Consider the following 115,343-nt stretch of genomic DNA (forward strand, 5'->3'; position numbering starts at 1 on the left):
ACCCGCTGAGCGTCGTTGCAGCCACCGAGCAACACAAGGAGGAGGTAGACCCGCTGCGGCCCCTTGTCGAGGAGGTTTTCGCCTATGACGACGACAGCGAGGTAAGGCGGTCCGATTTCAACCGGGAGTTGAAGGAATGGCGAGAGGCCAACGGCGATAAGTCGGCCAAGTTCTCACCGAGCAATGTCAAGAACCACCTAAAGACGAACGGGGTTACCGAGGTCCAGCGCAAGGGCAAGGGTTGGATGTACCGGGGTATCTACCTGCTGTCTGAGCCGCCCGCGCACCTAGCCGATTCGTTCGGGCCGGGCATTCTCGACCAGAGGCAGCGCTGACAGCGAGAAAGGGTCGCTTTAGCGGAAGGGGTCATAGATTTCTGTGTCCCTGTAAGTTCTTCCCATATACGTATAGGGAGAACCTACAGGTCACAACAAATCTATGGCCCTCCTGCTAAAGAGCCCCTTTCTCGCTGCGCCCCCCGTCGACCATCACGATCGAGTAACGAGCCCTCGCCGGGGTGTGAAACTCCGTGCCTTTTCCCTCTCTGCCCTTAACAAACCCACCCTCTTGAGAGTGAGGGTGTTACCTCTCGTCTCCGGGAACTTCGGTGTTCTCCTCTCGGCCGGCGCGTGGCCGGTCGGCTCTCCTCGGCCGGTCCGCCCGTCGGCATAGGCGACCCCTCACACTGCGGCTGCTCCCGCAATCCCTGAAATCTTCGGCGAGTTGTAGTCACGCGCGCATAGTCGGCGCACTCCTCCCCGATGGGCCCCCTTGCCCGCTGTGATCTGAGCAGAGATCCGGCGAGTAAGGGGGCCTTTTTGTGTACCCGAGAGGAAACCCAATGTTTGAACTTGCTCCCGGCAACGTCCGCATCGCACTGAATGCGGCCGACGCCGCTAAGGCCCGTGTCGCTGAGCTAGAGGGGAAGGTGAACCGGGCTAAGCACCCCGATGAAATTCTCACCGATAGCGTTCTAGCCCTCGGCTCTGGCCCGCTGCATTGTGATCTCGCGCCCGCTATTGCGGCGGAACGATGGGACGGAGTCCGAAAGGCGTACGAGGATTGCGAGGAACTTTCCGAGCGCTGGCACACCCTAGAAGGTGAGGCGGAGTCGGTACGCGTTAACGCTGTCCGCAAGGGTGCTGAGGCAATCCGTGCGGGCAAGAAGGCTCCGAGCGTGGCCGCTGCAATTCTGGACGCCGAGACGCAGCTAGAGAGCTGCTCTCTCGTGCTCACGGATGCTGTGGCCGATCTGCGTAAGGCTCGGTCGGCTTATGACGCGCTCTGGCGTGACCAGAAGTTCCTAGCCCCTTACCGCGATTCCGTGATTGCGGCTTTCAAGGAGCAGCGGGCAAAGGCTGCCGAGGCGTACAGCATCATCGCCGGTGCTGTAAGCGAGACGCGACGCCGATATGGCACGTTGCACGACCTTACGGTTAACCACCTAGACGCTATCCCGGAGGAGCCTTACAGCTACCTCCCAATTCGTAGTACCGGATGGGCGCAGGCTGATCTAGAAAATGCTCTTGGGGTTCTCGGCCGACAGGTCAGCGCGACCGATCCGCTACTGTCCGGCGACTTCCTGACGCTGCCACTAGAAGAGATCGCGGATGCAGCCGAGGAGGTAGCCGACAACATCAAGGGGACGGCTGATCGGCAGAATTACATGGTGCCCCGTGACGGCATCATCAGTACCCGACTGATTTGAGCAGTGGCGGGGGCGGCCCGGATATACACCGGCCCCGCTGCCATGGGAGGGACCGGCGCTTATGACTTGGAAGTCCAGTAACCGGCGCGCGGAACTACCCCCCAATTGGGCGGCGCTGCGCCAGCGGGTTATTCGACGGGATAGGGGTTTTTGTAGGGGGGTCCTGTCTGAGGGTGCCCCCTGCACCTACCCGGGTACGCAGGTGGACCATATCCGCCCCGGTGCGGACCACAGCATGGAGAACTTGCAGCTACTGTGCACTTGGTGCCACAAGCGGAAGACGCAAGCCGAGTCTCGGGCCGCACGGGCCAACGCCAAGCCTTTGCCGAAAACACATATCAGGCGTGACCAGCGGGAAGCGGCACCCTCGCCCTGGTGATCACATGCTTCGCGCTGTGTCAAGGTAAAAGCCGATGTAACTCTACGTAATGCCGGCGCGGGAAGCCGCCTTGGATTTGAAGGTGAGGGGGTGGGGGGTGACCCCTTTATGGCCCTCTTCCGGACCGCAAGCGTATAGCAGGTCACAAGTTGTACGAGTTACCAAGTCGTCCAACCGTGGAAGGCAAGGCCGACCTCTCCCCCGCTCTCACAGCGCGTGATATCGACACCGGCCCCGTGCCTGTCGCGTAGATAGCGAACCCCGCCCCTCAGCGGCAGAAAGGGGCGGGGTTCAAGGGGGCTTTTCTGGTGCGCGCGGCCTACAGCTCCACGCGCTTCGCCAGCGTCACCAGTCCGGCAAACGCCTTGCTCGACACCATGAGGACCGGGCCGTCGGTGCACTTGCTATCCCGTATGGGAACGGCGCCGGTAGCGGATGCGTGCGCGGGCGCCCACTCGACGCACTGGCCCCCGTTGGGGTCGCTGTATGTGGACTTGACCCACGTGGTCAGGGAGGAAGTGTTGGTCATCGCGTGTACTCCTCAAAGGCTGTGCGGATGCGGCGAAGCGTCTTGTCCTGTCCTAGGGCTTCCGCCCGAAGTCGATCGTAAGTCTCCATGGCGCCGGACGTGATCTTGGGTGCATCTTGCGGCCGTCCACCTTGCGGACCTTCAGCGTGGAGCACCGTAGGCGCGCGCTCGAAGGTCAACAGTGTGAACGGGCGGCTTGTGACCGGTGTAGCCGAAAACGGGAGAAGTTGCAGAGAGACATTCGGCCGCTCAGCGTCTTCCATCAAGCTCTGGAGCTGCCGTGCCATCACGCCCTTACCGCCTACCTCTACCCGTAGGCACGCCTCATGGACCACCACCCACAGGGCAGGCGCGGGGGGATCGATGCGGTCAAGAGTTTCTCGCCGTGCCATCCTTGCGCCGACCTTGGCGTCTACCTGGCTGGCAGTCAGACGAGGGACGCTCATGCGGTACAGCGCACGGGCGTACTCCGGTGTCTGCAACAGGCCCATTAGGTACAGCGTGGAGTAGTCGAAGATCCGCTGTGCCTTGCGTTCGTGTTGGAGATACGGCACGAACCATGACGGGTGGTCGCCCTCAAGGGCGTGTACGTACTGCCGGTAGAGCAACGTCCCAGTGCCGAAGACGCGGTCACACCCCACAGCGAACTTCTCGCTCGGCTCCATCTTGCCGCGCTCCACCTTGGACACATACGCCGCTGAGTATCCAACGGCTGTGCCAAGCCCTGTGGTTGTCATCTTGCGCGCCTTCCGCATCTCCCTTACGTCCGCACCGAAAGTCTCAAAGGGAGTCAAAAATTCTGCGGCGCCGTCTTCGTTCATGTTCTGACCTCCTGCGTTGGCGTCGGCGTGGCATCGAACGATGTTCGAGACTGTGAGAGACGCCGTTCAAAGTCCGTTCAGCTAGCTCTAGTTGTGCTCATCTGGTCACCCGCCGAAACCGGGGAAGGAGGTAGCCGGATGACCAGGGGTCTCCACATCAGCGGCACAGAGCGCTGCGCCCTACTCCCCAGCGCCGACGTGGCGCCAACACGCACCCCTGCACTGGGACACGTTGAGCAGGCCCCCGTGGACCCCTTCGCGGGCACAGCGTACGAAGACAGCCCCGAAGGCTGGTGGACGCCCTTCGGGGGCGCCCTGGACGTTGCGTCAGGTGTGGTCTATCTCCCGCGTGGCTCCATGCACGTGCCGTGCCCCTGGACGGATTGCAAGAACGGGTGTCTAGACACGGAGGGCATGGCATGACGGCAACGACTCGCAGACGACGAAACCGACGGCGACGCAAGGTTGTTCAGTGGGCCAACCGCTTCGGGTGGCTCGTGTTCGTCACCACCGTCACCGCGTTGTGCGCGCTGATCATCACCTTCGCCGCTACCGGCCAACTCTGAAAGGGAACCCCTGCATGGACTTCTCGCCTGTCGGCCCTTCCTACTGGGTGGATGACGAACGCGTCGCAGCCGAGGAGGTAGCCACAGATTTCGTCAATGCCCTCCGTCGGGTTGAGGTTGATTTTGATGGGATCAGCATTGACCGCCCGTGCGACCGCTGCCACCTGGACGATTACCGGATCGCGCTCGGGTTGATCACGTTGGATGAAGCGCGGCGGATGACGGCCACGGTGAACGCCGTACTGGACCGCCTTAACCTCTGATCTTCTACCCCGCCGGACGTAGCCGAATTCGGATTCCCGGTGAGGGTGGGGGCAAGCCCCCGCCTTGTGGGCGGGTAGATAGCGCACAACGGCGCGGGGAACGAATCTCCGCATTGCGATGTACGGAGGTAAGGAAAATGGCGACGCCCAACCTGTATTCCCTCCCCACCGAGGGGGCCGCCTTCACGACCTACTGCGGTGGCAATCTCGGCGGCGAGAACGAGACGTGCGCGAAGGTTGCCGCTATCCCCGGTGCCGACGCATTCGTTGTCCGTGACACCAAAGAGGCCTCCGGCGGTGTGGAGCTGCGGTTCACCGGCTCCGAGATGGACACGCTGGCCGTTCAGTGGGTCCGCGAACGGGGACTGACGGCCTAGTCTGAGGCCCCCTCGCATCAACGCGGGCCGTCTTCAACGGACTTGAGGGCGGCCCGCCCTGGCCGAACGGAAAGTCACACCATGGGATGGCACACCAACACGCCCGGACACTGGCACGGGTACGTGTGGACGGGAAGCGGCAGAGAGCACGCAGACGAATCCTTGCGCCGCCCCGGTTTGGCGCTCAACCAACCTCACACCCAAGCCTTTATCGCGTCCAAGCTTCCGCCCCTCATGACTGGCCACTGGCTGTTGAAGCGCAGCCAGACTTCAGCTAGTCGGACGTGGACGGACGTAGCCGAAGCCGTTTCGTGGTTGATGGCGCAGTACGACAAGAACCCGCCGATGAAACGCGAAGACGGGTTGAAAGCGTACGTCGATCGAGAGCGCTGGAAGGCAGGAGCGTGCGACCGCCTGCCCGGCGGAACGGATATCCACTGGTGTTACTGGACTCAGAGTGGTTCCAAGACGTCATTCGCCGCCGTGTGCTGTCCGAATCATTTCCACCCCGAAATCCCGTGCCCGCTCCCACCCTCATGAATCCGCCCGACTGAAGGAGATCCCGTCATGTCGTTACGGTTCCTACTCCCCGAAAACGGCGTGCACGACCTGATCGAGTCCTGGCCGGACGACCCCCGCGTATACGAACGGGAGCCCTCGCCCATAGACCGGAGCATCACACCCGAATTCTTCGAGACATGGGCGTTCAGCGGATGCGTACCCGCTGACGAAATCGCTGTCATGAACCACGGAGCCAACCCGCCCCGCCCCAGCATCAACCCGGCCGGATACAAGACCAACGGCCGAACAGACGGCAAGAAACTCAGGCGGTACTACGAACAGGGTTTCACCATCCGGCTGGGGAACCTGCAAAGGGTCGTGCCGTTCCTGCACGCAGTGACACACCAAATTCAGCAGGAAACGGGATTCTCCAACTACGTGCACGCGTTCCTGACCCCTCCGGGCGGTCAGGGGCTCCGGCATCACTGGGATCAGCAAATGGCCATCATCGTGCAGATCGCGGGCACGAAGACATGGGAACTCTGGAAACCGAAATTCCCGGACCCGGTACGGACATACGCGGAGTCCACACGCGTATGGGATGAACGCTGGCGGGCGGAATGGGAAGCCAGCGGGCCGGACCACACCGTCGATCTGGCCCCGGGGCAGTCCCTCTTGCTCCCGCGCGGATGGGTACACAACCCGCATGCGCGCACCGCCAGCAAAAGCAGCATCCACCTTACATTCGCTATCCGGGAGCGAACCCCGCTCTGGCTGGCCGAACAGCTCACCGCCGGTTTGATCGAACAGGCGGAATTCCGCGCCCTGGTCATGCCCTCGGAAATCCACGGAGCAGGGTTGGCCGCGCGGCTCGAAGACACCCGGGCACGGCTGATCCAGTACCTAGAGACGCTGAACCCGCACGAGCACGTCACGGCCGTCCGTGCGGCCGCGCGCACCGAGCTGGAGTACACCACCTAGACCCCAGGAGGCCCCGCCCCTCGGATTCCCCCATGGTCGACGGGCGGGGCGCTCTCATGCCCACACACGGGCCATACCGGCCCTCTCTGCCCCGTACGCTGGCAGGTATGGCGGAAGAGACCCGGCTAGCTCTCGTACGGCGAGCACGACGCATCAACCGTGCCCTTGCCGAGACCTACCCGTACGCGCACTGCGAACTCGACTTCGTGAACGCGTGGCAACTGTTGGTAGCAACGGTGCTCAGCGCGCAGACGACGGACCTACGGGTAAACCAGGTGACGCCCGGACTGTTCGACAAGTACCTCCGTCCCGCTGATCTCGCCGGGGCTGAGACTGCGGACGTAGAGGCTCTGATCCGTCCTACGGGGTTCTTCCGGGCCAAGACCCGAAGCATCACCGGCCTAGCCGCTGTCATCGTGGCCGACTACGACGGCATGGTGCCGCGCACCCTCGCTGACATGGTGAAACTCCCTGGTGTCGGCCGTAAGACAGCGTTCGTTGTGATGGGCAACGCGTGCGCGTGTGACGAGTGCCGGGCGGGTGCTGGCGACCATGGTGCTAATGTGCAGACCCCCTTCGGGCGGCCTGGCATCACCGTCGACACGCACTTCGGGCGGCTGGTGCGGCGCTGGAAGTGGACCGCGGAGACCGACCCGGACAAGGTCGAGACGGCGGTCGGCGAGCTCTTCCCGCAGAGCGACTGGACGATGCTGTCGCACCGGGTGATCTTCCACGGCCGCCGGATCTGCCACGCCCGCAAACCCGCCTGCGGCGCCTGCCCGATCGCCCCGCTGTGCCCTGCGTACGGGGAGGGCGAGACCGACCCGGACAAGGCCCGCAAGCTGCTGAAGTACGAGAAGGGCGGCTACCCGGGCCAGCGGCTGAACCCGCCGAAGGAGTATCTGGAGGCGGGCGGTCTGCCCGCGCCCCCGCTCGGTGCGGCCACCGCCTCCGGGACGGCCGGATGACGGCACCGGCACCCGTGCGCCGGGCGGTGCGTACGGGTCCGGTGAGGGCGGAACCATCCGCGGGGGCGTGGGCGTTGAGGTCGTATGGACGGGGGTGCCCATGACGCACACAGGCAACGGCGACTTCGGCGGCGAGCGGGATCTCGCGCGCGGCGGCGCCGACCGTGACACGTCCCGGAACGGCCGTGCGGGCCCGGGGCCAGGTCGTCCGGGGCCGGGTCACAGAGCGCGCCCGGTGGGCCGTTCCGCGCCCGCCCCGGGAGCCGTGGAGATGGCCTACGGGCCCTTCCAGGGCGCTGTGGAGGTCCACAGCGGCGGTCTTCCGCCCTGGCTCGCCCCCGTCGCCCGGGCCGCCGAGACCGTCGAGCCCACCCAGCTCAGCAGATTCCTGCCGCCCGAGGACGGCGCGGGCCGTCAGTCCGCGGTGCTGGTCCTGTTCGGTGAGGGGCGCCGGGGCCCCGAGCTGCTGCTGATGGAGCGCGCGGGCTCCCTGCGGTCGCACGCGGGCCAGCCCTCGTTCCCCGGCGGCGCCCTCGACCCCGCCGACGGCGATCCGCACGGCGAGGGCCCGGTGCGGGCCGCGCTGCGCGAGGCGTGGGAGGAGACCGGTCTCGATCCGCACGGGGTACAGATCTTCGGCGTGCTCCCCAAGCTGTACATCCCCGTGAGCGGCTTCGTCGTCGCCCCTGTCCTCGGCTGGTGGCGTGAGCCCAGCCCCGTCGGGGTCATGGACCCCGCCGAGACGGCCCGGGTGTTCACCGTCCCCGTGGCCGACCTCACGGACCCCGAGAAGCGGGCCACCGCCGTCCACCCCGCAGGGCACAGCGGTCCGGCCTTCCTCGTGGAGTCCGCTCTCGTCTGGGGCTTCACCGCCGGTGTCATCGACCGGCTGCTCCACTACGCGGGCTGGGAGCGCCCGTGGGACCGCTCCAGACAGGTCCCGCTCGACTGGCGCGCGTGATCCTGGGTGCGCCCGCGCGGACCCGGGGCGCCCGCGCGCGGACCCGTGCGTGACAAGGTGGGCGACCGTGCGGTGCGCGACAGGGGCCCCGGCGGGCCCGGCCACGGCACGGAAATGGCGGACGGCGAGGCAATGCGAGGCGTGAAACGGTGAATGTGCTGGACATCCTGCTGCTGGTGGCCGCCGTGTGGTTCGCGATCGTCGGCTACCGCCAGGGATTCGTCGTCGGCATCCTGTCGGTCATCGGTTTCCTCGGGGGCGGGCTCGTCGCCGTCTATCTGCTGCCGGTGGTCTGGGACGCGTTCACGGACGACGCGGAGGTCGGGACCACCGCGTCCATCGTCGCCGTCGTCATCGTCATCGTCTGCGCGTCGGTCGGCCAGGCGTTCACCACCCACCTGGGCAACCGGCTGCGCCGCCACATCACCTGGTCGCCCGCGCGCGTCCTGGACGCCACCGGGGGCGCCCTGGTCAACGTCCTGGCGATGCTGCTGGTCGCCTGGCTGATCGGCTCGGCCCTCGCCGGTACGACGCTGCCCACGGTCGGCAAGGAGGTCCGCGGCTCCCGGGTGCTGCTCGGGATCTCCGAGACGCTGCCCGACCAGGCCGACACCTGGTTCGACGACTTCTCCTCGATCCTCGCGCAGAACGGTTTCCCGCAGGTCTTCAACCGTTTCTCCAACGAGCCCATCACCGAGGTCAGCCCGCCCGACGAGGCCCTCGCCAGCAGCGCCGTCGCCACCAACGCCAAGCGCTCCATCGTGAAGGTCCTCGGCACGGCGAGCAGTTGCGACAAGATCCTCGAAGGCACGGGCTTCGTGTTCGCCGACCGCCGGGTGATGACCAACGCGCATGTCGTCGGAGGGGTCGACGAGCCCACGGTGCAGATAGGGGGTCTGGGCAGGCTCTACGACGCGAAGGTCGTGCTCTACGACTGGCGGCGGGACATCGCGGTGCTGGACGTGCCCGACCTCAAGGCGCCCCCGCTCCAGTTCGTCACCGACAAGGACGCGGTCAGCGGGGACGGCGCGATCGTCGCCGGGTTCCCCGAGAACGGCCGGTACGACGTGCGCCCCGCGCGCGTACGGGGGCGCATCACCGCGAACGGCCCCGACATCTACCACCGGGGCACCGTCCGCCGCGACGTCTACTCGCTGTACGCGACCGTCCGTCAGGGCAACTCGGGGGGACCGCTGCTGACGCCCGACGGGCGGGTGTACGGGGTGATCTTCGCGAAGTCGCTGGACGACCCCGATACGGGGTACGCGTTGACGGCCGACGAGGTGCGGGAGGACATCCGGCTCGGCCGGATGTCCCAGCAGGAGGTCGACAGCGACAGCTGCGCGTTGTAGCTTCCAGCTCGGTTTCGGGGTTCCCCGCGCTGGGCGTACTTGTCCCGGTGCGGGTCGCCCGTGGGGTGCGCAGTTCCCCGCGCCCCTGGACGCTGCCCCATCACAGTCGCTCTTCGGGTGCGGGTCCGCCCTCGTCTTTCGCGCAGTTCCCCGCGCCCCTTCGGGGGCGCCTCAGCCTCCGGGGCTCGTCCGTCAGCTGCGGAACCCCCACCCCGAAGAACCGACAGGGGCGCCCCAAAGGGGCGCGGGGAACTGCGCAAACCCGCGAGCGACGGCACAGGAAACACGTACGCCCAGCCGGGCGAACCCAGGGGCGCGAGGAACTGCGCACCCACGAACGACCCGCGCAGGGAACAGGTGCGCCCAGCCGGACAGACCTCGGGAGCGCAAGCGAAGGCGACCTGCGAGGAACTGCGCACCCACGAACGACCCGTACAGGGACAACCGCGCTCAGCCGGGAAGACCCAGGGGCGCGGGCAACCACGGGGGAACCGTCGAGCCGCCCGCACGGGAACCGCGCAAGAACCGTCGGGCTCCCCGCACGGGGCTCAGCTTCTGGTGTGGCGCAAGCGGGCCGAGACCCACCGCGCACGGCGCCGCAGAATGCGGGGGATACCGATCGCCTCCGCGGTGGCGCCACCCCCGCTCACGTCCTGTGCCCCGCTCCGCCGCATCGCACCCCGCCCGGGGGCCGAGCGGCGGTCGCGTGCAGTGTCACTGTGGTCGTGCGTCCAGCCCATACCCCGACGTGTGCCCGGGGTCCAAGGTCGGTAATCGTGCCGAGCGCCCCCAATCGGCCTATGCGGGAGGCAATTGGCCAGACGTCACACGGCTGCTCCCGGAGGCGGGGGTCAGCGGTCCGGCTCGGGGTCCTTCAGCCAGTTCACCAGCTCGGTGGAGAACGCCACGGGGTCCTCCTCATGGGGGAAGTGCCCGAGCCCGTCGAACAGCCGCCACCGGTAGGGCGCTTCGACGTACTCGCCGGAGCCCGCGGCGCTCCGCGTCCGCATCACCGGATCGAGGGAGCCGTGCAGATGCAGGGTGGGCACCCGCACCGGCCGCTTCATCCGCCGGTTGAACTGGATACCGTCGGGCCGCGCCAGCGACCGCACCATCCACCGGTACGGCTCGACCGCGCAGTGCGCCGTCGACGGGATGCACATGGCCCGCTGATACGTCTCCACCACCGGGTCGGAGGGGAACTCGCCGATCCCGGGCCCCGCCCAGTCCCGGATCAGACGCCCCACCAGGGCGCCCTCGTCCGCGACGAGCTGACGTTCCGGCAGCCAGGGCCGCTGGAATCCCCAGATATGGCCCCCGGCCGCGGTCTGCCGCGGGTCCGACAGCATCGCGGAGCGCCAGCGGCGCGGATGCGGCATCGAGGACACGGCGAGCCGCCGCACCAGCTTGGGCCGCATCACCGCCGCCGTCCACGCCAGATAGCCGCCGAGGTCGTGGCCCACCAGGGCCGCGTCCGGCTCGCCCAGCGACCGCACAACCCCGGTGATGTCGAGCGCGAGGTTCGCGGGGTCGTAGCCGCGTGGGGTGCGGTCGCTGCCGCCCACCCCGCGCAGATCCATCGCGACGGCCCGGAACCCGGCGTCGGCGAGCGCCACCAGCTGATGGCGCCAGGTCCACCAGAACTCGGGGAAGCCGTGCAGCAGCAGGACGAGCGGCCCGTCACCCAGCTCCGCGATATGGAAACGCGCGCCGTTGGCGGCGACGTCGCGGTGGGTCCATGGGCCCTCGATCCGTACGACCGAGGGAGGCTGCGCCGGAGGTGTGGCGGGGTCCGTCATGAGGTCGAGCGTGCCACAAGCTCGGGTGTTTCCAGGAACTCGTCGTCCTTGGGTGCCGGGCGCGGGTGAGGCTTGGCGTGCTGGAGCACGGCGGCCGTCTGCTTGGCCGACGCGGCGACCTTCTGCGGGCCCTTGCCCTTCTTGGCCTTCTTCGCGAAGGACACACCGATGAGCCCGAGCACGGCGGCGACGATGATGTTCGCGGCGAACGACAGCAGGAAGCACACGGAGATGTGCCAGCCGCTCCACGCCTGGATGCCGTACGCCAGGGCGAAACTGAGCATCGGCAGGGAGAAGAGCAGCACGGTCCCGGCGGCGATGAACGCGCCGCCGCTGAAGGCGCCGCGCTTGACGTCCTGCCGGAGCTGGGCCTTGGCCAGGGCGATCTCGTCGTGCACCAGTGCCGACATCTCGCTGGTGGCGCCGGCCACCAGGGTGCCGAGGCTGCGTTCGGCGCCGACGGGGGCGTCGGGTGCGCTCATCGCGTTCTTCCTCTCCTTGAGCTGCTCGGAGCCTCAGGGCTGCGAGCGCTGCTGCGGCTGATCCTCACATCCGCGGCGTCCGGGGAGCCGGACACCACGCGCGTCATCGCCGCCGCGAATCCGGTGCCCCGGCGATGAGGCCGTCCGGGGCCACGGACCGGGCGGTGCGGTCCCGGCCCGGGGGCCGGGGTCCCGGGGGCGGCCGGGGTTCCGCGGTGATGACGCTTTGATGTCAGATCATGCCGGACTGTCGGGGCTTCTGCCCGACCTGGGGGTAGGTCATGTCACCTGCTTCTGAGCTGCGGCCAAGGTGTCGTCATTGGTCGTTGTCGACCGTTGCTGGTCGTGCTCGGACGGCCCACAGGCGGCCCGGACCCGCGCCGGTCCTGGTGGCGACTTCGCAGGTAGAGGGGCCCCCTCTACCTGTCCCCGGATCACACCCGTGCAAGCGCCCCCTCTACCTGCCCTCTACCCGACCTCTCGAAGTAGAGGGGCCCCTCTACCCCGGTAGAGGGGGTGGTAGTGGGGTCTGACCTGCGAGGTAGGGGGGGTAGAGGGGGTCCGGGTGTTGTCGTCCCAGGGGCGTGGTGGGGGTTGTTTGGGGGAGGTAGGCGGGCAGGGAGGTGCCAGGGAGGCAGGGAGTTCTCCCTGTCCGCCTCCCTCTCGTGCCTCCCCACGCTGACCTGCGTCTACCGCCGGTTAGGGAGGCCAGGGAGGCAGGGAGGCGGGTCCGTGAAGGGGCCCGAAGCGGCGTTCAGGGGGCACTTTCGGGGGTGGTGGCCTGCCTCCCTCCGTGGGGGAGGTGTCCGTGGGAGGTCGTGGTGGCGGTTGCCGGAACCGGGGTCCGGAACCGTCGGAACCAGTACCGGAACCGACGTTGACCCCGTGCTTCCGTGGGTTGGGGGCGGGTGGACTTCGGGGCGGAACCGGGGGGCGGAACCGGCGGAACCGAGCGTGGTTCCGGTGGTTCCGGACCCCGGTTCCGCTGGTTCCGGTGCTGCGGTTCCGGGCCCTGGCTTGTCGCTTGTCGCTTGTCGCCCGACAGGCGACAAGCGGGGGGAGGGCCTGGTGCGTGGGGTGGTCTGACCTGGTGGGTGACAAGCGACAAGACAAGCGACAAGCGACAAGCCGCTTTTACCCGGGGCCGGTGGGGCGGTGGGCCTCCCGCCGGCCGAGTGCCGTGCGGCCATCGAGCGGGGCCGGTAAAAGCCGTGTCCCGGGTCATCATCGGCCGCGGCCGCGGCCGCGGCTGCGGCTTCGCCTGTCGCCGGTCCGGACGGGCTGGCCCTGTCACCTGTCATCCGCCTGTCACCTGTCACGCTCGGGGTGTCGTGGGCCTGTTCTGGCGCTGGAACATGCCTCTGACCTGGGGGTGACAGGTGACAGACAGGTGACAGGTGACAGGTGGATGACAGGCGGGGTGACAGGTCGTCGCGCCCCCGCTCCGGACCCGGATTGCCGCCTGCCCGGTGCGGTCGTGGTGGCTGATCTAGTGGGGCGTACTGGGTAGTGGGTAGTGGGGTCCCCACTGGGGGATGCCTGTTCAGGGGCCCTGTACGCCCCCCTAGGGCCGCTACTGGGTACTGGGGCGCTCCCCGTTCCCCAGTAGCTCCACGCGTTCTACTGGTTACTGGTTAGTGGAAACCTTTCCACTAACCAGTAGAACGGGGCTCAGGGGCTGCACGGAGCCTGTGAACAGGCCGTTTTCCAGTAGCCAGTAGCCAGTAGCCAGTAGCGGGGGCGGACAGGCAAGAGGAGCACCCGGTGCCCCGCCCGGGGGTGCTCCTCTTGTCTGTTCTGTTCGGGGCCTGACACCTGTCTGACGTCTGACACCGTCACGTCCCCGTGACACCGGAACCTCTAGGCGGGAGCGGGTGTCAGGGTGTCTGACACCCCGCCCTGACAGTCGTGTGACGCCTGGCCTGGCCGTGCCTGACACAGACGTGTGGGGACGCCTTCGGCGACGCCCTTCGGCTCGCCCACGTTGGCTCGCCCACAGGCTGTGGAGCGGCCTGCGGACTGTCCGGGGTGATGGTGATGCTCTTCAAGAGGGGGCGACGGCATGAGCACGCGTCGGCGCCCCCTCTCTGAAGAGCGTCTTCAACCACGTGCCAGGGATGTGGGGATCGGCCTTCGGCCGTGCGTTCCTTGGCAGCGAGCTGCGCTCGCGCGCGGTCCGGCCGGAGGGCCCTCCCCTGCTCGGCGCTCTGCCGGGAGCAGCACCCCGAGGACGGCATTCCAGGGGGCGGGGCCGCTCGGGGCACCGCCCACCTCCCCCCTTGGAAGGCCAGACCGTGGCCCCCGTTTCCTAAGAGGTGGTGGAGCGGTTCCGCTTCGCTGACTTCTTTCTCTTACTAGAGAGTTAGAGGGAGACAGTGTCCGCAGCGTCCGCAAGAAGATCGATATGCCGTCTGACCTGCGGTGATGATGCGGACGCTAAGAGAATTGCCTAGCGTCCGCCAGTGTCCGCAGCGTCCGGGCACTCTCAGTTACGTGCCGGTGTTTCCGCAGGTCAGGACGGCTCTTAGGGAGCGGCGGTGCGGACGCTGCGGACGCTGTCTCTCGTCCCGGGGGCATCGGAACCGGGGGTGCCGCATTTCGCTTTCGGTGTTCCAGCCGCCTGTGGGGAGCTCTGCGACAGGCGAAGAGGCCACCCCCGCCGGACCAGGCGAGGTGGCCTCTTCGCCTGTCTGCGAGGGAAAGAGCCACGTGGGAGGGGGGATGCCGGGTCGGAGGTCGAACGCACGCCTGAAGGGGCGCATGGCCGGGGCCGCACAAGCAAGAGGAGCACCCCGGGCGGCGTGGGGTGCTCCTCTTGCTTGTCGCCACCCCAAGGCCCTCCCTCGCGCTTGTGAGGACACCGGCCACTGCATCCCCCCTCCCACGTGGCTCTGTGGCCCTTGCCCCCTGAGTCCGCGAGGGCATCGAGGAGCGCGGTCCGACGCTCCGGATGGTGACGTTTCGTGTGGGGAGGCGATTGGGGAGGCGGGGAGTTCTCCCCTACCGCCTCCCCAACGGCGCCGCCCCAGCCTGACCAGTGCAGACCCCTATTTGGGGAGGCAGTGAGGCAGCCCGCGACGCCCTCAAAACCCCCAGCAGAGCCACTGCCCGCCCTTCTCCCTGGCTCCCCTCCCCAGAACGCACAGTGACCGTTATGACGAGCGCCACGGTCTGGCCTTCCAAGGGGGGAGGTGGGCGGTGCCCCGAGCGGCCCCGCCCCCTGGAATGCCGTCCTCGGGGTGCTGCTCCCCGCAGAGCGCCGAGCAGGGGAGGGCCCTCCGGCCGGACCGCGCGCGAGCGCAGCTCGCTGTCAAGGAACGCACGGCCGAAGGCCGATCCCCACACTGGTATGCAAATCAGAAGTAGTTGACGCAATCTCTAGCGCAATGCAAGCACGTCTTTCACCTTCTGCAGGGCCTTAGCGCATTCAATCATTGAGAGGTAATTGGTTTCAGCGTATTCGAATTCCTTTGCCAGCTTGACGACTTCCCTGCTGTCGGGTCCGAGGATCAGTTGAGCTGATGTTAGAACGGCGGAAATGCGAGGTGCAATTCCTTCGTGATATGCAGCCCTCATGGCAGATGTGTGATTTGTGTGCAGCTCTGCCCTCTGCCAAAACGACAACTGTGGGTGTCGGGTGTTGGAAGGGTCGAAGGCCTGCCAGTGTGCGCAGAATCCAAGGATTTCTATCCGGGCTGTCTCGACCTCGACGAGTAGCATTCCAACGTGATCGCTAGTTATTTTGGAGTCACGGGCAGCCATTATCTCTGCGTTCTTTTTCCAGGCGTGTAGTCCATCTACTGTGAAGGCGTCTGGTGAGGCGTCGATTATCTTTGAGCAGCTGAGGCAAAGCCAAATTGCGTTTTCCGGAGATTTCCGCTGTTCGGGAGTCATTGACGCGTCGAAGCGGGGACCTCCCTGACTTGCTGCTCTGATGTGGGCTGCGATTCCCAAATTGAGGAATTTGTCAATATGTACAGGGTCTGGCCTGTTGGTGAGGAGTCGGCATGTTGGATTGCTGCAACGATTCCCCGCTCGGTTTGCCACGGCTTTTTTGCTGGCAGCGGAAAAATCATCCCTATTGCCCACTGAATCCCCACTCCATCTAGAAATAAAGAAAACTGGCGTGGTGGGTCAAATGGGACCCGCCACGCCAGCATCAATCACAACTTGGCTTCGACAGGCTCCGGCAGCTGATTCACCCAGGCGCCGAGTACTTCGGTGGCCTGACCTCGAAGAGCCTCGCTCTGTACGGAGGTGATGAGGGTCCGGCGCTCAGACGCTTCCGCCAATTCGCGGTAGAACTGCACGTCCTCGAAGCCGCTGATTGCCACGTCCGTACTCGTCGCTCCGTAGACGAGTCGGGGCAGACGGGCCCAGTAGCAAGCCACGAGGCACATCGGGCAAGGCTCGCTGCTCGCGTACATGACGCCGTCTTCCATGAGGTGTCGCCCGAGCTTGGAACCGGCCTCCCTCAGTGCCATCACCTCAGCGTGCGCGGTGGGGTCCCGCAGCTCAACCACACTGCTGGTTCCCTCTCCGGCTACCTGCCCTTGAACTACGACGACAGCCCCGAAAGGAGTGCCGCCTTTATCGAGTGAGCGCTGCGAGAGTTCAATGGCGCGCTTCAGATGCCGCTCGTCGGCGCTGTTGAGCTGGGGTGCCATGCGTGGAGCTCCCTCCGGTTATTCATGACTTGTGGTGCGTCCACGGCTTCAAGGAGGCCACGAAGCGCAGTTCCGTTCGGTCGGCCGGATACTCCGCATCCGAGACCTCAACCACCCGGTCGGACTCGTCCAGCGAGATCCGACGGCAGATGAGCAATGGGACTCCATCGGGTAGGCCCCATGTCTGAGCCTCCACAGTGGTAGGCATGCGTCCGGTGACTTCGTCTACCACCGTCATGATCTCGATGCCCACGGTGGACAACTGGTGCATGGTGCCCCCCGGCCAGGGTTCCTTGCTCGGGTCAAGGAGGTCCGGGTTCCCCTCCAACAGCTCGACCGGGATGTACGACGTGCTGTGGGACAGAAGATTCCCAGTGCGCCGATCTGTGGATTCGTAGAGCCTCCTGAGCGCCGCTGAGCCCTCGGGGGCTCCCAGCGCTTGGGCAAGCTCAGCTTCGATCGTGATGATGTCGTACTCGGTTCTGAAGTCCTGGTCCTGGATGGACATCCCAAGGTTCGTCTCGGCTTCCCCAACGGCCGCACGTTCCACTTCGGGCTGCGCCGCTAGGTCTTTCTCCGCCTGGTGTCGCTCGGAGGAGCGAACGACTCGCGCCGGGGGGATTCGCACCCTTGGGGCCTTGCCGCGGCCGGCGGTGATGAGCCCTTGAGCCTTGAGGAGCGCGACGGCTCCCCGAGCGCTGTTCATCGAGGTGGACCACTGCTGACACAGCTCAGCGAGGGTCGGTAGGGAGTCGCCTGGCCGCAGGTCTCCCCGCTCGATCCGCATGCGGATGGCGTCTGCGATCTGCAACTGAATGGGTCGAGGTACTTCCGTCGGGCGAGGCTCCATGTCCCCATGATGCAACTTCGCGGGTTTGTGGGCAAACACTTGCGCCCGACCTTCCGGGTGGCTAATGTCCTGCCTAGTTCGCGGGTTTGCCCACAAACCTGCGAGTCCGAACTGGGAGCGGCTCCTACCGCCAAGCAGACAGCCGCTCCCGTGACCCTCGAAGGGGTGTGTCCATCATGCCTGGAACTGTTGTGGAGCGGCGTGCTGAAGCGGTGACGGTTGAGGTCAGCGTGACTGTTGATCTCGGGAGTCTGACGAGCGCGGAGCGGACGGTGGCGCTGTACGTCTCGGGCATGCCGAACCAGCGGCGGCGCTGCACTCCTGAGCAGTTGGCCGCGTGGCTTGTGCAGGGTGTCGAGCGGCTGGGGATGAACGAGATGCGGCGGTGGGCCCGCTTCTACTCGGGCCACCGGGCGCTGGAGGTCGCCCGTGTGATGCCCTCGGCGGTGCAGGCCCGGCACGAGCAGCGGTTCCCTAACGGTCGACGTCTGGAGTGGGCGTCCCAGATGAGCGCCAACTCGTTGTGGCGCTTCGAGATGAGCGCCGAAACGCTGGTCCGCAACCGTCGGGACATCGAGGTCGACGGGGAGTGCCCGTGCGGGGGTACGGCCACGATCGACTTCCCCGACTGCGACCCCGACTTTTCGTTCGGCCTGGTGTGCCCCGTTCACGGGGCGGCCACGATCGCCGCACACCAGGGGCGGATCTACTGATGGCCCGATCGGCAACCCGACCCGGTGTCCCGGAGGGGGAACGGTCTATGGCTGACCTGCGCATTCGCCCCCTCCGACCGGGCGCCCGGACGGCTCCCCACGTGCGCGGAATCGAGGCGGCATGAACACCACCCCCAAGCCCCTGAACGCCGTGAACGGCACCGTGAACACCGGCCCGATCGCCGTGAACGATCGACCCGCCCCCGTGAACGATCGACCTGCCCCCGTGAACGGATCGACCCCGACCGCGAACACCCGAAGCGAGCCCGTGAACGCCGTGGACGGGCCCCTGAACATCGAGAGCGGGCCCGTGAACAGTCGGTCGGCCGGTGCCGGTCGGGGGTCGGGTCCGGTCGAGGAGTCGGGCAAGAAGCCGCCCGCCGCCGCGCGGATCGTGGCCATGGCACGCGGGGAGTACCGGTTTGTCATGTCGCCGGACGGGCGTCCGTACGCGGTGGCGGTGGACGGGCCGAACATCGCCCTGCCGCTGCGGAACAAGGGCGGACTGCGTCAGCGGCTGGCCCGGAGGTTCGCGGACGCCTACCCCGGCGAGGTGGCCTCACAATCCGCCCTGGCCGATGCGATGACGGTGCTGGAGGGCATCGCGGAGGACAGCGACCCCGTACCCGTTCACCTGCGGGTGGGGAGCGTGCCCGGGGGTGGGATCGCGGTGGACCTGGGCACCGTCGACGGCCGTGCGGTCGTCGTCACCGCCACCGGATGGAACGTGGTCGACCGGGCCCCGGTGCTGTTCCGCCGCTCCGGGGCGATGGCCCCGATGCCGGAACCGGTGCTCGACGGCGACGGCCTGGCCAGGCTCCATGCCCTGTTGAACATGGACGGGTCGGCGTTCCGCCAGCTTGTCGCCTGGCTGGTCGCCGCGTGGATTCCCGACATCCCCCACCCGGCCCTGGTGTGCAAGGGCGAGCAGGGCACCGGCAAGTCCAAGGCGGCCCAGATGTTCATCAACCTCATCGACCCGTCACCGGCCGCCAAGCGCAGCCAGCCACGGGACGAGAAAGCGTGGTCACGGCAGGCGTTCAGCTCATGGGCGCTGTGCCTGGACAACGTGAGCGTCATCCCGCCGTGGCTGTCGGACACCCTGTGCAAGGCGGTGACCGGTGACGGGGTCGTAGACCGGGCCCTGTACACCGACGACGACGTGGTGGTCCTCACCTTCAAACGGGTACTGGCCCTCACCACGATCGACGCGGGAGCTCTGGCCGGGGACCTGGCCGAACGCGTCCTCATGCTCGACCTGCAACTCATCGACTCCTCCGAGCGGCGCTCGGAGGAGGAACTGGACGCCACGTTCGAGGCCGACCGCCCGGCGGTCCTCGGGGCCCTGTTCGATGTGCTCGCCTGTGTGCTGGCGGTCCTGCCCTCGGTGCGGCTGGACTCGATGCCCCGCATGGCGGACTTCGCCCGCGTCCTCGCCGCGGTCGACCAGACCCAGGGCTGGCACACCCTGGACGATTACCTCGCCACCTCCGCGAACGTCGCCACCGACGCGATGGAGGGCGACCCGTTCGCCATGGCCATCGCCCGCCTGGTCGACCAGGCAGGCACCTGGCAGGGCACAGCGGCCCAGTTGCTCGACATCCTGCCCGCGCCGCTCATCCGGCCCCCGAACTGGCCCAAGGACGCCACCCGCGCCAGCGGACGCGTCAAGCGGCTGGCCCCGCTCCTGCGGTCCATCGGGATCACCGTGGACGACACGCAGCGTAGCCGCGACCGCCACCGTCACCGGCTCATCACCCTCGCCCGCACCCCCGACGACGACCCCTCGGCGTCCACAGCGTCCGCACCCGAACAGGGCCCGCTCTGGCCCGGCGTCGCCCCCCTCGGACAGGGCAGCACCCCGCCTGACCAGCCCTGACACGGCCCGGCAACCCGGTGTCCGGGCCGCACGCCAGCGGCCCGGACACCCCGGAACCTGTGGACGCTGAAGCCGTCCCGCACCCACAGCGTCCACACCAGCGTCCACCCCTAACGCCCTGCCTGACCTGCGTAAACGCGGCCGTGCGGACGCTGGAGCGCTGCGGACGCTGCGATGCACCAACTCTCTAGGACGGCACCCCGGACCGACCCCCCGCACCGCACCACGGACACGAGGAGTCACCACCACCATGACCACACCAAAGCGCCGGCCGGACCCCCGCGACACCCTGCGCGCCGGACTCCCCGACCGCTACCTGACCCCCGACGACCTCGTCACCATGTTCAGCCTCCCGAGCGTCGAAACGGTCTACGCCTGGCGCCGCAAGGGCATCGGCCCGCCCGGCTTCCGCGTCGGCAAGTACATCCGCTTCAACCCCGCCGCCGTAGCGGCGTGGGAGGCAGCACAGACCACCGACCCCGCTGCCCGGCTCGTGGCCTGACGCACTGACCAGCGTGACCCGGGTGCGTCACGGCGTCACACCCCGACCGTGACGCCGTGACGCACCCCGCCACACCCTCGCCCGCACTGCCGCCCACCAGGGCGCTGACCAGCGTGACCCGGTGCGTCACACCCCCACCCGCACACCCAGCCGCACGCAGCCCGCACGGCATCCGCACACCCCGCACGGACACCCGCACGGACACCCGCACGGCGTGTCCGCCCCAACCCGAAGGGACACAGCCCACATGGCTGGCCACATCCAGGACCGCTGGTACAAGACCACCACCGGCCCCGACCACAAGCCCGTCAAGGAACGCAGTGACCGCTACGGCACCGGCCTCCGCTACCGCGCCCGCTACATCGGCCCCGACGGCACCGAGAAGTCCAAGAGCTTCCGCGACGGACAGAAGCGACTTGCTGAGAAGTGGCTGAGCAAGACCGAGACGGACATGGCCACGGGCCAGTACGTCGACCCCCGTTCGGCGCGGACCACGTTCCAGGAGCACGCCGTGAAGTGGGTTGCCGCACAGACCTCCGACATCGCGACGCGGCAGGCTGTCGAGATGCGGCTCAGGCTGCACGCCTACCCGCACATCGGTAGTCGTCCGCTCGGTTCCTTCAGGCCGGAGCACATCCGGGCGTGGGTGCGTGTCCTGGAGGACACTGTCCCTGCGGCTTCCTACCGCCGTGCCATCTTCGGCAACGTCTCGGCTGTGCTCACGGCCGCTGTGGACGATGGCCTCTTGCTCAAGAACCCCTGCCGCGCCGAGTCCGTGAAGGCACCCAAGCCCTCCCCGACCCGTGTGAAGCCGTGGCCCGCCGAGTGGGTGTTCGGGGTGCGCGAGGCGTTGCCCGGCCGGTACCGGGCCGGTGTCGACCTGGGCGGAGGCTGTGGGCTGAGGCAGGGCGAGGTCTTCGGGCTTCCCGTCGATGAGGTCGACTTCCTGGGGGGCTGGCTGCACGTCGCCTACCAAATCAAGCTGGTCCGGGGGAAGCCCGTGTTCGCTCCGCCCAAGGGCGGGAAGGAGCGTGACGTTCCTTTCCCCAGTGAGGTGGGCGCCGCCCTGGCCGCGCACATGACCGTGTACCCGCCGGTGGCGATCACGCTTCCGTGGTGCGAGCCGGACGGGGCGCCGGTGACCAAGAAGCTGTTCTTCACCAACAGCGACGGGCACGCCGTACGGCGGAACGCGTTCAACCTCCGGGCGTGGAAACCCGCTCTGGCCGCTGTGGGGGTCATTCCGGTGCCGGAGCGGGGGGAGAGGCACGCGAAGGCCCCCGAGCACGGCATGCACGCGCTGAGGCACTTCTACGCGTCGGTCCTGCTCGATGCCGGGGAGAACATCAAGGCGTTGAGCCAGTACCTCGGGCACAGCGACCCCGGATTCACCCTCCGGACCTATACGCACCTCATGCCGAGCAGCGAGGGGCGCACCCGCAAGGCGGTGAATCAGGTCTACGGGGAGCACGGTTCCCGTGATCACGGCCCAGGGACGGCCCAGGCGGCATGAACAGGCCCCCTACCGGCAAGAAACACGCTGGTAGGGGGCCTGTTCGGCCCGTATTGGGCTCAGATCATGCCGGACTGTCGCTCCCGTCGCCTGCCCCGGCCGTCACTTTCGCAAGCCTGCGGTGTTCCTCGGCCTTGCGGTCGTGGATCGCGGCCATCCGGAGGTGGTACTCCGGGTTGTCCTGCTCGTAGACGTCGGGGATGCCGTCCAGGTCGTCGTCGCGATTCTCGTCGTCCCAGAGGGTGCGGTACCGGTTGTTGCGGACCTTCAGCAGGATGCCCGCGAGGACGGCCGCGATGAGGGAGCCCACCAGTACGGATGCCTTGACCTCGGCGGTCAGCGCGGGGTCGTCGGCGAAGGCGAGTTCCCCGATCAGCAGGGAGACGGTGAAGCCGATGCCGGCGAGGGTCGCCACCGCGAACACGTCCGGCCAGGCCAGGTCGTCGCTGAGCGAGGCGCGGGTGAACCGGGCGGTCAGCCAGGTGCCGCCGAAGATGCCGACCGCCTTGCCGAGCACCAGCCCGAGGACGACACCCAGCGTCTCGGGCCGGGTGAACACCTCGGCGAGCGCCCCGCCGGACACCGGCACCCCCGCGCTGAACAGCGCGAACAGCGGTACGGCGAGTCCCGCCGAGATGGGCCGTACGAGGTGCTCGATGTGCTCACCGGGGGAGTGCTTCTCGTCCTCGCGCCGGGAGCAGCGCAGCATCAGGCCCATGGCGACACCGGCGATCGTCGCGTGGACGCCGCTGTTGTACATCAGGCCCCAGACGACGAGCGCCAGCGGGACGTACACGTACCAGCCGCGGACCTCCTTGCGCAGCAGGAGCCAGAAGAGGACCAGGCCGACGACCGCGCCGCCGAGGGCCGCGAAGTTCAGTTCGCTGGTGAAGAAGACCGCGATGATCAGGATGGCGAAGAGGTCGTCGACGACGGCGAGGGTCAGCAGGAACGCGCGCAGCGCGGACGGCAGCGAGGTGCCGATGACGGCGAGCACGGCGAGTGCGAAGGCGATGTCGGTGGCGGTGGGGACGGCCCAGCCGCTGAGCGAGCCGCCGCCGGCGAGATTGGTGACGACGTAGACCAGGGCCGGGACGGCCATGCCGCACAGCGCGGCGACCACGGGCAGTACGGCGGCCTTGGGGTCGCGCAGATCGCCTGCCACGAGTTCGCGTTTCAGCTCGATCCCGGCGACGAAGAAGAAGATCGCGAGGAGCCCGTCGGCGGCCCAGTGCCGGATCGAGAGGTCGAGGCCGAGGGCGGCGGGGCCGATATGGAAGTCGCTGACGCTCTGGTAGCTGTCCCGCAGCGGGGTGTTCGCCCAGACCAGCGCGGTGATGGCGGCGATGAGAAGCAGGACACCGCCGACCGTCTCGGTCCGCAGCGCCTCCGCGACGAAGTTCCGCTCGGGGAGCGACAGTCGTCCGAAGAGCTTGCGGGGGGTGTGCGGCGCGGTCACGGTGCGGACCTCCAGGGCGTGTCGGCTGACGGAGCCGGCGGGGTCGCCGACTCACATTGCCGACCAGACTTCCCGGCGCACCTGTGATACTCGCTGCGTCCTGGGGGTCGAGACGGGCCCTTCGGCCTATGCGCGGGATCACTTGAGCCCGCGCGTCGATCTTGACGTGACCTTGACGCGTCGCACAGCTTACCGGTTGGTCGGACGGGCGTACTGGATGATCTTCACCATAAGCCGGACAGGGGCGTCCGGCGCGCGAGCGATGACGCGCTCGCGGGCCGGACGCCCCTGTCGGGTGACGCGGGTGGCCCCGTGGGGCCGGGGGTCTCAGTCCTCGCCGGGTGCGGCGGGGAGCTTGGTCTGGATGAGGTCCATCACCGACGAGTCGGTGAGCGTGGTGACATCGCCCAGCGCGCGGTTCTCCGCGACATCGCGCAGCAGCCGCCGCATGATCTTGCCGGAACGGGTCTTCGGCAGCTCCGCCACGGGGAGCAGGCGCTTCGGCTTGGCGATCGGTCCGAGGGTGCGGCCCACATGGTTGCGCAGATCGGCGACGAGGTTCTCGTCGTCGGCGTTCGCGCTGCCCCGCAGGATCACGAAGGCCACGATGGCCTGGCCCGTCGTCTCGTCCGCCGCGCCCACGACCGCCGCCTCCGCGACCGCCGGGTGCGAGACGAGCGCCGACTCGACCTCGGTGGTGGAGATGTTGTGCCCGGACACGAGCATCACGTCGTCCACCCGGCCGAGCAGCCAGATGTCGCCGTCCTCGTCCTTCTTGGCGCCGTCGCCCGCGAAGTACTTGCCCTCGAAGCGGGACCAGTAGGTGTCGAGGTAGCGCTGGTCGTCGCCCCAGATGGTGCGCAGCATCGACGGCCACGGCTCGGTGAGGACCAGATAGCCACCGCCGCCGTCGGGGACCTCACGGGCCTCGTCGTCCACGACGGTCGCGGCGATACCGGGCAGCGCGCGCTGCGCGGAGCCCGGCTTGCTCTCGGTGACGCCGGGCAGCGGCGAGATCATCATCGCGCCGGTCTCGGTCTGCCACCAGGTGTCCACGATCGGACAGCGGTCGCCGCCGATGTGCTTGCGGTACCAGATCCAGGCTTCGGGGTTGATCGGCTCGCCGACCGACCCGAGCACCCGCAGGCTGCTCAGATCGAACTTGGCCGGGATCTCGTCGCCCCACTTCATGAAGGTGCGGATCGCGGTGGGCGCGGTGTAGAGGATCGTCACCCCGTACTTCTGGACGATCTCCCAGAACCGGCCCTGGTGCGGGGTGTCCGGGGTGCCTTCGTACATGACCTGGGTGGCGCCGTTGGCGAGCGGGCCGTAGGTGATGTACGAGTGGCCGGTGACCCAGCCGATGTCGGCGGTGCACCAGTAGACGTCGGTCTCCGGCTTGAGGTCGAAGACGGCGTGGTGGGTGTAGGCCGCCTGGGTGAGGTAGCCGCCGGAGGTGTGCAGGATGCCCTTGGGCTTCCCGGTGGTGCCCGAGGTGTAGAGGATGAAGAGCGGGTGCTCGGCGTCGAACGCCTCGGGGGTGTGCTCGGTGGACTGGCGCTCGGTGATCTCGTGCCACCACACGTCGCGGCCCTCGGTCCATGCGACGTCCTCGCCGGTGCGGCGGACGACCAGGACCTTCTCGACGCCCTCGACGCGGCTCACCGCGTCGTCCACGGCGGGCTTCAGCGCGGACGGCTTGCCGCGGCGGTAGCCGCCGTCGGCGGTGATCACCAGCTTGGCGTCGGCGTCCTGGATACGGGCCGCGATGGCGTCGGCGGAGAAGCCGCCGAAGACCACGGAGTGCGCGGCGCCGATCCGGGCGCACGCGAGCATCGCGACGACCGCCTCGGGGATCATCGGAAGGTAGACCGCGACCCGGTCGCCCTTGCCGACGCCGAGTTCGGTGAGGGCGTGCGCGGCCTTGGAGACCTCGTCCTTGAGCTGGGCGTAGGTCACCGCCCGGCTGTCGCCCGGCTCGCCCTCGAAGTGGATGGCGACACGGTCGCCGTGGCCGGCCTCCACATGCCGGTCCACGCAGTTGTACGCGACGTTCAGCTTGCCGTCGGCGAACCACTTCGCGAACGGCGGGTTCGACCAGTCGAGGGTCTCGGTGGGTTCGGTGGCCCAGGTCAGGCGGCGGGCCTGCTCGGCCCAGAAGCCGAGCCTGTCAGCCTTGGCCTGCGTGTACGCCTCCGCGCTGACGTTGGCGTGCGCGGCCAGCTCTGCGGGAGGCGCGAACCTGCGCTCTTCCTTGAGCAGGTTGGCCAGGCTTTCGTTGCTCACGACATCTCCCTTTCCCAGGGGGTCCGCGTCCGCTGTGTTCCGCGCCACAGCTCACCAGAAGCAAGGGCCTGGTGACAAGGGCTGGCCGGAAATTGGTTTAGACCTGTGTGAGAAACGTCTCGGGAGCTCGCGGGTCGGTCAAGGCCCTTTCCAGGGCCGGTTTCTACGCTGGCCGAGGGTTTCCTGGACTCCTGGGCGGGTGCGTGGCCCGGTCACGTACCGGATGCGCCCGGACCTGGGGGAGGGGCCCGCGTACCGGATGCCGCCCGGACCTGGGGAGCGGCCCCCTGGGTCGGACGCACCCGACGCACCCGACGCACCCGACGCACCCGATGTGCCCGACGCACCCGCTGTGCCCCCGCCCGGGGAGGGAGCCCACCCACCGGATGCGGTCGGCCCGGAGAGAGGGCCGCCTGCCGGGGACTCGCGGGGGACAGGCGGCCTTCTCCGTGGGGGGTGGGATGGACCGGGGCCTTGCGGAAGGCTCTAGGGCGAGGTGTCCTCCAGGGCGTTCACCTGGGTGAAGGCTCCGGCGGGCTCGTCCAGGAGATACGCCTGGGCCTCGCCCACATGGAAGTACATGCCGTGCAGCGTGAGGGAGCCGTCGGCCAGCCGACGCGCCACGGACTCGTGCGCGCGCAGATGGGCGAGCTGCTGGACCACATTGGTGAGGCAGAGCTGTTCGACGGAGTCGGCGGGCGCCCGGCCGGTGAGCCGCGCGGGTGACTCCTGGGTGGACGCCATCCGCTCCAGGCTGGGCGTCCCATGACGCAGCCACCGCCGCAACGGGCTCTGCGCGGCCGACGCCTCGGCGCTGAGCAGGGCCTGCATGGCACCGCAGCCGGAGTGCCCGCAGACGGTGACGGACCGCACCTTCAGTACGTCGACCGCGTACTCGATGGCCGCCCCGACGGAGTCGTCGCCGCTCTCCGCGCCGGGGACGGGCACCAGATTGCCGACGTTGCGCACCACGAACAGGTCCCCGGGGCCGCTGGCCGTGATCATCGAGGTGACGAGGCGGGAGTCGGCGCAGGTGAGGAAGAGCTGGGAGGGCTGCTGCCCCTCCCGGGCGAGCCGCGCCAGCTCCCCACGGACGAGCGGGGCCGTGTGCCGCTGGAACGCGCCGATGCCACGGGCGAGTTGATGGCCGCCGGGGTGATGTCCGCCGGGGTGGTGGGTCTCGCGTGCGGCGGGTGCGTGCTGGGCCCGGGGGGCGCCGCTCTGGTGGTCGCGCCAGGGGTTCCAGGGGCGGCAGCAGGAGTGGGACGAGGCGCCGGGCTCGGTGCTGGGGGTTTCGGGGTCCCCGGGCGCGGCGGATTCCGCGAGTACTTCGGCCGGATCACGTACGGCGTTCCCGGCCCCGGGGGGTGAACAGGGGGGCGGGGCGGGGGCAACGCCGGTCGCATGGGGAGCCGGTGGGGACGGCGGGCTGTGCGGGGGGGACGGCGGGCTGTGCGGGGGGTGGGCCCGTGCCGTGCGGGTGGTCTGGTCGTCGGTGCGGGCGGGGACGCAGGCTGTCATGTTTCCCGTCTCCTCCGGGGCAGCGCGGTCGCGGAACAGGGTCCCCCGGGCTCAAGGCGGGGGCGGGTCGCGGCCGTGGGGTCACGGCGTGCAGCGGCGGGATATCTCAACTCTCGGTAAACGAATCGTAATCCAGAGTAAAGAAGAAGGCCGAACATTTGCATCAAACGGTGCAACCAATCACTCGGGTGAGTGAATGCATCATTTGATCGGCTTGTCATACAAACATCACGGAGGTCCCGTGCGAGGTTGGCCGCGCCCTGATTCGTCTTATAGGAAGAAGGTGGGCGGATGGCCGCCACCCAGAGGATCGCCGCGGGCCTCGCCGTGACCGCGGCCTGCGCCATGGCCGTGTCCGGCTGCTCGTCCGACGGCGGGCCGAGCAAGCGAGGCGGCACGGAGAAGAAACCGTCCCCGGCCGCCGCGCCCAAGAACGCGGTCCGGCTGATCGGCGACGGTTCCACCGCCTTCACCGGCACACAGCCCAAGCAGCCACGCGCCGAACGGCTCGCGCCGGGGCAGCGTCCACCGCAGTTCGTCGTGTTCTCCTGGGACGGCGCGGGCGAGGACAGTCAGCGGCTCTTCTCGCACTTCAGGAAGGTGGCGAAGGCCAACAACGCCACCATGACCTATTTCCTCAGCGGGGTGTACATGCTCCCCGAGGACAAGCGGTCCCAGTACGACCCGCCGCAGCACAACGCGGGCAGCTCCGACATCGGCTTCAACGACGTCGCCGGTGTGAAGGAGACCGCCGAACAGCTGCGGGGCGCCTGGCTGGAGGGCAATGAGGTGGGCACCCACTTCAACGGGCACTTCTGCGGCAGCGCCGGTGGCGTCGGCCAGTGGTCCGTGGAGGAGTGGAAGAGCGAGATCACACAGGCCAAGTCGTTCGTGAAGTCCTGGAAGGGCAACACGGGGCTGAAGGACGCCGAGCCGCTGCCCTTCGACTACGACAAGGAACTCATCGGCGCCCGCACCCCCTGTCTCGAAGGCCAGAAGAACTTCATGCAGGCCGCCCGTGAGATGGGCTTCCGCTACGACACCAGCGGGGTCAACGACCAGGTCTGGCCGAAGAAGAAGGACCGGCTGTGGGATCTGTCCATGCAGCTCGTCCCCGTCCCCGGACGCTCCTTCGAGACGCTGACCATGGACTACAACTTCATGGTCAACCAGTCCGGCACGGTCTCCCAGGGCGACCCGGACATGCACGAGTACTGGGGCGACCAGATGCGTGACGGTCTGCTCCAGGGCTTCGACCGCGCCTACAACGGCAACCGCGCGCCGCTGATCATCGGCAACCACTTCGAGTCCTGGAACGGCGGCACCTATATGCGTGCCATCGAGGAGACCATCGAGAGTGTGTGCAACAAGAAGGACGTGCGCTGTGTGTCCTTCCGCCAGCTCGCCGACTGGCTCGACGCCCAGGACCCTGCGGTCCTCGACAAGCTCCGCGCGCTGAAGGTCGGCCAGGAGCCCAAGGGCGGCTGGCCGGCCTATCTCTCCGCCCGCCCCGCACCGGCTCCCAAGGGCGTACCGGGAGCCCCGGCCGCCGGACAGCGCTGACCCCCGGACACCGGCCCTGACGTCCCCCGCACCGCGTGCCCGGGTGCGGGGGACGTCCATGTCCTGCCGGGACCCGGCGGCGCGGGCCCGCGGTCAGGCGGGCTGGGCCGCCACCGGCTGCTCGCGCAGCACGAACGCGGGGTCCACCTGGGAGGCGAGGTCGCCCCCGGTGCGCTCGTTGCCCCAGGAGCGGGCGTTCTTGAGGTGGAACTGCACCATCTGCCGGGTGTAGCGGTCCCAGTCCCGGTGCTCGTACATGGCGTCGGCCGCCGCCTGAAGGGTGCGCAGGGTGGCGCGGTTGCCGTCCTCCAGCCGGGCGAACGCGAGCGGGCGGCCCTTCTCCATGGCCCGCACCCAGTCCGAGTGCCCCACGGTGGCGATGAGGTCGTCGCCGACCTCCTCGCGCAGGAAGTCCAGATCGTCCTGGCCCTGGACCTTGTTGCCCACGACGCGCAGGGCGATGCCGAAGTCCCGCGCGTACTCCTTGTACTGGCGGTAGACGGACACACCCTTACGGGTCGGTTCGGCCACCAGGAACGTCATGTCGAAGCGGGTGAACATGCCGGACGCGAAGGAGTCGGACCCCGCCGTCATGTCGACCACCATGTACTCGTCGCGGCCGTCGACCAGGTGGTTCAGGCACAGCTCCACGGCGCCCGTCTTGGAGTGGTAGCAGGACACCCCCAGGTCCGCCTCGGTGAACGGCCCCGTGACCATCAAACGCGCGGTGGCGCCGTCGAGTTCCACGGGACGCGCGCACGCGTCGTACACCGGGTTGTTCTCACGGATGCGCAGCAGCCGCGATCCCTCCCCGGGCGGGGTGGTCTTGATCATCGTGTCGACGGAGGCGATACGCGGGTTGGAGCCCCGCAGGTACTCCTTGATGAACGCGAGACGTTCGCCCAGGGCGGGCAGCCGCGCCGAGGTCTCGTCGTCGAGGCCGAGGGCGGCCCCCAGGTGCTGGTTGATGTCGGCGTCCACCGCGACGACCGGCGCGCCGGTGGCCGCGAGGTGCCGCACGAAGAGGGACGACAGGGTGGTCTTGCCGCTGCCGCCCTTCCCAACGAAAGCAATTTTCATGTTCAGTAAGCCTAGTGGCCCTCCGTGCCCCCCGGGACCGCCGACGTGGAGAAGACCACTCCTTCGTGGGGCGTCGCCCCGGCGCGTGTGGGTGAGCCGGCGGGTGCGTAGGGTCGTACCCATGAGTAGTACGTCAGGTGCGTCCGCCGATCCGCTCGTCGCGCTGGGCACGCTGCCCGGGGTGCCCGACTCGGTGGCCGCGGTACGCAAGGCGGTGGACCGGGTCTACGGGCACCGCGTCATGCGCAGGCGCAGCAACGAGGTCACCTCGGAGGCCGCGTTGCGCGGTGCGCGCGGCTCGGCGGCCCTGTCCGGGGCGGACTGGGCGCTGGAGGAGGTCCGCAGACGCAGCGACTTCGGCGCGGACGACGAGGCCCTCACGGTCGGCGCGGCCTTGCGGCTGACGGCCGAGGCGGGGCAACTCCTCTCCGTCTGGCGGCAGTCGCCGCTGCGGGTGCTGGCCCGGCTGCATCTGGTGGCCGCCGCCGACCGCGGGGAGCGCGTGGGGCGTCCCCGTCAGCAGGGCGAGCCGGTGGACGAGCCCCTGATCGAGCTGCCGCTGCCCGGTGCCCACGAGGTCGCCGCGCGGCTGGAGGGGCTGTCCGCGCTGGTCGTCGCGGGGGGCTCGGCACCGGCCCTGGTGACCGCCGCGGTGGTGCACGGTGAACTGCTCGCGCTGCGGCCCTTCGGCTCGTACAACGGGATCGTGGCGCGGGCGGCCGAGCGGATCGTCCTGATCGGCAGCGGGCTGGACCCCAAGTCGGTCTGTCCGGCGGAGGTCGGCCACGCGGAGCAGGGGCGCGCGGCCTACGCGGCGGCCCTGGCGGGCTATGCGACCGGTACGCCGGACGGGGTGGCCCGGTGGATCGCGCACTGCGGCCGTTCGGTCGAGCTGGGAGCGCGGGAGTCGACCGCAGTGTGCGAGGCGATGCAGCGGGGCGCCGCCTGACGCCGACGCGGTCCGGGGGCTCCGGCTCGACCGTGAGGCTGTTGGCCCGTGCGTCCGGTGGTCAGTGTGCGCGCTGGGCGCGAGGCCGCGGCGGTGGACTGGCCCGGGGCGCCTGGACATGGTTGCGGCGGTACGGATTCCGTACCGCCGCTGGCATGTTCACCTGGATACCAAGCGTCCTCGATGTATTGCCCATCAGGCCGGGGGCTCTGCCCGTTCCTGGTGCGGCTGGCCCGTATTCGACGGGTCGACGTCGCGTGGGTGCCTGGTGTTCATGCGCGGTCCGTGGGGCCTGGTTGAGTCAAAGGTGATCCTCTCGGATGTCCTTGGTCTCGCGGGCCGTTGATTCCTTTGTACTCCTGTCCGGAAAGAAGCGGAACCCCACGCCGCACTTCTTTACTTTTAGGTTCAAACAAGGGTCAAGCGGACACGTGGTGAGGGGGGCCCGGGAGTGCGTCCAGAGGCGGGCCCGGCGGCGGTCCGTCCTGATCCCGCTCCGGTCCCGCCCTGGTCAGCTCGGTACGGGACGCCGTTTGCTGGCGTACCAGACCAGTCCGGCCGTGGCCGCCGCCGCTCCGACCGCCGCCGCGGCGACCAGCGCCGGGCGGGGCGGGACCTTCAGTGCGGGGAGGCGCTGCTTGAGCCGTACGGGCCGGTGGAAGTCGAGAATCGGCCAGTCCCGGGCCAGGGCCTCGCGGCGCAGCGCGCGGTCCGGGTTGACGGCGTGCGGATGGCCGACGGACCGGAGCATCGGCAGATCCGTCATGGAGTCGCTGTACGCGTAGCAGCGCGCGAGGTCGTAACCCTCCGTCCGCGCCAGGTCCTTGATCGCCTCCGCCTTGGTGGGGCCGTACGCGTAGTACTCGACCTCGCCGGTGAAGCAGCCGTCGTCACCGACGACCAGCCGGGTGGCCACCACGCGGTCCGCGCCGAGCAGTTCACCGATCGGCTCCACCACCTCCGAGCCGGAGGTGGAGACGATCACGACGTCCCGTCCGGCGGTGTGGTGCTCCTCGATGAGGGAGGCGGCCTCGTCGTAGATGATCGGGTCGATGAGGTCGTGCAGGGTCTCGGCGACGATCTCCTTGACCTGCTGCACGTTCCACCCCCGGCAGAGCGCGGACAGGTACTCCCGCATGCGCTCCATCTGGTCGTGGTCGGCGCCGCCCGCGAGGAACACGAACTGGGCGTAGGCGGTACGCAGTACGGCCCGCCGGTTGATCAGGCCACCGTGATAGAAGGACTTGCTGAAGGTGAGCGCGCTCGACTTCGCAATGACCGTCTTGTCCAGGTCAAAGAAGGCGGCCGTGCGGGGCAGCGAGTGGTTTTCCACGAGCCCGAGCATAGGCGCCCACCATTCGGCGTAAGCTCCGGCGTGTGGGTTTGCCTGAGAAGGCCTTCGGGTACACCATGGAAGTCACGGATCGTTCGCGACCGTGCTAACCCGGTCCGACTCCACCCCCCCCCGAGTCGGCCGTGGGGACGACCCCCGCTCTCCCCCCCCGGCGGGGGTCGTCGCATGTCCGGACCGGTTTGGTCCGCACCTTTCCGACCCTCGCGCCCTTCGGCCGCTCTTCTCGGCCCGCGCAACCCCTCCCCGAAAATCTTACGCAGAGTAACGATCTTGCTGCGCTGGGGAAAGCTTTGCGGTGTCACCTGTTCGGGTGATGGAGATATCCACAAGAGCCCTCTTGTCCACGGTATTTGACCAAGATCCACATGATTTTCCGGATCGGCGCATCGTGATTGCAGCGCGATCCGCTCATGGAGTTCGGACGGTTCGTTCACGGTGGTTCTGCTGGCCGGATTCCGATGGCCCGACGTATCACCGGGAACGGAACTCCACGTTCGGGATTCGCGGGTTCATCAGGAACCCGGGGACGCGCGGAACCACGGACGGATCGAGGGGGCTGGAGATCGTGAAGGACATCGTCGCCCGGCGCGGGGCGGACGGGGAGCGGGCGGGGCCGCCCCGGAGCGGCCCCCGGGCCCGTCCCGGGCATCCGGGGCGGACCCGGTCCGAGGCCGCCGGCGGGACCCGGGCGGTCGGGCGCCGAGGAGCGGACGCCGCCCCGGTGGAGCCCGTCGGCCCACTGATCCTCACGGAGGACGGCCCGCTGCTCGACGACCTGCTGAGGCTGTGCGCCGCGGCCGGGGCGAGGGCTCAGGTACGGCACGGCCCGCCGGACCGCGACCGCTGGGAGAGCGCGCCCCTCGTCATCGTCGGTGACGACGCGGCGGCCCGGCTGCGGGGCTCCGGCCGCAGGCGCGGAGTGGTCCTGGTCAGCCGGGCCCCGGAGTCCCCGGAGCTGTGGCGGCACGCGGTCGAGGTCGGCGCCGATCACGCGCTCGTCCTCCCGGATGGCGAGAAATGGTTGGTCGACCGGATCGCGGACGTCGCCGAAGGCGCCGGCTGCCCCGCCCTCACCGTCGGCGTCCTCGGCGGCAGCGGCGGTGCCGGAGCCTCCACCCTCGCCTGCGCCCTCGCGCTCACCTCGGCCCGGGCCGGGCGCCGCACCCTGCTGGTCGACGCCGACCCTCTCGGCGGCGGGCTGGACATCATGCTCGGCGCGGAGGAGGCCGAGGGCCTGCGCTGGCCCGCCTTCGCCGGATCACGGGGGCGGGTCGGCGGCGGCGCCCTGGAGGAGGCGCTGCCCGCGCTGCACGGTCTGCGGGTCCTCAGCTGGGACCGCGGGGAGCCGGTGCCCGTCCCGTCCCAGGCGGTGCGCGCCGTGCTCGCCGCCGCCCGCCGCGGCGGCGGCTCCGTCGTCGTGGATCTGCCACGCCACGCCGACGACAACGCCTCGGAAGCCCTCGCCCAACTCGACCTGGCCCTGATCGTGGTGCCCGCGACCCTTCCCGCCGTCGCCGCGGCGGGCCGGACGGCCGCCGCCGTCCGGCCCGTCCTGCGGGACCTGCGGGCCGTCGTCCGTCCGGCTCGCCGCGACCGCTCCGGCCGCGTACCCGACGGCGCCGAGGTCGCCCGGCTCCTCGGGCTGCCCTACGCGGGCGAACTGCCCCATGACCCCGGGCTCCCGGCCGCCCAGGACACCGGCCGCCCACCCGGGCACGATCCGCGCGGCCCGCTCGCCCGCTTCGGCACGGCCTTCTGGCAGCAGCTCGTCCCCGGACCGGACGGAGCGACGTCATGACCGCGGTGGTCGGCGAGCGCCTGCTCGACGGCGTACGTCAGTGGCTCGCCCGCAGCGGCCTCGAAGCCACGCCCGCACATGTCGCCGAGGCGCTCCGGGCGCAGTCCGTCGTCCTCGGGGACGCCGAGGTCCTCGGCACGGCGAGGCGGCTCAGGTCCGAGCTGGTCGGCACCGGGCCGCTGGACTCCCTGCTCACCGACCCGGCGGTCACCGACGTGCTTGTCTCGGCACCCGACCGCGTATGGGCCGACCGGGGCCGCGGCCTCCAGCTCACCGACATCACCTTCCCCGACCCGGGCGCCGTCCGCCGGCTCGCGCAACGCCTGGCGGCGGCGGCCGGACGCCGGCTCGACGACGCCCGCCCCTGGGTCGACGCCCGGCTTCCCGACGGCACTCGGCTGCACGCGGTGCTGCCGCCGGTCGCCGTCGGCTCCACCTGTCTGTCCCTGCGGGTCGCCCGCCCCCAGGCATTCACCCTCACCGAACTCGTCGCGGCCGGGACGGTGCCCCCGGGCGGCGACCGCTTCCTGCGCGCCCTGCTGGACGCCCGGCTCTCCTACCTGATCAGCGGCGGCACCGGCACAGGCAAGACCACCCTGCTCAGCACCCTCCTCGGCCTCGTGGCGGCCGACGAGCGCATCGTCCTCGCCGAGGACTCCGCGGAGCTGCGCCCCGACCATCCCCATGTGGTCCGGCTGGAGGCCCGCCCGGCCAACCAGGAGGGCGCGGGGCTGGTGACCCTGCGGGACTTGGTGCGGCAGGCCCTGCGGATGCGACCGGACCGCCTTGTCGTCGGGGAGGTCCGGGGCCCCGAGGTCCTCGACCTGCTCGCCGCGCTCAACACCGGCCACGAGGGCGGCTCGGGCACGGTCCACGCGAACACCGCGGCGGACGTACCGGCCCGCCTCGAAGCCCTCGCCACCGCCGCCGGACTCGACCGCGCGGCCCTGCACAGCCAGCTCGCGGCGGCGGTGGCGGTCGTGCTGCACCTCGTACGCGACCGTCAGGGCCGCCGACGGGTCGCCGAGGTACGGGTCCTGGAACGCGCCCCCTCCGGCCTGGTCGTGACGGTGCCCGCCCTGCGCTGGGGGCCCGACGCGTTCACCCCCGACACCGGATGGCGACGCCTGAGGGCCCGCCTCGGGGACGCCCTGTGAACCCGGCGGCGCTGTGTGTCGCGGCGGCGGTGGCGTGCTGCGCGGGGGCGGGTGTGTGGCTGGCTTGGGCGTGGGGCCCGCGAGCGAGCCGGGCGGCCCGGCTGCGGGCGGTGCTGGCCCGGCCGGTGCGGCCTCCGGCGACCCAGCCCCTGGACCGGGCCCTGGGGCATCTGCTGGACCGGACGTCGGGTGGTGGACGGGGTGCCTGGCATGGGGTTCGGGCAGGGGCCCGGTCCGGAGTTCGGCATGAAGTTCGGCATGAAGTTCGGCCTGGTGGGGCGGTTGCTGGGGCTTTCGGCGGGCCGTTCGGTGGGCTGGCCGGTGGGTCGGTCGGCGTGCTGATCGGTGGGGCGTCCGGTGGGTCGGCGCGTGGGCGGGTAGGTGTGACGGTCCGTCGGTGGGGGGCTGTTGTGGCGGGGCGGGTCGGGCACGAGGTGTGGGTGCTGGTTGTGGGGGCCGTGGTCGCGCTCGCCGGGCGGTCACCGCTGCCGTTGCTGCTCGGGGCGGCCGCCATGCCCGTGACGCGACGTGCGCTGCGTGCCCGAGCTCAGCGGGCGGCACGCGACCGGCGGGCCGACGAGGTGATCGCCCTGTGCGGCGCCCTGGTCGGTGAGATGCGCGCCGGACGGCATCCAGGCGAGGCCCTGTCCGAGGTCGCCCGCGCCCCGGACGGCGGGCTCGGCGCGGCCCGTACCACCGTGCTCGCCGCGGCCCGCTTCGGCGGGGACGTGCCGGGCGAACTCACCGCGGCGGCCCGGGAGTCCGGTGCGGAGGGGCTCGTGGGACTGGCCGTGTGCTGGCGGGTGGCCGTGGACCAGGGCGCGGGGCTCGCCGCCGGACTGGAGCGCCTGGAGGCAGCCTTGCGCGCCGAGCGGGACCAGCGCGCCGAACTGCGCGCGCAGTTGGCGGGTGCGCGGGCCACCGCCGTGATGCTCGCGGGCCTTCCCGTGGTGGGGCTGCTGCTCGGCGCCGCGTTGGGGGCGGAGCCGCTGAGGGTGCTGCTGCACACCGGTCCCGGTTTGGTGTGCCTCGCGGTGGGCGGCGCGCTGGAGGTCACGGGGCTCTGGTGGGCCTCCCGGATCGTGCGGGGGGCAGAGGTGGGGTGAGGGGCGGGGCGCCGGGGACGCGTGGGGTTGGGCTGACGCGGGGTGGGGCTGGGCCGGCCGGGGCGAGGGCTGGGGGTGCGGTCGGTGCGGAGGCGGGTGCGGGGTGCGGGGGAGCCGGGCTGGGTCTTGGGGTGCGGACGTGAGGAATGGGTCGGCCAGGGCGGCAGGGCTCGGGCTGGGGCCAGGGGCGGGGGCTGGGCGCGGTGTGCGGGGTCGGGGGCGAGGGGCTGAGTGGGCTGGATGTGGTCGGTGTGCTCGGTGGTGGGGGTTGTCCACAGGCTGGGGGTTGTTCATGTCGGGTTGGTTGGGTGCGGGGGCCGCGTGGTGGCTGTGGTGGCTGTTGTGCGGGGTGAGCGAGAAACGGTGCGGAGGGTACGTACGGGCGCGGTGGGGGCGAGTGCTCGGGACGGCGGGTCCGGCGACGGGCAGGGGGATGCGCGTGGTCATGAGCGGGGCGGCGGCTGTGGCCGGTCCGGGCGGGGGGATTCGGAGTCCGAACGCTCCGACTGCGAGGCGGGGGCGGGGCGAGGACGGCCGGGGGAGGGAGGCCGCGGTGAGCGGTGGCGGTGAGCGGGGACGGCGTGGGACGGAGGTCGTGCGGAGGTGGGCGCCGGTGCTGGGCGTCGGGTGTGCCGCGTTCCTGTTCGTGGAGGGTGCGGCCGGGCTCGTGGCCGGGGTGCTCGCCGGAGCCGGGGCGTGGTGGGCCGGGCGGCGGGTGGGCTCGGCGGCCGAGGGACCGGACCTGACGCGGGTAGCGGGTGAACTTCCGCTCGCGGCGGATCTCCTGGGCGCGTGCGTGGCCGCGGGTGCCGAGCCGGTCAGCGCGGCACGGGCGGTCGGTGACGCGCTGGGCGGGCCGGTCGGGGTGTGCCTGGCCCGGGGTGCGGCGGAGGTGCGGTTGGGCGCCGGACCGGCGTACGCCTGGCGGGAGTTGGCGGCGCTGCCGGACGGGGCGGGGCTGGCCCGGCTGCTGGAGCGCGCGGGGGACTCGGGGGCGCCGGCGGCAGCGCCGGTGGCCCGGTACGCGGCCCAGGCCCGGGCGCGGTGGAGTCGCACCGCGACGGCGCGGGCCCGGCGGGCGGGGGTGCTGGTCACGGCGCCGGTGGGGCTGTGTTTCCTGCCCGCGTTCGTGGTCGTCGGGGTGCTGCCGGTGGTGGTCGGCCTGGCGGGGCGGCTGTTGGCGGGAGGTGACGGATGACTCGGACACCGGGGTGAGGCGTCCCGGTCAAGGAGCGGAGGTCGGGTCGGGGCGCCACGTAATGAGAGCAGTTGAAGGTTCAGGAACGTCAGGGAAATCGCGAGCAACGGGGGTTGCCATGGGTTGCGGAACACGGGTGCGGGCGGGTGTGCGTACCGGGATGAGGAAGGTGCGGGGTGCGGTGGTCGCGGTGCGCCGACGCCACGGCCACGGGGACGGGGACGGCCACGGGGACGGCCGACGCCACGGCCACGGGGACGGCGGGATCGTCACCTCGGAGTACGCGATGGGACTCATCGCGGCGGTGGGGTTCGCCGGGGTGCTCTACAAGGTGGTGACCAGCGCGCAGGTGAGTGCCGCGCTGCAAGGGGTCGTCCAGAAGGCGCTCGATGTCCAGTTCTGAGGGCCGGGTTCCCAGGTCCGGGGTTGCTTCGGGTTCCGAGGCTGTTCCGATGTCCAGGTCTGTGGGGTGGCGCCCCGAGCGGGATGGCCCGAGGCGGAGGCCGTGGGGAGGCGTCGGGCATCGCGGGGACCGGGGGTTCGTGACGGCGGAGGCGGCGGTCGCGTTGCCCGTGCTGGCGGTGTTCACGATGGCGCTGGTGTGGGCGCTGCTCGCCGCGGCGGCACAGATCCAGTGCGTGGACGCGGCTCGGATCGGCGCGAGGGCCGCCGCCCGGGAGGACCCGGAGGCCGCTGTCGTCGTGGCGGCGCGCCGGGCGGCGCCCGCGGGCGCCAGGGTCTCGGTGCGCCGGGACGGTGATCTGGTGCGGGTGCGTGTCAGCGCCCCCGCCCCGGGGCCCGACGTGCTTCCACTGTGGCTGCGGCACACGGCGGTGGCGCCGGCGGAGGACCCGGCCGTGACGGTTGCCGGTGAAGTGGGGGTCCTTGAGCGGGCAGGGGGCGGGGTCGGTGAGCGGTGACGGACCGGTGCTCACCGGAGTGACGGACGGTGGTCGGACCGCGGGTGGGAAAGCCCGTTCCTGTTCCCGTTCCCGCTCATCCTTGTCCGGTGCGTCCGGTGCGTCCGGTGCGTGTCGCGGGGGTCGCCGTCACGGCAGGGATCGGGGCGCGGCGACTGTGTGGGCGGTCATGGCGGTCGCCGTCCTGGGGTTGGTCTTCGGGGTGCTTCTGGCCATGGGTCACGCGATGGTGGTCCGTCACAAGGCGGCGGGGGCGGCCGATCTGGCCGCGCTCGCCGCGGCGGAGCACTGGATGGCGGGGCAGGCGGGGGCGTGCGCGCGGGCCCGGGTGGTGGCCGGGGCGCAGGAGGGGCGGTTGGTGCGGTGCGTGCTGAACGGCGAGGTGGTGGAGGTGACGGCCGCGGTGGGCGAGGGCATGTTCGCCGCCGAGATGAGATCCCGGGCGGGCCCGGCGACGGTGCCTCTGCCGGGGGTGCGTTGAGGAGCCGCCGTGGGAGCGGAACCGCCGTCCTGGCGCTTGACGGGGTCTCTGGGGTCCTCGGCGTTCGAGATGATCCCCGGTGGTCGACAGACTGTGCGACGGGCGTGGCGCCCCCCTGAGGGGCCGTCAGGGGGCATGTCCGCGGCGGCGCGGGCCTCCACCTTGCGGTATCCGGCTCCACGTCGGCCGTCGGCGCACACCGCACTCGGCCAAGGCGGCCCAGGACCCTGCGCCGGAACCGGTCCCGCGTCCGGCCCAGTTCCGGGCTCAGGCTCTACGCCCGGTCCCGGTCCCGGTTCCGGCTGGGGCTCGGCTCACGCCTGCGGGCCAGGCCCCGGCTCAGCGCCAGATCCCGGCTCAGGGCCAGGCCCCGGCTCAGGGCCAGGTCCCGGCTCGGGGTTCGGCCCGTGATCAGGTTCCGGCTCAGAGGTTCGCTCAGGGGGTGGTGCGTCGGTGAGGAGGGTGGTGAGGAGGCGGAGGGCGGCTCGTTTGTGGAGGGGCTCGTTGCCGTTGCCGCACTTGGGGGACTGGATGCAGGACGGGCAGCCGGCGTCGCACTCGCAGGCCGCGATGGCCTCGCGGGTGGCGGTGAGCCAGCCGCGGGCGGTGCGGAAGGCGCGTTCGGCGAAGCCCGCGCCGCCGGGATGGCCGTCGTAGACGAAGACCGTGGGAAGGAGGGTGTCGGGATGCAGGGGGACGGAGACGCCGCCGATGTCCCAGCGGTCGCAGGTGGCGAAGAGGGGCAGCATCCCGATGGAGGCGTGCTCCGCGGCGTGCAGCGCACCGGCGAGCTGTTCGGGTCCGATCCGGGCGGCGTCGAGCTGGTCCTCGGTGACCGTCCACCACACGGCGCGGGTGCGCAGGGTGCGGGGCGGCAGGTCGAGCTTGGTCTCGCCGAGCACCTCGCCGGTGATCAGTCGGCGGCGCAGGAACGAGACGACCTGGTTGGTGACCTCGACGGAGCCGTAGCAGAGCCGCCCGTCGCCCCAGGGGATCTCCGTGTCGGTCTCCAGGACAGAGATCGAGGTGATGTCACGGGCGACCGTGGAGTACGACGGGGCGGCCTGCTCGACCAGGGCGACGGAGTCGTCCAGGTCCAGTCGCCGGACGAGATAGGTGCGGCCCTGGTGGAGGTGGACGGCGCCCTCGTGGACGGAGGAGTGCGCGGCGGAGGCGTCGACGGTGCCGAGGAGACGGCCGGTGGCCTCCTCCACGATCTGCACCGGGGCACCGCCGCCGCCCCGGATGTCGGTCAGGTCGGCGGCCCGTTCCCGGCGGGTCCAGTGCCAGGCGCTGGTCCGGCGGCGCAGCAGCTTCGCGGCCTCCAGCTGGGGCATCAGTTCCGCCGCGCCGGGGCCGAAGAGCGCCAGGTCGTCGTCGGTGAGCGGGGCCTCGGCGGCGGCGGCGCACAGATGCGGGGCGAGGACGTACGGGTTGTCGGGGTCGAGGACCGTCGACTCGACCGGCTGGTCGAAGAGGGCCTCAGGGTGGTGGACGAGATAGGTGTCCAGCGGGTCGTCACGGGCGATGAGCACCGCCAAGGCGCCCTCCCCGGAGCGCCCCGCGCGCCCGGCCTGCTGCCAGAGGGAGGCCCGGGTCCCGGGATAGCCGCAGATCAGGACGGCGTCCAGGCCGGAGACGTCCACCCCGAGCTCCAGGGCGGTGGTCGCGGCGAGGCCGAGGAGCTCGCCGGAGTGCAGGGCGCGCTCAAGGGCCCGGCGCTCCTCGGGGAGGTAGCCGCCCCGGTAGGCGGCCACCCGGCGGGGCAGGGAGCGGTCGACCTCGGCGAGCCGGTCCTGGGCGATGACGGAGATCAGTTCGGAGCCGCGCCGGGAGCGGACGAAGGCGACCGTGCGGACCCGGTCGACGACCAGGTCGGTGAGGAGGTCGGCGGTCTCGGCGGTGGCCGTGCGGCGGACCGGGGCGCCCTTCTCGCCGTGCAGCTCGGTGAGCGGGGGCTCCCACAGGGCGAACACCAGTTCGCCGCGCGGGGAGGCGTCGTCGGCCACCTCGCGCACCGGTACGCCGGTGAGCCGGGTCGCCGCGGCGGCCGGTTCGGCGGCGGTCGCGGAGGCCAGCAGGAACACGGGGTCGGAGCCGTACCGGGCGCACAGCCGCCGCAGCCGGCGCAGCACCTGGGCGACATGGGAGCCGAACACACCCCGGTAGGTGTGGCACTCGTCGATGACGACGTACCGCAGCGCGCGCAGGAAGGAGGACCAGCGCGGGTGCGACGGGAGGATGCCGCGGTGCAGCATGTCCGGATTGGTGAGGACGTACGTGGCGTACTGGCGTATCCACTCCCGCTCCTCGAACGGGGTGTCGCCGTCGTACACGGCCGGGCGGACCGCCTTGCCGAGCGGCGCGGTGAGGTCCCGCAAGGCGCGGTGCTGGTCAGCCGCCAGTGCCTTGGTGGGCGCCAGGTACAGCGCGGTGGCGCCCCGCCCGTTGGGTGCCTCGGAGCCGTCCATGAGCGTCGACAGGATCGGGACGAGATACGCCAGCGACTTGCCGGAGGCCGTCCCGGTGGCGACGACGACGGACTCGCCGTCGAGGGCGTGCCGCGCGGCGGTCGCCTGATGGGCCCACGGCCGTTCGATGCCGGCTGCCCGGATCGCGTCGATCACTTCGGGCCGAATCGCCTCGGGCCAGTCGGCATGACGGCCCGCACGTGGGGGCAGGTGCTCCGTATGAGTGATGCGGGTGGCCCTGCCTTGCCGGGCCGCGAGACGGTCGAGCACGACGTCAGGAGCGTCGGCGGCGTCCGCCCGTGGTCCGGGGACACGAGGAAGATTAGTCAAATCGGCCATTGGCACCGAGTGTGTCACTGGTCTGGTGGACAATCACTGTCAGGCGTCCCTCGGGGTTCCTGCGGCTTTGGTCGTGCCCGCCGTCGCGGGGGCGCTCCATGATTGAATGCCAACGCGGCTGGCGATCCGTCCCGGGGGTTCAAGCCGAGGTGTCCCTAGGGGCGACCGCTCGATAGCAAGGTGCTGGAGGATGATCCGTGGACCTGTCCCTGTCGACCCGTACCGTCGGCGATCGTACGGTCGTCGAGGTCGGTGGCGAAATCGATGTGTATACCGCGCCCAAGCTGCGGGAGCAGCTGGTCGAGCTGGTGAACGACGGCAGTTTCCACCTGGTCGTGGACATGGAGGGGGTCGACTTCCTCGACTCCACCGGACTCGGCGTGCTGGTGGGCGGCCTGAAGAGGGTGCGGGCCCACGAGGGCTCCCTGCGCCTGGTCTGCAACCAGGAGCGCATCCTGAAGATCTTCCGGATCACCGGTCTGACCAAGGTGTTCCCGATTCACAACTCGGTCGAGGAAGCCGTCGCCGCCACCGACTGACCATCGTCCCCGGGTCCGCCCGGGGGACAGTGCGACCATCGGGGGGCCGGGCCGCAGGCTCGGCCCCCCGACACACGTCAGCCCGCCCGAGGGGGATGCATGGCAACCGTCGAACTCCGCTTCAGCGCGCTGCCCGAGCATGTTCGGACCGCCAGGCTGGTCGCGGCGGCCGTCGCCCGGCGCGCCGGGGTGGACGAGGCCGTGCTGGACGAGGTGCGGCTCGCGGTGGGCGAGGCGTGCACCCGTGCGGTCGGACTTCATCAGAGCGGCGGGATCGACGCGCCCGTCGAGGTGCGGCTGATCGAGGAGGAGAAGCAGTTCTCCATCGTCGTCGGTGACGAGGCACCCCGGGTGGGTTCCGCTTCCGACGCCTCCGGTGAGAGTGCCGAGAGCGAGGACGAGATGGGTCTCGCGGTGATCAGCGGTCTCGTTGACGATGTCGAGGTCACCGCTGGTGAGGCGGGCGGATCGATCCGGATGACCTGGCCCACGGCCGCCGCCTCCGCGGCGGGCTGACACCCGACACCGGACTCCGAACACCCGACACGTCCCTAGCCGGGCCGTCCCTCCTCCGTCCGGCCCTGCCATCCCTGCCATCCCTGCCATCCCTGGCCTCTGCCGGGTCCCGCCCGGCCCTGCGCCCGGCCATGCCCGCGTCGCCCGTACGGCGTCCCGGCGCCCCTGCCTGTGCCGGCCGAGGCCCACGCGGGCCCGCGCCCCCGCCCACGGTCGTACGCGCAGCCCTGGCCGCACCGGCGCACAGCCGCACCGGACGTGTGGGACGGGGCCGGACGTACTGGATGGCCGCCCCGCCCCGCCTCGCGCACCCCGTCCGCCCCACGCGGGCCGCCTGTGCCGTCCGAACACCACTTCGCACGAATGTGCCCCGCCGTACGAGCCCCCGCTCCCACCCGCTGGCGTAGCCGGTGTGCCGGGGCAGCCGGGGTGAGCCGGGGCAGCCGGGGCAGCCGGGGCAGCCGGGGTGAGCCGGGAGCGGCCATCCCGCTCCGCCGCCCGGCCCCGGCATCCGCACCCTCGCTCGGTCCCGAAGCCCGTACCCGGCCCCGGTGACCGCACTTCGGCTCCGTAGCCCCCGCTAGGTCCCGGAGCCCGGAGCCTGCACCCGGCCCCGGTGACCGCACCGCCCCCGGGCGACCGCTCCCCGTAGCTGCCTCCCCCATATCCGCCGCCCCCGGATACCCGCCGGAATCCGCTCCCCGGAATCCGCCCCCGTATCCGCCCCCTGAATCCCCTCCCCGTACCGCGGCCGGTACCGCTCCCGCACTGCCGCTCCCGTACTGCCGCTCCCCGCGCTACCGCTCCGCTCCGCTCCCCGTAACCGTCTCCGGTCCGCACTCGTGTGGATGATCGGGAGCAACCCCCGACACACACTCGCGGCACTTTCCCACATGCCTCAAGGGCATTATTTTTCATGTGCGGATGCGAGAGCGAATTTCCCCCACCCTGCGGTCGCCACTCTGTTTGGATCGGGATTCTCTCCCTACAATCCGTCCACATCTTGAGCTCAGTCCAAGCGTCAAGGAGGACGAATGGCGGAGCTTTTCACCCCCCTGGGGAACAACCACTCCACCCCCCTCGCGGCGGCGGTCCTGACCGACGAGAACCGCCTCATCATCGTGGTCGTCGCGGCTGTCGCCCTGGCCGCGCTGGTGGTGGCGGAAGTCCTGGTGCGCCAGGTGCTCGCCGCGAGCGAGGGCACCGACGGCATGAAAAGGATCGCGGCGGCTGTACAAGAAGGCGCGAATGCCTATCTGGCCCGGCAGTTGCGCACACTCGCGGTTTTCGCGGTGGCCGTGTTCTTCCTGCTTCTGCTGCTTCCGGCGGACGACTGGAATCAGCGGGCGGGCCGCTCGGTGTTCTTCTTGATCGGTGCGGCGTTCTCGGCGGCCACCGGCTATATCGGTATGTGGCTCGCGGTGCGCAGCAATGTGCGGGTCGCGGCGGCGGCCCGGGAAGCCACGCCGAGGGAAGGCGAACCGGAAAAGGATCTCACCGCGGTATCGCACAAAGCGATGAAGATCGCTTTTCGTACCGGTGGTGTCGTCGGCATGTTCACGGTGGGGCTCGGGCTGCTCGGCGCCTCGTGTGTGGTGCTGGTGTACGCGGCCGACGCGCCGAAGGTGCTGGAGGGATTCGGACTCGGCGCCGCCCTGATCGCCATGTTCATGAGGGTCGGCGGCGGCATCTTCACCAAGGCCGCAGATGTGGGCGCCGACCTGGTCGGCAAGGTCGAGAAGGGCATCCCGGAGGACGACGCGCGCAATCCCGCGACCATCGCCGACAACGTGGGCGACAACGTCGGGGACTGCGCGGGGATGGCCGCGGACCTGTTCGAGTCGTACGCGGTGACCCTGGTCGCCGCGCTGATCCTCGGCAAGGCGGCCTTCGGTGACGCGGGGCTCGCGTTCCCGCTGATCGTGCCCGCGATCGGGGTCGTCACCGCGATGATCGGGATCTTCGCGGTGGCGCCCCGCCGCAACGACCGCAGCGGGATGTCCGCGATCAACCGGGGCTTCTTCGTCTCCGCGGTGATCTCCCTGGTCCTGGTCGGCGTGGCGGTGCTCGCGTATCTGCCGTCCTCGTACGCGGACCTGGAGGGCGTCACGGATGTGGCGATCCAGACCAGGGGCGGCGACCCGCGGGTGCTCGCCCTGGTCGCCGTGGCCATCGGTATCGTCCTCGCCGCGCTGATCCAGCAGCTCACCGGCTACTTCACCGAGACCGGCCGCCGTCCGGTCCGGGACATCGTCAAGACCTCCCTGACCGGCCCCGCCACCGTGATCCTGGCCGGGATCGCGGTCGGTCTGGAGTCGGCGGTGTACACCGCGCTGCTGATCGGGCTCGGGGTGTACGGGGCGTTCCTGCTCGGCGGCGCGTCGATCATGCTGGCCCTGTTCGCGGTCGCCCTGGCCGGTACGGGGCTGCTCACCACGGTCGGGGTCATCGTCGCCATGGACACCTTCGGTCCGGTCTCGGACAACGCGCAGGGCATCGCGGAGATGTCCGGGGACGTCGACGGCGCGGGCGCGCAGGTGCTCACGGACCTGGACGCCGTCGGCAACACCACCAAGGCGATCACCAAGGGCATCGCCATCGCCACGGCGGTCCTCGCGGCGGCGGCGCTCTTCGGCTCGTACCGGGACGCGATCACGACCGCGGCGGCGGACGTGGGGGAGAAGGTCGGGGACGGCGGTCCGCTGAACCTCGTCATGGACATCTCGCAGCCCAACAACCTCGTCGGGCTGATCGCGGGCGCGGCGGTGGTGTTCCTGTTCTCCGGGCTGGCGATCAGCGCGGTGTCGCGGTCGGCGGGCGCCGTGGTCCACGAGGTGCGCCGGCAGTTCCGCGAGCACCCCGGGATCATGGACTACACGGAGAAGCCCGAGTACGGCCGGGTGGTCGACATCTGCACCAGGGACGCGCTCAGGGAACTCGCGACCCCCGGGCTGCTCGCCGTCCTCGCGCCCGTCGCGATCGGTTTCACCCTCGGGGTGGGTCCGCTCGGGGCGTTCCTCGCGGGCGCGATCGGCACGGGCACGCTGATGGCGGTGTTCCTCGCCAACTCCGGCGGGGCGTGGGACAACGCCAAGAAGCTCGTCGAGGACGGGCACCTCGGCGGCAAGGGGAGCGAGGCGCACGAGGCGACCGTGATCGGTGACACGGTCGGTGACCCGTTCAAGGACACGGCGGGTCCCGCCATCAACCCGCTGCTGAAGGTGATGAACCTGGTGGCGCTGCTCATCGCCCCGGCGGTGGTCGGTTTCGGCTACGGCGAGAACGAGAGCCTGGCGGTGCGCGTGCTGATCGCCGGGTCGGCGTTCGCGGTGATCATCGGGTCCGTCTACATCTCCAAACGGCGGGGCATCGCCGTGGACGGGGACGACGGCGGCGAGGGCGGCGGAGGAGTGAAACGCTCGGCCGAACCAGGAGATCCGGCGGTGGTGTCCTGAACGGCGTCGCGCGGCCCGCCGCCGGGAGGTCACGCGCCGGCCGTGGCGGCGCCGCGCTCCGTCATCGCTGAGCGGCGAGCGATCCGCTGAGCGGCAAGCGGCGGGCGGACACCATGTGTTGACGTGGCGTCCGCCCGTGGCCGGGGGGCGCGCGTCCGGGAGCGGGTACGTCCGGCGGCCCGTGCCCGGCTCCGTGAGCCTTGTCTCGCCGTACGAGGATGCTCTTGGTGCAAATGGCTTCAATAGCGGGCAGAGGGGATGCCCCGCACCTGCTTGTCCCCCGATCGACGTGTAAGTTCCGGGGCCGAGAGGCCACGGAAGGGACCGATCCGGTGAACAAGAAGCTCGCTGTCGCACTGTCCGGCGGTGCGGTACTCGTACTGGCTCTGTCGGGATGCGGTGACGACGGCAACGAGAAGCTCGATTCCTGGGCCAAGACCGTCTGCGACTCCGTCGAGCCGCAGTCCAAGAAGATCGCGAGCGCCAATACCGCGATCCAGGCGCAGACCGCGGACAACAGCAAGCCGGAGGACGTCAAGTCCACCGACTCCAAGGCGTTCCAGGACATGTCCGACGCGTACAAGGCGATCGGCGCCGCCGTGCAGAAGGCCGGCGCCCCGCCGGTCGACGACGGTGAGACCAAGCAGCAGAACGCGGTGAAGGAGCTGAACGGGATCTCCGCGGCCTACGCCGGGCTCAAGAAGCAGGTCGACGCGCTCGACACCGACGACCAGGGCAAGTTCGCCAGCGGTCTCGACAACATCGCCGGTGAGCTGATCAAGCTCGGCCAGAGCGGGAACAACGCGCTGAAGACGCTGGAGGAGGGTGACGTGGGGAAGGCCATGCAGAAGCAGGAGGGCTGCAAGAACGCGGGCGCCTCCCCGGCGGCGGCCAGCGGCTGACCCCGGCCCCCGGGCTCGTCGCCCCCGGCCCCAGACCTCCGGCCCCGGTGAACCCTGACTCCGGTGCCCCGGCCCCGGCGGCCGACCGGGTCGTTCAGCCCCGGTGACCCGGACCCGGTGACCCGGCCCAGGTGACCCGGCCCAGGTGACCCCGGACACCTGGCGACCCCGGACCTGACGACCCCGCTCCCGCCCCGCGCCCCGGCCCCGGTGACCCGGTAGCCGGCACACCCGGCGACCTCGTGACCCGGGGACCCGGCCCGGCGGGCGGCTCGGCCCCGGTACCCCGACTCCGGTGACCCCGACTCCGGTGACCCCGGCCGTGGGCCGCCGCACCCCCGTCACCGCCCGGGGCCCCGCCTCGCCCGGGTGGCCCACCTGGGGCGGTCCGGTTCCCGGCGCCGACGGGGTGGGCCCGGCCCGCCCGTTCCGCCTCCCGGAGCGCCCGCCGACGACGGCGGGCGCTCCCTCGGTGCTCCGGCCCGGGGCGGGGGCGGGGAGAATGAGGGCGTGACTCTCTCGCGTCTGCCTGTCCTCGATGTGTCCCGCGTGTCCCCGGTGCCGTCCGGGGCTCCGGTGTCTTCCGGGTCCTCGGGCTCCTCCGTGTCCTCGGTGTCCCCCGCGTCCTCCGCTCCCGGCGGTCCTGACGGTGCCGAAGGTTCCGGCGGGGGTTCCGGTACGGCCGGGGCGCTCAGGGAGGCGCTGCTGGCGGCCGACTTCACCGCCGACGGGCTGCTCGAACTGCTCGGGGCGTCCGCGTACGCCGCGCTGGCCCGGGGCGAGACCGTTCCCGCGCTGCGGGCCACCCGGGGGGACGGCGCCCTGGAGGCGCTCGTCCGGCTGCTGTTGCTCCAGCAGCCGGTGCCCCGCGCCCGGGTCGCGTCCGTGCTGCCGGTCGCGCGCTGTGTGACGGACGGCTGGCTGGCCGAGGTCGGCGGCGACGAGGTCGCCGCCCGGGTCGACGTACGGCCGTACGGCGGGCCGGACGGCGAGGACTGGTTCATCGTCTCGGACCTCGGATGCGCGGTCGGCGGCGCGGGCGGCGCGACCGGGGCGGACGGCGGTACGGCCGACGAGGGGGTCGTGCTGGGTGTGGGCGGCGCGTCCACGACCCTCGCGGGCATCACCGTACGGACGCCCGTCGAATCCGCGCTCGACCTCGGCAGCGGCTGCGGCATCCAGGCGCTGCACGCGGCCCGGCACGCCACCCGGGTCACCGCGACCGACCTCAACCCGCGGGCCCTGCACATCACCGCCCTCACCCTGGCGCTCTCCGGGGTCCCCGCCCCGGAGTTGCTGGAGGGTTCGCTGTTCGAGCCGGTGGGCGAGCGGCGCTTCGACCTGATCGTCTCCAACCCGCCGTTCGTGATCTCGCCGGGCGCCAGGCTCACTTACCGTGACGGCGGTCTGAGCGGCGACGACCTGTGCCGGAACCTCGTCCAGCAGGCCGGGGAACGGCTGAACCCGGGCGGCTACGCACAGTTTCTCGCCAATTGGCAGCACGTCGACGGCGAGGACTGGACGGAGCGGCTCCGCTCCTGGGTGCCGCGCGGCTGCGACGCCTGGATCGTGCAGCGCGAGGTCCAGGACATCGCCCAGTACGCGGAACTGTGGCTGCGGGACGCGGGCGACCACCGCGGTGACCCGGCCGCCTACGCCGCCCGGTACGACGCGTGGCTGGACGAGTTCGAGGCGCGCGGGACCAGGTCCGTCGGCTTCGGCTGGATCACCCTGCGCCGGACGGACGCGGCGCGGCCGTCGGTGACCGTCGAGGAGTGGCCGCACCCCGTCGAGCAGCCGCTCGGGGACACCGTCCGCGCGCACTTCGCCCGGCAGGACTATCTGCGCGGCCGGGACGACGCGGCGCTGCTGGCCGAGCGTTTCCGGCTCGCGGACGAGGTGGTGCAGGAGCAGGTCGGACTGCCCGGCGCGGAGGACCCCGAGCATGTCGTGCTGCGGCAGAACCGGGGCATGCGCCGTGCCGCCCGCGTCGACACGGTCGCCGCCGGGTTCGCCGGGGTGTGCGACGGCACGCTGAGTGCCGCCCGCATCCTCGACGCCATCGCGCAGCTGCTCGGTGAGGATCCGGTGGTGCTGCGCTCGCGGACCCCGGAGCAGATCCGTTCCCTGGTGGAGCAGGGATTCCTGGAGCCCGTCCAGGCGTGACGGGCCCGGGCGACGGCCGGGACCCGCACCCGTGCGACAGCCGGGGCGCGTAACGGGCCGGGACGCGGGCCGGGCCGCGGGCACGCGCGCGTGAGGGCCGTTCCCGGTCTTCCGTGGCGGGTTTCGCACCGGCCGTTCCCGGGGTCCCGCGGCCGTCCCGCGGACCGTCGCGGAACGGGTTCACCCCGCGGAGGTCCCGCCGTTCACCCTTGGTTCGCCGCACCGCCGTACGGACGTGCCAGCCTCCCACCGCTGGGGACCGGGGAAGGGGAGGCTAGGGCCATGGAAAACGCGCCGGCGATCTTCGCGGGATCGGTGTTCGCCCTGTTCGGAGGGGCATTGCTGCTGTGGACCGGGACGCGGCTGCGGCAGCGGCTGCCGGTCGCCGAGGGGGTGGCGCGGAGCACCTCTGTGGCCGTCGCGACCTCGGCGGGGGTGACGGCGCTGATGCTCGCCGTGTGGTGCTTCAGCGGAATCTGAGACGGGTCCCCGGGCGGGGCCCCGGACAGCCCCGGGGCGGGCGGTGGATCACCCGCCGCGCACCGCCGCCGGGGCCGGTCGGCACTCCGGGCGGCAGGAAAGGCGGTAGTCGGGTTACCGTTCGAGTGGCCGTTGCGGGCTTTTCCCGTTTGACACGGGGGCGGGATGTACCGTCACACTCCGCAGCGTCACGGTACGGCCCGCCGTACCGCACCAGCCATCGTGACGTAACGCAGCGTCATCGAGCGTCGACCGGAGAGAAGAGCGAAGTTGTCCCCGACCAGCGAGGCCGCACATGGCGGTCGCCGACTCGTGATCGTCGAGTCGCCTGCCAAGGCGAAGACGATCAAGGGCTATCTCGGCCCCGGCTACGTCGTCGAAGCGAGCGTCGGACACATCCGCGACCTTCCGAGCGGAGCCGCCGAGGTCCCCGAGAAGTACACCGGTGAGGTGCGCCGACTCGGGGTGGACGTCGAACACGACTTCCAGCCGATCTATGTCGTCAACGCCGACAAGAAGGCCCAGGTCAAGAAGCTCAAGGAGCTGCTCAGCGAGTCCGACGAGCTCTTCCTCGCCACCGATGAGGACCGCGAGGGCGAAGCCATCGCGTGGCACCTCCAGGAAGTGCTCAAGCCCAAGATCCCCGTCCACCGGATGGTCTTCCACGAGATCACCAAGGACGCGATCCGCGACGCCGTCGCCAACCCGCGCGAGCTGAACAAGAAGCTCGTGGACGCCCAGGAGACCCGCCGCATCCTCGACCGCCTCTACGGCTACGAGGTCTCGCCGGTCCTGTGGAAGAAGGTCATGCCGAGGCTGTCGGCGGGCCGTGTCCAGTCCGTCGCCACCCGGCTGGTGGTCGAGCGGGAACGCGAGCGCATCGCCTTCCGTTCGGCCGAGTACTGGGACCTGACGGGCACCTTCGGCACCGGCCGCGCCGGTGACGCCTCCGATCCCGCGGCGCTGGTCGCCCGGCTCACCGCCGTCGACGGACGCCGGATCGCGCAGGGCCGCGACTTCGACTCCCTCGGGCAGATCAAGGGCGCGAACACCCTCCACCTCGACGAGGGACAGGCCCGCGCGCTCGCCGCGGCCCTGGAGAACACCCGTTTCTCCGTCCGCTCCGTCGAGTCCAAGCCGTACCGCCGCTCGCCGTACGCGCCGTTCCGCACCACGACCCTCCAGCAGGAGGCGAGCCGCAAGCTCGGCTTCGGCGCGAAGGCCACGATGCAGGTCGCGCAGAAGCTGTACGAGAACGGCTTCATCACCTATATGCGTACGGACTCCACGACGCTGAGCGACACGGCGGTCCGCGCCGCCCGCGCCCAGGTCACCCAGCTGTACGGCGCCGACTACCTGCCCGACAAGCCCCGCACGTACGCCGGGAAGGTCAAGAACGCGCAGGAGGCGCACGAGGCGATCCGCCCGTCGGGTGATCGTTTCCGCACCCCCGCGGAGACCGGTCTCACCGGTGACCAGTTCCGGCTCTACGAGCTGATCTGGAAGCGGACCGTCGCCTCCCAGATGAAGGACGCGGTCGGCAACTCGGTCACCGTCAAGATCGGCGGCACCGCCGCCGACGGCCGGGACACCGAGTTCTCCGCCTCCGGCAAGACGATCACCTTCCACGGCTTCCTGAAGGCGTACGTCGAAGGCGCCGACGACCCGAACGCCGAGCTGGACGACCGCGAGCGCAGGCTTCCGCAGGTCGGCGAGGGCGACCCGCTGTCCGCCGACGCGATGTCCGTCGACGGTCACTCCACCAAGGCGCCCGCCCGCTACACCGAGGCCAGCCTCGTCAAGGAGCTGGAGGAGCGCGAGATCGGCCGCCCCTCCACGTACGCGTCGATCATCGGCACGATCCTCGACCGCGGCTATGTCTTCAAGAAGGGCACCGCGCTCGTCCCGTCCTTCCTGTCCTTCGCCGTGGTCAATCTGCTGGAGAAGCACTTCGGGCGGCTCGTCGACTACGACTTCACCGCCCGGATGGAGGACGACCTCGACCGTATCGCCAGCGGTGAGGCCCAGGCCGTGCCGTGGCTGCGCCGGTTCTACTTCGGCGAGGGCGGCCCCGGCGACGGCGCGGGCGCCGCGGCCGACGCGGGCAACGGCGACGGCGACCACCTCGGCGGACTCAAGGAACTCGTCACCGACCTGGGCGCCATCGACGCCCGCGAGGTGTCGTCGTTCCCCGTCGGGGACGGCATCGTGCTGCGCGTGGGCCGCTACGGCCCCTACATCGAGCGCGGCGAGAAGGACTCCGAGGGCCACCAGCGCGCGGACGTCCCCGAGGACCTCGCGCCCGACGAACTGACCGTCGCCTTCGCGGAGGAACTGCTCGCCAAGCCGAGCGGGGACTTCGAGCTGGGCGCCGACCCGGTCAGCGGCCACCAGATCATCGCCAGGGACGGCCGCTACGGCCCGTACGTCACCGAGGTGCTGCCCGAGGGCACACCGAAGACCGGCAAGAACGCGGTCAAGCCGCGGACGGCCTCGCTCTTCAAGTCGATGGCCCTGGACACCGTCACCCTGGACGACGCGCTCAAGCTCATGTCGCTGCCGCGCGTCGTGGGCAAGGACGCCGAGGGCGTCGAGATCACCGCGCAGAACGGCCGCTACGGCCCGTATCTGAAGAAGGGCACCGACTCGCGGTCGCTGACCAGCGAGGACCAGCTCTTCACCATCACCCTGGACGAGTCCCTCGCCATCTACGCGCAGCCCAAGCAGCGCGGGCGGGCCGCGGCCAAGCCGCCGCTGAAGGAACTCGGCGAGGACCCGGTCAGCGGCAAGCCCGTCGTGGTGAAGGACGGCCGCTTCGGCCCGTACGTCACCGACGGCGAGACCAACGCGACGCTGCGCTCCGGTGACAGCGTCGAGGAGATCACGCCCGAGCGGGGCTACGAGCTGCTCGCCGAGAAGCGGGCCAAGAGCCCCGCCAAGAAGACGGCGAAGAAGGCACCCGCCAAGAAGGCGCCGGCCAAGAAGACCGCGGCCAAGAAGACGGCCACGGCCACGGCCGCGAAGAAGACGACCACGGCGAAGAAGGCCACGGCCAAGAAGGCGCCCGCGAAGAAGGCGTCCGCGACGAAGACCGCGGGCCCGGACGCCTGACGGTCACGCCGTAGTCCCGCCCCGGACGCGGGGCGTGCGGGGCCGCGGTGACGGCCTCAGGCGTGCGGCGTACGGGGTCGGCGTGGGTGGCGGCCGCAGGTCCGGGGGTGCCCGGATCCGCGGTGACGCCCGCAGGTCCGGGCCCTGACCGCCCGACGTTCGACATGTGCACCCCGTACGGGGCCGGGACCTCGCTCCCGGCCCCGTACGGCGTTCCCGGGCCGGCTCCGGTTTCGCGGGCCCGGCCGCGCGGTGGTGCTGCGGGGCGGCGGGCAGGGCGCCGTCGGTGGGCCAGGGGCCCGGGGCCGGTGCCGGACACCGGGCGCGGGGCCGGGCGGGACAGGGCACGGGCCCGGTGGCGGGACGCGGGGCACGGGACGCGGGGTTGGTGTCGGCGCGGCCGGATAGGCTGTCAGGATGACGCGAGCCGAGCAGCCAACGGCCGGACAACCGGCCTCCGACACCGCCCTGGTCGCCGATTCCCGCGAGCGCGCCCTGCGCGCCCTGCTGCACAACGCCCCCCTCAAACGCCTCTGGGGAGCGCAGCTCATCGGCGGCATCGGCGACGCCCTCGCCCTGCTCGTCCTGGTGCTGCTGACCCTGGAGACGGCGGTCGGCCGGGGTTCCCTCGGCGGCGGCTACCAGGGCGCCGCCCTCGCCGTCGCGGCCGTCCTCGGCACCCGGATCCTCGCGACCCTGCTGTGCGGCGCCGTCCTGCTCGGCCCGCTCACCTCGCTCACCTCGCCCGGCGGTCTGCTGGACCGCCGCTGGACGATGGTCGCCACCGACGGGCTGCGGGCCGCGCTGCTGATCGTGGCCCCGCTGTGGATCCTGTGGACACCGGGCAGCGCCCTCGTGCTGCTCCTGGTCACCACGTTCGTCATCGGGGTCGCCGAACGCTTCTGGACGATCTGCCGGGAGAGCGCGGCCCCCGCGCTGCTGCCCCCGCCGCCGCCGGAGGGCGCGGCCGTCCGCCCGCTGCCCGACCACCTGGACGCCCTGCGCCGGCTGTCCCTGCGCACCGGCTTCGTCGCCTTCCCGCTCGCCGCCCTCACGCTCGTCGTGACCACCCTCGTCGGGAATCTGCTGGGCGCGGGCATCGACTGGTTCGGCGCCCACCAGGCGGCCCTCGCGTCGTACGCCGCGGCGGGACTGTTCGCCGCGTCGCTGTCCGTCGTCTGGTTCGTCGAACTGCCCGCCACCCCCACGCCCCGCGCGCGCTCCCCGCTCGAAGGGCTGCGCCGCCCCCGCACCGGCACCACGCCCGACCGGGGCCGGACGGGCGCGGTCACCCCGCTGGTCCTCGCCTGCGGCGCCGTCGCCGCCGCGATCGCCGCCGCCGTGGGCGTCGCCGTCCTGCACGCCGGCGACCTCGGCGGCGGGCCGGTGCTGTACGGCCTGCTGGTCCTCGCGCTCACCGGCGGCACCGTCCTCGGTATCCGTACCGGCCCCGCCGTCCTGCCGTCGCTCTCGCGGCGGCGGCTGCTCGCGCTCTCCGTCGCGGCCACCGGCGCCGCGCTGCTCGCGGCGGGCCTCGTCCCGGACGTCACCTCCGTCCTGCTGATCACGGCCCTCGCCGGGACGGCCGCCGGGGTCGCCGCCAACACCGGGCACACCCTGCTCGACCAGGAGACCGAGGAGTACCGCAGGGCCCGCACCACCGAGCATCTCCACGCGGTCGTCCGGGTCTTCGTCGCGCTCGGCGCCCTGGTGGCCCCCCTGCTCGCCGCGCTGATCGGCCCGCACCGCCTGGAGAACGGCAAGTTCGTCTTCGACCACGGCGGCGCCGCGTTCACCCTCATGCTGGTCGGCGCCCTGCTGCTGCCCGTCGCGGCCCTCGTCCTCGCCCGGACCGACGACCGCTCCGGCGTCCCGCTGCGCAAGGACCTGCGGGACGCGCTGCGCGGCGGCGACCCGGCCCAGGCCCAGGCCGCCACCGGCTTCTTCATCGCCCTGGAGGGCGGCGACGGCGCCGGGAAGTCCACCCAGGCCGAAGCGCTCGCCGAGTGGATCCGCGGCAAGGGCCACGAGGTCGTCGTCACCCGTGAGCCCGGCGCCACCCCGGTCGGCAAGCGGCTGCGCTCGATCCTCCTGGACGTCTCCGACGCCGGACTGTCCCACCGCGCCGAGGCTCTGCTCTACGCGGCCGACCGCGCCGAACACGTCGACACCGTGGTGCGCCCCGCGCTCGAACGGGGCGCCGTGGTCGTCTCCGACCGCTACATCGACTCCTCCGTCGCCTACCAGGGCGCCGGACGCGATCTGTCCCCGACCGAGATCGCCAGGATCTCCCGCTGGGCCACCGACGGGCTCGTCCCGCATCTGACGATCCTGCTGGACGTCGACCCCGAGGCCGCCCGCGAGCGCTTCACGGAGGCCCCGGACCGGCTGGAGTCCGAGCCGATCGAGTTCCACGCGCGCGTGCGGGCCGGTTTCCTCACCCTGGCCGCCGCCGCGCCCGGCCGCTACCTCGTGGTGGACGCGAGCCAGGAGGCGGAGGCCGTCACCACGGTCGTCCGCAACCAGCTCGACGTCCTGCTGCCGCTTTCCGAGGCCGAGATCAAGGCCCAGGAAGAGGCCCGCAAGGCCGCCGAGGAGGAGGCCCGCCGCAAGGCGGAGGAGGAGGCCGCGCGCAAGGCCGAGGAGGAGCGGCTGGAGCGCGAGCGCCAGGAGCAGCTCGCCAAGCTGCGCGCCGAGGAGGAGGAGCGCAAGCAGCGCGAGCTGGAGGAGGCCCAGCGCCGCGAGGCCGAGCGGCAGGCCGAGGAGGCCCGCCGCCGCGCGGAGGAGGCCCGCCGCAAGGCCGAGGAGGAGCGCGCCAGGCTCCAGGCCGAGGAGGAGGCGCGCGCCGCCGAGCAGGAGCGGCTGCGCAAGCAGGCCGAGGAGGAGGCCCGGCTGCGCGCCGAGGCCGAGGCCCGGCGGCTGGAGAAGCAGCGCAAGGCGGAGGAAGCCCTGCTCAGGGCGGAGGAGGCCCGTCGCGCCGCCGAGGCGGCGGAAGCCGAACGGCGCGCGGAGGAGGCCCGCCGCGCGGAGCGCGAACGCCTCGCCGAGGACGCCCGCCGCGCCGAGGAGGAGCGGCAGGCGGCCGAGGCCCGGCGCGCGGAGGAGGCGCGGGAGGCGGCCCGTCAGGCGGAGCGGGACCGGCGCGCCGAGGAGGCGCGCGGGCTGGCGGAGGCCCGGCAGGCGGAGCAGATGCGTGAGGCGGAGGCCGCCCGGCGCGCGGAGGCGGCCCGGCGGGCCGCGGAGGCACGGGACCGGGCCGCGTCCACGCAGCCCCCTCGGCCGGGCGGCGACCGTTCCACGGATGACCGTTCCACGGATGACCGGTCTGCGGACGGCCGTTCCGCGGATGACCGGTCCGCGGATGGTCGTTCCGCGGATGGCCGTTCCACGGCTGGTCGGTCTGCGGATGGTACGGAAGGCCGGTTCGCCGAGGGCGGGATCGCCGGGGGCGGGGCCGGCGGGGGTCGGTCCACGGATGGCCGGGGCGCAAGTGATCCGCGCACGGGTGATCGGCGCACGGGTGCCGGGGCCGACGACGACACGACGACGCTTCCCCGGGTGCCGTCCGGCCCGGCGGACCGAGGCGGTCCCCGCAAGGGCCCCGCGTCCGGCTTGCCGTCCGATGACACGGCGGTGCTGCCCCGGGTGCCCTCCGGTCCGGCGGACGAGACGGCCGTGCTGCCGCCCGTACGGCCAGACGGTTCCGACGACGACACAGCGGTGCTCCCGCAGATGCCCGACGACCGCGCGGCCGACGACACGGCCGTGCTGCCGCCGGTGCGGCCCCGGGGCACCGGCGCCCCGACGGACCGCGTGCCGCCCGGCTACTTCCGCGACGAGCGCCCGGCCGGACCGATGTCGGCCGGTGCCCCGCGCACCCGGGTGACCGGTCCCAACGACCGTACGCACGAGCTCCCGCAGCTGGACGAACAGGGCGTGCCCAAGCGGCGGCCCCGTTCCGACTGGGCGGAGGCGACCCCGCTCGACGACCTGCCGACCCTGGCCGACGAACTGCTCGGCGCGCGCGGAGAGAACGACGACAGCGACGAGGGCGACGGCGGCAGGCGTGACGGGGACGCGTACGGGCGTGACGCGTACGGACGCGATCCTCGCGGACGTGACGCGTACGGGCGGGGCGGTCGTGGTGACGATGGGCGCGGGCCGGGCGGTTCGCGCCGCTGACGCCGCGCGGACCGGCCGGGTGCGCGCCGCTGAAGCCGCTGCTGGCGCTGACGGGGGATTGTGGGGCCGTGGCCGTGGCCGTGGCCGTGGCCGGGGCAGGGCGGCCGGTCGGACTCACGTGGCGGCCGGGGCCCGGTCGCCGTCGGTCCGGACGGTGATGTCAGTGGGGTCGTCCACAATGGACCGGGTGGGGGCACAGCCACGACGGGCGACGACGTGGACGGACAGCGGACGTAAGGGCGGCAACCCATGACGGTATGGGACGACTTGGTGGGCCAGGAGCAGGTGAGCGCGCAGCTCGGCGCCGCCGCCCGGGACGCCGACGCGCTGGTGACGGCCGTCGCCGACCGTTCCGCGGGGTCCGGCGCGCCGCCCCCGCCCGCCCCCGAGGCGTCCCGGATGACGCACGCGTGGCTGTTCACCGGCCCGCCCGGGTCCGGCGGTCCGACCGCCGCGCGCGCGTTCGCCGCCGCGCTCCAGTGCGTCAGCCCGGACCGCGCGCTCGGCGGTGTCCCCGGCTGCGGTTTCTGCGACGGCTGCCACACCAGTCTGATCGGTACCCACGCGGATGTGCAGATCGTCCGTACGGACCTGCTGTCCATCGGTGTGAAGGACACCCGTGAGCTGGTCCGCCGCGCCCAGTTGTCCCCGGCCGTGGGCCGGTGGCAGGTCATCGTCCTGGAGGACGCCGACCGGCTCACGGAAGGCGCGGGCAACGTCCTGCTGAAGGCCGTCGAGGAGCCCGCGCCGCGCACGGTCTGGCTGCTCTGCGCGCCCTCGGTGGACGATGTCCTGCCGACGATCCGTTCGCGCTGCCGTCATCTCACCCTGCGAACCCCGCCGGTGGACGCCGTCGCGGACGTCCTGATCCGCCGGGACGGCATCGAGCCGGAGGCCGCCATGGCCGCCGCCCGCGCCACCCAGGGCCACATCGGCCGGGCCCGCAAGCTGGCCACGGACCCGAGGGCCCGCGCGCGGCGCGCCGCCGTGGTGCGGATGCCACTGCGGGTGTCGGACGTCGGGGGCTGTCTGAAGGCGGCCCAGGAGCTGATCGACGCGGCCACCGAGGACGCCAAGGAGGTCTCCGAGGAGCTTGACGTCAAGGAGACCGAGGAGCTGAAGGCGGCACTCGGCGCGGCCCAGGGCGGGCGGATGCCACGCGGCACGGCGGGTGTGATGAAGGACCTGGAGGACAGACAGAAGCGCCGCAGGACCCGTACCCAGCGCGACAGCCTGGATCTGGCGCTCACCGAGCTGACCGGCTTCTACCGCGATGTCCTCGCGCTCCAGCTCGGCTCGCGGCTGGCCATCGCGAACGCCGACGCGGGTGACGCGCTGGACCGGCTCGCCCGCGAGAGCACCCCGGAGGCCACGCTGCGGCGGATCGACGCGATCTCGGCGTGCCGGGCGGCACTGGACAGCAATGTCGCCCCGCTGCTGGCGGTCGAGGCGATGACGATGGCGCTCCGCACGGGGTGACGGTGTTCGGGGCGGGATGACGCGCGCGCTCCGGCGCGGGCCGGGCGGGGTGGACGTGGGGCGGGTCGGGCCGGGCCGGGGTCGAAGCGCGCGGTCGCGTTCCGGCGCGCGGCCTGGCGGGGGATGACGCGCGCGTCCGCTCCCAGCCGTCCGCTCCCAGCCGTCCGCTCCCAGCCGTCCGCTCCCGGCTGTCCTCCGGGGTCGGACGGCGCCAGCGGAACGGAAACGGAATTCACTCGTACGGACCGACCGTGTGGCGACGCCAGGTGATCGCAAGGTCGCGCATCGTAGTCTCGTCGGATGCGCACGAGCAGCCGCCCACCCCGTCCCGCCCGTGACCCCCGCCCCCAGGGCCGTACCGTCCCCACCGGCCCCGGTCCTGGTCCTGATCCCGGCGGCCGAACGCCGGGCGGACCCGCGCTCGGGGAACGCTGCCCCCGGGACCGTCCCACCCGTGGCCACCGCACCCGGGGGCTGCGGGCGTTCGGCGTCCTGCTGACGGCGACCGCGCTGCTGGTCACCAGCTGCTCGGCGGGCGGGTCCGCGCCGGGCGGGTCGATGGTGGCGCCGCACGCGGGCAGCACTCCGGAGGAACTGACGCGGTACTACGGGCAGAAGCTCACCTGGCGCGACTGCGAGCCCACCGGCTTCCAGTGCGCGAAGCTGCGCGCTCCGCTGGACTACCGGCGTCCCGGGTCGGGCGAGATCGAGCTCGCGGTGGCACGCAAGGAGGCCACCGGTCCCGGTGAGCGGATCGGATCGCTGCTGGTGAACCCGGGCGGCCCCGGCGGCTCGGCGGTCGGCTACCTCCGTTCGTACGCGGGTGTCGGGTACCCCGACGACGTCCGGGCGCGCTACGACATGGTGGCCGTCGACCCGCGCGGGGTGGCCGGGAGCGAGCCGGTGCGCTGCCTCGACGGCAAGGAGATGGACGCGTACACGCAGACGGATGTCACCCCCGACGACCGTGGCGAACAGGACCGGCTCGTCGGCGCGTTCCGCACGTTCGCGAAGGGCTGCGAGAGCCGTTCGACGCGGGTGCTGCCCCATGTGTCGACGGAGGAGACCGCGCGGGACATGGACATCCTGCGCGCCGCGCTCGGTGACCGGAAGCTGACGTATGTGGGCGCGTCGTACGGGACGTTCCTGGGCGCGACGTACGCGGGGCTCTTCCCGGACCGGGTCGGCCGGCTGGTGCTGGACGGCGCGATGGACCCGTCACTGCCCGCCCGCCGGATGAACGAGGACCAGACGGCGGGCTTCGAGACGGCGTTCACGGCCTTCGCGGAGGACTGTGTGCGGCGTACGACTTGCCCGCTGGGCCGGGAGGCGGCGACGGCGGGGGCGAAACTGAAGACGTTCCTGCGCGCGCTGGACCGGGAACCCGTCCGGACCGGCAAGCCGGGCCGCCGCCTCGGCGAATCGCTCGCCATGACCGGGGTGATCGCCGCGATGTACGACGAGGGCGCGTGGCCCCGGCTGCGGTCCGCGCTGACGGCCGGGATCGACAAGCGCGACGGTACGGGGCTGCTGGCCCTGTCGGACGGCTACTACGAACGGGGGTCGGACGGCGAGTACGGGAACCTGATGTTCGCCAACGCCGCCGTGAACTGCCTCGACCTGCCTCCGGCGTTCACGACGCCCGCCGAGGCCGCCGAAGCGGTGCCCGCCTTCGAGAAGGCGTCACCCGTGTTCGGTGAGGGGCTGGCCTGGTCGGCGCTGAACTGCGCGTACTGGCCGTTCGGCGCGACGGGTGGGCCGCAGCGCATCGAGGCCAAGGGCGCCGACCCGATCCTCGTCGTCGGCACCACCCGCGACCCGGCGACCCCGTACCGCTGGGCCGAGGCCCTCGCCGCCCAGCTCGACTCCGGCACCCTCCTCACCTACGAGGGCGACGGCCACACCGCGTACGGCCGGGGGTCCACCTGCGTCGACTCCACGATCGACCGATACCTCCTCACCGGCACCCCTCCCGCCGACGGAAAGCGCTGCTCATAGCCCCCGGACCACCCCTGCCCGGGGGTGGTCCGGCCCCCGCAGGAATCTGTGTAGAATTGGCGCGTCGCGCACCCCGGCACCGGTGGTGCAGACGCCAGCCGCCTTAGCTCAGATGGCCAGAGCAACGCACTCGTAATGCGTAGGTCTCGGGTTCGAATCCCGAAGGCGGCTCTGAAGGACCCCAGGACTCACTCGCCGTGACCTGGGGTTTTTCGCTTTTCCGGGGCATGGCGCGTCACACGGCCGGGGTGCCGCGAGATGGCTTGCGTGAGCGATGCGTGAGCGGAGCGGTCCGTGCCCTACTTCTCGCCCTTCTTCCGCTTGCCCTTCTTCTTGGTCCTGGCCTCGGCTTTCGCCTTGGACGCCGCCTTCTTGGCAGCCTTGCGGGCCTCCGTCGCCTCGGCCTTCCGCTGTAGCGGGACCAGCTTGGCGGTGGCTTCGGCGGCGTTCTTGCCGACGTGGGGAAGGACGCTCTGGTAGATGTCGCGCGTGATCCGGGTGTCGCTGTGGCCGAGGGTGTCGGAGACGATCTTGACGTCGATGCCAGCCGCGAGCATGAGGGTGGCCGCGCCGTGGCGGAGGTCGTGCAGCCGGATCGGCGGGAGGCCGGAGGCGGCGACGAGGCGTTCGAAGAGGTCGGTGACCTTGCCGGGGTGAAGCCAGGTGCCGTCCTCCTGGGTGAAGACCATGCCGGTCTCGACCCAGGCCGTTCCCCACTCCTCGCGGTCCGCGTCTTGGCGCTCGCGATGTTCCTTGAGCACGTTGACCGTGTCGTCGTCGAGCGCGATGACACGGAAGCCGCTGTCCGTTTTGGGTTCGGAGGTCTCGACAGCCCAGCCGTCCTGGACGAGCTGCGAAGACACGGTGAGGGAGTGGGTGTCGAGGTTGGTTTCCGACCAGGGCTGGCCGCATGCCTCGCCCCGTCGCAGGCCACGGAAGGCGATCAGGTGCCACATGGCGTACAGCCGGTCCTCAGCGACGGAGTCGAGGAACGCGCCGGTCTGCGCCGGTGTCCAGACCATGACGGGCGAGGGCTTCTCGCCCGTCTGCTCCCAGACAGCGACGCGCTCGTCCGTCCAGACGAGGGCCTTGGGCTTGCGTGCTGGGTCGATCTCGACGTGGGCGGCGGGGTTGAAGGTGATGATCTGCTGGCCGATGGCGTTGTTGAGGGCGGCGCGGAGGGTGGCTTTGACGTGCTGGCGGGTGGCGGGTCCGGTGACGCGGCGGAACGGCGGCATCGTGTCGATCGCGGCCTTCAGTGTCTTGCGGTGGGCCCGGTGCTCCGCACCCTTCCACGGGATGGTCGCGAGTTCGTCGATCGCGGCGCGTCGTTGGGCGTTCTGTTCGAGGAGCTCGGTGTTGGCATCGGTGATGGCGGTGAACATGTCGCTGAGGTGGCTCACCCGCAGCCGGTCGAGGCGGCGGTGGCCGATGTGCGGCTTGAGGTGGATGCGGATGTCGGTCTCGTAGCGGCTGATGCCGGACTTCCGTATGCGTTTGCCCGCTAGCCACCGGTCCAGCCATTCCGCGACGGTGAGGCTGCCGACGAGGTCTTGGCCCGCGTTGAGTCGCCGACGCGTCTCCTCCACGTCGGGGAGGGGTGCCTTCTCGTTGCCGATCTCCTCCAGCATGGCCGCGATCAGCGTCATGCCCTCCGGGTCGTCGGTGTCGGTGAGGCCGAGGAGGGCGCGGACGTGGTCAAGGTCGGCCTGGGCCTTCTTGAGGGTGTCGTAGCCGGCGCGGCTGAAGGAGCGGCGGGTGCCGTCTTCGCGTGGCGGAAGTTCCTGGCGGATGGAGTACGAGCCGTGCTTGCGGCTGGACAGTTTGGGGCACTTCTTGCCGAGCGGTTTGCCGGTGTGGGGGGCGCGGCAGTAGCAGCGGCGGTGCGTGGAGCCCTTCAAGCGGCTTCCTCCGTGGGGTCGGTGTCGGTTTCGGGTGGGTCGACGTCGTGGAGTGCGGGTGGGAGGTCAGGCGGGGTGGCGCCGTCCTCGCGGATCTCGCGGCGGAGTTTGCGGAGCTCGCTCTTGGCCGCGATGGCGCGGTCGGCGTACTCGGCCCGCTGGCGTTCGGCGTTCTCCCGCTGGGCGCGGGAGGCGGCGGTTCTGGTGTCGAAGCGGGCCTGCTTCTCCTCGTCGAGTGCGGCGAGTGCGGTGCGGATGAGAAGGGTGTGGTGCTCGAACTCGGGCACCATTCCGGGGTCGTTCTCGAAGACGTCTTCCTCGCCGGTGAAGCGGCGCAGTGCGTCCCAGGTGGGGACGAGTTCCTGGAAGGGGAGTTCCTGGGTCTCCTCGATGTAGCCGACGGGGAAGATCAGGCAGACCGGGTAGGTCTCCAGTGCGGCGGCCAGGATCATGACGTCCACCAGGGGCAGGGTGGCGCGGCGGCCGGATTCCATGTTGGCGATCACGTTGCGCGGGATCGGGTGCCCCAGCTCCTCGCAGCGGTCGGCCAGGTCCTGGGCGCTCCATCCCCTCCTCCTCCTTCTGCGTCGGACCTCGCCGGCCACGGTGGCCTTGATCCGGTCCACCCACTCCGGAAAGTCGTCTTCTTCATCATCGAAACCGCTTTGTGTCATGCAGACACATTAGCTTGAGGATCATCGATGGAGTGGCCTGGAGCCGGACGTGATGGACGCGTTCGCCGACGGCTGCACCGAAGAGGGGATGCCGCATGCGCGGAGACGTCACGAGCGGGCAGTCGAAGGGGATGAGCCGGGAGGAGTTGCTGGCCCTACCGGTCGCTGTTGACCTGGACACCAGCAACCGGGCACTCGGGTTGGGGCGGAGCAAGGGGTACGAGCTGGCGAAGCGGGGCGCCTATCCGTGCAAGGTGCTGCGGCTCGGCAACGCGTACCGGGTTGTGACGGCGGACCTGTTGGACCTGCTCGGCTTGGCGGCGTGAGGGGCAGGGAGCGTAGCAGGCGGTTCTGCGCTGAGCTGACACAGAATCGCTGGACTGTGCAGGGGTGTGGACGTACTGTCCGTGTTCCCCCGGAGCACGGGGTGTGCCTCCGGCGGTGCAACGCCGGAGGCCCTGGCAACCCCCATCGGCCTGTCACGAACCACCCCGGCGGCAAGGGCGTGCAAGCCCGCCACCGCCAGAAGAGGAGCCGCCCAGTGGAACACGCCCCCACCGAGCCCTATTCCACCCCTGCCAAGCCGACCTGGCCTCCGGTCGCGGTCCTCGGCCACACCGCCGCCCAAGCATCCCTGCTGGTCGGCCCGGACGCGGCGGAGGCCGCTCCGGCAGACATACCGCCCCACGAGACGGCGCCCGATCCGGAACCGACCGCCGGGTCCGCCCTGCTGGACGAACTACGTGTCCAGATCGCCAGGTTCGTGATCCTGCCCTCGTCCGAGGCCCTGGACGCGGTGACGCTCTGGGTGGCGGCGACGCATCTCCAGCCCGCATGGCAGCACGCGCCGCGCCTCGCGGTGGTCGGCCCGGCGAAGCGGTGCGGCAAGTCCCGGCTGCTGGACGTGCTCACCGAGACGGTCCACGAGCCGATGCTCACCATCAACACCACCCCGGCAGCGGTCTTCCGGTCGATCACCGAGGAGCCTCCCACCCTCCTGGTCGACGAGGCGGACACCATCTTCGGCACGCCGAAGCAGGCGGAGAAGAACGAGGAGATGCGCGGCCTGCTGAACGCCGGGCACCAGCGGAACCGTTACGTCACCCGGGTCGTCGGCAACGACCACACCCCGCACAAGTTCGCCACCTTCGCCATGGCCGCTATCGCGGGCATCGGTGACCTCCCCGACACGATCATGGACCGCGCCGTGGTGATCCGCATGCGCCGCCGGGCCGAAGGCGAGACGGTCAAGCCGTTCCGCTCCCGCCGCGACATCCCAGCCCTGCACGAACTGCGCGACCGGATCGCAGCCTGGGCCCGGCCGCTGCTGGACGAAGCGGCCGACCTGGAACCGGAACTGCCGGTTGAGGACCGGGCTGCCGACACCTGGGAACCCCTGGTGATCATCGCCGACCTCTCCGGCGGGCCCTGGCCCCGCCTGGCGCGGGCGGCGTGTGCACGGATGGTCGCCGCCGAGGAGCGGGCGGAGGAGGAGAACCCCAGCGGGGCGAAGATCCTCGCCGACATCCGGCGGATCTTCCACGCCAAGGGCGATCCGGAGAGCCTCAGCACCGACGATCTCCTGTTCGCCCTCAACAGCGACACCGAAGCCCTCTGGGCCGAGTGGGGCCGCAACGGGCTCACACCACGTGGCCTCGGCGCCATGCTCCGCGACTACACCATCGCCTCCGGCAATGTCCGCGTCGGCGACATCCAGCGCAAGGGCTACACCCGCAACAAGTTCGCCGACGCCTGGCGCCGCTACTGCCCCACCGTCCACCCGCTCGACGCCGACCCCGCCACCGCCGAGGGCTGACCCGGCCCCGCCCCGGTTGCCGTCCGTGCCGTCCCTGCCGTGATCCCGCAGGTCAACAGGCATCCGAATGAGACGGCAACCGGGTCCAAGACGGAACCACGATCACCACCCACCTCGGGGCTGCCCAACCGCGTCCCGATCCGTCTCGTGCCGTCCCAGCCGTACCTGCCGTATCGCCGCAGGTCACAGCCCCGCGCTCTGGGACGGGAGACAGACCGCACCCGTCCACGACCCGTCCCACAGGGCATGACACCACCGGGACTCTCACCGCCCGGCTGACGTACCGGCCCTGACCTGCGCCTGCAACGGCCAAGACGGCAAATACGGACCACGCCGACAGCCCCACGCACCACCCCAGGAGCACACACCCCATGGCCACATACGCCATACCGCCCGAACACCCCGGCACCGTTCACCGAGTGACCAGTTGGGACCGCGCCGCGATCCTCTCCCTCGGTGCCGCCGCCTGCGCCCTCTCGTACGACGCCCTCCAGCAGATGGCCGTCGCCATCCACGTCCGCGGACTCCTCACCTACCTGCTCCCACTCGTCATTGACGGATTCATCGCCTACGGCGTCCGCGCCCTCCTCGTCCTGCGCACCGCCCCGTTCCGGGCCCGCCTCTACGTATGGGCCCTGTTCGGCACCGCGACCTGCGCCAGCATCTGGGCCAACGCCCTCCACGCAGTACGCATCAACCAGCAAAGCCCGCCCGGCACGCTGCACCTGAGCGACCTCACCGTCGGCATCCTGTCCACCCTCGCCCCACTCGCCCTCGCCGGAGCCGTCCACCTCCACATCCTCATCACCCGCGAAACCACCACCGACACGGCGCCCCCGCCGGTATCCCTCCCCGGTCCGGAACAGCCCACCAGCGAACCGGCAACCACCCGCCGGGGCGGACGGCCAGCGGACGCGACCCTCGACGAACTCGTCGAGATCGGCCGAATCGCCGTAGCCGAGCACGGCCGCATCTCCCGCTCCACCGTCCTCCAAGCGATCAGGGACAAGGGCCTCAAGATCGGCGGGGAGCGGCTCACCGAGGTCATGAACACCCTGCGAGCCGAGAGCGAGACCAACCCCGCCGACGGCTGACCACACCTCACCGGAACAGGCACGGGGTGGTCGGAACCCTTCCGACCACCCCGGCCACGGACCAACTGTCGCGGACGGAACCGAGACGCCTCCGGGCTGCGGTCCCGGATGGCGACGAGAAGGTGGCTTGCCACCGAGCACTCCCCACCCCATGCCGGTGGTCTCAGCACTCGCAGACAGAACGTCGCCGTGACTTTCCCGGACCCATCCGACGACTTCACCCACTTCACGAGCAGACCCCGAGGAGAACCGCCACATGCCCCACCCGGACAGCCCTCAATCCCTCGACCTCCAGGAGATGACCACTGCGGTCACCAACGCAGCAAGGTATGCCGCTGGACCGTCCAAGGGCCGGTCCCATGCGGATGCCTCCGCCCCGAGGGTGGCGGAGGAGTTCGGGCGCCAGGGGGCGCCCGAGGGGGAACCGTCAGCGTCCCCGACCGTCAGCCCGTTGCCGCGAGCAGCCGAAGCCGCCGCGCTGCATCGCGTCGCCCGTCGTCGCCAGCGTGATCCGAGCGGCCAGCGCAAGCAGCGTGTCGACGCCCGCTACAGCATCGGTGAGAAGACGGCGATCCTCGCCCGAGCCAGGTCACTGAACATTGCCGGAGCCCACTACGTCGGTGCGGTCGTCATGGCCCATATCCACGGAGATCTTGCCCTACCAGGCCAGCGCACCCCGCTTGACGACTACATCGACGAGCTGACCGCCCTGCGCGGGGAGGTTGCCAGGATCGGCAACAACATCAACCAGATCGCCCGCAAGCTCAACGCCGGTGGTCATCCCCAGCCTGGGGACACCGAGCTCCTGGCCCAAGCCGAACGCACCCTGGCGGACACCGGAACCACCGTCCGTGGGATCGCAGCAGCCGCGAACCAAGCCCTCACGAGGAAGGAGGGCCAGTGATCGCGAGTATCACCAGCGGCAAGAGCACCGCCGGCCTCATCCGGTACCTGTTCGACACGAAGAAGGCCAAGGACCACACCGACCCGCACCTGGTCGCATCCTGGGACGGCTTCGCCCCGGACCCTGGCCGGGCCGATGACTTCGACGCCACCAAGAAGCTCCTCGTCGCCGACCTCGACCTGCGGGTCAAACAGGCCAGGCGGCTCGGCCGGGCACCCAAGCAGCACGTCTGGCACTGCTCGATCCGGGCCGCACCTGAGGATCGGATCCTCAGTGACGACGAGTGGGCGGACATCGCCCGCCGTATCGTCCACGCCACCGGCATCGCCCCCGAAGGCGACCCGGACGGATGCCACTGGGTAGCCGTCCGCCACGCCCCGGACCACATCCACATCACCGCCACCAAAGTCCGAGGTGACCTGAGTGGTGCCCGCCACTGGCACGACTATCGCAACGCCGACCGAGAACTCGTCGCTGTGGAGAAGGAGTACGGTCTCCGCCAAGTCGCCCGTGGAGACCGCACCGCCGCCAAGCGCCCCACCCGCGCTGAACAGGAGAAGGCCCGCCGTCGCGGCCGAGGAACGACCGCGCGTGAGCAATTGCGTACCGCCGTTCGCACCGCCGTTGCCGCCGCTTCCACCATCGACGAATTCGACCACCTGCTCAGCCAGATCGACGGTGTGCTCACCCAGGTCGTCTACTTCCCGTCCGGGGATGTACGTGGATACAAGATCGCGCTCAAGGGAGACACCAATGCCCAAGGCGACCCCGTCTGGTTCTCCGGCTCCGAACTCGCCCCGGACCTGTCCTTCCCCAAGATCCGGGAACGTCTGGACGCCATCGAGTCGGACGCCGACCAGCAACTGAACCGGGACAGGCCCGACCCCTGGCATCAGACCATCGCCGTGATCGAATTCATCCCCCACCACCTGGAGCAAGCCGACGACGAAGCCTCCCAGGCCCACCTCCACGCCTTCGGTGAAGTCCTCGACGCCCTGCCACTCATTGCGCCCCAGCAGCTTCGGACCCAACTCCGAGACGCGGCGACTGCGTTCGAACGCGCCACCCGCTCCCGTATCCGGGCCGAGCAGCACCAGGCTCGTGCGCTGCGCAGCGCCGCACGAGCAATGCTCCAGCAGCCCCCGCCAAAGGACGGAGCATTCCTGGCGATGCTTCTCGACGCCGCCGTCCTCGTCGTCATCGCCGCAGCTCGCTGGCATCAGCTCCGCCATCACGACCAACAGGGCGAAGCCGCCCACCAGGCTCTGCTGCATCTCCAGGTCGCCTACGACCAGGCCGCCGTCGCTCCATTGACTGCCCTCGCCCAAGGCCGGCCATCCCAGCAGATTGTGGAACGGCACATCCACCGCGTACGTCGTGCCGTCCCCAGCCAGGCGGAGCGGGTCCTCGCAGACCCTGCCTTCGACGCCCTCGTCGCCGTTCTGTCCAAAGCCGAGGCCGCTGGCCATGATCCGGATCAGCTGCTGCGACAGGCCACCGATCAGCGTGCCCTGGATGATGCCCGCCACCCCGCCCGAGTGCTGACATGGCGCGTACAGCGACTCAGCACAGGTCAGGTGCCCAGCAGCCGAGACCGTGTGGCTCGGGTTCGCAGTACCGCCAAACCGGGTAGTGCTCCGGCTCGTCCAGCAGAGTTCACGCCCCTACAGCCTTCGGCGCCGGGCCGCCGACGCTGATCACCGGAGCACGAGGCTGTCCCAGATCACCTTGTCGCAGGTGTGTAGGGCCGCCGCCAGTTCGCCATGTAGGTGATCCGGGATGGCTCCGGCCCTCAGCGCGCAGGCTCGGACCAGGGCGCGGCAGCCCTGCGCTTCCCGATCTGTGGCCAGGGCGAGGAAAAGAGGATGGGCCAGGACCTCGCGGGCCGCGTAGCCGTCCCCGGCTTCGGCGGTCCTGCGGTGGAGGTCTTGCACAATGCGCTGCGCGGCGGGTGTTTCGGCGGGACCGACCGTGTCGAGAATGGTGAGACCTAGCCGGATGTCGAAGACGGTCATCCCAGGCTCTGGCGACCGTTGAAGGTAGGCCGCGATCAGTTCTGCCCGTTGGTCGTCGCATGGCTGCTGGGCATCGCGGCGGCACAGGACGGTCAGGCACGCCGTGACGAGCTGTTCCCAGGGGTCGCCGGGCGTCGTGTCGTGGAGGAGCTCTGCTGCCGATGCCGTGTCGCCGGAGACGAGGGCGGCCAGTACGGCGACTTGGCGGCCGTCGAGCATCCGCTGGCCGACGCCCCGGTGGGACTCGATGTGCGTCAGGGCCTCGGCCCAGCGGCCGGCGGTGGTGAGGGTGCGGGTGCCGTCGGCGAGGAGTACGCGCCAGAGCCAAGCACGGACTTCTTGGCGGTCGGCTTCGGTCGCCGTGAGGTCCGCCGGTATCTCCACGCCGTCGAAGCGGGCATGTGCGCCTGCTTCGACGGCTCCGTACAGGTCGAGCAGTCGCTGTCGTCCCTCGTCGGCGCGGCCGGCGCGGATCTGGAGGCGGGCGAGGTTGACGACGGGTTCCAGTCCGCGGATCGCGCTCATCCCAGGCAGCGGACAGCTGTGGAGGTACGCGGCGGCCTGCTGGTGGCACAGCTCGCGCGCCAGGTCGGGAAGGCCCAGGTCGGAGGCGATGAGCGCGGCCTGGTTGTAGACGGCCGACGCCAGGCCCTGGTCGGCCTTCCGTACCGCGGCGTCGGCCAGGTCGACGAGCGCGTGGACGCGTTGGGGCAGAGGTAAGCAGGCGGGACGGAATCGGGCGACGAGCGGGAAACGCTGGGCGGTGGGTCCGTGCGGGTCCATGAGTCCCCCGAGGCGTGGGTTGGAGACGGTGCCCGCCCGCCGTAGGCCGACGGACACCATCCTCTCTCTATCGGTTGTCACTGCCAGTCGACGACGATCCGGTTCAGCGGGGTGTCGAGGGCGAAAAGACCAGGGCGCTGTTCGATGGGCGGAGCGGCGAGGTGCTGGATCTCGAAGGTGGCCTCCCGGCCGCGGTACTCCCGGTCCCAGATGCGGATGGCGTCGGCGACCTTCGCGGCCAGCTCGTCGCTGCCGGGACCGTGGCCGATGACACCGAACTCCCAGAGCTTGCCGCCCTCCGGGGTCCTCTTCTCCAGCAGCCGCCGGGCCAGGTAGGTGACAGCGCTCTTCTCCACGGCCGCGGTGGATGACGGGTAGGGGTCCTCGGTGAGTAGCCCGCCCTTGGTGCCCTGCGGGAACAGCATCCGGATCAGGCCGGAGGGCAGGGAGCAGGTGAGGAACAGCTCCATCCACTCCGGCGACTCCATGGCGCGGACCGTCATACCGGTCCACTCCTCGGTGCGCGGCTGCTCCAGAACGCGGGCGAGGGCATCGGCGTCGATGTCCTGGCCGGCGGGGGCCTGGAGCCGGACGGTGCCGTCGGCGCTGAGCGGGACGACACGGCGGTCGTCGTCGGCGATACCCCGCCGGAGCGGCATGAAGGTGTTCATCTCGCTGCCGAGCGACACCCACCGGCCGCCACGCTGTTCGTACGCGATGGAGCGGGCGACGCTGCCCTTGAGGCGCTGGGGGACGAGGAGTCGTCCGCCGGGGGCGAGCTGTTCCAGCCAGGCGTGCGGCACACCGTGCGCACCGACGGTGGCGATGATCCGGTCGTACGGTGCTCCCTCCGCGTATCCGAGGGCCCCGTCCCTGGTCACAGCCTCGGCGTTGGTGATCCCAGCTGCGGCGAGGTGGGCGCGGGCGCCCTCCACGAGGTCGTCGTCGACATCGAGGGTGGTGACGTGGCCGGCCTCGCCGACCAGGTGCGCGAGGAGAGCGGCGTTGTAGCCGCTTCCGGCGCCGAGTTCGAGGACGCGGTCGCCGGGACGGACGTCGAGCTGGTCCAGCATGAGGGCGACGACCCCCGGCTGGGAGGCACACGAGATGGACGCACCGTCGGTGTTGTACTTGATGTGCACCGGCGCGTTGGCGTAGGCGTCTTCGAGTGTCGCGTCGGGCACGAACACATGGCGGGGGACCGCCCGCAGGGCCTGCTCGATGGCGGGGGTACGGGCGTGGCCGTTCGCCAGGATCTGGTCGACCAAGGCGTTTCGGAGGTGCTCGGCCTCCGCCGAGTTGGTGGTGATCGTGTCGGTGTTCACCGCGCCGACGCTATCGACGTACGCCGCTGCCCCGCTGGGCGACGCGGTGTTGTCACTGGTTCCCATGACTACCTCTCGTGCGATGTTGAACAGAGCGCTCTGGTCGTCCCGAAGGAGACCTGCGCGGTTGGCGTGGAAGATCACGTGGTGGGCGAGCACCGCGCGCAGACCACGGGTGAGACCACCGTGGTCCGCGAGACTGGTGAGCGTCGCCCCGGTCCCCTCGAAGGCGGTGACCCATTCTTCGTGCCTATGGAACGGGCCGCCCTGGTGGCAGAGACTGCGGGCGTCGGCCGTCATCAACTTCCGTACGGCGGGAACAAGCTCGGCGGCGCGTTCGACCGGCAGCGGATCGGTGGCCGCTCGAAGGGCGGCGACCTTTGACCAGACGTCCCCCTGCTCGAACCAGTCGAGCCCGGCACCGCGCAGCATGGAGCTCACCAGCAGGACGACGGTCTCCCGCCGCCCCAGGTGCTTCGGACCCGGCTGGTACGTCAGCAGGTGATGGGAGTCGCTGTGGAACAGTTCGTGGGCTGCGTCCATGGCCGCCCGGCCGCCGAACGCGTCGGTCTCGGGCTCGTACATACCAGGCCGCCACGATACGACTGAACCCTCACCGACCAGGTCGTCCAGCAGCGACTCCACGACTGGAGCCGGTTCGTCGGCGCGGTACCGCAGGGGCCAGGGCTGCTTGTTCATGAACCACCAGCCGGAGAGCTGTCCGGCCACCTCGGCGGTGATCAGCGCTGGGGCGAGGCGTTCGGCGATGACCAGCTGGGCGCGCGAGCGGTCGACGAAGGTGATGTTGTGCTGGTGCCAGCGGTCGGAGGGCATCGGGGTCCTTCGGTCGGTGGATCAGGCGATGAGCAGGCAGGAGTCCCAAGCGGATCGAGGCGGGGTGGTGGTGCTGGGCGCGATGAGCGCCAGGGCGACACCGGCAGCACCGTCGAGCAGGCCAGGATCTCCGCTCCCGAGTGCCCCGCCCGCTGGGAGGATCTTGTCCAGGAGCGCCGGGATCGCGGCGCGTATCCGGTCCACGGTCGTGGCATGGGCGTCGTCGGCGACACGGGCGGCGAGGTGGGCAAGCCCCGCGAAGCCGTGGCAGAGGCCGTCGTCCGTGATGACCTTGAGTTGGTCGGCGTCAGCGAGGGCGGCCACGAGGGCGTTCTCCGCCCGGATGCGGCGGCGGGTATCGCCGAGGGCGAGCCCGGCAAGCTGCTGAGCACGGGCGAGGCCGGCGGTCCCGTAGCACCAGGACGGTCGCCGGGGCGCGGACAAGGTGACTCGGCAGGTCCGTAGTTCGTCCCGGGTGATCCAGCACGGCCACGCCGGACCGGGCCTGTTCTCCCAGCGGTCCAGCCACGCCACAATGGTGCGCATCGCCGCGTGGTGCCCGCTCACGACGGTGCCGCGCCGGGCAGCCAGGGCCAAGAAGGCGAGTACGCCGCCGATGCCGTGCGCCATGCCGTGGTTGGCGTGGCCGCCGGGGAAGAGGTCGTCCGGGTTGCCCGAGGGGCCGGTTTCCGTCCACCAGCCGGGCAGGGCCTCGTCCTGGTCGGTCAGTGGTTCGGTGAGGCGTACACAGTAGTCGAGCACGGCACGAGTCGTGGTGCCGTCGGGGCTGCGGTGTAGAAGATGGGCCCCGTACCCGGTGAGCCCTCGGATGACGTCGAACTCAGCGAGCTGCGGTAGCCGTCCGGCGTCGATACGGCGGTGAGCGGCCTCCAGACGACGGCCGATGTCGATCATGATCTGCTGGTCTAGCGATTCCAGGGCACTCTGGTAGGCCCCGGGTAGGTGGTCCGCCGCGCAGGCCAGGGCATGGGCGAGGGCGGGAGCCCCGTAGAAGGGGTGGCTGTCAGGACCGCTGGTGAGGGGTTGGCGGGAGGCGGCGGCGAGCCAGTCGTGAGCGCGCTGCCACGGTCCGAGGCCCCGCGCGGCCCGTTCGATGTGCAGGAGCGCGATGCCGGGAGGGCCGTAGGCCAGGTGCTGCCCGTACGCGGGCACGGCCCAGGACCGGGGCACATCGGGATCGGCGAGTTGGGACGCGATGGCGTCGGCTAGGTCGAGGGCCGGGTGGGCGGTCATGATTGCCTCCCCTTTGTACGAGCGGTCCAGGCGAGAGCGGCAGCGCGCGCCAGGTAGAGGCAGACCTCTTCCTCGGGGAAGTTCACCGCGACATGCCGCACGAAGTGGACGTGCAAGAGGGACGTCAGAACGTCATCGACGGCGATTCCCCGGGTGTCCGGGCCCGGCAGATGGGGCCGGTAGTCGGCGAGGGCCGCGTCCCGTTCCGCCCACCCGGACACGATGGCGTCCCCGCCCGGTGCTCCGCGCAGCGCCGCCCATTCGTCGCGGGGGTCGGCCAGCCGTACGGCCTCCGTGAATTGCGGGCGCGGTACGGGCACGGGAGCCGTCGGTGGAATGTGGTCGACCAGCCACCGCATCCCGGCTTCCGTGCTTCCGAGGAAGGCGGAGACGATGGCGACGGTGTGCGCCACCACTAGGGCACGTCGGTCGGGACGCTGCCGCTGCACGAACTGCGTCACCACGGCACCTGAGTCGGCCCGGAAGACCTCTTCGGCAGCCTCCCACGCCGCTCCGGAACCCCAGCGGCCCATCTCGCGGTACGAGGTCGGATAGCGCAGATCGGCAAGCAGGCTGGCCCGGCGCAGTTCGTCGGCCCACTCGCTCACCGCACGGGCGGTCTCGCCGAAGGCGTCCGGATGGGGGAGGGCGATACGGAGGCGGAGGTGCTGGGCCGGGTCGCGGAAGCGGATGAACCACCAGGGTGGGTTGCCGAGCTGCTCCAGCAGGCCGGGCAGGTGCTGGGCGAGCACGGTGTCCTGACGGCGGGCATCTCCGTACAGGGCGGCCAGTAGCACGGAAGAGGTCGCTGGCGGCTGCATCTGTGCTGGCGAGAGTGCACGAGCAAGGGTCGGGGCGGGCAGGGGCGGCCACGCTGTCGGTCGTACCGCCTTGAGGGGCACGACGATCTCGTGGGCGCGCCCGTCGCACCAGCCGTACCCCTCCGGGGCTTCGACGAGCACGGCGGTGTGCGCACGGTCGAGGTGCTGGCGGAGCAGCGTTCGGTGACCGAGCTCGTCAAGGTCGAGGAAGAGGTACTGGTCCCCCTCCACGAGATAGACCTGCCGCGGCAGCCGCCGTCGGACCCGCCAGTCGGCCAGAGCCGCCTCCCACTCGGCGCCGCTGGCCAGCTCCGAGGATTCGAGCCGCCAGCGCGCCGGAGCCAGCACGGTACGTCCGTAGCGGAGACGCGGAAGGAACGGCATCGCCGCGGCGACGCCCCAGTCGAAGACGGTGACTTGCGCACACTGGGCACGGGACAGCTCGGTGAGAAACCGCGCCAGCGGCGGGGTGTGCGTGCGCAGGTTCAGCGCGTTCATCCCCACCGCTTCGACGCGGTGGCCCCGCTCGGGGGCGGCCAGGTACATCCGGCGTCCGTCGCACGCGACCGCGAGGTCGTCGAGGGTGAGAACGCCCGGGTCCGGGGCCCGATGCTCCTGGAGGCTGATCACGGTGGGCAGGACCTGAGGTGTACGAGTGACGTGGGCGCTTTCGGGGAGGAGCGGTGGGAAGGAGAGCTGCGCGGGCACGGTGTCGCCGTCTGCGGTCGGGAGATCGGCCAGGTCCGTGCTCAGCGCCTCGCGATCGCCGGGCTCCAGCACACCGAGGAAGCGGCCCGTGGAGACGCCGGCGCCACGTGACACGCTCACGACCTCCAGCCGGAACCGCCCGCGCCGCAAATCGTCCAAGCTGGCCGAGTGCACCCGTACGCCCACTTCAAGGTGCGGCGGCACCCGCAGGTCGTCGGGCCCCACGTCGAGAGCGCCGATCAGCTCGTCGGTGAGGACGACCTCCTCCCGCCCTTCGAGCGCGGCCGTCTGCGCCAGGCGTACGAGTACGTCGTCCCGAGTGGAGGCCCGAGGTCGGCGCGCACCGGCCGGAGTGCCCGGGAAGCCGTCGGGATAGCCGACGCCGCTGTCCGCCACGGCCTCCTTGAGCGGCACCATCGTGCCGATGCCGTACCGCTCGTAGAACCGCTGGTGGTACTCACCCCACGTGGCGGTTCCGTACGGACGAGCGCTCAACCGGGTCAGGACGAGCGCTGCGCGTTCCACTTCCCGGGCCACTGCCTCCGGCAGCACGAGCTTGGCGTTCAGCTGTAGGTCGAACGCGATGGGGTGGAGCTTCCCGCCCGGCACGAGCTCCCGCATCCGCGAGGCGGCTCTGTCCCGACCACCGCGCATGGTGCACCCCTCCAAGGCCGCCCGGATCGCGCGCAGCTCGGCCACCGTCTTCGAGATTGGTGCAATGCTCTCGGCTTCGACGGCGTCGAGCTGGTCGACGAGGTACCCGAGAGCATCGGTCTCGGTGCTCGGTGCCCACAGGCTGGTGATCAACACCCGCCGTCGGATCAGTTCTGCCAGTAGCCGGCGAGTCTTCTCCGGCCCGGCCCCGGGGAACTCCGCCTGGAGCTTGCTCAGAAGCATGCCCACCCTGATCGGCGCCTCGGCCGCGGTGAGGGCCGCCTGCACTGGTGCGGTAAGGGCCAGCGATGCCTCGACAGCGCGGGTCTCGTCGCCCTGGTCATCGGACTGAAACGGCACGATGAGGCGGTCCCCACGGACCGACGCGGTGCTGTTGGCAACGACGGACAGCCGTTTGAGCAGCTCCGGGCACGACTCCAGCCGCTGTACGACCGTGGCCAGCCACTCCGCCCCGGCTCGGCCGACGAGAACGTGCTCCTCGCCCCAGGCCGCACTGGCGCGCGGTCCGAACTTCGCGGTGGCCACACCGGCGAACAGCCCAAAAGGAGTCGCCCGGTGCTGGGCCCGCAACAAATACCGGACCACGGAAAGCACCGCACGCCGGAGAGCCCGTGGATCAGACCGTTGACCCGTGCACAGGCCCTCTACTTGCGCGGCCAGGGCAGGGCTGGAGTGCTGCAAGGTCTCGGAGAAGTCCTCGTCCGCCCAGGCCGCACGCAGCCACGCCGCTTGACTTGCTGCGGCACCAGGCAACCCGTCGTCCAGGTCGGGCCACGGAGAGACCGCCAGCGGCGGTCGGGCGACGGCGCGCACGAGCGCGGTTGTTCCGGCGCGGAACGCTGCGGTCACGGTAACCACCGACTACCTCCGTAGGGTGCGGGAACGGGCGGCTGGTGCCGCCGCACGGAGGCAGCGGCACCAGCCGAACTGGACAAGGGCGGGATGCTCTTATGGATGTCAAGCAGCGGTTGTGAGGTGGCTTGGGGCCGCTGCTGTGGCGTTCGTGGTGGTCAGGGCGTGGTAGATCTCGCGGGCGACGAACCGCTTGAGGCAGCGAATGATCTCTTTCTTCGACAGGCCCTGCCTGGTGCGACGTTCCATGTAGGTGCGGGTGCGCTGGTCCCAGCGCAGGCGGCAGAGAACGATCCGGTAGAGGGCCGCGTTCGCGGCCCGGTCGCCGCCCCGGTTGAGGCGGTGGCGGTGGGTTCGGCCGGATGACGCGGGCAGCGGGGCGACGCCGCAGAGCATGGCGAACGCCGCTTCCGAGCGGAGCCGGTCGGGGTTGTCCCCGGCCGTGACCAGCAGCTGGCCCGCGACGTCCGGGCCGACGCCGTTCAGTTCGGTCAGGGCAGGGTTGATCTTCTGGGTGAGCGGGGCTATCAGCTCGTCCAGTTCGTCGATCTCCTGGCCCAGGCCTCGGTGGCGGCGGGCGAGGGACCGCAGGGCGATCTTCGTCGCGGTGACCGGATCGCCCGCCTGGTCCAGGCCCGGGCGGAAGCCCGTGCAGACGGCCAGGAGGTCCTTGTCCTTCAGGTACCGCAGCATCGTGCGGACGCCTTCCGGCGCGGTGACGATCAGGTTCTTGATCTGCCGGGTGACGTCGGCCCGCTGCTGGACCGCGCTGCGGCGGGCGACCCGCAGCGCCCGCAGGGCCTCGACCCGGCCGTCCCGGAACTTCGGGGTGCCGGTGCGGCGTTCGGCGAGCGCGGCCCGCGCCGCCGCCTCGGCGTCGACCGGGTCGGACTTGCCCTGCCAGCGGCGTGTCTTGCGGTCCGGGCGGTCGATCTCGACCACCCTCACGTCGTGTTCACGCAGGTAGCGGGCAAGGCCGGCGCCGTAGGCGCCGGTGCCCTCGACCCCGACCATCAGCAGGGTGCCGAAGGAAGAGAGCCAGGTCAGAAGCTTGCGGTAGCCGAGCGCGGAAGCGGGGAACTGGGCCGAGCCCAGGACCCGGCCCGCCGAATCGATCGCCGCCGCGGTGTGGGTGTCCTTGTGGGTGTCGACGCCGCCGGTGACCTCGACCTGGTGCTGTGCCATCGTGGGTTGTGCCGTCCTGTCCATTCGACCGGGTGGGATGGCACCCGTCGGCCGGGAGGGCGGACAAGACAGTGATGGGGCCTCTGGCCAGGCTCTTATGAAGTCACGTCCCCCGGCCCGACGGATGCACACGAGCGCCCCCCGAACGGGGCCGACAGATCCCGTTGAGGACCCTGAGTCAGTCAGGCGGTGGGTCAGACCCCGCCGGGGAACGCTCACGAACATCCTCACTGTCAGGCGACGTTGGTGGTGCAGGCCCCGCAGGTGGTACCGCAGTTGTCGTCGGTCAGGTTGACCAGCCCGGCCGGGTCGGCGATCTCGACGAGGGAGACGTCCAGGTCGAAGCCGCCCGATGCCTCTGGCGTCTGGGGCCGGACCTGGGTGAGACTGGGGACCACGATGTTGCGCGTCATGGTGACTACCTCCTTGTTTTATGGGGGGTTTACTGATTGATACGGCCGACGGGTCGTTCATCCGTCGCTGGTGAGCTGAAGCTCGGCCCAGACCTCCTTGCCCCATGGGCACCTGTCCGAGCCGTACAGGTCATAGCCCCAGCAGTCCGACACTGCGGCGATGAGAAGCAGGCCGCGGCCCGACTCATCACCGTGATCCGCGTGGCCGGCGGCGGGCAGACGCTCCGGTTCCCAGTCCACGACGCCGACACGGACCCGAGACGCGCTCGGGCGTCCCACGGTCAGACGGATGTCCCGGCACGATGTGTGCTTCGACGCGTTCGCGACCAGCTCCGTGACGATCAGCACGGCACCGTCGGCGAGCTCATCAAGGCACCACGCACCGAGTACACGCTGGACAAGCTTGCGGCAGGTCTCAGCAGTGGACGGCTGGCACGGGATGGTCTGGCTGTAGGCGGGACGCCCGACACAGGCGGCATGAACAGGTGTGTTCAGACTCGTCATGGGGATGGAGCCTTCGGGTTGTCTCGGCGCCCGGTCCGCCCCTTGCGAGATGTGAGCGTGCGGACCGGGCCGTCAACAGCCGCTCGGGATGGTGGGCGGCCGACACCCAGATAACCCCGGCTTCCGTTCGGCTGGTTAGGACCATCAGGCATGCGCTCAACGGGTCGACCTAGGGCGATTTGACCCAGCGTTTACCTGACGATTGGGCGACGCGAGCGCTACCGTGCCGGGATGGATGCCACGCGCAACACCGTGCTTGAGGCGTGGATGGCAGAGCACGGCTACAGCTCCAACAGCCTCGCCGACGCTGTGAACAGGTCCTTAGAGCAGTTGACCGGAAGGTCCGGAGGGCTCGACGGATCATCGGTCCGGGGCTGGAAGGCCGGCCGTGTGAAGTGGCCGAAGTCGGCCACCCGCAAGGCGCTTGAGGACATCGCCGGTCTGCCCGCCACCGCTTTAGGGTTCGTTCCACGGGGCAGGACTCCGTCGGCCCTGGTTCCACCGCAGCAGGAGGACCCTGACATGAAGCGCCGCACACTCGTCGGCGGGATCGCGACGGCCGCCGTCGCCGCGGCGTCACCCGGCACCGCGTCGCCACGCAGGATCGGCATGAGCGACGTCGACCGTCTCCAGAAGCGCTTCGCCGAGATCATCGCCAGCGACCACCGGCACGGCGGACAGCTCGGTATCGAACAGCGAGCCGCCGCCCTCGCGGACGAGGCACTGAACCTCCAGAACGCGGGAAGCGCCACCCAACGCGTACGCAGCAGCCTCTACGCCTCCGCAGCAGCGTTCCGTTCCTCCGCGATGTGGGCCGCGATCGACGGCCGGCGCTACGACGACGCCAAGACCCACATGCGGGAGGCTCAGACCCTCGCCGAGATGTCCGGGGACCAGGCGATCAAGTTCCGCATCTGGAGCCACACCGGAACCATGTACCGGCACCTCGGCCGCCCCGCCGACGCCCTCGCCGCGAACGACGTGGCCCGCCACCTCTTCCTCACCCGGCGCGACCCCCTGTTCGCGTCCCTCGGCCTGGCCCGGCAGGGAGCCATCCTGGGCACAGCCCAGGACCGCAGCGGCATGCGCCGAACATTCGACCAGGCCCAGGAAGCCATGCTGCGCTCCGACCCCACGGACTACCGCCCCGTGTGGATGCTCGCCTTCTACGACCAAGCCGAGCTGGACTCCCTGGCCCTGTCTGCGAACCTGGCCCTGGGCGACTACCCGACCGCCGAATACCACGCCCACCGCTGCCTGTCCGCGCTCCGCCCCCACATGATCAGATCCCGCGCCATCGCGACGACCTGCCTCGCCCACGCCCAGCTCGCCCAAGGGGCCGCGGACGCCGCCACGGCCACCGCTATGAAGGTCCCCACCGACGTCGCCACCCACCACGCCCGGGTAGCCCGCATGCTCCAGGAGTTCGGGGCCGCCCTGCGCGCCACCGCCCCCGGCAGCACCACCGCGCAGACCTGGACCGAGCACGCCGCCACCTGGAGGACCACCGCATGACCACGGCCCCCGCCATCGAACTGCGCACCTTCATCACCCTCGACCCCGTCCGCGGCGACCTCCTCGACGTCTACGCTGACGTCCGCGCCCCGCTGCTCCACCTCCCGAACTACGCGGTCACCACCTTCGGCGAACGCTTGGACCGCCACGGCACCGAACCCGGCTTCGTCGCGGTCCTCGCGTACGCGGACGATGAACCGGTCGGCTACGCCTATGGCAACACCATCAAAAGCGGCGACCGCTACTGGCAGCGCACCACCCCAGAGCCGCCGGAGAAGTACACCGAGCGCCCGGCCCTGGCCCTGAAGGAGATCGGCGTCCGGCCGGCCTGGCGCAAGACCGGCACGGCCCGCCGCATCCACGATGCCCTCCTCGCCGCCCGCGAGGAGCCGTACGTCACGCTCATGGTCAACCCTGCCGCTGGCGACGGGAAGGTCCACGCGATCTACAGGTCGTGGGGGTACGAGGACATTGGCCAGAGTCAGCCGTCACTGGCCTCACCTACACTCACCGTAATGATTCGTAACAGCCGTTGACAGGAAGCTCGACACTGCGCATCGACTGCTCGAGTCTCGTGTCTACGTCGGATACAGCTCGGCTTGACACCCATTCGGCAAGATACAGAGAAGGAGCCTATGCGCGCCGATGAAGTCCGACCGGGCATTCGCCTGACGGGCCTGACCTCAGAGGCGGTCACCATCGTGGCTGTCGCACCGATCGGTCACGCCTTGCAAGTAACATTTCGGTACGATCACGGCCACCTGTCTGACCACGTGCTTTTCCCTAGCGACATTGCTTCGCTGCAACCAGCGGCACCGAAGTCGCGGTGGTCGTTCGATGCCGACCCTAAACAGTTCCGTCTGGCAGCCGAGGCGCTGCGCATGAGGCACGCGGGCCTGTCAGACCCGATGCTGGCGGTGGAGACCAGTGACATCGACCCACTGCCCCACCAGATCCGAGCCGTCTACGGGTCCATGCTGGCCCAGTCCGGCTCCCTGCGCTTCCTGCTCGCGGACGATCCGGGCGCCGGTAAGACGATCATGGCCGGCCTGTACCTCAAGGAGCTGCTGCTGCGCGGCGACGTGCAGCGTTGTCTGATCGTCGCTCCTGGCGGGCTGGTCGAGCAGTGGCAGGCCGAACTCGCGGAGAAGTTCGGGATCGAGATGACGATCTTGACACGCGACCTTGCTGAGGCTGACCGTGACGGCGACCCGTTCCGGCACAACCCGATGCTGATCGCGCGCATGGACCAGCTAGCCCGCAACGAGGAGTGGCAGTCCATACTTGCCGAGTCGGAATGGGACCTCATCGTCGTGGACGAGGCCCACCGCATGAGCGCCTCCTGGTTCGGAAACGAACTCAAGCGCACGCGCCGCTACGAACTGGGCCAGCTGCTCGGCAAGATCACCCGGCACTTCCTGCTCATGACCGCGACACCGCATTCCGGGTCGGAAGCCAACTTCCAGACCTTCCTCGCCCTGCTGGACCCCGACAGGTACGACGGCCAGTACCGCCAGGGCGTGCATTCCACCGACACCACCGGACTGATGCGCCGGATGATCAAGGAGGACCTGCTCACCTTCGAGGGTAAGCCGCTCTTCCCTGAGCGCGTGGCTGAGACCGTCGAGTACACCCTCTCCCCGCAGGAGATGCTCCTGTACGAAGAGGTCACCGAGTACGTACGCACGGAGATGAACAGGGCCGAGCAGGCCGACGGCAAGCGGCGCACGGTCGGCTTCGCCCTCACGGTCATGCAGCGACGTCTCGCATCCAGTCCCGAGGCAATCTACCGGTCGATCCGGCGCCGCATCGCCCGGCTGCGCACCCACCGTGAGCAGACGCTGGCGGGCCCGTTCGTTCCCCCGCCCGAGACTTTGTCGTTCGATCCTGAGGACTTCGACTCCGACGAGCTGGGAGCCGCCGAGCTGGAGCAGCTGGAGAGCGAGGTCCTGGACGCCGCTACCGCCGCGCGCACCGCAGCCGAGCTGGACGCCGAGCTCGCGGTCCTGGCACGTCTGGAGGAGATCGCCCAGCAGGTGCGTGCTTCGGGTGAGGACCGCAAGTGGCAGGAGTTGCGGTCCCTCGTCCTCAAGGCCCGCGAGGATGGCCTGAGCGGCGCCCACCACACGCCGCGCAAGATCATCATCTTCACCGAGCACCGCGACACCCTCGACTACCTCGCAGGCCGCATTACCACCCTGCTGGGCGGCGATGGGGATGCCGTGCGCACGATCCACGGCGGCACCGCGCGACAGGCGCGTCGGGAGATCCGCACCAAGTTCTCCAACGACCCGCGCTGCCACGTCCTGATCGCCACCGATGCAGCCGGCGAAGGACTGAACCTTCAGGCCGCGCATCTGATGGTCAACTACGACCTCCCCTGGAACCCCAACCGGATCGAGCAGCGCTTCGGGCGTATTCACCGCATCGGCCAGCGCGAGGTCTGCCGACTGTGGAACCTCGTGGCCTCCCAGACCAGAGAAGGTCAGGTCTTCCAGCGCCTGCTGACCAAGATCGAGCAGCAGCGCCGTGCCTACGGCGGCAAGGTCTTCGACGTCTTGGGGGAGAACGCCTTCGCGGACGAGCCGCTGCGCGACCTGCTCATGCGAGCCATCCGCTACGGCGAGCAGCCCGAGGTCCGGGCCCACCTGGACCGGGTCATCGACAACTCTGTGGCCGACGGGCTGCAAGAGATGATCAAGGAACGTGCCCTGGCCACCCCGGACATCGGGCTGGAAGAGCTGGCCGAACTGCGTCGAAAGATGGACGAGGCCCGCGCCCGGCGTATGCAGCCCCACTTCGTGCAGGCATTCGTCATGGAGTCCCTGCGTGCTTTGGGCGGGCGGGCGTCCAAGAGGGAGAAGGACCGGTTCGAGCTGACCCAAGTGCCCGCTGCCCTGCGCGAAGGTCGGCGTACAGTCAGTCCGCGCTACGCACGCATCACCTTCGAGCCCTCGGCCGTGGTGATACCCGGCCGACCGGACGCCGAGCTCGTAGCGCCCGGTCATCCGCTGATGGACGCGATCATCGCCGAGATCCTGAACAGGTACGGCGACGCCCTGACCCGCGGAGCCACCTTCCTCGACCGGACCATCACCACCCCCCAGCTCGTGTTCGCCCTCCTGGAAGAGCTCTCGGACGGACGCGGCACCGCGATCAGTAAGAGGTTCGAGTACGTCTCCGTGCTGCCAGACGGAACCGCACAGCCGGCAGGCGCCGCCCCGTACCTCGACCTGTCCCTGCCGGCAGGTCTGAACCTCGAGCAGCACACCGCGCTGGCCCTTGCCATCAACTCCGAGCTGTCCACGGCCTGGCTAGCCGAAGGCGTGGAGAAGATCGCCCAGACCTGGGCGATCCAGCACGGTCTCCCCGAGCATCGCGCCGACGTCGCCGCTCGCGTCGTCCCGGCCGTCGAGCGCACACGCAAACTTGTACGTCAGCGGCTGCTGGCGCAGATGAACTACTGGGACGGCGAGTCGATCAAGCTCGCCGAGGCGCAAGCGGCCGGCAAGAAGATCCGCATCTCGCCGGCCACCGCACGTGACCGCGCCCGATCGCTGGAGGCCCGGCTCGATCACCGTCAAGGCGAACTCGACCTCGAAACCCAGGTCAACGTGCACCCGCCGCAGATCATCAGTGCAGCGCTCGTCCTGCCCGCTACGGTCATCCCGCGAGCCGACGGCGAACAGCCGACACCTGGCAGCTTCGCTCTGGACACCACCGTCACCGAGCGTCGCGCCGTCGACGCGGTTCTGGCCGCCGAGCGTCGGCTGGGCCGGGACCCTGAGGAGATGGCGCACTCCAACAAGGGCTTCGACATCCGTTCCCTCAAGCCTGACGGCCACCTGGTCTTCATCGAGGTCAAAGGGCGAGTTCTGGGCGCTGACAACTTCACCGTCACCACCAGCGAGGTCGGCTATGCCAAGAACGCCGAGCCCGACTACCGGCTCGCCCTGGTCGCTGTCGACCCTGATACCCCTGACGGTTCGAACGACCGGATCCGCTACGTGCTCAACCCCTTCGCTGACCTGGTCTTGGACAAGTACGTCGACGATCTTCGCCGCAAGTGGAAAGCCGAATGGGAGCGCGGTGTAGAGCCACGCTGACGCAGAAGATCCACACGCTTTCATCAGTCGACTGCCCCCCGAGGCACGATTCGAGCGCCTCAGAATCTAAAGTGAACAGGTGGACACCGCAGTGCAGCCCGGAACGCCGTCAGGTTCTGTCCCTCGACGCAAGCTCATCGAGGTCTCCCTCCCGCTGGAGGACATCAACGCCGAGTCGGCACGAGAGAAGTCGATCCGACACGGACATCCGTCCACGCTGCACCTGTGGTGGGCCCGTCGCCCCTTGGCGGCGGCGCGGGCAGTACTGTTCTCCCAGCTCGTCGACGACCCGTCTTCGCATCCCGAGCTGTTCCCCACAGAGGAGGAGCAGAAGAAGGAGCGCGAGCGCCTACACGGGATCATCCGACGGCTGGTGGTCTGGGAGAACATCAACGACGAGGGCCTGTACCGAGAAGCCCGCGAGGAGATCCTCAAGAGCACGGGAGGGAACCCGCCGGCAATCCTGGACCCGTTCGCCGGCGGCGGAACGATCCCGCTGGAAGCGCAGCGCCTGGGCCTGGAAGCTCACGCCAGCGACCTCAACCCGGTGCCCGTGCTGATCAACAAGGCCCTCATCGAGATCCCACCGAAGTTCGCGGGGCAACCGCCCGTCTTCCAGGGGGCTGCGGCGAGCCGCATGGGGCCTTGGCCACGCTCCTCGGGCCTGGCGGAGGACGTCCGCCGCTACGGTGCGTGGATGCGCGACCGCGCCCAGGAACGAATTGGCCACCTATACCCACAGGCAACCATTCCTGTAGTCGGGCCCGCCGGGCAACCAACGGGGCGATCGGCAAAGGCCACCGCGATCGCATGGATTTGGGCACGTACCGTCATTTGCCCGAACCCCGCGTGCGCAATTCGGATGCCATTGGCGGGTTCATGGTGGCTCGGTAAAAAGAAAGGCAAGGAGGCGTATGCCGTCCCTGTTTTGACCGAAGATCACATCTCGCCCGGAGGTCGACGTGTCGATTTCAGAATCGAACATGACCCTGCGATTGCCCCCGAGAACACGGACGGTGGAACGGTTGGCCGTAAGGGTGCACACTGCGTAGGATGTGGCAGTGCTGTTGAACTCAAGTATATTCGTTCCGAGGGGCGCGCAAAGCGAATTGGCCAGCAACTGGTTGCTATAGTCGCCGAGAAGGATCGCCGCCGTATCTACGTCCAGCCCGATGATGTTCATATTGGCGCGGCAAGCGTGGAGCGTCCTGATGGTATTCCGCATGGAGAGTTGGGGCACTATCCACGCGACATTAAGGCTCCGATCTACGGAATGACGGATTTTGTAGATCTTTTCACCAATCGACAACTTGTCGCGCTTGCCACATTTAGTGATCTCATCCGTGAAGCCCGAGAGAGGGTTATCTCCGACGGTGTTGCGTCTGGGCTCAGCCGCGGGGTCTCTCTAGTCGATGGCGGAACGGGTGCGGAAGCCTATGCGGATGCGGTAGCCACTTATCTCGCATTTGCCGTCAGTAAGCTTGCCGCGCGTAATAACACCATGTGTACTTGGGAAGCTCGAATGAATCGGCTTCGTGGGTCGTTCCAGCGCCAGGCAATCCCGATGACTTGGGACTTCGCCGAAGCGCCCCCGCTCGAAGAATATGGCGGCGGATTCACTGCCGTACTCGCCTCCGAAGCCGAGGTTCTTGACGGCATGCCTGACGCGCGAGTCGTCGGGGCAGCACGGCAGGCGGATGCCGCTAGTCGCACGTTTGAAAACCTCCTTATCTCGACCGACCCTCCATATTACGACAACATCGGATACTCGGACCTTTCCGACTTCTTCTACGTCTGGCTCCGACGGTCTCTCCGAAGTGTTCATCCAGGCCTTTTTGGGACGATGCTCGTTCCCAAGGCGGAGGAACTCGTAGCCAATCCGTACCGGCATGGAGGGAAAGAGGAAGCAGAGGAATTCTTCGAGAAGGGATTCGAGCATGTCTTCTCGCGTGCGCGAGAGTCGGCATCTCGCGAATACCCTATCTCCGTCTTCTACGCCTTTAAGCAGGCGGAACTAGAAAAAGAGGGAGTTGCGAGCACGGGGTGGTCTACGTTCCTAGACGGCATGATTCGCTCCGGTTGGACCATCACTGCAACTTGGCCCGTGAGATCCGAACTTCCAAACCGCATGATGTCCGTCGGCATGAACGCGCTCGCTTCATCTATTGTGCTGGCTTTGAGGCCCCGAGAGAGGGAAGCGTCTGCGACTGATCGCGCCGGTTTCCTTAGTGCTCTACATGACGAGCTGGAAGCTGCCCTTCCCAAAATTCGCGAGGGTGCGATCGCCCCGGCGGACCTGCGGCAGACGATCCTCGGTCCCGGCATGGCAGTCTTCTCGCGCTTCTCCCGGGTGCTGGAGGACGACGGCTCCACGATGCCGGTGAAGACCGCGCTGGCGCTGATCAACCAGACTTTCGACTCCTTGCAGAACGAGCATGACGCCGAACTGGACGCCGACACCCGGTTCTGCCTGGATTGGTTCCGTTCCTACGGCTGGGACACTCGCCCCTACGGTGACGCCGAGTCGCTGGCCGTGCCGCTGGGCCTGTCTGTCGACGGCATCGCCCGCGGCGGAACCCTCACCTCCGGCGCTGGCAAGGTCGCGCTGATCAAGCCTCAGGACCTCGACCCTCGGTGGAATCCGGCGCACGACGACCGGCTGTCACTGTGGGAGGTCACCTGCCACCTGGCGCGCGCGTACGCGACCGAGGGGCGCGAAGAGGCGGCCAGGCTTATGGCCGAGGTGAAGGGGAGGGTGGACATGGACGAGGTCAACCGCCTGGCCACCCGCCTGTATGAGCTGATGGAGTCTCAGGACTCCTCGACCGCCGGCCTGTTCAATGGGCTCGGTGGCGCGTGGGCCGATGTCTCCGCGACGTCGACCACGATCCGCCCGGCCGCTGTGGCCGAGATGCTCTTTGGGGAGGAGATCTGATGGCGCTGACGAACAATGAGAAGGTACTGCGCAGCTTCGACCAGCTGCTTGAGGGCATGCGGCCGTGGGTCGACATGCGTATGTCCGCGCAGGCTCCGACCGGCAAGGACTGGATGGAGCTGATCGCCGCTGAGGACGTGGCGAAGTTCGGCACGGCCAAGACGTACTCGCGGGATGACGTGCGGTTTCTGCTGCGCATCGTGACGGAGAGATGGAAGGTCTTCGAGAAGGACCTCTCGCGCCCGCAGTCCGCGTTGGCCTCTGAGCTGCGGGAGACGGCGAACGCGGCTCACCATGGGCAGAAGTTCTCCTCAGATGACACCTACCGTGCGCTGGACACGATCGAACGTCTCCTGATGGTGATCGGTGCCGGGGACGAGGCCGATGTGGTCGCGAAGATGCGCATGGAGCACCAGCGGGAGGTGTTCGAGAAGCAGACCCGCAACCGGCTAATGCGTGAGGCGCAGGCGGTCAAGGTCGCCGGCGTGCAGGCTGGTACGACGATCAAGCCGTGGCGCGAGGTCATCCGGCCGCACGCCGACGTGATCCGTGGGCAGTTCTCCGCCGCGGAGTTTGCTGCCGACCTGTATGCGGTGGCCCATGGCCACACCGCGGCGCCGGAGTATCTGAACCCGGCTGAGTTCTTCTCTCGTACCTATCTCACCAGTGGTCTGTCCGACCTGCTTACCCGTGCGTTCAAGCGTCTCTCTGGGGATGCCGGGGCGAGCCCAGTGATAAATCTGCAGACTCAGTTCGGTGGCGGCAAGACGCACTCGATGCTGGCTCTCTACCATCTGTTCTCCGAGGGCCTGGCTACGAGCGCGCTGTCTCAGGCCGTGCAGGATGTCGTGCATGCTGCCCAGCCCACGGCCGAAGGCGACCCACTGAGGTCGCTGGACGTGAAGCGGGTCACGTTGGTGGGCACAAAGCTCTCCCCGAGCCAGCCGATCGTCAAGGACGACGGCACGCAGGTGCGCACGATCTGGGGGGAGCTGGCCTGGCAGCTCGGAGACCGCAAGGCGTTCGACCGCGTCGCGATGGCGGATGCGACCGGCACTGATCCCGGCGACGCGCTGGACGCCGTCGTGCGCGACGTCGTCGCCGGCGGCAAGAGCGTGCTGATCCTGATCGACGAGTGGGTGGCTTACGCCCGCCAGCTCGTGGGACGCGACGACCTCCCCGGCGGATCCTTCGCCACGCAGCACACCTTTGCTCAGCACCTGACCGAGATGGCCAAGTCCATCCCGGGTGTCATGCTCGTGGTCTCCATCCCTGCCTCCGACTCCCTTGACAACGGAGGAGGCGGCTCGGCGCTGGAGGTGGGTGGCCCCAACGGGCACGTCGCTCTGGAGACCCTGCAACACACCATCGGTCGCAACGCCGATGACTGGCGGCCGGCCAACAACATCGAGTCCTTCGAGATCGTGCGTCGGCGCCTGTTCGAAGAACCCGATGCCGTGGCCCTGGCAGACATCTCCGCGGTGGCCAAGCAGTACGTGAAGTACTACCAGGACAACACCGGATTCTTCCCGCGTGAGACAACTACCGGTGAGTACGAGCAGCGCATCCGGGCGGCGTACCCGATCCACCCGGAGTTGTTCGACCGGCTCTACGAAGACTGGTCGACGCTGCCGAAGTTCCAGCGCACCCGCGGTGTGCTGCGTCTTATGAGCGTGGTTATCAACTCGTTGTGGGCCGCCAATGACACCACGCCGCTCATCACACCCGGCGCGGTGCCCGTCCACGACACCCAGGTCTTCAGCGAGATCACCAAGTATCTCGACGACAACTGGAAGCCCGTCGTGGACAAGGACGTCGACGGCGAGGGCGCCACACCGGTTCAGATCGACCGTGAGCGCCCGTCATTCGGACAGCGAGCGCTCACCAGGCGTGTCGCCCGGTCGGTGTTCATCGCGACCGTCCCGACGCTGCGCTCGGCGCACAAGGGCGTGGACATCCAGCAACTCCGCCTGGGCGCTGCGGTACCCGGCGACGTCCTTAACCACATCGGTGATGCCCGTGCACTGCTGGGGCAGCGTGCCACGTACTTCTACGAAGACGGCGACCGCTCCTGGTACGACCTCGCGGCGTCGGTCTCCCGAGTGGCAGCCGACAGGGCCGCCGGCTACAGCGAGGCCGACGTGCACGCCACGATCGTCGAACGCCTCAAGGCTGCGGGGAAGGCCCTCAAGGCTTCCTTCGGTGCCGTGCATGCTGCGCCTCTCGACACCGGGGACATCCCCGATTCCGAGGTTCTCAAGCTCGTGGTCATGCACCCGAAGTTCACCTGGGGCAAGGACGCCTCCACCGCCACGGACTTTGCCGAGCGTCTCCTGCGGGAGGCCGGTAACGGGCAGCGACAGCGGCGCAACATGCTGGTCATGGTCGCCGCCGATCGCGAAACCTACCCCGAGCTCGACGGCGTAGTACGCGAGTATCGGGCCTGGCGGTCCATCGCCGACGAGGCCGACGAGCTCGAGCTCAGCGCCCAGCAGCGCAAGCAGTCCATCACCCGTGCCCGCCAGTTGGACGCGGCTGTTGACGACCGTGTCCGTGCCGCCTTTACCGCAGCGCTGATTCCGACCGAGCTGCCCGGTCAGAAGCCGACCATCTCCTTCACCCGTGTCGCCAAGGATGGAGGTTCCCTGGCCGAGCGCGTCACTGCGGCGCTCAAGGCCAAGGGGTGGATTACCCCAGTGCTTGGGGCCACGCTCGTGCGAATGGCTCTCGAAGGCGCACTGGCCAACGCCTGGAGTAAGGGGCACGTGCGGTTCGGTGACCTTTGGTCCTGGTACACCCAGTACCCGTACCTGAAGCGCCTGCCCAACCGGCAGGTGCTTGAGCAGGCCGTACTCAGCGCCGCCGACGTGCTCCTGTGGCAGCAGGATGCCTTCGCCCTAGCCGATGGCTACGACGAGGCCACCGACGCGTACCAGAACCTGTGGATCCACGGTGACAAGCCCGAGCCCGGGTTCGTCACCGACGACATGCTCCTCGTCCAGCCGGCACGAGCGGTCGCCCAGCGTGCACGGGTCGTCGCCGCCCCGCCGGCTGAGCCGGAGATCCCAGCAGAAGGCGCCACCACCAGCGAAGACAGCACCCCGCAGCCCAGCGTCGTCACTCCGCTGCCGGGTACCGCCTCACAGCCTTCGACGCCGACGGCCAAGAAGGCCCCGCAGAGGTTCTGGGGCGTCAAGACCCTCAACCCCAACCGACCTGCCGCCGACTTCGCCAACATTCAGCAGGAAGTCCTCGCACACCTTGAAGCCGCCGAAGGCGTCCGGCTCGAGGTCCGCATCGAGATCACCGCCACCACCGCCGACGGTTTCACCGAGCAACAGGTACGAACCGTCCGCGAGAACGCCGTCCAGCTGAAGTTCGAGGACAGCGGCTTCGAGGAAAGCTGAGCACCTGCACCCCGATGCAGCAGAGTCCCTCCGCTCCGGATGAGGCACCGCCCCACCCAGCGCGGAGGAGGGCACGACAGTCTGGTCTTCGGCCTTCTGCGTGAGCGCTGCGTGAGCGGACTGGGTGGCACTAGGGTGGACCCGGCGTCATGGTGATCACGGTCGGACGCCTCTGATCTGGGGAAACGGGATTCTGCGGCACCGCTCAGCACCACCCAGGATGATCTTGCAGGCCCTCGTAATGCGTAGGTCTCGGGTTCGAATCCCGAAGGCGGCTCTGAAGGACCCCAGGACTCACTCGCCGTGACCTGGGGTTTTTCGCTTTCGTTGACCCTGGAATCCGGGCCGATCAGACAATCGCAGAATATGAATCGCAATGCGTGGGTCCAGGCTTGCTTTCCGTGACCTTATAGTCGACCTGGGCCTCTGAACTGGACTTTTGTCTATCTGGGAAGGATGGGTCAGGCATACGCAACGGGTCTCGGTGGGCAACCGGTGGACAGGCGTGCATGACACTCGATCAGCGTTTTCGCTTCCCCTGGGCCCTCGGGTGGGAAGGGGTCATCGTCGATGTGAGGGTCGGTGGCGTCGGGACTGTCTGGTCCCGACAGGCCTCACCTCCGCTTCGACTCCGGCGATGATCGCGGCTGGGCGGTCTATCGGATGCGAGCGTCGAGGTATGGGTCAGTGGGCTGCGCCGCTGCCTGAAGTTCCGAAAGCTTCGACATGCCTGCCGCCCCGATGCCGAGCGGCCCAGCCCGGCCAAACGCCCTGCCCAGCGACGTTGCCAAATACCTCGGTTGGCGACCTTGGCGGAGGGCGTGGAAGCCCTTAGCGGGATGTCGCTCTTTCCATGGTCGCCGAGAAGAAGCCGCGTTTCGAGGGCTTGTCCGAGGGCGCACGGCGGAAGGACATCCACCCCTCCAGGAGATCGCGCGCCGGAACTTGTCCGCCGGGCGCGCCGACTGCCGGGGGCGGGTCGCTGAGGTGACGGAGTCTTCCCGCGCCCGAGAGGGCGGACAGCTGCCATCGCGAACGACCGGCGTGCAGGCAGACGTTCCCGCCGGGTTCGAGCTCGTACAGCACCGGGGGCTGCCGAACCGCCTCGGCGAAGCGGCTCCACACTGTGTCGGACGCGGTCACCCGCACATGGCGTTCCCCCTGCCACGGCGTGCGCCACCGCGCGGCGAGTCGGTGGTCGAGCTGGCGCTGGGTCGGGTGGCGGACGAACTCAAGGTCGGCGTGGGTCATCGCGTGCCCGAAGTAGTGCACCGCGTGCGTCAGTGCCGCTTCACCGTCGAGGCGGGTGCCGGTCTCGATGCCGTTCAGCAGGCCGTGTTCGGCGTCGAAGTTCGCCGAGAACAGGGCGCCGTACCGTTCGTCGGCGATGACCCCCTTGGCGTGGTTCGTGGAGTCGGCGAAGACGCGTACGCCGAGGTCGGCGAGGGCAGCGGCGTCCCGGCGCTGGGAGGCGGGGTGGTTGCGGCCGCGGCACAGCAGCCTGACGTCAAGGGAGTGCTTGCGCATCGCCTGTGCCAGGGGATCGAGCAGGATGTCCGGGCGGTCCGTCATACCTTGCAGCGAGTAGGTCGCCAATATCAGACTCGTGCGGGCCCTGGCGATGATGTCGTGGAGGTGGCCGAGGATCAGCCGCTCGCTGTCGTGGGTCCAGATGATGCCCGTTCTGGCCGACACCGGCGGCACCGGTACCCGGCAGCGGCTCGGGGCGGGTGTGTGCTGGCGTATCGAATATCCGGCTGGGCCGGGCGGCATCGCGTACGAACAGGAGTCCCACAGGCGGGTGAAGAACCGGGCCAGCCGGTCCACCTCCGCCCGCTCGGTGATCAGCGCGCCGTTCTCCCCGATCGAGTTCAGGCCGTTCGTGTCCAGGTTGGCGCTGGAGACCAGCGCGGCGCGGTCGTCGACGAGAAGGAACTTGGCGTGACAGTCCGGGCGGCCGCGGACCGCCACGCCCCGGCGGGTCAGCTCGGCGAAGTGCTTCTTGTGGGTCTGTGTGGCGGCGTCCGGATCTGGGATGTCCAGCAGCTCCGCCAGCTTGCGGCGCAGGCTCTGCTCGCTCAGTTCCGACACCACGTAGACCCCGCCGCGCAGTCGGTCCGCCGCTTCGAACAGGGCTTGGAGCAGCTCCGTCTCCCCAAGGAGGTAGCTCGTGACGAAGACCTTGTGCCGCGCCGATCTCACCAGGTCGAGTGCGGCCTCCTTGATCGTGCGCGGGGAGGCGGGGTAGGTCAGGACATGGCGGTACGCGCTGTCGTCGCCGCCACTCCGTCCGGCGCCGGGGGCGTACGGCTCACGTGCCTTCCTCGGCTCCCGCACCAGGAAGTAGCCCTCGTCGTGCACGAGTGCGCCGAGGTCGAGACGTTCAGTCATGGGGGAAGTCCTCGGTCTCGCGGAAAAGGTAGATCAACTGGTAGTGCCCGAGCTGCCAGACGCGCTCCCGTACGGCGTGCGGTGTGAGGAGCGGGGCGGAGGTCGGCAGCCGGTCGGCGGCTTCGCGGCAGGCGGCGGTGATCACGCCGGCCGGCTCCGGCGAGGAAAGGAGCCGATGGACGATTTCCTCACGGGCGAACAGGCCGCGCGCATGGTCGTCGTCGGGGAAGAACCAGCACACCACCTCGACCACGGCCTCCTCGTCGGCCACCGCCAGTCCCATCGGCTGGGTGAGCGAGCGGCCGTCGGCGCACAGTGCCGCTGCGGCGGCGCCGCCGATATGCAGATTCCACTCCACAGGACCGCGTCGGCTGACCCGGTTCAGCGGCGGAGTGCCGACGCTGGCCTGCGGCGGCACGAGCACGCGCCAGGCGTCGTGCTGGACCTCGTCGTGCCGCAGCGCCGCGGTCAGCGCCAGCCAGCCGTTCGTCAGGGCCTCGGCGCCACTCAGGTCCGCCTCTATCTCGGTCTCCACGTTGTCGCCCTGCTGGGCTCCGCGCCGCGCGCGGCGCATGAACACTGCGTCCACCTGAAGATCGCCGGTCGGCGAGCGTCGCACCTGGGCCCGGCAGCGGTAGGCGGGGCAGGTCGGCGGCTTTCCGTCCTGCCTGGCATCGGTGTACAGCGGCATGTCCTCGACGGGGGCCGGTACGTCCACGATCTCGGCACCGAGACACGCCGCGGTGCCGGCCCTGACCCGTTCGCCCAAATACTCGGCACGCCGGGCGCCGGCCAACGGGGCCGGGAGGGGAGCCCGCTTGCCGGCGCCGAGTTTCTGGTCCAGTCCGCGCAGCCAGCCGCCCGGACCTCCGCCGAAGGCCAGGAGATCTCCCGAGCGCGGCAGGAGGACGAAGTCCGCCGCGGCGTCCACCACGCGTGCCACCGCCTGGCGGCGCAGTGTCCGCTCGGCACCGGAAAGCTGTACTCCGTATCCGTTCCGCTGAGGGAAGAGCACCCCGGCGGCCACCAGACGCCAGGCCGCTCCCGCCAGCACCGACGGGGGCAGGTCCGTCACTTCCGCGAAGTCCGCCGGTTCGACGCTTCCCAGCGACAGCCCCATCTCCAGGACCAATCGTTCCAGCACCGTCAACTCCCGTGGCTCCGTGACCTGTACGGGAACGCCTCGCCAGTACATGAACGGGACAAGGGCCTCGGCGACCACGGCGACGGTGTCCGGCCCGGTCTGCGGGGCGTCGACAGACCACAGCTTCACCCTGTCACCGGCTGGTCGAGTCGTTTGAGCAGGATGGTGTCGGGATGGCCCGGGGTGAAGAGGTCGAACATATTGGCGTAGAAGTCCTCGGCCGCCGGGACCCCGCGCAGGCCGGCCAGGGTGTTGCGGTGCCCGATCAGCAGGATCGCGCGGCGGGCGCGGGTGGCAGCGACGTTGAGCCGGCGGATGTCCTGGAGCCATAGCGCGAATCCGGGACGTTCCCGCCGGCGCCCCCGGCGGGTGCGGCAGAAGCTGATGATGACCAGATCGCTCTCCTGGCCCTGAATACGGTCTATGGAGTCCACCACCTGGAAGTCGAGAACCCTGAAACCGGGGTAGCGCGGAGCGCCGAGGCGTCTGCGGATCTCGTGGGCCTGGGCCTTGTAGAAGGTGAGCACACTCACCGTCACCCGCCGCTCGCCGCGGGCCGCCAGCTCGCTTTCCCAGATGCGGCAGGCTGCCTCCACCGACCGCGCTTCGAGTGCGTTGACGAAGCCCGTGCCCACCAGGTCCTCGCCTGCCCGCGGATCGTCGGAGGTGTCGAGGAAGACCACGGGACGGGGGAACGTGTTCGCCGTGACCAGGGGAGTCAGCTTCATCCGCGCGGGCGGCGGGGACACGTATCGGCCCCCGTACACCGGGCCGCGTACCAGTTGGGCGATCGAATCCACCATCCGGTGCTGTTCGGTCAGGCGCACGCAGAGCGCCGGGGCCTCGCTGACGCAGCGTTCGAACAGGCTCTGCACCAAATGTCGCCGCATCATGGCCAGGAGCTCGCGTTCCGCGTCTTCGTTACGGCTGCGCAGCCGCTGGTACGCCTCCTGGTACGTCGCCCGGTACGCCGACTTCCAGAGCCCTGAGTCACGCAGATGCTCGGCGATCCGCTCCACCGGCTCCGTACGGAACCGGTGCAGTTCCTCGTCCTCGTGCCACAGCTCGCCCAGGTGCCGGACCGCCGCAGGCACGGTGGGCGCGGCTCCGCGCTCCGCCATGTGGACCGCGGCGAGCGCGTGCAGATGGTGTTCGTCGGTGGCCTCGACATACGGCGGCAGTTGCCGTTCGTCACCGACCATGATCCAGCGGCGGGCCTGTTTGGCGCCGATCAGGAACTCACTGTCGATGACCCGGCTGGCCTCGTCGACGATCAGGGTGTCGAAGTCCGCGTCGCGTACGTCGCTGTCGCCCGCGAAGCCGACGGTCGTGCAGCACACCAGGTTCGCCGCGCGGGCCAACTGCTCGCCCAGCGCGCCGAGGAGGAGAGCGCCCTCGGCATCGGAGGCTGTGTCGCTCTGCCCGGTGAGCTGGAACCAGCGCTGTTCGAGGTGGGCGAGGCGGCCCAGCCGGTCGGCGCGCGTACGGTTCTCCGCCGCCCGGCGGGAGAGACGCTCCGGGTCCAGCCCGGCGAGCTCTACGTCGGCCGCCAGCCGGGCGCGGCCCAAGGCCACCGCCCGCTGCGCGACATCGGCTCGGGCGTCGGCATCGGTCCACGCCTCTCGGAACGCGCCGTCCCTTTCGGCTTCCTCACGCGCCAGCAGCGCGGCCGTGCGCCGTCGTTCCGCAAGCAGGGCATCGGCCGCGCGCCGTACGCCGTGCGCCTCCCACACCTCACGCCGGGCATCGCTCCGGGCCCGGCCGGCCTCGGCCAGCGCACCGGCTCCGAAGACGGCCAGGAGCCTCAGGACGAAGCGGGAACGGCCGCCTTCCGCGGCGGTGAAAGCCTCCGCGGAGTGCGCCTCCTGTTCTTCCGCGAGCCGGGATCTCGTGTTGGCCCGGTCGGCCGCCGTGCGGGCCTCGGTGAGCTCCGTGGTGGAGGCCGTGACCGCGGCCCGGTGGTGGGTCCGCCAAGCGATCCAGCCGGCGGCCGTATGCTCGCGCTCCTCGGTGGCGGCGTCCAGGGCCACTCGTGCAGCGTCGCAGGACTCGATGAGGTCGGCCGCGCCGTCGAGTGCCGCCCGCTCCGCGTTCCACTCCGGGGCGCGGGCGGTACCCGGGCGCCGGGCCCGCTCGGCGAACTCCTGCGCCAGATTCTGCTTGGTGAAACCGCAGAGTTCGGCTCTGACCCGCGAGTCGTCGCCGGCCACCCGCATCGCGAGGACACCGTCCGCCCGCCCGACACGGCGCAGCACCTCGTCCACCGCCACATGCATCGGTGCCAGCAGCAGGACGCGCTCGCCGCGGGCTGTCAACTGCCGGACGATCTCGCTGATCACCGTGGTCTTGCCGGTACCGGGCGGCCCCTGGATGAGCAGGGCGTGCGGGGTGCCGAGCGCACCCGTTACAGCCGCCCGCTGCTCCGTATTGAGGTCTCTGTCGAACAAGGCCGGCGGGTCGGGAAATCCGCCCGCCGGCATGGGCAGCGAGCCGGGGTGGCTGAGCAGACGGGCCAGGGAGTTCCAGTCGCCCTCGACCTCCTCGCGTAGAAAGCTCCGGAGGGCGTAGTCGTGCCGGCCCAGGGCGAATCGCGGCTCGTAGTCGAGCGATACGGCCGTGCCGGGGGTGAGGCGGCCCTTGGCCGGCGGATCCAGGTACAGCAGATCGTCCTCGACGCCGACCACAGCCAGCCGCCAGGGACCGCCGCCGGCAGGCTCGCCGTCCGGGTTCGGGACGGCGGTGCGGACACTGACGTCGAGCACGAAACCGCATGCGAACTCGGCACTCCGCGGGGGCAGGCGTACACACACCGTGTCGGGATGGGCGGGCGCGCTCGCGCCCGTGGCCGCGTTCGAGTTGTCGGCGATCACCTCACCCTCGGCCCTGCGGGCGCCCTCGGTCTCGCCGCGCTGCTCCAGCAGCTTGATCACATCGGTCAGTGGCGCGAAATGGCGGCGTACCAGGGCATGCAGTTGGCCGTGCTCGTCGGTGTGTGCGCTACGGCCGCGCAGCAGATCCGCCGCCTCCTTGCCCGCCTCGGAGAGTGCCCGCTGATAGGCCAGGCCCTTGGTGACCCACCGGTGGACCTCGGCGATGTCGCATACCCGCTCGGCATGGGGCGGGTGGAAGTCCACCCATGCCGGAAGCCGAGGGCCGCGGTGGGACAGACCGCGGTGGGCCTTGACCGAGGTCACCACGGCCAGCGGCTGATACGCATGCACGGCGGGCTGGGAGCTGACGTACACATCGAACCGGGTGCCGCTCAGGACGTAGTACTCCGACTGCCTGCCCTGGCGCTTTACGCTCCGCAGGCCCGCGGCCAGATCCGCCGCCACGGCGTTCAGGTCGGTGTCCAGCTCCGTCAGGATCCGTAACAGGCCCTGGCGGAAGGTCAGCGGGATCATCAAGGAGCCTGCCGGTTTCGCCGTCCTCCCCGCGATCAACTCGCTCAGCTCCGTGATCCAGGAGCGTGGTGTGCGCAGTGTCCAGTCAGCCATTCAAGCTTCCTTCCGCCCAGTCGCCCGGCTGCCCACCCGTCGCTGCCTGGTGCGCCCTGCTCATCGGTCGGTCCGGATGAACCTCAACTCCTCGCACAGTGCGCCGATGTCCTCCTGGGCATCTGTCGTCGCCCAGTAACCGCGCAGGACGGCCTGGGCCTTGACTCCGAGCGTCTTGCTCTCCTTCGGCCCCACCGTGGCCGAGCCGTGTGCCAGCACCGACCGGTTGCGTGTCGTCGCCAGGCTGTTGAGGTGGGAGAGAGCCTTGGGCCCTGCGAGTTGGGCGTGGCGCGGCAGGTCGTCGCCGAGCGCCGTGAGCAGCACGGCGGCGCTCATCAGACCGATGACGGGCGGTAGTGTGCCGTCGACGTCCTTCCTGCCGATCGTGCGCAGGATCCCGGCGTGGCGGGCGCTCAACGCCTCGACGTCATCGGTGAGCAGGGTGTAGTCCGGCCGCTCGCACCTGAACCCCGGTGCCAGCCGTTCCAGCCGTCCGGCCAGGCAGCCTTCAATGGCGCGGTAGTAGAGCAGCGCCGCGAAGTCGTTCCGGCCCACTTCGCGGTAGTGCTCGCCGAGGACGAAGAAGCAGATCAGCAGGCTGCCCTGGTCCCCCTCGGCGAGCGAGCGCAGGAACATCAACTGCCGTTCCAGCCGTCTGACTGTCTGGATGCTGACGTCGTGCCGTATCTGCCGCAGCGCTTGTTCGGTGGCCGTGACGCCCTGGGGGAGTTGCGTCAGGTCCAAGTCACACCACGCTCGGTACAGCTCGGAGAGGGCGCGCATGAAGCGGGCCCGGCCCGGCTCCACGATGATCTCGCACAACTCGTCGTACCGCTGCCGCGCGGGCTCGAACGCCCCGCTCGCGAACATCTCCAAGGCTGCGGACATGCTCTCCTCGCCGAAGAGCGCCGTGGGGTTGTCCAGCAGAAGCAGCCGGTCGGACCCGGGCAGCGGTCTGAGACGCACGGGGTCGTAATCGCTGTCGATGTAGCACAGGTCCAGTCCGAGCTGCCATGCCGCCAAGGCCGCCGCGGCACTCATCACCTTGCGTCCGCCGGTGATGTCGATCACGGCGTACGGCTTCTCCTCATCGAGCTTCTCCAGCTCTTCGAGTTCGCTGCGGACCACGCGGTAGATGCCCAGCGGATCCGTCGGGACCACCGGAGCGTGCCGGAAGTCCTGATAGCGCAGCCGCCCGTCCCCGACGACCTGCTCCCCGATCACGTCGACGCTGCTGCGGGCGTTCTGCGAGGTGACGACCAGCATGCGCTGAGGTTTGAGCAGTCGATAGACCAGCACCGTGGTGACGGGTGAGAAACCCGCGAGGCTGATCAGCAGGCGCACAGGGGGGTGCGGCCGACTGCTGCTGTGCAGCAGAGCGCGTTCGACCACCTCGTCGAGCATCTGGTCGAGGTAGAAGCGGGTGGCCTGCTCCTTGAGGTCCCCCGGCCCGTAGACCTCCTCGCCTGTCTCGATACGGCGCAAACGTGCGGTCTTTCCCTCGAATGACTCCACTCGGTCTGTCTCCCCGGTACATCCCGCAGCCTCACTCTGGGCGACGGACTCTAGCAAGGTGTACTGACCGGGCCGGAGGATTCGCAGAACCTCCCGAACCGGAGTGCGGCGGAGGTGGCGTCGCTGGTGGTGGACGAGGCGATGGCACAGCGCCTGCTGGATTGGCTGCTGCCCGACGGTGACCCGCTCGCCGTGTTCTCGGCGGCCGAGGGCGAACGCTTCTGCTGATGCGAGCTGCCCACCACGGGGCGTGCGGAAACGGACCGGCCGCCGGTGTCGCCGCCCTTGACGGCGTCCGAGCCGCTCGTAACCATGTCGAACGCCGCCATCTGCGATGGAGACTCGACGTCTGGGCCCATTGCGGCACCTCAGCACCTGAGTACCCGAGTCCGGCGCCGCTTCCGATTCGCTCACCTGGGTTCATCTGCGGGTGATCTGCGGGTGATCTGGGAATTCACCATCACGTGAACTTGTGGAGGTCGTGTCGGTTACCCGGGCCTGTATGTCTAAGCTCCGTCATCGACCTTCAGGAGGTATTGCTTTGCCTCTCCATTTATGCCCTTGGTGCATTCTTGTCTGCTGAGCCGGGTGATTCCGGCCCTCTCGTTCGGCGGATATACGGGACAGGAATTTCGGTGTGCCGTACCGGTTGGTGGATCGAGCCGTTCGCGCAGTGTTGCCGTCCGCGTGATCCGTCGTTCCGGGCGGTACCGGTCGGGCCCCGGTGGGGAGGTGAGCGGCGGCGCGGGGGGTGTGCCAGGGCCCGGTGACGTCGGGCGTCCCTGCCCCGATTCCGCTTCCGGAAACGAAGTGCGCGCGATGTCGGAAAAACAGGGTCAGGAATTGACAGGGCGCTCTGCGGTATGCCCTCGTGAGCCGCCGGAGGGGCGATTCTTTCGGGTGGTCAATAATTGACAGAGGGGTTGTCGGCGTGCCCTCGGTGGCGCGTGGATATTCGGGTCTCTTCGTGGACGTCCGGGAATTGACAGATGCCTATCGGCTGCCTACGGTCCGGTCGTCAGGTATTCCCGATCGCATCCGAAGAAGGCATTCGTGACCGCGTCTGCGTTGCCGAAAGTGGAGCGGCAGTTGATTCTTGCCGTTCTCATGGTGTGTTCCCTGCTGATCTGGCTGGACAACACGGTCCTGAGTACCGCCCTGGAGACCCTCGCGGACCCCGTCCATGGGCTGAACGCCACCCCCTCCGCGCTGCAATGGGCCACCGGGTCGTACACGCTGACCTTCGCCACCTTGATGTTCACCGCCGGCGCGCTGGGTGATCGCTACGGTCACCGGTCCGTGCTCGTGACGGGGCTGGTGGTCTTCGCCGGGTCCTCGGTGTGGGCGGCGTACGCGGGTGACGCGGGGCAGTTGATCGCCGCCCGGGCCGCGATGGGCGTCGGCAGCGCGTTGATCATGCCTGCCAGCCTGGCCATCCTCATGTGGACCTTCACCGGCCCCGCGCGGTCGACCGCGATCGCCGTCTCCTCGACCTCCGCCGGTGCCGGGATGGCCGTGGGTCCGGTGCTCGCCGGATTGCTCCTGGAGCACTACTGGTGGGGCTCGGTCTTCCTGGTCAACGTGCCGGTCGTGGTGCTGGCGCTGGTCGGTATCGCCCTGCTGGTACCGGACTTCCGCAGCCCCGTGGTGCGCCCGCTGGACCCGGCCGGGATGCTGCTGTCGATCGGCGGCCTCGCGGCGCTCGCCTACGGGCTGATCCGCGCGGGGCAGGTGCCGGCCTGGAGCAGTACGGACGTCTGGGTGCCGATCGTCGCCGGACTGGTCCTGCTGGCCGTCTTCGTGCTGGTCGAACTGCGCGTCAAGGTACCGAGCTTCGATCCCCGGCTGCTCGCGCGACGCGCGTTCGGCGGCGGCAACGCGGCGCTCGGGCTGCTCCTCTTCGCCGTGTCCGCCCTCACCTTCTACAACGCGTTCTACATGCAGGGCGCTCGCGGCTACTCGCCGATGGAGGCGGGCCTGGCCGGTCTCCCGACCGCGCTCGGCGCGATCCTGGGGGCGCCCCTCGGCGCGTACCTGGTGCGGCGCTGGTCGTTGCGGCTCGTCACCGTGCCCGCCCTCACCGTGGCGGCGCTGACCATGGGCGCGTACGGGCTCTTCGGGCTGCGGACCCCCCTCGGCTGGATCGAGCTCCTGCTGCTGGTCCAGGGGCTGTCCATCGGCATGGTGCTCGGCCCGGTGACCGCGGCGCTGATCAGCACACTGCCGCTGGACCGGGCCGGTGCCGGGTCGGCGGTCACCAACACCGTGCGGCAGACCGGCAGCGTGATCGGGATCGCCGTCGGCGGCACGATCATGTCGATCGTCTACCGGCGCGCCGTCGAACCCTCGCTGGACGGGATGCCCGGGCCGGTACGGGACCAGGCGCGGGTCTCCGCCGAACAGGCCCGGCATGCCGCCGCCACGACCGACCGGCCCGCGCTCGCCCGGGCCGCCGACGACGCGTTCGTCCACGCCATGCACGTCGGCGCCGTCTGGATCATGTTCGTCACGCTCCTCGGTGCGGTCGTGCTGCTGATCTCCCTGCGCTCGGGTCCGGGGAGCGAGGCGCCCGCCGGACATGAACTGGACCGCGGGCCGGGCCACGAGCCGGGCCATGACCTGGACCACGCGCCGGGCCACGACCTGGGCCACGCGCCGGGCCACGACCTGGGCCACGCGCCGGGCCATGAGCAGGACGGCGGCCCGGTCACGGGCGGAGCGACCCCCCGGACCGGGGCCGATGTCCGACGCGCCCCCGACCCCGTACCGCCCGTCCCCGACCCGGACTGACGCGGCCCCGATCCCGTACCGCACGCCCCCGACCCGGATTGACGCGGCCCCGACCCCGTACGGCACGTCCCGACCCCCTACCGGCCCGTGGCAGCCCCCGGCCCCATCAACCCGCTGCCACCGGTGCCGGACCCCGCCCCGGCGTCTCGTATGCTCCCGGCCATGAGCGGTGGGGATTCCGGTGGACGGGTGATCGACGGGCGCTTCGCGCTGGAGGCCCGGCTCGGCGGTGGCGGGATGGGCATGGTCTGGCGGGCCAGGGACCTGGTCCTCGACCGGGCCGTGGCGCTCAAGGAGGTGCGCCCGCCGGACCCCGCGCTTGCCGAGTACGACCCGGAGGCGGCCCGGCTGCTGCGCGCCCGGGTGCTGCGCGAGGCCCGCGCGCTGGCCCGTGTCGAGCACCCCAACGTCGTCACGATCCACCATGTCGTGGACGGCGGTGACGACACCTATCCGTGGCTCGTGATGGAGCTGGTGACGGGCGGATCGCTCCAGGACCGGCTCGCGCGCGGCCCGATGGCACCCGCCGAGGCCGCCACGCTGGGCCGAGAGGTGCTGGCCGCGCTGCGCGCCGCGCACGGCGTCGGCATCCAGCACCGTGACGTGAAACCCGCGAACGTGCTGCTGCGCCCGGACGGACGTCCCGTCCTCACCGACTTCGGGATCGCCGCGATCCGCGAGTCGACCGCGCTGACCGCCACCGGCTCCATCATCGGGACGCCCGACTACATGGCGCCCGAGCGGATCACCGGCGACAACGGCGGTCCCGGCTCCGACCTCTGGTCGCTCGCGATGATGCTGTACGTGGCGGTGGAGGGCCACCATCCGCTGCGCCGGGCCACCACCCTGGCCACCCTCGCCGCCGTGCTCAACGAGACGCTGCCGCCGCCGGAGCGGGCCGGCGCGCTCACCCCCGTACTGGCGGCGCTGCTGGTCAAGGACCCCGCCGCGCGGCCCGATCCGGAGACCTTCGACCGGATGCTGGCGAGCGTGGTGGAGGGCGTTCCGATCCAGGGCGTTCCGATCCAGGGCCTTCCGATCCAGGGCCTTCCGGTCCAGGGCGGCACGACCCAGGGCGGGGCCGCGCCCGGCGGGCCGCCCACCACCGCCCCGTTCGCCGCCCCCGGTACCGCCGCGACAGGTTCGTCCGCCGCACCCGGATTCGGCCCGCCCGGTTCCGGCACGCCGGTGTCCGCCTCGCCCCCGGTGCCCGACGCGGCGCCCGGTACGGGTGCCCCCACCCCGCCCGCGTTCGGCCCGCCCTCCGACGGCACCTCGTACCGGCTGACGCCCCCGGCCGGGGCCGCGGCCGGGAACCCGTACACCCAGGGGGGCGCCGACCCGTACGGCGTCACCAGCCAGGGCCGGTCCCCCCAGGACCAGCGGATCGCGCGGCGGTTCCGGCGGATCGCCGTCGGCACCTCCGCGGTGAGCATCGCCGTCACGGCCGCGCTCGTCTGGCAGTTCCTGCCGGAAGGCACCGACGGTGACAGCGGTGACAGCGTGGGCGCCGGGGCCGGGAGCCGGACACCGTCCGCCACCACTCCCTCCCCCTCGGGCGGCGACCGGGCGTCGGACGAACCCGCCGCGGACGGCCCGCCGTCGGGTGAGCGGACGTCCGCCGCGCCCTCGTCGACCGCCCCCCGGCCCGGCGGCGGGGCCACCGACCTGCTCACCCCGGACGGCATCCGGCTCGCCGTCGCGGCGATCGAGAAGGAGACGGGTACGGACCGGGTCGGCAGGTTCACGGTCTATCCGGAGCACATCTCCGCGAACGTCCTGCTCAAGGGCAGCGACAAGCGGTACGACAGCTACACGTACCGCGTCGGCCGGGGCCTGGAGAAGGGCATCATCAGCGGCAGTCTCGCGAGCAGCCAACAGCCCATGGACCTGGACGACTTCGACTGGGACGTGCTGCCCGCGCTGCTGAAGCGCGCCGAGAAGGACCTGAACGTCAAGGAACCGACCGCGCGCTATCTGGTCGTCAACGAGCCGATCGAGGTCCTCGACACCCCGGTGACCCTCGGGGTCTACTTCAGTGACAAGTACGACGGCGGCTATCTGACCGCCGACCTCGACGGCAAGGTACGGGACATCTACCCCGCCGAGTCCTGACCTGTACCTGCTACCTGCTACCTGCTACCTGCTACCTGTACCCGTCACCCGTACACAGCCTCGGACCCGTACCCGTACCGGCCTGCGTACCCCCGCCCGCACCCCGCACGGAGAGCCACCGCAGCATGCCCGCACCGGACGTGTCCCCCGTACCCGGCGATCTCGCGGCCGACCCCGCGTTCCTCGCCTTCTGGGAGGAGCGCCATCTCTGCTTCCTGACCACGCCACGTCCCGACGGCACCCCTCATCTGGTGCCCGTCGGGGTGACGTACGACCCCGTGACCGGTATCGCCCGGGTCATCTCCAGCGGGACGAGCCGCAAGGTCCGCAACGTCCTCGCGGCCGGTCCGGGCGCGCGGGTCGCCGTCAGCCAGGCGGACGGGGGCCGCTGGGCGACCCTGGAGGGCATCGCCGTCGTCCGGGACGATCCCGCCTCCGTCGCGGACGCCGAGGTCCGCTACGCCCGCCGCTACCAACCCCCGCGCGTCAACCCGCGCCGCGTCGTCATCGAGATCGGCGTGACCCGGGTCATGGGCTCCGTCCGTACGAAGCGGGCCCCCGCGGCGGACTGAACAAACCGGGGACTGAACACCCCGGAGCGCACACCCCCGGCGGACGAGCCTGACGGCGAGCCAGGTCGAGCCCCGGCGGACGAGCCCCGGCCACGGGTCGGGCCCGCGCCGGGGGCCGATGGGCGGCCGGGGCCGAGGGCGGACGGCTCGCCCGCGCTGATGGGGTCGACGAGGTCCGCCGGGGTTCGCCGAAGCCCGTTGCGGCCGATCGGGTCAGCGGGGGTCGGCGGAGAACACCGGGGTGCGGTCCAGGTCGTGGCCGCGCAGCCGGTAGCTGTCCCCCTGGAGCGTCACGACATCCGCGTGATGGGCGAGCCGGTCGATCAGCGCCTTGGTGACGGGGGTGTCCCCGAAGATCTCCGTCCAGCGGTTGAACGGCTTGTCGCTGGTGACGACGACGGACGCCCGCTCGTAGCGGTGGGAGACCAGCCGGAACAGCAGATGCGTCTCGTCCGGGGTGAACGGCACGTACCCGATCTCGTCCACGATCAGCACCGAGTACCGGTCGAGCCGGGCGATCTCCTCGGTGAGCCGTCCCGCCGAGCGGGCGGCGGCGAGCCGGGCCGTCCACTCCGCGCCGGTCGCGAACAGCACGTCGTGCCCGGCACGGCAGGCCCGGGTGCCCAGGGCGATGGCGAGGTGGGTCTTGCCGGTGCCGGGCGGCCCGAGGAAGACCGCGTTGGACCGTCCGTCGACGAAGTCCAGGGTGCCCAGCCGGGTGATGGTCTTCCACTCCAGGGCCCGCTGGTGGTCGTCGTCGAACTCCTCCAGCACCTTGCGGGCGGGGAACCCGGCCGCGTGGATACGGTCCTCGGCCGCCGCCGGGCCGGTCACGGCGTTCCGGATGGAGCCGTCACGGCTCCCGGGGGAGCCCTGCGCGGGGATGGCGGCGCGGCGGGGCCGGGGGATGCCGACGCCCTCGGTACCGTCACCGCCGGGGAGGCGGTATCCGTCGCGCTCGTCGTGCGCCGGGGTGCCGAAGCCCGGGTCGGCGAAGTCGTGTTCGCCCTTGGCGCCGGGCCGGCCGTGCTCGCCGGGCGGGCCGCTGTCCGGGTCGTCCGGGTCGTCGGGGCCCTTCGGCGGGTCGCCGCCGGTGTCCGGCCCGCCGCGTCCGCGCAGGGTCGGCCGGTCGCCGTAACTCTTGCGTTCGTTCCGGGCGGCCTCCTGCTCCGCCGCGAAGTCCGGGGGACGGCTGTGGGCCTCCATCGGCCCGGACATGTAGGCGAGGATCGCCGCGGACAGGATGAAGGCCATATGGATCACGGTCCCCCACAACAGCGAGTGCTGGGAGGTGTGGGACACGTCCACGAACATCTGGAGCAGGTGCACCGACGAGATACCGACGATCGCCGTGGCCAGCTTGACCTTCAGGACGTTGGAGTTGACGTGCGACAGCCACTCGGGCTGGTCGCGGTGGCCCTGGAGACCGATACGGGAGACGAAGGTCTCGTAGCCGCCTACGATCACCATGATCAGCAGGTTCGCGATCATCACCACGTCGACCAGCTTCAGGACGGCGAGCATCACATGCGTCTCGTCCGCCTGGCCGCTGATGACAGCGGTGATCAGATGCCACAACTCGTTGAAGAACTTGTAGACGTACACGCCTTGCGCGGCCACCAGCCCGAAATACAGGGGGGCTTGGAGCCAGCGGGTGGCGAACAGGGCGTAACCGAGGGACGAAGCCGCGTAGCTCCTGAAATCCGGCTTGCGCGACGTGGGCGTGGCAGGACCGGTCAACGGCATCTCCCGGAGTGGCATGGGGGGTGGCAACCCGGGCGTGACCGCCCGCGTACACGCACCCAACGACCCGATGGAGCGGAGCGTCACCGCCGGACGGTCGGCGGTTGACGACTTCGGGCCGCACACTTCCCGTCACCGGCGCCCGCCTTCCTCGCTCTGCCTGGGGTCGCGGTCCGCTCCCGGCGGGGATTCCCGCGCCCCGGAGGACGGCCCGGGGCGTCAACACCCGGGCGACGGAGGCGGGGTGGCGGGTGAGGAAGGTGTGACGGGTGGGGTCGGGAGTGGGGGGACGGGGCCGGGGTGGTGTCGCCGTGCGTCCTGAACTGCCCTACCGACCCGGTTACTTCCTATTTCGCGTCCGCGTAGCACCGCACGACCGAGGTGGTGAAGGGGAAGCGGACCGGGGTGGTGCCGAAGACGAGGCGGGCGGCGGTGGCCGCGGACTCCTGGATGGCCGCCGTGACCTGGTCGACCTCGTCGGCGGGGCAGTGGACGATGACCTCGTCGTGCTGGAAGAACACCAGTTCGGCGGCGAGGCCGGCGCAGGCCGAACGCAGGGCCGCGAGCACCAGGAGCGTCCAGTCCGCGGCGCTGCCCTGGACCACGAAGTTGCGGGTGAAGCGGCCCCGCGCGCGGGTGTTGGTGGACGCGTAGCCCGGGACGAACCCGCTCTCCCCGGCCGGGTCCTCCGGCTCGTCGCCGGTCTGGGGAATGCCCGCCTCGTCCTGTCCCGCGTCGCCGGAGCCCGCCGCCGGGGGACATGTGCGCCCCAGCCAGGTCCGTACGAGACGGCCTTCCTCGCCCGCACGCGCCGCGTCGTCCACGTACGCCACCGCGCGCGGGAAGCGGCGGCGCAGCGCGGCGAGGTGCTTCAGCCCGTCGCCCGAGGTCTGGCCGTAGACCGCGCCGAGGACGGCGAGCTTCGCCTGCTCGCGGTCGCCCGCGAACGCGCGGTCGGACACCTCCTGGTACAGATCGGTCTCCCGGCCCGCGACCTCCATCAGACCGGGGTCACGGGAGATCGCGGCGAGCACCCGGGGCTCCATCTGGTCGGCGTCGGCGACCACCAGCCGCCAGCCCGGGTCGGCGACGACCGCGCGGCGGATCACCTTGGGGATCTGGAGGGCGCCGCCGCCGTTGGTGACCCAGCGGCCCGTGACCGTGCCGCCCGGGAGGTACTCGGGGCGGAACCGGCCGTCCCGCACCCAGTCCGCCAGCCAGGACCAGCCGTGGGCGACCCACACCCGGTACAGCCGCTTGTACTCGACGAGCGGCTTGACCGCCGGGTGGTCGATCTCCTCCAGCTCCCAGCGGCGGGTGGAGCGCACCCGCACGCCCACCTGCGCGAACGCCTTGACGACATCCGCCGGCAGATCGGGCCGCACCCGGCGTCCGAAGGCCGCCGACACCTCGTCCGCGAGCTCGGCCAGCCTGCGGGGCTCGCCGCCCGCGTACCGCTCGCCCAGCAGGTCGCGCAGCACCTCGCGGTGCACATCGGCCCGCCAGGGCAGGCCCGTCGCGTTCATCTCGGTGGCGACGAGCGCTCCCGCCGACTCCGCCGCCGTCAGCAACCGCATCCGGCCCGGGTGCGCCGTGGCGTCATGGCGGCGCTGCTGGCCCGCGTACACCTCCAGCAGCGCCGCGAGCGGTACGGGCACCGGGCGGGGCTCGAACAGCGAGGACTGCGCGCCGGGCTCGGCGGAGCGCTGCGGGGGGTCGGGCGGCACCGGGCGGTCGTGCAGCCGGGCCCACGCGGCGGCGGCCGACCGGGGCTCGCCCAGGCGGCCCTCATGGCCGAGCAGCAGCCCTTCGGCGGTCTCGACGTCGTAGCACCGCGGCACCGGCACCCCGGCGGCGAGCAGCCGGGGGTACGTCTCCGCCGTCGAGCGCCAGATCCAGCGGGTGACCCCGGGCCGGGACCGTACGGCCTGAGCCAGGTCCGGCTCCCGCACGGGCGGGGCGGCGGGCAGCCCGTCCCCGCCGAGGGGGGCCAGCTCCGCGCCGCCGCCCTCGACCGGTGCCACGGCCCACCGTTCGCTCATGTGTACGAGTCTCGCACCGGCCACTGACAATGCCCCCTGGTACGGCTCTGACCTGCTGATACGCGAGAATGTCCCGTCTTGGCGCGCGAGCCCCGGCGGCACTCCGGGCAGGCGCGCGGCGGACGGGCGGCGGCTGGGCGGTGACCGAGGGCTGACGCGGCGGGCTCCCGTCGGGAAAAGTTGTCCACAGGCTGTGGACAATGTTCGGGGTGCGGAACGGCGCCGGGTGCCCGGCGGCTGCGACCATCCTGGTGAGCGGTGGCCACCGGGCGCGACCGCCGTAGGGAGGTATGTCGATGACAGCGGGGCACGGCCGGACGGCCGACGGAGGCCACGGCCGGGACGCCGGTGAGGGCACGGTCGACCGCGCCTTCGCCGCCGCCCTCTACAGCGACGACGACACCGGTCTCGACACCGGCGCCTCGCTGCTCGCGGCCGACCCGGACGCCGACACCGAGCTGGGCAGCCGGGGCGAGGACCTGCTGACCACGGCCTGGCGGCGCGGCTGGCAGCCCGCCGATGTCGTCCGCATGGTCCGCCGTGAACTGACCGGCGCCCAGGAGCGGTTGACGGTCCTGCTCATCGGCCGGGAGACCCCGCGCCATGATCCGCTGCCGCCCCGCTGGGACGGACAGCTGCGCGCGCTCGGCGCCCGGCCCGCCACCTCCGCCCCGGGTGATCCGCTGCCGCGCGCGCCCCGCGACCACCCCGACCGCTTCTCCTGGGCGACGGCCGTTCTTGAGCTGTACCGGCTGCTGCTGCGGCTGCCCGCCGTCGAACCGGTCGGGCCCCTGCCCGGTGAAGCCCTGACCGTGCCCTTCGCCGGTGAGCCGAGGACCCTGGCGCGGATCAGGGCCCTGCTGGCCAAGGCGGAGGCGACGACGTTCCCCGAGGAGGCCGAGGCACTCAGCGCGAAGGCACAGGAACTCATGGCGCGGCACAGTGTGGACGAGGCCCTGCTGGCGGCCCGTACCCACGCCAAGGACGTGCCGGGGGCGTGCCGGATCGGGGTGGACGCCCCCTACGAGACGGCCAAGGCGGTCCTGCTGGACACCGTCGCCACGGCGAACCACTGCCGTGCCGTCTGGAACGGCGACCTGGGCTTCTCCACGGTGGTCGGCTTCGCGTCCGACCTGGACGCGGTCGAACTGCTCTACACCTCGCTGCTGGTCCAGGGCGCCACGGCGATGACCCGCGCGGAGGCCGCGCAGCGCGCCGCCGGACGCAAGCGCACCAAGACGTTCCGCCAGTCCTTCCTCGCCGCGTACGCCCACCGGGTGGGCGACCGGCTCACCGCGACCGCGCGCGAGGTCACGTCCACGGTGCCGGAGTCACTGCCGGTGCTCGCCGCCCGGGAGGTGGCGGTCGCGGGCCACGTGGACAGCATGTTCCCCCGGACGACGTCCACCCGGCTGCGCGGTGTCACCGACGCGGCGGGCTGGGACGAGGGCACCCGCGCGGGCGACTCGGTGTCGCTGCGCGGCGGTGGACGCGGCGACCGGGCCGGACACGGTCCGGGACGGCTGACGGACGGCGACGGCTGAGTGTGCCCGTACCAGATGTGACGTGAACGCACGCACCCGCGCGCGGGAGGCCGTTGAGACCTCCCGCGCGCGGGTGCGTGACGTTGTGGGGTACCGGCCCCCGGGGGGCGTGTTCCCCGGGGGCCGGAGCCGGTGGGGTCCGCCGGTCAGCGGGCCTCGCGGCGTCCGTATCGGCGCTCGAAGCGCTCCAGTCGGCCGGCGGTGTCGAGCACGCGCGCGGTGCCGGTGTGGAACGGGTGGCTGGCGTCGGAGATCTCGACGTCCACCACCGGATAGGTGACGCCGTCCTCCCAGACGACCGTCTTGTCGCTCGTGGCGGTCGAACGGGTGAGGAAGGCGTGGTTCGCGGCCCGGTCCCGGAAGACGACCGGTCCGTACGAGGGGTGGATGGTGTGCTTCATGGCGTCTACCTGTGTCCTTCCTGGGAGGGTCCGGTGACGGTCGTCGTCACCGGTGCCGGCGCGGCCGCGGCCGACGGGGTCAGCGCTCCTCGCGGAACGCGACGTGCCGGGCGGCGACGGGGTCGTACTTCCGCAGCGTCACGCGGTCCGGGTCGTTCCGGCGGTTCTTGCGGGTCACGTACGTGTACCCGGTGCCCGCGGTCGACCTCAGCTTGATGATCGGTCGGAGTTCGTTGCGTGCCATGACGGCAGTGTACTGAAAATGAATCCCGTTTTCAAGTGTCCGTTCCATGGGGATACGGGGCCTCACGCGCGCGGGGCTTCCGCCAAGGGGCGCGCGCCCCCCTCCTGGTAACTTGCTGCGGACCTCCGGCCCACGCCGGAACCGCCGCTCCGCCCGGCATTTGGGGGACCCCGTGAAGCCATCGCCCTCGACGGATCAGGGGTCCGCGCCGCAGCGTCGGACGGCCGTGGGGCTCGCCGTCACGGCACTCCTGCTCACCCTGAGCGCCTGCGCCGGTGCCGACAGTGGTGCCGACGGTGAGGGGCCGGGCGCGGGCGGTGGCGGTCGGCCGTCCGGGCCGGACGGCGCTTCCGCGACGGCACCGGGGGTGGCCGGGGCCGCGGCGGGGACGGACGGAAGCCTCCGTCGCGCCGACGCGCTGGAGGGCGGCTGGCTGGCGACCACCGGGGGCAAGGCCGTCGCCCTGGTCGTCACGGGCCGTGAGGCGGGGCTCTTCGCGAGCGGCGGCACGGTGTGCGGCGGTTCCACCGGCGAACGCGACGGCGACCGGACGATCACCCTCACCTGCACCAGCGGCGCGTCCGACCGGGTCGACGGCACGGTCACGTCCGTCGCCGACGACAGCCTCACCGTCGACTGGAAGGGCCGCCCCGACCCCGAGACGTACCGCAGGACCGAGAACGGACAACTGCCGGGCGGCCTGCCGACCGGGGGCCCGTCGGGCGGAGCCCGGTAACCGTCCAAGCCGGTCGTAGCCGGTCGTCCAAGCCGGTCGTCCAAGCCGGTCGTCCAAGTCGGCCGTCCGGGGCGGCGGGACATAGCCGACGGAGGTGGGGACGGCAAGGCTCGCGCCGGACACCGCGGGCGGTCCGGGGCGGGGCGGCCGGTTCCGCCGGGGGTGGCGACGGCCGCCCGGTTCGCGCCGGGGGCGGAACTCGCCGCGGTGGCCGGGCCGGATGTCCACGGCCCGGCGCGGTGACCAGGGCGGGTCCGGCGGTGGCGGGTGGCGCGGGGAAGGGTTCCAGCCGTTTCCGCTCGGCGGTGGCCCCGGATCGCGCGGACGCGCGCGGTGCCCCGGTCTGGCGCGCGCCGAACAGGAGCGGGAGGCCACGGTGGCCTCCCGCTGAACACAAGGGGCCCGGCACGCGTCTTCTCCTGGGGGCGGGTTGACGCGATCCCGCCTACGGCTACGGGCCGCGGCTCCGCGATCATGGACAGCGGGTGGCCCGCACATGTCGGGTGGGCGCGCGGGAAGTCGCTCCACCGGGCGGTGGACCGAGCCGGGACCAGGAGCTGTAATCACGGGGCCACCCCCCGTGCACGTGCATCCGCCCATGCACTTGCATGTGAAACAGAGCTATGATCCGGCTCAGTTGACCGTTGCAGCAAACGCCACATCAGCCACTGCACCACCGGGAGCGACCTGTGCATGACGTGTACAACGGCATGGCCGCCGCAAAGCTGCGAGATGTGGCCTGGCAGAAGAGCAGGCACAGCAACTCGCAGGGCTCCTGTGTGGAGTTCGCCCGGCTGCCCGACGGTGAGGTGGCGGTACGCAACTCCCGCTTCCCCGAAGGTCCCGCGCTGGTCTACACGCGCGCGGAGATCGAGGCGATGCTGCTGGGCATCAAGGACGGCGAGTTCGACCACCTGGTGACCGGCCCCTGACGCTGCCCGGCAGCGGTACGACCTGGACGGCGCCTTCGGGGTGGCCGTCCGTCCGTGTGCACAGGGGAACATCCCGCCGGACCGGCCGTCCGGGCCGGGGCGGGTGCCGTACGCGTTCGTGCCCGGTGGCGCGGGGCCGCGCGGCGGTTCGCGTACGACAGGGCGGCGCGTGGAGCGGCGCACAGGTCCGCGCTCCCGCGCGCGGGAGCCGTCAGATCCGGAACAGGGCCCATACGACCTTGCCCGCCGGTGCGCCCGACAGCGGGTGCCAGCCCCAGCTGTCGCTGAACGAGTCCACCAGGAACAGTCCGCGCCCCGACTCGGCGGCGAAGTCCTCGGCGGCCTCCTCCGCGTCCCGGGCGACGGGGGACTCGTCGCTGGGGTCCCGTACCGCGCACACCAGGCGCCGGGTCCAGCGCATCAGATGCAGCCGGACCCCTGAGGTCTCCCCGTCCGGGGTGTCCTGCGGCAGCGCGTGGCGCAGCGCGTTGGTGACGAGTTCCGACACCACGAGACAGATGTCGTCGAAGCGCTCGTCGGCCCGCCACTCCGTGAGGGTGTCCTGGGTGAAGCGTCTCGCCTCGCCCACCGCCTCGTAGCGCGCCGACAAGGCGCAGGACGCGGCGCTGGAGACCGCCGTGGGGTCGATGGGGGGAAGCCCCTGCCTTAACGGCTCCAGCATGGTCGATCCGTTCGTCCCCATGCGAGGCACTCCCGTGTTCGCGGCCCTGGCGGTACTCCGGATACTGCGGTGGTGCGTCGACCATGGTTCCCAATGCGCACAGCAGATGCAAGGGCAGATGCACGTGCACGCGCCGGAAATGGACTGGACCATACTGCTTCTCGATGATTTCTTCCGTGGACTTCTTGTCCGGGCCTCTCACTGCCTTTCCCATTTCTGTAACCGTATGAGTACGGGCTGGAAGGTTTTAGTGGCAGACTTCGCCACCTGAAGACGTTGGGGAGGCTGACGAAGTGACCGCAGGCGAGTCATGGGGGGATCCCCAGACCGAGGCCGCCGGGGGAGGTTCAGTGGTGCGACGCATCCTGCTGGGCTCGCAACTCAGGCGACTGCGGGAGTCGCGCGGCATCACCCGGGAGCGGGCCGGCTACTCGATCCGAGCCTCCGAATCGAAGATCAGCCGCATGGAGTTGGGACGGGTGAGCTTCAAGGCTCGGGATGTCGAGGACCTGCTGACCCTCTACGGCGTGAGCGCCGACGCGGAGCGCGGACCGCTCCTCTCGCTCGCCAAGGAGGCCAACGTCGCCGGTTGGTGGCACAGTTACACGGATGTGCTGCCCGGCTGGTTCCAGACGTACGTCGGGCTGGAGGGCGCCGCGTCGCTGATCCGGGTCTACGAGGTGCAGTTCGTCCACGGACTGCTCCAGACCGAGGCGTACGCGCACGCGGTCGTCTCCCGGGGCGGTGCGAGCCGTGCCGACGTCGAGCGGCGGGTCGCGCTGCGTCTGGAGCGGCAGAAGGTCCTGGTGTCGGAGCGCGCCCCGCACTTCCATGTGGTGCTGGACGAGGCCGCGTTGCGCAGACCCTACGGCGACCGCGAGGTGATGCGCGGCCAGCTCCAGCACCTCATCGAGATGTCGGAACGGCCGAATGTCACCCTCCAGGTGATGCCGTTCAGCTTCGGCGGGCACGCGGGCGAGAGCGGCAGCTTCACGATGCTCAGCTTCCCCGAGTCGGACCTCTCGGACGTCGTGTTCCTGGAGCAGCTCACGAGCGCGCTCTACGTGGACAAGCGGGACGAGGTCGCACAGTACGCAAAGGTCATGGAAGAACTCAGGACGGACAGCCCCGGTCCCTCCGAGACCCGTGACCTGCTCCGTGGTCTGCTCCAATTGTCGTAACACACAAGTACGATGACGTCTCATCAGGCACCGCCGCCTGCGCATGCCCTCTGCGGTTGGGGATCGTATGTCCTTCTTCACTGACCTGGCCCACCAGTACATCGATGGCGAATGGCGGACCGGCAGCGGCTCGTGGGACATCATCGACTTCAACCCGTACAACGGCGAGAAGCTGGCCGCCCTGACCGTGGCCACGCGCGCGGAGGTCGACGACGCCTACCGGGCGGCGGAGCGGGCGCAGAAGAGCTGGGCGGACGTGAGCCCCTACGAGCGGCGCGGCGTCCTGGAGCGGGCCCTGAGCATCACCGAGGGTCTTGAGGACGAGATAGTCGAGGCTCTCATCGACGAGCTCGGCGGCACCCGCGCGAAGGCCGTCGCCGAGGTGCACATGGCCAAGGAGTTCCTGCGCGAGTCGATGCATCTGGCGTTGCGCCCCGCGGGCCAGATCCTGCCGGCCGCCGAGCGGAGCCGGGAGAACCGCCTGTACCGGGTCCCGGTGGGCGTCGTCGCGGTAATCAGCCCGTTCAACTTCCCCTTCCTGATCACCCTCAAGTCGGTCGCCCCGGCGCTCGCCCTGGGCAACGCGGTCGTCATCAAGCCCAACCAGAACACCCCCGTGGTGGGCGGCGGACTGATCGCCCGGATCTTCGAGGAGGCGGGCCTGCCCGCCGGGCTGCTCAACGTCCTCGTGACCGACATCGCGGAGATCGGTGACGCGCTCATCGAGCACCCCGTCCCCAAGGTCGTCTCGTTCGCCGGATCGGACCGCGTCGGCCGTCATGTCGCCGCCGTCAGCGCGGCCCGCCTCAAGCGCTGCGTCCTCGAACTCAGCGGCAACAGCGCCCTGGTGGTGCTGGACGACCTGGACGAGGCCGGGCTGGACTACGCCGTCGGCGCGGCCGTGTACAGCCGGTACGTGTACCAGGGCCAGGTCTGTATGGCCGCGAACCGCATTCTCGTGGACCGCTCCCTGGAGCGCGAGTTCACCGAACGCTTCGTCGCGCGGGTACGGGCGCTGCGCACCGGTGACCCCCGTGACCCGGAGACCCATATCGGCCCGGTGATCAACGACTTCCAGGCCGAGGCCCTGACCAACCTCGTCGACCAGGCCCTCACGGAGGGGGCCACGGCCCTGCTGCACGGCCGGACGATCGGCAATCTCGTGGAGCCGACCGTCCTCACCGGGCTGCCCGACGATTCCCCGCTGCTGCGCCAGGAGATCTTCGGCCCGGTCGCGCTGCTCCTCCCGTTCGACGGCGAGGACGAGGCCGTCCGGATCGCCAACAACACCCCGTACGGGCTCGGCGGTGCCGTGCACACGGCCGACACCGAGCGCGGGGTGAGCTTCGCGCGTCGCGTCGAGACCGGGATGTTCCACGTCAACGACAGCACGATCCACGACGACCCGATGGTGGCCTTCGGCGGGGAGAAGCAGTCGGGGCTCGGCCGTCTCAACGGTGAGGCCACCGTCGAGGCGTTCACCACCTGGAAGTGGATCTCGGTCCAGCACGCCCGCCCCCCGTTCTCCTTGTGAGTTCCCCTTCCGGCCCCTGGTCCGGTACCCGGTTCCGGCACCTGGTTCCGCCCGGCACCCGGTTCCCCGGTGGGACGCCGCTCCGCGGAGTGCGGCGGGCCTGTGACGGCGGGACCGTCCGGGACCGCGCAGGGCGCTGCGGGGCTACTCTGGTCAAAATTGACCAGTGTGCAGGTGAAGGGTGTGGGGATGTCGGCGATCCGGCTGCTCGTTCTGGGGGCGGTGCGCCAGCATGTGC

The 115,343-nt window shown here is 70.4% G+C and carries 84 protein-coding genes, 1 tRNA gene and 1 pseudogene (2 of these 86 only partly in view); 54 read left to right on the top strand and 32 right to left on the bottom strand.

What is annotated here, in order from left to right; all coding sequences use genetic code 11:
• The 3 genes from OG711_RS21700 to OG711_RS21710 form a co-directional block, all read left to right on the top strand.
• Positions 1–335 carry the 3' portion of a DNA primase family protein gene (locus tag OG711_RS21700; protein ID WP_329560113.1) on the top strand. It extends 1,117 nt beyond the left edge of the window, so only the last 335 of its 1,452 coding nucleotides appear in the window; its start codon lies off the left edge, out of view; the stop codon is at positions 333–335.
• A gap of 506 nt (positions 336–841) precedes the next feature.
• The gene (locus OG711_RS21705; RefSeq protein ID WP_329560114.1) at positions 842–1,708 is read left to right on the top strand and encodes a hypothetical protein; all 867 of its coding nucleotides are present in this window, start codon (positions 842–844) and stop codon (positions 1,706–1,708) included.
• A 61-nt stretch (positions 1,709–1,769) separates the two neighbouring features.
• Entirely contained in the window at positions 1,770–2,087 is a 318-nt protein-coding gene (locus OG711_RS21710; RefSeq protein WP_329560115.1) for an HNH endonuclease, read from the top strand.
• Positions 2,088–2,406: 319 nt separating this feature from the next.
• On the opposite strand, the gene OG711_RS21715 is transcribed toward OG711_RS21710, so the two are convergent.
• A complete protein-coding gene (locus OG711_RS21715) occupies positions 2,407–2,616 on the bottom strand; it encodes a DUF397 domain-containing protein (protein ID WP_329560116.1) in 210 nt (69 codons plus the stop codon).
• The gene (locus tag OG711_RS21720; RefSeq protein WP_329560117.1) at positions 2,613–3,437 is read right to left on the bottom strand and encodes a helix-turn-helix domain-containing protein; all 825 of its coding nucleotides are present in this window, start codon (positions 3,435–3,437) and stop codon (positions 2,613–2,615) included. Before OG711_RS21720 ends, OG711_RS21715 begins: the two co-directional genes overlap by 4 nt.
• Before the next feature lie 419 nt (positions 3,438–3,856).
• On the opposite strand from OG711_RS21720, the gene OG711_RS21725 reads away from it, so the two are divergent.
• The 7 genes from OG711_RS21725 (at position 3,857) to OG711_RS21755 (ending at position 9,406) form a co-directional block, all read left to right on the top strand.
• A complete protein-coding gene (locus tag OG711_RS21725; protein WP_329560118.1) occupies positions 3,857–4,003 on the top strand; it encodes a hypothetical protein in 147 nt (48 codons plus the stop codon).
• Between the two features lie 14 nt (positions 4,004–4,017).
• Positions 4,018–4,266: a hypothetical protein gene (locus OG711_RS21730; protein ID WP_329560119.1), complete on the top strand. Its 249-nt coding sequence runs from the start codon at positions 4,018–4,020 to the stop codon at positions 4,264–4,266.
• 137 nt (positions 4,267–4,403) lie between these two features.
• Entirely contained in the window at positions 4,404–4,643 is a 240-nt protein-coding gene (locus OG711_RS21735) for a DUF397 domain-containing protein (RefSeq protein ID WP_329560120.1), read from the top strand.
• A gap of 567 nt (positions 4,644–5,210) precedes the next feature.
• On the top strand, positions 5,211–6,125 hold the full coding sequence (locus OG711_RS21740) for a JmjC domain-containing protein (RefSeq protein ID WP_329560121.1): 915 nt from the start codon (positions 5,211–5,213) through the stop codon (positions 6,123–6,125).
• 107 nt (positions 6,126–6,232) lie between these two features.
• Positions 6,233–7,093, top strand: a complete 861-nt coding sequence (locus OG711_RS21745) for an endonuclease III domain-containing protein (RefSeq protein ID WP_405673944.1) — start codon at positions 6,233–6,235, stop codon at positions 7,091–7,093.
• A 271-nt stretch (positions 7,094–7,364) separates the two neighbouring features.
• Positions 7,365–8,054 carry an NUDIX hydrolase gene (locus tag OG711_RS21750; RefSeq protein ID WP_073795433.1) on the top strand — a complete coding sequence of 230 codons (690 nt, stop codon included), beginning with the start codon at positions 7,365–7,367 and terminating at the stop codon, positions 8,052–8,054.
• Between the two features lie 149 nt (positions 8,055–8,203).
• Positions 8,204–9,406, top strand: coding sequence for a MarP family serine protease (locus OG711_RS21755; protein ID WP_073795430.1), 1,203 nt, complete (start codon positions 8,204–8,206; stop codon positions 9,404–9,406).
• A gap of 548 nt (positions 9,407–9,954) precedes the next feature.
• Here the strand turns inward: OG711_RS21755 and OG711_RS21760 are convergent.
• The 6 genes from OG711_RS21760 to OG711_RS21785 all read right to left on the bottom strand — a co-directional run bounded on the left by OG711_RS21760 (position 9,955) and on the right by OG711_RS21785 (position 17,204).
• Positions 9,955–10,146: a hypothetical protein gene (locus OG711_RS21760; protein WP_073795427.1), complete on the bottom strand. Its 192-nt coding sequence runs from the start codon at positions 10,144–10,146 to the stop codon at positions 9,955–9,957.
• A gap of 111 nt (positions 10,147–10,257) precedes the next feature.
• On the bottom strand, positions 10,258–11,205 hold the full coding sequence (locus OG711_RS21765; protein WP_073795425.1) for an alpha/beta fold hydrolase: 948 nt from the start codon (positions 11,203–11,205) through the stop codon (positions 10,258–10,260).
• The gene (locus tag OG711_RS21770; RefSeq protein WP_073795422.1) at positions 11,202–11,687 is read right to left on the bottom strand and encodes a phage holin family protein; all 486 of its coding nucleotides are present in this window, start codon (positions 11,685–11,687) and stop codon (positions 11,202–11,204) included. Before OG711_RS21770 ends, OG711_RS21765 begins: the two co-directional genes overlap by 4 nt.
• A 3,378-nt stretch (positions 11,688–15,065) precedes the next feature.
• Positions 15,066–15,641, bottom strand: a complete 576-nt coding sequence (locus OG711_RS21775) for a hypothetical protein (RefSeq protein ID WP_329560123.1) — start codon at positions 15,639–15,641, stop codon at positions 15,066–15,068.
• Positions 15,642–15,850: 209 nt separating this feature from the next.
• A complete protein-coding gene (locus OG711_RS21780) occupies positions 15,851–16,354 on the bottom strand; it encodes a nucleoside deaminase (RefSeq protein WP_329560124.1) in 504 nt (167 codons plus the stop codon).
• A gap of 22 nt (positions 16,355–16,376) precedes the next feature.
• On the bottom strand, positions 16,377–17,204 hold the full coding sequence (locus OG711_RS21785; protein ID WP_329560125.1) for a GntR family transcriptional regulator: 828 nt from the start codon (positions 17,202–17,204) through the stop codon (positions 16,377–16,379).
• A gap of 230 nt (positions 17,205–17,434) precedes the next feature.
• On the opposite strand from OG711_RS21785, the gene OG711_RS21790 reads away from it, so the two are divergent.
• The 4 genes from OG711_RS21790 (at position 17,435) to OG711_RS21805 (ending at position 21,811) form a co-directional block, all read left to right on the top strand.
• Positions 17,435–17,917 (top strand): hypothetical protein, encoded by a 483-nt coding sequence (locus OG711_RS21790; RefSeq protein ID WP_329560126.1) that lies wholly within the window; start codon positions 17,435–17,437, stop codon positions 17,915–17,917.
• 121 nt (positions 17,918–18,038) lie between these two features.
• A complete protein-coding gene (locus tag OG711_RS21795) occupies positions 18,039–19,796 on the top strand; it encodes an ATP-binding protein (protein ID WP_329560127.1) in 1,758 nt (585 codons plus the stop codon).
• Positions 19,797–20,046: 250 nt separating this feature from the next.
• Positions 20,047–20,298 carry a helix-turn-helix domain-containing protein gene (locus OG711_RS21800; protein WP_266517181.1) on the top strand — a complete coding sequence of 84 codons (252 nt, stop codon included), beginning with the start codon at positions 20,047–20,049 and terminating at the stop codon, positions 20,296–20,298.
• Between the two features lie 247 nt (positions 20,299–20,545).
• Positions 20,546–21,811 (top strand): tyrosine-type recombinase/integrase, encoded by a 1,266-nt coding sequence (locus tag OG711_RS21805; protein WP_329560128.1) that lies wholly within the window; start codon positions 20,546–20,548, stop codon positions 21,809–21,811.
• A 64-nt stretch (positions 21,812–21,875) separates the two neighbouring features.
• Here the strand turns inward: OG711_RS21805 and nhaA are convergent, their stop codons facing one another.
• The 3 genes and pseudogenes from nhaA to OG711_RS21820 form a co-directional block, all read right to left on the bottom strand.
• Positions 21,876–23,270: a Na+/H+ antiporter NhaA gene (nhaA, locus tag OG711_RS21810; RefSeq protein ID WP_329560129.1), complete on the bottom strand. Its 1,395-nt coding sequence runs from the start codon at positions 23,268–23,270 to the stop codon at positions 21,876–21,878.
• Positions 23,271–23,597: 327 nt separating this feature from the next.
• Entirely contained in the window at positions 23,598–25,556 is a 1,959-nt protein-coding gene (gene acs / locus OG711_RS21815; protein WP_405673950.1) for an acetate--CoA ligase, read from the bottom strand.
• 486 nt (positions 25,557–26,042) lie between these two features.
• A pseudogene (locus OG711_RS21820) lies at positions 26,043–26,852 on the bottom strand (carbonic anhydrase); the annotation flags it as partial.
• A 516-nt stretch (positions 26,853–27,368) separates the two neighbouring features.
• Between OG711_RS21820 and OG711_RS21825 the strand changes: the two are divergent.
• Complete coding sequence (locus OG711_RS21825; protein ID WP_073795415.1) at positions 27,369–28,640, top strand: polysaccharide deacetylase family protein; 1,272 nt, start codon at positions 27,369–27,371, stop codon at positions 28,638–28,640.
• 93 nt (positions 28,641–28,733) lie between these two features.
• Here OG711_RS21825 and OG711_RS21830 read toward each other — a convergent pair whose 3' ends face one another.
• Positions 28,734–29,720, bottom strand: coding sequence for an ATP-binding protein (locus OG711_RS21830; RefSeq protein ID WP_073795412.1), 987 nt, complete (start codon positions 29,718–29,720; stop codon positions 28,734–28,736).
• A gap of 121 nt (positions 29,721–29,841) precedes the next feature.
• Here OG711_RS21830 and OG711_RS21835 point away from each other — a divergent pair, with 121 nt between their 5' ends.
• Complete coding sequence (locus OG711_RS21835; RefSeq protein ID WP_266517172.1) at positions 29,842–30,669, top strand: Fic family protein; 828 nt, start codon at positions 29,842–29,844, stop codon at positions 30,667–30,669.
• Between the two features lie 511 nt (positions 30,670–31,180).
• Here OG711_RS21835 and OG711_RS21840 read toward each other — a convergent pair.
• A complete protein-coding gene (locus tag OG711_RS21840; protein ID WP_266517169.1) occupies positions 31,181–32,014 on the bottom strand; it encodes an HAD family hydrolase in 834 nt (277 codons plus the stop codon).
• A 730-nt stretch (positions 32,015–32,744) separates the two neighbouring features.
• Between OG711_RS21840 and ssd the strand changes: the two genes are divergently transcribed.
• From ssd to OG711_RS21880, 8 genes are all read left to right on the top strand, one after another.
• Positions 32,745–33,821: a septum site-determining protein Ssd gene (gene ssd, locus OG711_RS21845; protein ID WP_266518371.1), complete on the top strand. Its 1,077-nt coding sequence runs from the start codon at positions 32,745–32,747 to the stop codon at positions 33,819–33,821.
• Positions 33,818–34,978, top strand: coding sequence for a TadA family conjugal transfer-associated ATPase (locus OG711_RS21850; RefSeq protein ID WP_329560131.1), 1,161 nt, complete (start codon positions 33,818–33,820; stop codon positions 34,976–34,978). The genes ssd and OG711_RS21850 overlap by 4 nt, the downstream gene beginning before the upstream one ends.
• A gap of 210 nt (positions 34,979–35,188) precedes the next feature.
• A complete protein-coding gene (locus tag OG711_RS21855) occupies positions 35,189–35,320 on the top strand; it encodes a hypothetical protein (protein WP_266517167.1) in 132 nt (43 codons plus the stop codon).
• Positions 35,293–36,084 carry a type II secretion system F family protein gene (locus OG711_RS21860; RefSeq protein WP_405674932.1) on the top strand — a complete coding sequence of 264 codons (792 nt, stop codon included), beginning with the start codon at positions 35,293–35,295 and terminating at the stop codon, positions 36,082–36,084. Before OG711_RS21855 ends, OG711_RS21860 begins: the two co-directional genes overlap by 28 nt.
• A gap of 445 nt (positions 36,085–36,529) precedes the next feature.
• On the top strand, positions 36,530–37,282 hold the full coding sequence (locus OG711_RS21865) for a type II secretion system F family protein (protein ID WP_405673953.1): 753 nt from the start codon (positions 36,530–36,532) through the stop codon (positions 37,280–37,282).
• Positions 37,283–37,442: 160 nt separating this feature from the next.
• Positions 37,443–37,685 carry a DUF4244 domain-containing protein gene (locus OG711_RS21870; RefSeq protein ID WP_329560132.1) on the top strand — a complete coding sequence of 81 codons (243 nt, stop codon included), beginning with the start codon at positions 37,443–37,445 and terminating at the stop codon, positions 37,683–37,685.
• A 139-nt stretch (positions 37,686–37,824) separates the two neighbouring features.
• The gene (locus OG711_RS21875) at positions 37,825–38,202 is read left to right on the top strand and encodes a TadE family type IV pilus minor pilin (RefSeq protein ID WP_405673956.1); all 378 of its coding nucleotides are present in this window, start codon (positions 37,825–37,827) and stop codon (positions 38,200–38,202) included.
• Between the two features lie 82 nt (positions 38,203–38,284).
• Positions 38,285–38,683 carry an Rv3654c family TadE-like protein gene (locus tag OG711_RS21880; protein ID WP_329560133.1) on the top strand — a complete coding sequence of 133 codons (399 nt, stop codon included), beginning with the start codon at positions 38,285–38,287 and terminating at the stop codon, positions 38,681–38,683.
• A 314-nt stretch (positions 38,684–38,997) separates the two neighbouring features.
• Here the strand turns inward: OG711_RS21880 and OG711_RS21885 are convergent, their stop codons facing one another.
• Complete coding sequence (locus tag OG711_RS21885) at positions 38,998–41,493, bottom strand: DEAD/DEAH box helicase (RefSeq protein ID WP_329560134.1); 2,496 nt, start codon at positions 41,491–41,493, stop codon at positions 38,998–39,000.
• 197 nt (positions 41,494–41,690) lie between these two features.
• Here OG711_RS21885 and bldG point away from each other — a divergent pair, with 197 nt between their 5' ends.
• The 11 genes from bldG to OG711_RS21940 all read left to right on the top strand — a co-directional run bounded on the left by bldG (position 41,691) and on the right by OG711_RS21940 (position 60,492).
• Positions 41,691–42,032: an anti-sigma factor antagonist BldG gene (bldG, locus tag OG711_RS21890; protein ID WP_073795391.1), complete on the top strand. Its 342-nt coding sequence runs from the start codon at positions 41,691–41,693 to the stop codon at positions 42,030–42,032.
• 99 nt (positions 42,033–42,131) lie between these two features.
• A complete protein-coding gene (locus tag OG711_RS21895) occupies positions 42,132–42,548 on the top strand; it encodes an ATP-binding protein (RefSeq protein ID WP_073795388.1) in 417 nt (138 codons plus the stop codon).
• Positions 42,549–43,582: 1,034 nt separating this feature from the next.
• On the top strand, positions 43,583–46,003 hold the full coding sequence (locus tag OG711_RS21900) for a sodium-translocating pyrophosphatase (RefSeq protein WP_329560135.1): 2,421 nt from the start codon (positions 43,583–43,585) through the stop codon (positions 46,001–46,003).
• 332 nt (positions 46,004–46,335) lie between these two features.
• Positions 46,336–46,905 (top strand): small secreted protein, encoded by a 570-nt coding sequence (locus OG711_RS21905; RefSeq protein WP_073795386.1) that lies wholly within the window; start codon positions 46,336–46,338, stop codon positions 46,903–46,905.
• Between the two features lie 603 nt (positions 46,906–47,508).
• A complete protein-coding gene (locus OG711_RS21910) occupies positions 47,509–49,071 on the top strand; it encodes a DUF7059 domain-containing protein (protein WP_405674934.1) in 1,563 nt (520 codons plus the stop codon).
• Positions 49,072–49,353: 282 nt separating this feature from the next.
• Positions 49,354–49,551 carry a hypothetical protein gene (locus tag OG711_RS21915; protein ID WP_073795385.1) on the top strand — a complete coding sequence of 66 codons (198 nt, stop codon included), beginning with the start codon at positions 49,354–49,356 and terminating at the stop codon, positions 49,549–49,551.
• Between the two features lie 270 nt (positions 49,552–49,821).
• Entirely contained in the window at positions 49,822–52,662 is a 2,841-nt protein-coding gene (gene topA / locus OG711_RS21920; protein ID WP_266517138.1) for a type I DNA topoisomerase, read from the top strand.
• Between the two features lie 417 nt (positions 52,663–53,079).
• The gene (gene tmk, locus OG711_RS21925) at positions 53,080–56,844 is read left to right on the top strand and encodes a dTMP kinase (RefSeq protein ID WP_329560136.1); all 3,765 of its coding nucleotides are present in this window, start codon (positions 53,080–53,082) and stop codon (positions 56,842–56,844) included.
• A gap of 249 nt (positions 56,845–57,093) precedes the next feature.
• Entirely contained in the window at positions 57,094–58,323 is a 1,230-nt protein-coding gene (locus OG711_RS21930) for a DNA polymerase III subunit delta' (RefSeq protein WP_266517132.1), read from the top strand.
• A gap of 300 nt (positions 58,324–58,623) precedes the next feature.
• Positions 58,624–60,321 (top strand): alpha/beta hydrolase, encoded by a 1,698-nt coding sequence (locus tag OG711_RS21935; RefSeq protein WP_329560137.1) that lies wholly within the window; start codon positions 58,624–58,626, stop codon positions 60,319–60,321.
• A gap of 97 nt (positions 60,322–60,418) precedes the next feature.
• A tRNA-Thr gene (locus tag OG711_RS21940) sits at positions 60,419–60,492 on the top strand.
• 128 nt (positions 60,493–60,620) lie between these two features.
• Here the strand turns inward: OG711_RS21940 and OG711_RS21945 are convergent.
• Positions 60,621–62,222, bottom strand: a complete 1,602-nt coding sequence (locus tag OG711_RS21945) for a tyrosine-type recombinase/integrase (RefSeq protein WP_329560138.1) — start codon at positions 62,220–62,222, stop codon at positions 60,621–60,623.
• Complete coding sequence (locus OG711_RS21950; RefSeq protein ID WP_329560139.1) at positions 62,219–62,896, bottom strand: helix-turn-helix domain-containing protein; 678 nt, start codon at positions 62,894–62,896, stop codon at positions 62,219–62,221. Before OG711_RS21950 ends, OG711_RS21945 begins: the two co-directional genes overlap by 4 nt.
• Positions 62,897–62,991: 95 nt before the next feature.
• Here OG711_RS21950 and OG711_RS21955 point away from each other — a divergent pair, with 95 nt between their 5' ends.
• The 5 genes from OG711_RS21955 to OG711_RS21975 all read left to right on the top strand — a co-directional run bounded on the left by OG711_RS21955 (position 62,992) and on the right by OG711_RS21975 (position 68,407).
• Positions 62,992–63,222 carry a hypothetical protein gene (locus OG711_RS21955; RefSeq protein WP_329560140.1) on the top strand — a complete coding sequence of 77 codons (231 nt, stop codon included), beginning with the start codon at positions 62,992–62,994 and terminating at the stop codon, positions 63,220–63,222.
• Between the two features lie 215 nt (positions 63,223–63,437).
• Positions 63,438–64,712, top strand: a complete 1,275-nt coding sequence (locus OG711_RS21960; protein WP_329560141.1) for a DUF3631 domain-containing protein — start codon at positions 63,438–63,440, stop codon at positions 64,710–64,712.
• Positions 64,713–65,083: 371 nt separating this feature from the next.
• Positions 65,084–65,806, top strand: a complete 723-nt coding sequence (locus OG711_RS21965; protein WP_329560142.1) for a DUF2637 domain-containing protein — start codon at positions 65,084–65,086, stop codon at positions 65,804–65,806.
• A 451-nt stretch (positions 65,807–66,257) separates the two neighbouring features.
• A complete protein-coding gene (mobC, locus tag OG711_RS21970; protein WP_329560143.1) occupies positions 66,258–66,710 on the top strand; it encodes a plasmid mobilization relaxosome protein MobC in 453 nt (150 codons plus the stop codon).
• Positions 66,707–68,407 carry a relaxase/mobilization nuclease domain-containing protein gene (locus OG711_RS21975; protein ID WP_329560144.1) on the top strand — a complete coding sequence of 567 codons (1,701 nt, stop codon included), beginning with the start codon at positions 66,707–66,709 and terminating at the stop codon, positions 68,405–68,407. The genes mobC and OG711_RS21975 overlap by 4 nt, the downstream gene beginning before the upstream one ends.
• Here the strand turns inward: OG711_RS21975 and OG711_RS21980 are convergent, their stop codons facing one another.
• The 7 genes from OG711_RS21980 to OG711_RS22010 form a co-directional block, all read right to left on the bottom strand.
• The gene (locus tag OG711_RS21980; protein ID WP_329563947.1) at positions 68,408–69,508 is read right to left on the bottom strand and encodes a hypothetical protein; all 1,101 of its coding nucleotides are present in this window, start codon (positions 69,506–69,508) and stop codon (positions 68,408–68,410) included. It lies immediately after the preceding gene.
• Positions 69,509–69,585: 77 nt separating this feature from the next.
• Positions 69,586–71,667, bottom strand: a complete 2,082-nt coding sequence (gene fxlM, locus OG711_RS21985) for a methyltransferase, FxLD system (protein WP_329560145.1) — start codon at positions 71,665–71,667, stop codon at positions 69,586–69,588.
• A gap of 21 nt (positions 71,668–71,688) precedes the next feature.
• Entirely contained in the window at positions 71,689–72,921 is a 1,233-nt protein-coding gene (locus OG711_RS21990; RefSeq protein WP_329560146.1) for a lanthionine synthetase C family protein, read from the bottom strand.
• Complete coding sequence (locus tag OG711_RS21995) at positions 72,918–75,890, bottom strand: lantibiotic dehydratase (RefSeq protein WP_329563949.1); 2,973 nt, start codon at positions 75,888–75,890, stop codon at positions 72,918–72,920. The genes OG711_RS21990 and OG711_RS21995 overlap by 4 nt, the downstream gene beginning before the upstream one ends.
• A gap of 192 nt (positions 75,891–76,082) precedes the next feature.
• The gene (locus tag OG711_RS22000; protein WP_405673086.1) at positions 76,083–77,186 is read right to left on the bottom strand and encodes an IS110 family RNA-guided transposase; all 1,104 of its coding nucleotides are present in this window, start codon (positions 77,184–77,186) and stop codon (positions 76,083–76,085) included.
• A gap of 209 nt (positions 77,187–77,395) precedes the next feature.
• Positions 77,396–77,575, bottom strand: coding sequence for an FxLD family lanthipeptide (locus tag OG711_RS22005; RefSeq protein WP_329560147.1), 180 nt, complete (start codon positions 77,573–77,575; stop codon positions 77,396–77,398).
• Between the two features lie 57 nt (positions 77,576–77,632).
• On the bottom strand, positions 77,633–78,079 hold the full coding sequence (locus OG711_RS22010) for an ATP-binding protein (protein WP_329560148.1): 447 nt from the start codon (positions 78,077–78,079) through the stop codon (positions 77,633–77,635).
• A 231-nt stretch (positions 78,080–78,310) separates the two neighbouring features.
• Between OG711_RS22010 and OG711_RS22015 the strand changes: the two genes are divergently transcribed.
• From OG711_RS22015 to OG711_RS22035, 5 genes are all read left to right on the top strand, one after another.
• Positions 78,311–79,594, top strand: coding sequence for an XRE family transcriptional regulator (locus OG711_RS22015; RefSeq protein ID WP_329560149.1), 1,284 nt, complete (start codon positions 78,311–78,313; stop codon positions 79,592–79,594).
• The gene (locus tag OG711_RS22020; protein WP_329560150.1) at positions 79,591–80,130 is read left to right on the top strand and encodes a GNAT family N-acetyltransferase; all 540 of its coding nucleotides are present in this window, start codon (positions 79,591–79,593) and stop codon (positions 80,128–80,130) included. Before OG711_RS22015 ends, OG711_RS22020 begins: the two co-directional genes overlap by 4 nt.
• 99 nt (positions 80,131–80,229) lie before the next feature.
• Positions 80,230–83,700 carry a helicase-related protein gene (locus OG711_RS22025; RefSeq protein ID WP_329560151.1) on the top strand — a complete coding sequence of 1,157 codons (3,471 nt, stop codon included), beginning with the start codon at positions 80,230–80,232 and terminating at the stop codon, positions 83,698–83,700.
• A 79-nt stretch (positions 83,701–83,779) separates the two neighbouring features.
• Positions 83,780–86,635, top strand: a complete 2,856-nt coding sequence (locus OG711_RS22030) for a DUF1156 domain-containing protein (protein WP_329560152.1) — start codon at positions 83,780–83,782, stop codon at positions 86,633–86,635.
• A complete protein-coding gene (locus tag OG711_RS22035) occupies positions 86,635–90,042 on the top strand; it encodes a Swt1 family HEPN domain-containing protein (RefSeq protein WP_329560153.1) in 3,408 nt (1,135 codons plus the stop codon). The genes OG711_RS22030 and OG711_RS22035 overlap by 1 nt, the downstream gene beginning before the upstream one ends.
• Before the next feature lie 831 nt (positions 90,043–90,873).
• On the opposite strand, the gene OG711_RS22040 is transcribed toward OG711_RS22035, so the two are convergent.
• The 4 genes from OG711_RS22040 to OG711_RS22055 are packed head-to-tail and all read right to left on the bottom strand — an operon-like array spanning position 90,874 to position 98,559.
• Complete coding sequence (locus tag OG711_RS22040; protein ID WP_329560154.1) at positions 90,874–92,433, bottom strand: phospholipase D-like domain-containing protein; 1,560 nt, start codon at positions 92,431–92,433, stop codon at positions 90,874–90,876.
• Positions 92,426–93,706, bottom strand: coding sequence for a hypothetical protein (locus OG711_RS22045; RefSeq protein WP_329560155.1), 1,281 nt, complete (start codon positions 93,704–93,706; stop codon positions 92,426–92,428). The genes OG711_RS22040 and OG711_RS22045 overlap by 8 nt, the downstream gene beginning before the upstream one ends.
• Positions 93,703–97,074 (bottom strand): DEAD/DEAH box helicase, encoded by a 3,372-nt coding sequence (locus OG711_RS22050; protein WP_329560156.1) that lies wholly within the window; start codon positions 97,072–97,074, stop codon positions 93,703–93,705. Before OG711_RS22050 ends, OG711_RS22045 begins: the two co-directional genes overlap by 4 nt.
• Before the next feature lie 60 nt (positions 97,075–97,134).
• The gene (locus OG711_RS22055) at positions 97,135–98,559 is read right to left on the bottom strand and encodes a hypothetical protein (RefSeq protein WP_329560157.1); all 1,425 of its coding nucleotides are present in this window, start codon (positions 98,557–98,559) and stop codon (positions 97,135–97,137) included.
• Positions 98,560–99,678: 1,119 nt separating this feature from the next.
• Here OG711_RS22055 and OG711_RS22060 point away from each other — a divergent pair.
• The 3 genes from OG711_RS22060 to OG711_RS22070 all read left to right on the top strand — a co-directional run bounded on the left by OG711_RS22060 (position 99,679) and on the right by OG711_RS22070 (position 104,066).
• Positions 99,679–101,379 carry an MFS transporter gene (locus OG711_RS22060; RefSeq protein ID WP_329560158.1) on the top strand — a complete coding sequence of 567 codons (1,701 nt, stop codon included), beginning with the start codon at positions 99,679–99,681 and terminating at the stop codon, positions 101,377–101,379.
• A 162-nt stretch (positions 101,380–101,541) separates the two neighbouring features.
• Positions 101,542–103,494, top strand: a complete 1,953-nt coding sequence (locus OG711_RS22065; RefSeq protein WP_329560159.1) for a serine/threonine-protein kinase — start codon at positions 101,542–101,544, stop codon at positions 103,492–103,494.
• 125 nt (positions 103,495–103,619) lie between these two features.
• A complete protein-coding gene (locus OG711_RS22070; protein WP_266517098.1) occupies positions 103,620–104,066 on the top strand; it encodes a pyridoxamine 5'-phosphate oxidase family protein in 447 nt (148 codons plus the stop codon).
• A gap of 213 nt (positions 104,067–104,279) precedes the next feature.
• On the opposite strand, the gene istB is transcribed toward OG711_RS22070, so the two are convergent.
• Positions 104,280–105,812, bottom strand: coding sequence for an IS21-like element helper ATPase IstB (gene istB, locus OG711_RS22075; protein ID WP_266517093.1), 1,533 nt, complete (start codon positions 105,810–105,812; stop codon positions 104,280–104,282).
• Positions 105,813–106,156: 344 nt separating this feature from the next.
• Entirely contained in the window at positions 106,157–107,851 is a 1,695-nt protein-coding gene (locus OG711_RS22080) for a bifunctional 3'-5' exonuclease/DNA polymerase (protein ID WP_329560160.1), read from the bottom strand.
• A gap of 296 nt (positions 107,852–108,147) precedes the next feature.
• On the opposite strand from OG711_RS22080, the gene OG711_RS22085 reads away from it, so the two are divergent.
• Positions 108,148–109,395 carry a DUF2786 domain-containing protein gene (locus OG711_RS22085; RefSeq protein ID WP_329560161.1) on the top strand — a complete coding sequence of 416 codons (1,248 nt, stop codon included), beginning with the start codon at positions 108,148–108,150 and terminating at the stop codon, positions 109,393–109,395.
• Between the two features lie 146 nt (positions 109,396–109,541).
• On the opposite strand, the gene OG711_RS22090 is transcribed toward OG711_RS22085, so the two are convergent.
• Together OG711_RS22090 and rpmG are read right to left on the bottom strand one after the other, a co-directional pair.
• Positions 109,542–109,796: a type B 50S ribosomal protein L31 gene (locus OG711_RS22090; protein WP_073795345.1), complete on the bottom strand. Its 255-nt coding sequence runs from the start codon at positions 109,794–109,796 to the stop codon at positions 109,542–109,544.
• A 79-nt stretch (positions 109,797–109,875) separates the two neighbouring features.
• The gene (gene rpmG, locus OG711_RS22095; protein ID WP_073795342.1) at positions 109,876–110,040 is read right to left on the bottom strand and encodes a 50S ribosomal protein L33; all 165 of its coding nucleotides are present in this window, start codon (positions 110,038–110,040) and stop codon (positions 109,876–109,878) included.
• Positions 110,041–110,212: 172 nt separating this feature from the next.
• Here rpmG and OG711_RS22100 point away from each other — a divergent pair, with 172 nt between their 5' ends.
• Both OG711_RS22100 and OG711_RS22105 read left to right on the top strand, forming a co-directional pair.
• Positions 110,213–110,776, top strand: a complete 564-nt coding sequence (locus OG711_RS22100; RefSeq protein ID WP_329560162.1) for a hypothetical protein — start codon at positions 110,213–110,215, stop codon at positions 110,774–110,776.
• 710 nt (positions 110,777–111,486) lie between these two features.
• A complete protein-coding gene (locus OG711_RS22105) occupies positions 111,487–111,708 on the top strand; it encodes a DUF397 domain-containing protein (protein ID WP_073795602.1) in 222 nt (73 codons plus the stop codon).
• A 211-nt stretch (positions 111,709–111,919) separates the two neighbouring features.
• Here the strand turns inward: OG711_RS22105 and OG711_RS22110 are convergent, their stop codons facing one another.
• Positions 111,920–112,411 (bottom strand): ATP-binding protein, encoded by a 492-nt coding sequence (locus OG711_RS22110; RefSeq protein WP_073795337.1) that lies wholly within the window; start codon positions 112,409–112,411, stop codon positions 111,920–111,922.
• A gap of 272 nt (positions 112,412–112,683) precedes the next feature.
• On the opposite strand from OG711_RS22110, the gene OG711_RS22115 reads away from it, so the two are divergent.
• The 3 genes from OG711_RS22115 to OG711_RS22125 form a co-directional block, all read left to right on the top strand.
• Positions 112,684–113,571: a helix-turn-helix domain-containing protein gene (locus OG711_RS22115; protein ID WP_073795335.1), complete on the top strand. Its 888-nt coding sequence runs from the start codon at positions 112,684–112,686 to the stop codon at positions 113,569–113,571.
• A 67-nt stretch (positions 113,572–113,638) separates the two neighbouring features.
• The gene (locus OG711_RS22120) at positions 113,639–115,105 is read left to right on the top strand and encodes an aldehyde dehydrogenase family protein (RefSeq protein ID WP_329560163.1); all 1,467 of its coding nucleotides are present in this window, start codon (positions 113,639–113,641) and stop codon (positions 115,103–115,105) included.
• Positions 115,106–115,294: 189 nt separating this feature from the next.
• Positions 115,295–115,343 carry the 5' end (the start) of a PadR family transcriptional regulator gene (locus tag OG711_RS22125; protein ID WP_073795599.1) on the top strand. Its footprint extends 593 nt past the window's final position, so the window shows 49 of its 642 coding nt (coding positions 1–49); it begins with the start codon at positions 115,295–115,297; its stop codon lies beyond the right edge, outside the window.

Source organism: Streptomyces uncialis (genome assembly GCF_036250755.1).
In the GTDB taxonomy this organism is placed as follows: Bacteria; Actinomycetota; Actinomycetes; order Streptomycetales; family Streptomycetaceae; genus Streptomyces; species Streptomyces uncialis.

Excerpts from the sequence above, each read along its gene's own strand:
- OG711_RS22105 (WP_073795602.1), top strand. The coding sequence starts at position 111,487 with ATGGCCGCCGCAAAGCTGCGAGATGTGGCCTGGCAGAAGAGCAGGCAC.
- OG711_RS21865 (WP_405673953.1), top strand. The coding sequence starts at position 36,530 with ATGAGCGGGGCGGCGGCTGTGGCCGGTCCGGGCGGGGGGATTCGGAGT.
- OG711_RS21745 (WP_405673944.1), top strand. The coding sequence starts at position 6,233 with ATGGCGGAAGAGACCCGGCTAGCTCTCGTACGGCGAGCACGACGCATC.
- OG711_RS21725 (WP_329560118.1), top strand. The coding sequence starts at position 3,857 with ATGACGGCAACGACTCGCAGACGACGAAACCGACGGCGACGCAAGGTT.
- OG711_RS21870 (WP_329560132.1), top strand. The coding sequence starts at position 37,443 with ATGAGGAAGGTGCGGGGTGCGGTGGTCGCGGTGCGCCGACGCCACGGC.
- OG711_RS21950 (WP_329560139.1), bottom strand. The coding sequence starts at position 62,896 with ATGACACAAAGCGGTTTCGATGATGAAGAAGACGACTTTCCGGAGTGG.
- OG711_RS21900 (WP_329560135.1), top strand. The coding sequence starts at position 43,583 with ATGGCGGAGCTTTTCACCCCCCTGGGGAACAACCACTCCACCCCCCTC.
- OG711_RS21935 (WP_329560137.1), top strand. The coding sequence starts at position 58,624 with ATGCGCACGAGCAGCCGCCCACCCCGTCCCGCCCGTGACCCCCGCCCC.
- OG711_RS22010 (WP_329560148.1), bottom strand. The coding sequence starts at position 78,079 with ATGACGAGTCTGAACACACCTGTTCATGCCGCCTGTGTCGGGCGTCCC.
- OG711_RS21715 (WP_329560116.1), bottom strand. The coding sequence starts at position 2,616 with ATGACCAACACTTCCTCCCTGACCACGTGGGTCAAGTCCACATACAGC.
- OG711_RS21730 (WP_329560119.1), top strand. The coding sequence starts at position 4,018 with ATGGACTTCTCGCCTGTCGGCCCTTCCTACTGGGTGGATGACGAACGC.
- OG711_RS22085 (WP_329560161.1), top strand. The coding sequence starts at position 108,148 with ATGACAGCGGGGCACGGCCGGACGGCCGACGGAGGCCACGGCCGGGAC.
- fxlM (WP_329560145.1), bottom strand. The coding sequence starts at position 71,667 with ATGCCCTCCGACCGCTGGCACCAGCACAACATCACCTTCGTCGACCGC.
- OG711_RS22065 (WP_329560159.1), top strand. The coding sequence starts at position 101,542 with ATGAGCGGTGGGGATTCCGGTGGACGGGTGATCGACGGGCGCTTCGCG.
- OG711_RS21780 (WP_329560124.1), bottom strand. The coding sequence starts at position 16,354 with ATGGCACCCCAGCTCAACAGCGCCGACGAGCGGCATCTGAAGCGCGCC.
- OG711_RS21855 (WP_266517167.1), top strand. The coding sequence starts at position 35,189 with ATGGGGTTCGGGCAGGGGCCCGGTCCGGAGTTCGGCATGAAGTTCGGC.
- OG711_RS21955 (WP_329560140.1), top strand. The coding sequence starts at position 62,992 with ATGCGCGGAGACGTCACGAGCGGGCAGTCGAAGGGGATGAGCCGGGAG.
- OG711_RS21705 (WP_329560114.1), top strand. The coding sequence starts at position 842 with ATGTTTGAACTTGCTCCCGGCAACGTCCGCATCGCACTGAATGCGGCC.
- OG711_RS21885 (WP_329560134.1), bottom strand. The coding sequence starts at position 41,493 with ATGGCCGATTTGACTAATCTTCCTCGTGTCCCCGGACCACGGGCGGAC.
- OG711_RS21750 (WP_073795433.1), top strand. The coding sequence starts at position 7,365 with ATGGCCTACGGGCCCTTCCAGGGCGCTGTGGAGGTCCACAGCGGCGGT.
- OG711_RS21805 (WP_329560128.1), top strand. The coding sequence starts at position 20,546 with ATGGCTGGCCACATCCAGGACCGCTGGTACAAGACCACCACCGGCCCC.
- OG711_RS21930 (WP_266517132.1), top strand. The coding sequence starts at position 57,094 with ATGACGGTATGGGACGACTTGGTGGGCCAGGAGCAGGTGAGCGCGCAG.
- OG711_RS22005 (WP_329560147.1), bottom strand. The coding sequence starts at position 77,575 with ATGACGCGCAACATCGTGGTCCCCAGTCTCACCCAGGTCCGGCCCCAG.
- OG711_RS22020 (WP_329560150.1), top strand. The coding sequence starts at position 79,591 with ATGACCACGGCCCCCGCCATCGAACTGCGCACCTTCATCACCCTCGAC.
- OG711_RS21830 (WP_073795412.1), bottom strand. The coding sequence starts at position 29,720 with ATGAAAATTGCTTTCGTTGGGAAGGGCGGCAGCGGCAAGACCACCCTG.
- OG711_RS22080 (WP_329560160.1), bottom strand. The coding sequence starts at position 107,851 with ATGAGCGAACGGTGGGCCGTGGCACCGGTCGAGGGCGGCGGCGCGGAG.
- OG711_RS21710 (WP_329560115.1), top strand. The coding sequence starts at position 1,770 with ATGACTTGGAAGTCCAGTAACCGGCGCGCGGAACTACCCCCCAATTGG.
- OG711_RS21800 (WP_266517181.1), top strand. The coding sequence starts at position 20,047 with ATGACCACACCAAAGCGCCGGCCGGACCCCCGCGACACCCTGCGCGCC.
- OG711_RS22070 (WP_266517098.1), top strand. The coding sequence starts at position 103,620 with ATGCCCGCACCGGACGTGTCCCCCGTACCCGGCGATCTCGCGGCCGAC.
- OG711_RS21915 (WP_073795385.1), top strand. The coding sequence starts at position 49,354 with ATGGAAAACGCGCCGGCGATCTTCGCGGGATCGGTGTTCGCCCTGTTC.
- rpmG (WP_073795342.1), bottom strand. The coding sequence starts at position 110,040 with ATGGCACGCAACGAACTCCGACCGATCATCAAGCTGAGGTCGACCGCG.
- OG711_RS21980 (WP_329563947.1), bottom strand. The coding sequence starts at position 69,508 with ATGGACCCGCACGGACCCACCGCCCAGCGTTTCCCGCTCGTCGCCCGA.
- OG711_RS22120 (WP_329560163.1), top strand. The coding sequence starts at position 113,639 with ATGTCCTTCTTCACTGACCTGGCCCACCAGTACATCGATGGCGAATGG.
- OG711_RS21835 (WP_266517172.1), top strand. The coding sequence starts at position 29,842 with ATGAGTAGTACGTCAGGTGCGTCCGCCGATCCGCTCGTCGCGCTGGGC.
- OG711_RS21720 (WP_329560117.1), bottom strand. The coding sequence starts at position 3,437 with ATGAACGAAGACGGCGCCGCAGAATTTTTGACTCCCTTTGAGACTTTC.
- OG711_RS21840 (WP_266517169.1), bottom strand. The coding sequence starts at position 32,014 with ATGCTCGGGCTCGTGGAAAACCACTCGCTGCCCCGCACGGCCGCCTTC.
- OG711_RS21850 (WP_329560131.1), top strand. The coding sequence starts at position 33,818 with ATGACCGCGGTGGTCGGCGAGCGCCTGCTCGACGGCGTACGTCAGTGG.
- OG711_RS21735 (WP_329560120.1), top strand. The coding sequence starts at position 4,404 with ATGGCGACGCCCAACCTGTATTCCCTCCCCACCGAGGGGGCCGCCTTC.
- OG711_RS21825 (WP_073795415.1), top strand. The coding sequence starts at position 27,369 with ATGGCCGCCACCCAGAGGATCGCCGCGGGCCTCGCCGTGACCGCGGCC.
- OG711_RS22090 (WP_073795345.1), bottom strand. The coding sequence starts at position 109,796 with ATGAAGCACACCATCCACCCCTCGTACGGACCGGTCGTCTTCCGGGAC.
- OG711_RS21895 (WP_073795388.1), top strand. The coding sequence starts at position 42,132 with ATGGCAACCGTCGAACTCCGCTTCAGCGCGCTGCCCGAGCATGTTCGG.
- OG711_RS22025 (WP_329560151.1), top strand. The coding sequence starts at position 80,230 with ATGCGCGCCGATGAAGTCCGACCGGGCATTCGCCTGACGGGCCTGACC.
- OG711_RS22040 (WP_329560154.1), bottom strand. The coding sequence starts at position 92,433 with ATGACTGAACGTCTCGACCTCGGCGCACTCGTGCACGACGAGGGCTAC.
- OG711_RS21795 (WP_329560127.1), top strand. The coding sequence starts at position 18,039 with ATGAACACCACCCCCAAGCCCCTGAACGCCGTGAACGGCACCGTGAAC.
- OG711_RS22050 (WP_329560156.1), bottom strand. The coding sequence starts at position 97,074 with ATGGCTGACTGGACACTGCGCACACCACGCTCCTGGATCACGGAGCTG.
- OG711_RS21740 (WP_329560121.1), top strand. The coding sequence starts at position 5,211 with ATGTCGTTACGGTTCCTACTCCCCGAAAACGGCGTGCACGACCTGATC.
- OG711_RS21770 (WP_073795422.1), bottom strand. The coding sequence starts at position 11,687 with ATGAGCGCACCCGACGCCCCCGTCGGCGCCGAACGCAGCCTCGGCACC.
- OG711_RS22015 (WP_329560149.1), top strand. The coding sequence starts at position 78,311 with ATGGATGCCACGCGCAACACCGTGCTTGAGGCGTGGATGGCAGAGCAC.
- OG711_RS21765 (WP_073795425.1), bottom strand. The coding sequence starts at position 11,205 with ATGACGGACCCCGCCACACCTCCGGCGCAGCCTCCCTCGGTCGTACGG.
- OG711_RS21965 (WP_329560142.1), top strand. The coding sequence starts at position 65,084 with ATGGCCACATACGCCATACCGCCCGAACACCCCGGCACCGTTCACCGA.
- OG711_RS22000 (WP_405673086.1), bottom strand. The coding sequence starts at position 77,186 with ATGGACAGGACGGCACAACCCACGATGGCACAGCACCAGGTCGAGGTC.
- tmk (WP_329560136.1), top strand. The coding sequence starts at position 53,080 with ATGACGCGAGCCGAGCAGCCAACGGCCGGACAACCGGCCTCCGACACC.
- OG711_RS21990 (WP_329560146.1), bottom strand. The coding sequence starts at position 72,921 with ATGACCGCCCACCCGGCCCTCGACCTAGCCGACGCCATCGCGTCCCAA.
- OG711_RS21785 (WP_329560125.1), bottom strand. The coding sequence starts at position 17,204 with ATGGAGCCTCGCCCGACGGAAGTACCTCGACCCATTCAGTTGCAGATC.
- istB (WP_266517093.1), bottom strand. The coding sequence starts at position 105,812 with ATGCCGTTGACCGGTCCTGCCACGCCCACGTCGCGCAAGCCGGATTTC.
- OG711_RS22110 (WP_073795337.1), bottom strand. The coding sequence starts at position 112,411 with ATGGGGACGAACGGATCGACCATGCTGGAGCCGTTAAGGCAGGGGCTT.
- OG711_RS21760 (WP_073795427.1), bottom strand. The coding sequence starts at position 10,146 with ATGGGCTGGACGCACGACCACAGTGACACTGCACGCGACCGCCGCTCG.
- OG711_RS22035 (WP_329560153.1), top strand. The coding sequence starts at position 86,635 with ATGGCGCTGACGAACAATGAGAAGGTACTGCGCAGCTTCGACCAGCTG.